Below are 115343 nucleotides of genomic sequence, written 5' to 3'. Positions count from 1 at the left end.
AAGTAGCCCACCTGACAGCACGCCGCGCCAAGCGCCAGCAGCAGCCCCAGGAGGTCGAGCGTCAGCCCGGACCAGACGCGCACCACGCAGGCCAGGCCGCCCACCGCGAGTACGACGCCCACACCCGCGGCACGACTCACGGGCCGACGCTGCACGAACCGCACCCAGCCCAGCACCAGCGCGGGTGCGAGGTATTCGATGAGCAGGGCGACGCCGACCGGGATGCGGGAGAGCGCCGCGAAGTAGCACGCCTGCACACCGGCGACGGCGAGCAGCCCGAACCCGAGGAGCAGGCCGGGGCGTTCACGCACCAGCCCCCGGTGACGCCAGGCGAGGGGCAGCATGACGCAGGCCGCGCCCGCAACCCGCAGCCAGGTCACATGCAGGGGTTCGAGACCGGCCTCGATCAGCGGTTTGGCAGCGGGCCCCGAACCGCCGAACGCGAAGGCGGAGACGAGCGCCAGCGTCAGGCCGAGGCTTCCTCCGCGCACGGAAGGACCCGGCCGCGTCGTGTCATGCATGCACTCATCATGTCAACGACCGACAGGAGTGTCACCCCTGATACTCATGACACTCGACGGCTGTCCGGTTCGCCCGGCCTTCTGACGCCGAGCCCCGTGGCGATTCCGCGCACATCGACTCCGGCGGTACGCAGCACTTCCGCGGCACGGCACTCCGCGTCGGCGACCAGTCCGGCGAAGAGATCGACGCCGTCAGCGCGATCGGCGCCACGCGCCCTGACGCAGCCCAGCGCAACCTCCATCGCCATGACGGCAGCCGGGGACCAGCCCGGCAGCAGGCCCTCGTCGACTCCGGCACACGGGACACCGGCCTTCTCCACCGAATGCCGCCAGCGCAGGCCGTATCCGATGCTGCGCTGCGCGAGATAGCCGAGCAGCTTCGCGGTCAGCGGACCTCCACCGCCGAGGAACGCCCGTACAACGGGATCCGATTCGAGAAGGCTGTGCAGCAGATGCGCGGTGTCCACGCCCCGGTCGCCACCCCTGGAGGCCCGTCGGCGCGCGGTCGCGACGACGGCTGCCAGCTGTTCGCTCAGCCGGTCCTCGATCACCGCGCCTGCCGTTCTGCCGGCAGGCACTGGGGGCGTACTGGTGTCCACAGCACCACCACATCACATGCACATCCGGCCACACATCCTCGCCGCGGGGCATATGCACGTACCCCGATGGGAGGTGCGTACCGCAGGGGCCTCCTCCTTGAGGAGGAGCGCCGCCTGAAGGGAGTTCGGGGTGGGTAGGGAGGAACCGAATGCCCGGAAGGTCGCGTCTTGTTCTCCAACAGCCCCCCATACGGCAGCACTTGGAGATTTCCATGGCCGCTCACCATGCACGCTCCGTTCTCGCCGCGCTCGCCCTCGGTGCCGCTGTGACCGTCAGCGGCTGCGCGGGGTCCGCCTCCTCCTCCAATTCGCCGGCATCCGTGGACGGCACGGACTCCGGCTCCACCGCTTCCCCGGGCCCGTCCGATTCCGTGGGCTCCGCTCAGGCGCCCGGCGCCCAGGACGCTCCGGGTGACGACCGTGGCCGCCCCGGAGGCTCCGGCAGCGGAGCGGACCGGCCTCGCTGGTGCACCACGGAGGCGCTGACGGTCTCACTGCGACCGGGACAGCCCGCCGCGGGCAACCGCTACGCCGCCCTCGTCCTCACCAACTCCTCGTCGGCCGCCTGCCGTACGCAGGGCTGGCCAGGGCTCCAGCTGACCGGCGCGAACGGCGGGAAGATCCCCACCAAGGTGGTACGGGACCACTCCGTCCCCTCCCGCCAGCTCACCCTCTCCCCCGGCGGGCACGCGACTGCCCGGCTGCACTGGACGGTCGTGCCCGGCGAGGGCGATCCCGACGACGGCCGGTGCCCCGAACCGAAGGCGGTGCGCGTGATCCCGCCGGATCAGCGCACCGCGAGGACGGCATCGTGGAAGTCGGGTGAGGTGTGCGGCGCCGGCGAGATCGACGTCCGGCCGCTGCTGCCGGGGGCCGGTCCTCCCAGCTGACAGCCGCCTCACGGCCCCGCGCACCGCACGCACACCCCCGCGGTCACTCCTCCTCGGCGAGGATCAGATAGAGCTTCTTGCGGGCGTCGTTGACGACACCGAGCGCCTTCTCGCGCTGCTCCGGGGTGCCGTTCGCCCAGACCTGCTGGAAGGCACTGACCAGCGCGCCGCCGGCCTTGCGCACCTCGTTCATGGCCTCCCAGTCGATGCCGCGCCCGGCCTCCTCCCAGGGGGCCTCCGGGCCGGCCTCGGCCTCCTGGCGGCCGGCGTCGGTGAGGGAGAAGAGGTTCTTGCCGCCCTCACTGGCGCTGCTGATGAGCCCCTCGTCCTCCAGCAGCTGGAGCGTCGGGTACACCGAGCCCGGACTCGGCTTCCACGCGCCACTGCTGCGCTCTGCGATCTCCTGGATCATCTCGTAGCCGTGCATCGGGCGGTCCTTGAGGAGCGCCAGGATCGAGGCCCGCACATCACCTCGGCGTGCGCGCCCGCGCGGTCCTCCCCGGCCCCGGCCTCTCGGCCCGAAGGGCGGGCCGTCCCCGAAGGGCGGACCGAAGGCACCGAAGGCCCGGCGCTCGGACGGGCCGCCGAAACCGGCCGGGCCGCAGTATCCGGGGCCACGGCCATGCCCGCGGCCACCAGGTCGCTGTTCTTCCTTACGCATGACGAATCCCTTCCATGATCTGTCTTTGACAGACTTTGACTTGTCGTGATGGGTCAACGATATATCGGCGATGCTCGTATGGCAATACCCGAGCGATACCGCGCCGGTCCACCTTCGCCGCATTGGCCGTGGCACGCCGCGGCCGCCCTGGCCTAACGTCCCGGCCCATGAGGATCCGTACAGTCGACGCCTTCACCGACCGCCCCTACCGCGGCAATCCCGCCGCAGTCGTGCTGTTGGAGGAGGAGACCTTCCCGGCGGACGAACGCATGCAGAGGGTCGCCAACGAGATGAACCTCTCGGAGACCGCCTTCGCGCACCCGCTCCCCGGCGACGCCGGGGCCGACTGGGCGCTTCGCTGGTTCACCCCGGCCGCGGAGGTCGATCTGTGCGGTCACGCCACGCTGGCCACGGCACACGTCCTGCACAGCGACGGCCTGAGCTCCGGCACCGTGCGCTTCCGCACCCGCAGCGGCGTGCTCACCGCGGCGACCGCTGCAGGCGGCGCGATCACGCTGGACTTCCCCACGGCCCCGCTGACACCGGCCCCGGCGCCTCCCGGGCTCGCCGACGCCCTCGGCGCCGAACCGGTGTCCGTGCACGACACCGGGACGCTCGGCGATCTCCTCGTCGAGGTCTCCGACGAGGGGACGCTGCGCGCCCTCGCTCCCGACAGCACCGCCCTGGGCCGTCTCCCGCACAGGGGCGTCATCGTCACCGCGATCGCGGACGGCGGCGCCGAACAAGGCAGCGGCGGCCAATACGACTACGCCTCGCGGATGTTCGCCCCCTCCGTCGGCATTCCCGAGGACCCGGTCACCGGCAGCGCCCACACCGCGCTGGCACCGCTGTGGTCCGCGCGGCTCGGCCGTGAGTCACTGACGGGCCTTCAGTGCTCCGCCCGAACGGGGCTGGTGCGTACGACGCTGCGAGGCGAACGCACCGAGCTGACGGGAGCGGCAGTCACGGTCCTGGACGCCCACCTGTGCGCCGGATGGTGACGGCCCCGCAGCGGGCCGGCGGCTGTCAGGGCGTGGGCAGCCAGTCCACCTTGCCCGCGAAGAGCGCGTAGCCGGCGAAGGCCACGATGTCGATCAGCGCGTGCGCCACCACCAGCGGTCCGACGCGCCCCCAGCGCCGGTACAGCAGGACGAAGATCACGCCCATCGCCATGTTGCCGAGCAGCCCGCCGATGCCCTGGTAGAGGTGGTACGAGCCGCGCAGCAGCGCGCTCACCGCGAGTGCGGCCCAGGGTGAGAAGTCCAGCTGCCCGAGCCTGCGCAGCAGGTAGCCGACGACGATCACCTCTTCGAGCACGGAGTTCTGGATCGCGGAGAGGATCAGCACGGGGATGCGCCACCACACGTGCGGCAGCGATTCGGGCACCACGGTGAGGTTGAAGCCGGCCTGCAGAGCCCCCAGGTAGAAGCCGAGCCCGCTCCCTCCGATGGCGGCGGCGAGCACCGCGCCGCGTCCCAGGTCGAATCCCGGCCTGCTCCGGTCGAACCCGAGGGAGCGCAGCCCGCCCGCGCCCTCCCGTGTGAGGAGATGGGCCACCAGCACCACCGGGACCAGCGCGGTGGCGATCCCGAAGAGCTGCCAGGCCAGGTCTAGCCAGGGCCGGTCGGGAGCGCGCGAGGTGTTCAGGCGTGCCGACTGGTCGGCGAGTGCGCCCGAGGCGGTCAGCGAGCCGATGAAGCTGATCAGCGCGGAGACGGCGCTCGCACCGAGCGACAGTGCCAGCACCAGCAGCGTCTCGTGCCGGAGCGTGCGCGCCGAAAGCTCCTCGGACGCCGGGAACCGAGCGGGGTCGCTCGCTTGCGACTGCACACATGCCTCCAGTTCACCGGTCCGCGACAGCCGGGGACGTGCATAGCTTGCCGGACGGCGCCGGGGCGTGCGAAGCAGGGGTCGGGCGGTCCGTTGCACTCCCGCCCGTACGCGGCGTCTACGGGCCGGGAGCCCAGGTGTGCACAGGCTCTCCCGTACGCGCGAGTTCGCAGTAGCGTCGCGTGACCGCCGCGAGCGCCTTCTCCCGCTCGAGGCCGGACTCGACGGCGCGGTGGTAGGCGTCCGCCTGCCACGACGCCCCGTTGACGCGGCGCCGGCAGCGTTCCTCGATGACACCCAGGCAACGGTCGCGGTCGCCGCTCTCGACGCCCCACGCCTCAAGCCCGGCCGCGGCGAGCGGAAGCAGTTCCTCCTGCACGAGCCGGATCGCCGGCATCGTGACAAGGCCCCCGGGGCGGCCGTGCCGCGGCCAGGTCAGCTCCGCCTCGATGCCGTGCCGGCAGGCCGCGTCGAAGTTCGCGGAGGCGGCCCCGAAGGGCAGCCGCGACCAGACGGGTCGGGGCTCGTCGGCGAGGCTGCGCACCAGTCCGTAGTAGAGGGCCGTGTTGGCGAGCACGTCCGTGACCGTGGGGCCGGCTGGCAGTACCCGGTTCTCCACGCGCAGATGCGGCACGCCCTCGCTGACCGCGTACACGGGTCTGTTCCAGCGGTAGACGGTGCCGTTGTGCAGCACGAGTTCGGGCAGGCCCGGAGTGCCGCCGGCTCTCAGCACGCTCTGCGGATCCTCGTCGTCGCAGATGGGCAGCAGCGACGGGAAGTAGCGCAGGTTCTCCTCGAAGAGGTCGAACGCCGAACCGATCCACCGCTCGCCGAACCAGGTGCGCGGCCGCACGCCCTGTGCCCGCAGCTCGTCCGAGCGGGTGTCGGTCGCCTGCAGGAAGACCGGGATGCGCGACTCCCGCCACAGCTCCCGGCCGAAGACGAAGGGCGAGTTGGCGCCCATCGCGACCTGCACGGCGGACACGGCCTGGGAGGCGTTCCATACATCAGCGAAACGTTCCGGCGTCACCTGCAGATGGAGCTGCACCGAGGTGCACGCCGCCTCGGGAGCGATCGAGGCGGAGGTCCGCGTCAGCCGCTCGACGCCTTGGATGTCGAGGACGACCTCCTCGCCCCGCGCGGCCATGATCTGGTTGTTGAGCAGCGTGTAGCGGTCCACGGCTGTGAGGTTCGAGGAGACCAGGTCCTCGTCCGTGAGCGTCGGCAGAATGCCGATCATCACGATCCCTGCGCCCACCTCATTGGCCTGCCGGTCCGCGTAGCCCAGTCCGGTGCGCAGCTCCTCCGCGAGCTGGTCGAAGACCCGCCCGGACAGACGGTGAGGCACGATGTTGACCTCGAGGTTGAACTGCCCCAGCTCCGACTGGAAGTCCTGGCTGCCGATGCGCTGCAGCACCTCGGCGTTCATCATGCGGGGCATGCCGTCGGCGTCCGCGAGATTGAGCTCGATCTCCAGGCCCATGAGGTTGCGGGGACGCTCGAACCGCTTCTCCTCCAGGAGAACCTCGAACGCCTCCAGGCACTCCTTCAGCTTCCGCCTGTACCGATGCCGAGCGGACAGGTCGAACCCGTCGGAGACGACCTTCTCACCCATCGGGGTGTCCCTCCTCGATACGGCCGCGTGGTGTCAGCGATGATGCCCGTCGAGCCTGCGGATAACGCCTCGACGATCTCCACGTACCCGCCTGCCGTGAACCTCTCACCTGCGCCGAACGGCACGTTCCGGAGGCATACGGCAGTGGTCCAAGACCACGCGCACAGTCCTTGTGGGAAACGCAGACTGGATCCGGCCGACCACGACGTCTCAATCACCCCAGGCCACAGGGCCTCCCGCCGCGGTACATGTGGTCAAGTGCGGTGCAATACCGGCCGGATGCAGTCTTGAAACGAAAGTGGTGGCCCGTTAGCCGAAATGGTGATGTAACGCGTTTCGTATAAACTCCGGTACGGATCGAGACGCGGTATCACCGGACCGGCCGGTGCCCGCAGTCGACGGTCCCGCTGCCGCTTCGCGGCACCTCCCCACGCCGACAGTGCCGTCCGCGCCATGCCGAGCACCACGTGGCTCTTCAGCGAGAGGTGGCGATCCACCATGCCGCTCCACGTTCCTTCCGCCCCGGCTCCCGCAGCACGCAGCGTCCTCGCGGCCCTGCGCGCGCCGGCCACCGCACACCGGGGACACGCACCCGTCGCCGCCGACGGCGGCGGACTCTCGCTGGAGATCGAACACCCACTGCCCGTGCACGAGTTGGCCGACTTCGGCCCACCGAACTCTGCCCCGTACACGCGTCTGACCGGCTGGCGCTTCCTGCTGCGGGAGAAGGACGCCCCTGCCGGGTCCCCGGCGGTGGGGGCGGCGGAGACGCTGCTCACCTCCGACGGCTGGGCCTTCGCGTACTTCTGCGGCGGCCCGTACGTCGCCTCGTCCCAACGGGCCCTGCGGCAGGCCGAGTCGCTGCCCGGACTCCACCAGCCGCGGCTGCTGTCCGTGCCCCGGCTGTACATGCTCACCCTCTGGCTGCACGGAAACGCCACGGCGGCCATCGACGAGGGTGCCCCGCAGCCGTCGGACCTGCTCATCCCCCTCGCGCCCGCTCCCCCCGGCATCGCGGCCCACGTTCCGCACCGTGCCGACGCGCTCCTGCCCCTGCTGACCAGACGTTCGGTTCCGGCAACTCCCCTGCTGAGAAGCGGCAGGTGAGTTTCGTGGGATACCGTACGCGGTGCCTGTCGCGGTGATCCAGGGCGGCTTCCCCCGTTGCACGTATACGGCAAACCACCCGTATGTGCGGATCAGTTGACGGCAACCACCCGCACGAGTGATGCGTCTCTCCTGGTTGAGGAGCGGTGACACGAAATCCCTGCGGAATCTCCTCCGCAGGGGAACACTGGGACACACACCGGAACGGGGGGCGGCCATGGACATCGTGACCAGCCGCACGGACATCACGACACAACGGAAGACGACAGCGACAATGTGCCAGCACCAGCCACCTTGCCCGACAGCCGAGTCCGCCGACCGGGAAGCCGCACACCCTGTGGCCCACTTCCCGGAGCAGGGCTGGAGCCTGCTGTGCAATGGCGTCCTCCTCTTCGAGGACACGGGCGAGCTTCTCCCGGACGGCAAGATCATCGACCCGCACCGTCCGCTCGACAGCCGCAACATCGCCACCGCTGCCTGATCCCACAGCAGCCACAGGCCAGGGCCGGCCCGGTGTGACACCGAACCGGCCCTGACACACGCCGTTTCGATCCTCCGCGCTCCGACGCTCCCGCGCCCTCAGCCGTCGTACTCCTCCACCGGCGGGCACGAGCACACCAGATTCCGGTCGCCGAAGGCGCCGTCGATACGCCGCACCGGCGGCCAGTACTTGTCGGAAGCGCTGACCCCGGCCGGGAAGACGGCCGTCTCCCGCCCGTACGGGTGCTCCCAGTCCCCGCTCAACTGCCCCGCGGTGTGCGGCGCGTTGCGCAGCGGGTTGTCCTCGGCTGGCCACTCCCCCGAACCGACCTTGTCGATCTCACCGCGGATCTCGATCATCGCTTCGCAGAACCGGTCGAGCTCCGCCAGGTCCTCGCTCTCGGTGGGTTCCGTCATCAGCGTCCCGGGCACCGGGAACGACATGGTCGGAGCATGGAAGCCGTAGTCGATCAGCCGTTTGGCCACGTCGTCGATGCTCACGCCGGTCTGCTTCGTCAGCGGCCGTACGTCGATGATGCACTCGTGCGCGACGAGCCCGTGCGGCCCCGTGTAGAGGACCGGGTAGTGCGGTTCCAGGCGCTTGGCGATGTAGTTCGCCCCGAGCACGGCGACCTGCGTGGCGCGGCGCAGCCCCTCGGCTCCCATCAGCCTCACGTACGCCCAAGAGATCGGCAGGATGCCCGCCGAGCCCCAGGGCGAGCCGGAGATCGGGCCGATGCCGCTCGCCGGTCCCGCGGCGGGCTGGAGCGGGTGGTTGGGCAGGTGCGGTGCCAGGTGCTCGCGCACACCGATCGGACCGACACCGGGCCCACCGCCGCCGTGCGGGATGCAGAAGGTCTTGTGCAGGTTCAGGTGGGAGACGTCGGCCCCGAACCTGCCGGGCCGCGCGAGCCCCATCAGCGCGTTGAGGTTCGCACCGTCGACGTAGACCTGACCGCCGGCGTCGTGCACGGCCGCGCAGATGTCGGTGATGTGTTCCTCGAAGACGCCGTGCGTGGAGGGGTAGGTGACCATCAGCACGGACAGCTCGTCGCCGTGCTGCTCGATCTTCGCGCGCAGGTCGGCGGTGTCCACGTCGCCGTCCTCGCTGGTCTTGACCACCACGACCCGCATGCCGGCCATGATCGCGCTCGCCGCGTTCGTACCGTGCGCCGAGGAGGGGATCAGGCAGACGTTGCGCTGGTCGTCGCCGCGTGAGCGGTGGTACGCCCGGACGGCCAGAAGTCCTGCCAGCTCGCCCTGGGATCCGGCGTTGGGCTGCAGGGAGACCTTGTCGTAGCCGGTGATCTCCGCGAGCTGATCCTCCAGCTGATGGATCAGCGCAAGGTAGCCCTCCGCCTGCTCGGCCGGAGCGAAGGGGTGCAGCCCGGCGAACTCGGGCCAGGTGACGGCCTCCATCTCGGTGGTGGCGTTGAGCTTCATGGTGCACGAGCCGAGCGGGATCATGCCGCGGTCCAGCGCGTAGTCCCGGTCTGCGAGCCTGCGCAGGTAGCGCAGCATCGCCGTCTCGGAGCGGTACTCGTGGAAGACGGGGTGGGTCAGATAGTCCTCGGTGCGCAGCAGCGCCTCGGGCAGCGCGTCCCCGGAGAGTCCGGCGTCCAGCTCCTCTGCGTCGGCCTCGACTCCGAACGCGGACCACACAGCCTCCAGCTGGGCCCGGCCCGTGGTCTCGTCGCAGGCCATGCCGACGTGGTCCGCGTCCGTCTCCCGCAGGTTCACGCCCGTCTCGCGCGCACGGGCGACGATCTCGGCCGCACCTCCGGGGACCCGCGCCGTGACGGTGTCGAAGTAGCTGCCGTGCACGATCTCCACTCCGCCTCCGCGCAGCCCCTCAGCGAGCAGAGTGGCGTAGCGGTGCGTGCGGCGGGCGATGTTGGCCAGGCCCTCCGGCCCGTGGTGCACTGCGTACATCCCGGACATCACGGCGAGCAGCACCTGGGCGGTGCAGATGTTGCTGGTGGCCTTCTCCCGGCGGATGTGCTGCTCACGGGTCTGCAGGGCGAGGCGGTAGGCCTGGTGACCGTCCGCGTCCTTGGAGACGCCGACGAGGCGGCCGGGCAGGCTGCGGGCGTACTTGTCGCGTACCGACATGTAGCCGGCATGCGGCCCTCCGAAGCCCATGGGCACGCCGAAGCGCTGGCTGGAGCCGACCGCGATGTCCGCGCCGAGCGACCCGGGCGAGCTCAGCAGCGTGAGCGCGAGCAGGTCGGCGGCGACGGTCACGACCGCTCCGAGCTCGTGCGCCTGCTCGATGACGGCACGGTGGTCCCGCACGGCGCCGGAGGCTCCGGGGTACTGCAGGAGCAGCCCGAATACTCCGCGCTCGGCCACGTCGGCCGGGATTCCGTCGCTCAGGTCGGCGACGACGACCTCGACGCCGGTCGGTTCAGCGCGGGTCCGGATGACGGCGATCGTCTGCGGCAGGCAGTCGGCGTCCACGAGGAAGACGCCCTGCTTGACCTTGCCGACCCGGCGGGAGAGCGCCATGGCCTCGGCCGCCGCAGTGGGCTCGTCGAGGAGCGAGGCACCCGAGGTCGGCAGGCCCGTCAGGTCGGCCACCATGGTCTGGAAGTTGAGCAGGGCCTCGAGGCGGCCCTGCGAGATCTCCGGCTGGTACGGCGTGTACGCGGTGTACCAGGCGGGGTTCTCCATGACGTTGCGCAGGACGACCGAGGGGGTGAAGGTCCCGTAGTAGCCGAGGCCGATCATCGACGGAAGCACCTGGTTGCGGGCCGCGAACTGCCGCAGCTCCGCGATCACTTCGGCCTCGGTGCGGCCAGGAGGCAGGTTCAGGGCCTCTTTGCTCTTGATCACGTCGGGGACGGCGGCGGCGGTCAGCTCGTCGAGGGAGCCGTATCCGACCTGGGCGAGCATCTTCGCCTGGGCACCGGCGTCCGGGCCGATGTGCCGCCGTTCGAAAGGAGTTCCGCGTTCGAGATCGGCGAGAGGGATGCGGTTGGCAGTCATCTGCGGGGGCCTCCTGGTCACTGTGACCTACGGGGACACCACGGCGCTGGTGCCCGGACGGCCTCCCCCTCTGTCATCTCAACCTGAGAGTTTCACCGGTCCGCCCCCGCTGAGGGAGACCCGGCTTTCACCGTCGGTGAGGAGGAGCCCAGGCACTGCTCGGCCCGCCCTGCTTTCCAGAGTGACCTCACCCGCGCGGTACGTGAGCCTGAGAGATTCCGGGGAGGAGTTGCTCCTTCGGCGCCCCCGGCTGATGCCGGAGGACTCTCCCGCTCGGGGTCCACAGCCACTTCGAGCCTACCAGCGGTTCCTCCCACAGGACCCGGGTGCACTCGGGTGGCCAACCGCTGAAATGTGCCTTTGGGTGGTAATACGGCTTGTACGACCGGCTCCCGGCGTCCTCGGCGCCCCCGCAGCACGCTGTTGCGCGGCAGCACGGCAGAGCCGAGGAGGGGGTTCGCCAGATCACCAGACCCCAGGGCCGGCCTCGTCCCGTGACGCACCCGGTGCCCCTGAACCACGACTTGGAGGGACCGTGCAGAACGACATCGATCCACGGAGCCTTATCGGGCGCAGAGCACTCGACAGCAGCGGCTGCAAGATCGGAACGGTCGGCGAGGTGTACCTCGACGACGCGACGGGCGAGCCGGAGTGGGCGGCCGTGCGCACGGGCATCTTCCGGCGCGAGACCCTCGTACCGCTGGAGCCGAGCGAGCTCGTCGGCGGCGCCCTCCACGTCCCGTTCGAGAGGGCGCTGGTGCGCAGCACACCCGTGCTCGGCGTGGGCAGGCACCTCTCCCCCCGCCAGGAGCTCCAGCTGTATCTCCACTACGGGCTGGAGGTGCCGCCCCCGGCCGAGTCCGTCGGCCCTGTGCCCTCCTCACCGGCGTCGTCGGGGCCGGCACCGTCCTCGCCTCCGCCGGACAGGGACTTCGGACGGATAGCGGGGACCGAGAGCTGAGACGATTCCCCCGTTCGGCCCAACCCCTCGATCCGCTTCCGCCGCGCCATCGCCGCGAGCGGCGGCGGTTCGGCAGGCTCCAGAGCGGGATCGTCGACGGAGTAGGTCCGCACCCGGCCGGGCACGGACCCAGGATCCTCGAACCTCACGGTGACCCGGCCGAGCCCACTGCCCTGCACCCAGCCGAGACCGAGCTCCGCATGCCTGACGTCCCGGCCCGGCACCCAGCGCCGGTGGGCCGGAACCTCCGGCTCCTCGGGCACGGCAGCCGGCCCGTGCTCCTCCCCCAGGTGGCCCGCTGTCCTACCTTCTGCCGCTGCCGCGGCATCCGCGTCGGCCTGTGCCTGTGCGAACAGATCTTCCTGAGTGAAGTCGGCCAGACCGCTGACGCCGACGCCCAGCAGACGCACCCCGGCGGTGGTGTCCACCGTGTCGAGGAGCCTGGCCGCGGCCTCGCGGACCACGCCGGTGTCGTCGGTGGGTCCGCGCAGCGTCTCCGAGCGCGTCAGGGTCGAGAAGTCATAACTGCGGACCTTGATCACAACCGTGCGGCCGGACCTCCCGGCCGCACGAAGCCGCTCCGCGCACCGTTCGGCGAGGCGCGCGAGGTGCGCCTGGACGAGCGCCCTGTCGGTGAGGTCGACGTCGAAAGTGTCCTCCACCGACACCGATTTCGCGTCGCGCTCCGCGATCACGGGACGGTCGTCCCAGCCGTTCGCCATCGCGTAGAGCGAAGTGCCGTGCGCCCTGCCCAGAAGTCTCAGCAGCTCCGCCTCACCCGCCTCCGCCGTGTCCCCGACGGTGGTGATCCCGGCGCGGCGCAGCACCTCTGCCGTGGCCGGACCCACGCCCGGCAGAGTGCGTACTGACATCGGAGCCAGCAGCTCCCGTTCCGTGCCCGGCTCGATGACGACGAGCCCGTCGGGCTTCGCCTGCTCCGAGCCGATCTTGGCGAGCATCTTCGAGCCGGCCAGCCCCACGGAGCCGCTGAGCCCCGTCATCTCGCTGATCGTCTGCCGCAGCCGCTCCCCCACCGCTCGTACGGCCGGAGACGCCGAGCCGTCGGTCAGCGCCTCGCCGGCCTCCAGGTCGACGAAGGCCTCGTCGAGGCTGAGGGGCTCCACGAGCGGCGACAGCCCGCCGAGGATCTCCATGACGGCATCGCTGACGTCCCTGTAGAGGCTGAAGCGAGGCGAGAGGTAGGCGGCGTTCGGGCACAGACGGCGGGCCTGGCCCATGGGCATGGCCGAATGGACGCCGAAGATCCGCGCCTCGTACGAGGCCGTGGCGACGACTCCGCGCGGCCCGAGCCCGCCGACGACGACGGGTTTTCCGCGGAGGCTGGGCTTGGATGCCTGCTCGACGGCAGCGTAGAAGGCGTCCATGTCCAGATGGAGGATCGTCGGAGCGCTTCTCACATTGGTCGATGGTGCCGCATGGGACCGACAGTCAGCCTGCGCGGTTGCGCCGCCGCGCCAGCTCGTCCCCGGGATGATCACCCACGATGGTCTCGCCGGTGTCGACGTGCTCGCCGTGCAGCTGCGCCAGGGCTCCCTCGACGTCTTTCCACACCACGCCGACGGCGATCCCGAACACGCCTTGCCCGCCCTGCAGCAGGTCGACGACTTCGTCGGGCGAAGAGCACTCGTAGACGGTGGCTCCGTCGCTCATCAGCGTCATCTGGGTCAGGTCGGTACGGCCGCGGGTGCGCAGATGCTGGACGGCGGTGCGGATGTTCTGCAGCGAGACGCCCGTGTCCAGCAGCCGCTTGACGATCTTGAGGACCACGATGTCGCGAAAGCTGTAGAGCCGCTGGCTTCCGGATCCGTAGGCGGGACGGATGCTCGGCTCCACGAGCCCTGTGCGCGCCCAGTAGTCGAGCTGGCGGTAGGTGATCCCGGCGGCCGAGCAAGCGGTGGGGCCGCGGTATCCGATGAGTTCCGGCGATTCGTCCGTGGATCTCTCCCCCTGCAGCGGACCTGCCGAGCCCCCGCGAGGAGGGGTCTCGCCCGCCGCCATACCGTCGCCGGTATCTCTCACGCCGACCTCCGTCCTCCGCATCCCGGGGCATGACCGGGACCTGCCTCACCGAAGGTAGGCAGTCACCCGTGGTGCGTCAACGATCGCCACACTCGGCACGCCGGGTGAAAATGCCCCAAGGAGTGGTTTCCCGTAACCGAAAGGAGGGAAGGCGTCACGGTTTGTAGTCGCCAGGCCCGTCATGAGCCGCCCGCGGCGACGAGATCACTGGCTGCTGGTGCCGAAATCCTCGGGCGAGATCTGGTCGAGGAACTCGCGGAACTTCTCCACCTCGTCCTCCTGCTCGTCCGGGATGGCGATGCCCGCGTCGTCCAGCACACCCTCGCTGCCGTAGATCGGCGTACCGGTGCGCAGAGCCAGCGCTATGGCGTCGGACGGCCGCGCGCTGACCTCGACCCCGCTGGCGAAGACCAGCTCGGCGTAGAACACGCCTTCTCTGAGGTCCGTGATGCGGACAGCGGTGAGCTCCTGGCCCACGGCCTCCAGGACGTCCTTGAACAGATCATGGGTGAGCGGGCGCGCAGGCGTCATGCCCTGCTGCGCGAAGGCGATCGCGGTCGCCTCCCCAGGGCCGATCCAGATGGGGAGGTACCGGTCGCCACCCACTTCACGCAGCAGCACGATCGGTTGGTTGGAGGGCATTTCGACCCGGACACCCACAACGTCGAGCTCGTTCACACAGCAACCCTAGGCCGTGCCCCGCCTGTTTGGGTAGTCGGGACCCGCCCTCAGCTGTCGTGTGAACCTACTCACCCGGGCGGTTGCCCGCGTCGGGGCCCTCAGCAGGCCGTACGTGCAGCGCCGCCTGCACAAAGACCTCGTAAAGCCGCCCGGACAGGGCCGCCAGCCGGGCGCCCGGGGGCTCGGCACCGCCCCCGGTACGGGCGTCACCGGGGTGTTCCGCCGACGCAACGGCGCTCTCGAGCAGGCCCGCCTGATGCTCGGCAGCGGCCTTCACGGCGTGCAGCTGCCGCGGCGGAACTCCGTGGCGGCCGAGCTCCGAGACGATGCCGGCGACGGCCACAGCGGCCTCGTCGTACGAGCTGTCCGGGTACCGGGAGACAAGACCGTGCGATTCGCAGTCCATGAGCTCGGGCTCCGTCAAGCCGGCGGCGGCAAGCAGCTGCTCCCGGCCGATTCGGACCGGGGGGTCGGATGGCCTCTCACGCCGTGTGCCCGGGCTGCTCCGCTGGGGTGCCTTCGTCGGCGGCAACGGGAGCTCGCCCTCTGCGACGGAACCCAGATGTTCCTTGATCACCCTCAGCGGGAGGTAGTGATCACGCTGCATCCGCAGGACGTCCCGCAGTCGCTCCACATCCTCGCCGCTGAACCAGCGGTGGCCCGACGGAGACCGGCCCGGCTCCACGAGTCCCTGCGTCTCCAGAAATCGGATCTTGGAGACCGTGACCTCGGGGAACTCCTCGCGGAGCACACGCAGCACGCCGCCGATGCTCAGCGGCCCGCTGCCCGCCCCTGTGGCGGCACCGTCACCGGCACCACCGGGCGGTGTGTGCTCCATGCCCTGCCCGGAAGGTCAGACCGTGCGCTTGCTCGCGAAGAAGACCAGCCGGAACTTGCCGATCTGAACCTCGTCACCGTTCGCCAGCGGCACGCCGGCCTCGATGCGCTCCCGGTTGACGTAGGTGCCGTTGAGGCTGCCGACATCGGAGACGGTGAAGACACCGTCGGGACCGCGCCGGAACTCCACGTGACGCCTCGAGACGGTCACGTCGTCCAGGAAGATGTCGCTCTCAGGGTGACGGCCCGCGGTGGTCAAATCGCCGTCCAGCAGGAAGCGGCTGCCCGAGTTGGGGCCTCGGCGGACCACCATGAGAGCGGAGCCCAGAGGAAGGGCGTCGACCGCGGCCTGAGCCTCGGGGGACAGCGGCGGCGTCTGCTGCTGACCGGTGACCTCTGCCTCGTACGCCTCCAGGCCGGAGATCGAGATCGTGGAGGTCGTCTCGGAGGAACCCTCGGCCACGGGAGCACCACCCCGGAGCGGTGCCCCGCAGTTGGAACAGAACCGGCTCGCCTCGGCGACCTGGGTCCCGCACCTGCTACACACCGGCACGGCAGATCCTCCACCTGTACTCGAGGTTGATGGTGCACCGGAACCTATGCGGCCCGACGCTGCGGGGTCAACCGAATCCCCGCCCTGACCACCCGCATGGCCACCGCCGGGAGGGGTGACCTCGTCGCGGAACAGCGGGCGTCCCGCGCCCTCACCGTCGTGGGCCGCCACGGAATCGTGATGCCGGGCGGTCCGGCGCCGCGCGGCGCCAGCGCCGTGCTCCTGGCGGCTCTTGCCGAACAACCTTGCAAAAAAACTCACGGGCGATTCCCCTCGCACGAAACAGACCCGCCCGTGGGGCAGGACAGACCCTCGATGCTCTCACTCCGCCGATATGACGCCCAGACAACGTCCCTGGCCTTCGGACAGTTTCCCTCACGCGATGGTCACCGGGTCCGCCGACCCCCCGCAAGACTTAGCCGTGACCTCACTGCCCGGATGACCGAGCGTAATCAGGCCGCTTCGCAGAGCGCAAGGCGTTCACGACGATCTTCTCGGAGGGCGTGACGGAGGCGTCCGCCTGCTCCTTGCGCAGCGTCTGGACAACTCCGCCGGGGATGTTCAGCGCGGGTTCCAGGTCCTTGGGCTTGCCGATCACCTGAAAGCGGTACGGCGGACTGATCTTGTGACCGTCCACACGCACCCCTCCCGAACTGTCTGAGAAGTACGTATTCGCAACCACCCGTACGTTGTTGACCTCGATCGCCTCGGCACCGGCGGCACGGAGCTCCTGCACGGCGTCCAGGAGCATGTCTGCCTCGACCGACCCGCCGGGGTCGGTCACGGTCAGCTCGATGCCGGGGCCCTGGGCGCCCACCGTACCTGCGAGCACGCCGAGTTGGCGTGCCTTCTGACGTGTCTGCTTCCGTGCCTCCTCGGCCTGGTCCGAGCTGTTCTCCAACTCGGTGCGCTGGCCCTCCAGGCTCTGCTTCTCGTCCTCGAGACGCTTGCTGCGGTCGTCCAGTTCGTCGAGGATGCGGACCAGGTCCTCCTGGCGTGCGCCGCGCAGCGAACTGTTCTCGCTCGTGGAACGGACCTGGATCGCGAGGCCGAGGCCGAGCACGAACAGCAGCAGGGCGACGATGAGTTGGGCCCGCGTCACGCGCGGCGGCCAGACCGCCTGGGCCAGCCGCTGCCGTCCTGTGCTCCCTGATCCTCCTGCCGCATCCGGCCCGGTCTCCGCGGATTCGGAGGCGGCATCCTGCTGCTCGCGTGCCGTTCCCCCCGCACCGCTCTCGCCGAAGCTCTTCCGCTCACCGTGCGCGCTTCGCGCGGCGTCCTCCGAACTGGCTTCCTGCTCACGCGAGTTGGAAGTCTCCCGGTCACGCGGCCGCCAGGGTTCCTCCGCGGGTGCGGCGCCGGAGCGATCCCGCTTGTCGCGCCCGGAGCCTTGCGGGTCGTCCGACGCGCTGTCCTTGCCCTCCGGCCGCTCGGCCCGTTCCGGAGCGCGATCCGTTCCGCGGTCCTCCGGCCGCTTCTCAGGCGGCAGTTCGCCCGGGTTCCTGTTGCGGTCTTCGTCGCTCATCGGACTCACGCCCTGAAGACGTGCCGGCGGATCGCGGCCGCGTTGGAGAAGATGCGGATTCCGAGCACAACGACGACGCCGGTGGACAGTTGGGCCCCGACCCCGAGTTTGTCGCCGAGAAAGACGATCAGCGCCGCGACCACGACGTTCGACAGGAACGACACGACGAACACCTTGTCGTCGAAGATCCCGTCGAGCATGGCCCTCAGCCCGCCGAAGACCGCGTCCAGCGCCGCGACCACGGCGATCGGGAGATAGGGCTCGACGATCGTCGGGACGACCGGCCGGACCACAAGTCCGGCCACGACCCCCACGATGAGGCCCAGTACGGCGATCACTATCTGCTGCCCTCTCCTGTCTGCACCGGCTTTGCCGCTCGGACGATCAGACTCGGCGCGGCCGGCAACCGCACGTCGTCGTGGGTGCTGATGCTGGTGCGCACACCGTAGTTCTCCTGCAGCACCTGCAGGTACTGCCCGTCGGCACTGTCCTGGAACGTCGTGCTCAGCTCCTTGCCCGGCCCCACCGCGAGCAGGGTGTACGGAGGCACGAGTGGCTTGTTGTCCACGAGGATCGCATCACCCGCGGCCCTGATGGCCGAAAGCGACGTCAGGCGCTGGCCGTTGACGGACACGGCCTCCGCCCCGGACTCCCAGAGCCCGTTGACCACACGCTGCAGATCGCGGTCACGCACCCGCCCGTTGTCCGAGAATCCACTGCTCTGCCGGGGGCCGCCGGAGTCGCTGTCCTGGGTGTTCTTGGCGTCGTCCACGACCAGCTTGATGCCGGGCCCGTGCACGGGGAGCGCGCCCGAGAGCAGCCCGGCGACCTCCGCCTCGTTGCCCCCGTGCTTCTGCAGCGCCCTGCGCTGCCGGGCCTCGACGTCCTTGCGCAGGCGGTCGACGCTGCGCTCAAGGGAGTCGGCGCGGCGGTCGCCGTCGTCGATGCGGGTGATCAGTTCCTGCCGCTCCTTGGCGAGTTCGGGTGCGGACACCCGCGCCTGCGCCGCGCCGACGGTGACCACCAGCGCGACGAGGACCAGCCCGGCGGCGAGCCCGATCTTGGCTCGTACCGTCCGCGGCATGCCGGACCGGCCCTCGACCCCGCGACGGGAAGCGGCCTGGGCGTACCCGTCGTCGAGGCTGTTGTACATCGCATTGTTCAGCAGCGACATGGAGGCGTCGGGCCGCGCAGGCCGCGATGCGGTACTCCGTTCAGGGGGCTGCTGCGACATGACGCACATCGTCGCACGCCAAGGTCACCGCCGCCGAATGGCCCCACCTCTTTCAGGGTCAGCGGCCGGCGCTGTCGACCACCGCGGACCATTCGTCCAGCAATGCCTGTGCGGAGGCGTCGTCAGGCCCTTCTGCCCACAGATGAGTCACGGCCTCCGCAGGGTCCGGCAGCACCATCACCCACCGGCCGTCGGGCTCGACGATGCGGATGCCGTCCGTGGTGTCCACGGAGCGGTCGCCCGCGGCCTCGACGACGGTACGCATGACGAGTCCCTTCACCGCCCAGGGCGTGGCGAGATCACGCTTGAGCACGTGCGCCCGCGGGATGCGCGCGTCGATCTGGCTGAGCGTGAGCTGTGCGCGGGCGACGAGGCCGATGAGGCGCACGAAGGCGGCCGAGCCGTCGAAGACGGAACTGAACTCCGGGATGATGTAGCCGCCCCGGCCGTCCCCTCCGAAGACCGTCGTGTCGTCGCGGCCGACGCGGGTCAGGTCGTCGGGCGACGTCGTCGTCCACTCGACCTGCGTGCCGTGGTAGGCCGCCACCTGTTCCGCGATGCGGGTCGTGGTCACCGGCAGGGCCACCTTGCCACTGCGCCTCTCTGCCGCGATCAGGTCGAGCATCACCAGCAGTGCCCTGTCGTCCTCGATGATGCGGCCCCGCTCGTCGACGAGGGACAGGCGGTCGCCGACCGGGTCGAAGCGGATCCCGAAGGCGGCGCGGGCGGACGCGACGATCTCGCCGAGCCGGACGAGTCCTGAGCGTCGCTCATCGGCAGTTTCGGTTGGGCGCGACTCATCCAGGCCGGGGTTGATCGTCAGCGAGTCGACACCGAGGCGCCCGAGCAGGCTCGGCAGGACGAGCCCCGCGCTGCCGTTGGAAGCGTCCACCACGACCTTGAGTCCGGAGTCCTCCACTCCCGTGGTGTCGACGGAGCGCAGCATCGCGCCCGTGTAGGAGTCGTACACGCTCGACGGGAAGCGCAGGTCACCGATCTCACCGGGGAACGCACGCCTGTACTCCTGCCGCGCGAAGACCCTGTCGAGTTTGCGCTGCGCCGCCTGCGACAGGTCCGCTCCGCGCTCGTCGAAGAACATGATGTCGACGTTTTCCGGGACTCCCGGCGTCGTACGGATCATGATGCCGCCGGCGCTGCCGCGTGCCGTCTGCTGACGAGCGACGGGCAGCGGCACGTTCTCCAGGTCCCGCACGTCGATCGCGCTGGTCTGCAGCGCGGAGATCATGGCCCGCTTCAGCGCACGCGCACCGCGCGAGTGATCGCGGGCGGTGGTGACGGTGGACCCTTTCTTCAACGTGGTCGCGTAGGCACCGGCCAGCCGTACCGCGAGCTCCGGAGTGATCTCGACATTCACGATGCCCGACACACCACGGGCCCCGAAGAGGTGCGCCTGCCCGCGCGACTCCCAGATCACGGACGTGTTGACGAACGCGCCCGCCTCCACCGTCTTGAAGGGGTACACCCGGACGTTGCCCTGGACGATGGACTCCTCGCCGATGAGGCACTCGTCCCCGATGACGGCGCCGTCCTCGATGCGGGCGGCACGCATGATGTCGGTGTTCTTGCCGACGACGCAGCCCCGCAGGTTGGCCTGCGGTCCGATGTAGACGTTCTGGTCGACGACGGCACGGTGCAGGAAGGCGCCGCTCTTGACGACGACGTTGGATCCGATGACCGAGTGCTCGCGGAGTTCGGCGCCCGCCTCGACCTTCGCGTAATCCCCGATGTAGAGGGGACCGCGGAGATCCGCGTCGGGATGCACCTCCGCACCCTCGGCCACCCACACACCGGGTGAGATCTCGAAGCCGTCGATCTCGACGTCGACCTTGCCCTCGAGCACGTCGGCCTGCGCCTTCACATAGCTCTCGTGCGTGCCGACGTCCTCCCAGTACCCCTCGGCCACGAAGCCGTAGATCGGCTTGCCTTCCTTCATCAGCTGCGGGAAGACGTCGCCGGACCAGTCGACCGACACATCCGGGTCCACGTAGTCGAAGACCTCGGGCTCCATGACGTAGATCCCGGTGTTGACGGTGTCCGAGAAGACCTGTCCCCAGGTGGGCTTCTCCAGGAAGCGCTCCACCCGTCCGTCGTCGTTCACGATCGTGATGCCGAACTCGAGAGGATTGGGAACACGCGTGAGGCAGACGGTGACAAGTGCGCCCTGCCGCTTGTGGTAGTCGATGAGTTCCGTGAGATCGAAGTCGGTGAGCGCGTCGCCGGAGATGACGAGGAACGAGTCGTCCTTGAGGGCCTCTTCCGCATTCTTCACGCTGCCCGCGGTACCGAGGGGCTTCTCCTCGTTGGCGTAGCTCAGCTCCATGCCGAGCTCCTCGCCGTCCCCGAAGTAATTCCTGACGAGGGAGGCCAGGAATTGCACGGTCACTACGGTCTCGGTGAGCCCATGGCGCTTCAGCAACCGCAGTACGTGCTCCATGATGGGACGGTTGGCCACGGGCAGCAGCGGCTTGGGCATGCTCGCGGTCATGGGGCGAAGGCGGGTGCCTTCACCGCCGGCCATAACGACGGCCTTCATATCGGAAGCGTCCTCCTCGGTAAGACGACGGTCATACCGACTTCCCCGATCGGGGAAGGCCCACACATTCGCCAGGCACAATCCAGCCGCCCCGACCTCGGAAAAGCCTCAGGCTGCCGCCGTTCCGGCATTGATCAGACGACGCACTTGAACCACATACAGGATACCGGCCCACCAGTAGAGCGCCGTTCCCCAGCCGGCGAAGGCCCACCCGAAAACCAGCGCCAGTGACGCGATCCAGCCGGTGCCGTCACTGAGAAGCAGCAGAGGAAAGGCGTACATCAAGTTGAACGTCGCAGCTTTCCCTAGGAAGTTCACCTGGGGAGGCGCATAGCCGTGCCGGTCGAGCAACCACACCATCACCAGCAGCAGCAGTTCACGTGCCAGGAGCGTCGCGGTCAGCCAGAGCGGCAGGATCTCGCGCCAAGTGAGCCCCAGCAGAGTCGAGAGGATGTACAGCCTGTCCGCTGCGGGGTCCAGGAGCCGCCCCAGGTTGCTCACCTGGTTCCAGCGGCGGGCGAGCTTCCCGTCGAGGTAGTCGCTGATCCCGCTCAGCGCGAGGACGAGCAGGGCCCAGCCGTCGCGGTTCGGCCCGCCGAAGACAGGCCACAGGATCAGCCACAGGAAGACCGGCACGCCGACCAGGCGAGCCATGCTGAGGATGTTCGGGATGGTGAAGACCCGGCCCTCCTCGGACTTCCTGTCCTGGACCTCCACCGGGAGCCTCCTGTGAACTCTCACGCCGACGATGCACCCAGACACTACCGGCAGGCTCAGGCCCCGGATACAGGGCCCCCACTCATACGCAGAGAAGCCCCGTTGGTGTGTGTGGGTTGTTGTCCCACCCTCCAACGGGGCTTCTCCTACAGATAGTTCGGCGGTGACCTACTCTCCCACACGCTCCCGCATGCAGTACCATCGGCGCTGTAAGGCTTAGCTTCCGGGTTCGGAAAGTAACCGGGCGTTTCCCTCACGCTATGACCACCGAAACACACCCCCAGCACAACGGCCGAGGAAACTCATGTGTGTCAGCGCACTCTTCAATTAAAACCAGCTGAACAACATGGGGTTGTTGTTTCAGATACCGCACAGTGGACGCGAGCAAATCTGTGGTCAAGCCCTCGGCTTATTAGTACCGGTCAACTCCAACCCTCACGGGTCTTCCATATCCGGCCTATCAACCCGGTCATCTCCCGGGAGCCTTAACCCCACACGGGGGTGGGAGTCCTCATCTCGAAGCAGGCTTCCCGCTTAGATGCTTTCAGCGGTTATCCCTCCCGAACGTAGCCAACCAGCCATGCTCCTGGCGGAACAACTGGCACACCAGAGGTTCGTCCGTCCCGGTCCTCTCGTACTAGGGACAGCCCTTCTCAAGACTCCTACGCGCGCAGCGGATAGGGACCGAACTGTCTCACGACGTTCTAAACCCAGCTCGCGTACCGCTTTAATGGGCGAACAGCCCAACCCTTGGGACCGACTCCAGCCCCAGGATGCGACGAGCCGACATCGAGGTGCCAAACCATCCCGTCGATATGGACTCTTGGGGAAGATCAGCCTGTTATCCCCGGGGTACCTTTTATCCGTTGAGCGACGGCGCTTCCACAAGCCACCGCCGGATCACTAGTCCCGACTTTCGTCCCTGCTCGACCCGTCAGTCTCACAGTCAAGCTCCCTTGTGCACTTACACTCACCACCTGATGACCAACCAGGCTGAGGGAACCTTTGGGCGCCTCCGTTACATTTTAGGAGGCAACCGCCCCAGTTAAACTACCCACCAGACACTGTCCCTGATCCGGATCACGGACCCAGGTTAGACATCCAGCACGATCAGAGTGGTATTTCAACAACGACTCCACACCCGCTGGCGCGAATGCTTCACAGTCTCCCACCTATCCTACACAAACCGAACCGAACACCAATATCAAGCTGTAGTAAAGGTCCCGGGGTCTTTCCGTCCTGCTGCGCGAAACGAGCATCTTTACTCGTAGTGCAATTTCACCGGGCCTATGGTTGAGACAGTCAAGAAGTCGTTACGCCATTCGTGCAGGTCGGAACTTACCCGACAAGGAATTTCGCTACCTTAGGATGGTTATAGTTACCACCGCCGTTTACTGGCGCTTAAGTTCTCAGCTTCGCCACACCGAAATGTGACTAACCGGTCCCCTTAACGTTCCAGCACCGGGCAGGCGTCAGTCCGTATACATCGCCTTACGGCTTCGCACGGACCTGTGTTTTTAGTAAACAGTCGCTTCTCGCTGGTCTCTGCGGCCACCACCAGCTCCCCCAGCACGTGGGATCACCAGCCGTGGCCCCCCTTCTCCCGAAGTTACGGGGGCATTTTGCCGAGTTCCTTAACCATAGTTCACCCGAACGCCTCGGTATTCTCTACCAGACCACCTGAGTCGGTTTAGGGTACGGGCCGCAACAGCACTCGCTAGAGGCTTTTCTCGACAGCATAGGATCATCCACTTCACCACAATCGGCTCGGCATCAGGTCTCAGGCCTATGTCATGCGGATTTACCTGCATGACGCCCTACACCCTTACCCCGGGACAACCACCGCCCGGGCTGGACTACCTTCCTGCGTCACCCCATCACTCACCTACTACAAGCTCGGTCCGCCGGCTCCACCACACCAGCAGCATCCCGAAGGACACCACTGGGGGCTTCACGGGCTTAGCATCACCTGATTCAGCGTTGGCGCACTGCCACGGGTACCGGAATATCAACCGGTTATCCATCGACTACGCCTGTCGGCCTCGCCTTAGGACCCGACTTACCCTGGGCAGATCAGCTTGACCCAGGAACCCTTAGTCAATCGGCGCACACGTTTCTCACGTATGTATCGCTACTCATGCCTGCATTCTCACTCGCATACCGTCCACAACTCGCTTCCACGGCTGCTTCACCCGGCACACGACGCTCCCCTACCCACCCCAACAGGCGTTAGCCCTCATGTTGGAGTGACACGACGTCGGCGGTGTGCTTGAGCCCCGCTACATTGTCGGCGCGGAATCACTTGACCAGTGAGCTATTACGCACTCTTTCAAGGATGGCTGCTTCTAAGCCAACCTCCTGGTTGTCTCTGCGACTCCACATCCTTTCCCACTTAGCACACGCTTAGGGGCCTTAGTCGATGCTCTGGGCTGTTTCCCTCTCGACCATGGAGCTTATCCCCCACAGTCTCACTGCCGCGCTCTCACTTACCGGCATTCGGAGTTTGGCTAAGGTCAGTAACCCGGTAGGGCCCATCGCCTATCCAGTGCTCTACCTCCGGCAAGAAACACACGACGCTGCACCTAAATGCATTTCGGGGAGAACCAGCTATCACGGAGTTTGATTGGCCTTTCACCCCTAACCACAGGTCATCCCCCAGGTTTTCAACCCTGGTGGGTTCGGGCCTCCACGAAGTCTTACCTCCGCTTCACCCTGCCCATGGCTAGATCACTCCGCTTCGGGTCTTGAACACGCTACTCAAACGCCCTCTTCGGACTCGCTTTCGCTACGGCTCCCCCACACGGGTTAACCTCGCAACATGCCGCAAACTCGCAGGCTCATTCTTCAAAAGGCACGCAGTCACGACACAGGAAGAAAACTCCCTGTGCGACGCTCCCACGGCTTGTAGGCACACGGTTTCAGGTACTCTTTCACTCCGCTCCCGCGGTACTTTTCACCATTCCCTCACGGTACTATCCGCTATCGGTCACCAGGGAATATTTAGGCTTGACGGGTGGTCCCGCCAGATTCACACAGGATTTCTCGGGCCCCATGCTACTCGGGTGGTCCTCAAACAAGTTGCCGACATTTCAGCTACGGGGGTCTTACCCTCTACGCCGGGCCTTTCGCATACCCTTCGCCTACATCAACAATTTCTGACTCGCCGACCGGCCGGCAGACCGATCAAGAGAACTCCCACAACCCCGTACATGCAACCCCTGCCGGGTCTCACACACATACGGTTTAGCCTCATCCAGTTTCGCTCGCCACTACTCCCGGAATCACCGTTGTTTTCTCTTCCTGCGGGTACTGAGATGTTTCACTTCCCCGCGTTCCCTCCACACACCCTATACATTCAGATGCGGGTGACAGCCCATGACGACTGCCGGGTTTCCCCATTCGGACACCCCCGGATCACAGCTCGGTTGACAACTCCCCGGGGCCTATCGCGGCCTCCCACGTCCTTCATCGGTTCCTGGTGCCAAGGCATCCACCGTGCGCCCTTAAAAACTTGGCCACAGATGCTCGCGTCCACTGTGCAGTTCTCAAACAACAACCAGCCACCCACCACCCCAGACCACACAAGCCTGAGTACACCAGGGCCGGCAACCAAGAGACACACACCACCACCAACACAACAGCGGCGGCGCCCGCACTCTCAGACACCCAACAGCGCGCCCAACCCCCTGACACCACCTGCTCGTTCCACACCCCACCACCCCTCGCAAACCGAGGGACGGAGAAAGCAGTACTGGAAGCAGGCCCGCGTCAGCAGGCTGAATAGTCAACGTTCCACCCATGAGCTACCAGCACCGGACGTGCGCCGGTGTACTGGCCTCTGCAGCCGCACCCCTTACACCGTGATGGCGTAGAGAGCGGGACTGAAGATGCTCCTTAGAAAGGAGGTGATCCAGCCGCACCTTCCGGTACGGCTACCTTGTTACGACTTCGTCCCAATCGCCAGTCCCACCTTCGACGGCTCCCTCCCACAAGGGGTTGGGCCACCGGCTTCGGGTGTTACCGACTTTCGTGACGTGACGGGCGGTGTGTACAAGGCCCGGGAACGTATTCACCGCAGCAATGCTGATCTGCGATTACTAGCGACTCCGACTTCATGGGGTCGAGTTGCAGACCCCAATCCGAACTGAGACCGGCTTTTTGAGATTCGCTCCACCTCACGGCATCGCAACTCATTGTACCGGCCATTGTAGCACGTGTGCAGCCCAAGACATAAGGGGCATGATGACTTGACGTCGTCCCCACCTTCCTCCGAGTTGACCCCGGCAGTCTCCCGTGAGTCCCCAGCACCACAAGGGCCTGCTGGCAACACGAGACAAGGGTTGCGCTCGTTGCGGGACTTAACCCAACATCTCACGACACGAGCTGACGACAGCCATGCACCACCTGTACACCAACCACAAGGGGGGCTGTGTCTCCACAGCTTTCTGGTGTATGTCAAGCCTTGGTAAGGTTCTTCGCGTTGCGTCGAATTAAGCCACATGCTCCGCCGCTTGTGCGGGCCCCCGTCAATTCCTTTGAGTTTTAGCCTTGCGGCCGTACTCCCCAGGCGGGGCACTTAATGCGTTAGCTGCGGCACGGACAACGTGGAATGTCGCCCACACCTAGTGCCCAACGTTTACGGCATGGACTACCAGGGTATCTAATCCTGTTCGCTCCCCATGCTTTCGCTCCTCAGCGTCAGTATCGGCCCAGAGATCCGCCTTCGCCACCGGTGTTCCTCCTGATATCTGCGCATTTCACCGCTACACCAGGAATTCCGATCTCCCCTACCGAACTCCAGCCTGCCCGTATCGAATGCAGACCCAGGGTTAAGCCCCGGGCTTTCACATCCGACGTGACAGGCCGCCTACGAGCTCTTTACGCCCAATAATTCCGGACAACGCTCGCACCCTACGTATTACCGCGGCTGCTGGCACGTAGTTAGCCGGTGCTTCTTCTGCAGGTACCGTCACTTGCGCTTCTTCCCTGCTGAAAGAGGTTTACAACCCGAAGGCCGTCATCCCTCACGCGGCGTCGCTGCATCAGGCTTCCGCCCATTGTGCAATATTCCCCACTGCTGCCTCCCGTAGGAGTCTGGGCCGTGTCTCAGTCCCAGTGTGGCCGGTCGCCCTCTCAGGCCGGCTACCCGTCGTCGCCTTGGTAGGCCATCACCCCACCAACAAGCTGATAGGCCGCGGGCTCATCCTGCACCGCCGAAGCTTTCCACCCCCAAGGATGCCCAAGGAAGTAGTATCCGGTATTAGACCCCGTTTCCAGGGCTTGTCCCGAAGTGCAGGGCAGATTGCCCACGTGTTACTCACCCGTTCGCCACTAATCCACCCCCGAAGAGGCTTCATCGTTCGACTTGCATGTGTTAAGCACGCCGCCAGCGTTCGTCCTGAGCCAGGATCAAACTCTCCGTGAATGCCTTCAAAAAGACAGACCACAAAGAGCGGCACAACCAGGAGGAATAATCCCAGTCGTGCACAGCATCCTCGCTGTCATCAAAGAAATCCACACCCCCAAAAACCCGGGGATGCGGGGTATCAACATATCTGGCGTTGACTTTTGGCACGCTGTTGAGTTCTCAAAGAACGGGCGCTTCCATCACAACCCTCACGGGCCACTCCGGGCGCTTCCCTCTCGGTGATCCCGACACTATCAAAGTCCTTGCCCTGCAACCGAATTGGGGCTTCCGGCCGAGCAGTCGGGCTCTCGGTCGGCCCACGAACAGTACCGGGCAGTAGGAGCGGAGGCAAATTGTTTTCGCGGCCGCGGGCCAGGGCGCACGCCCGAGGGGCGGTGGTGGATGCACACGCCACGCCCTCTCGCACGCGCTGAGCGGGCGGTTTCCATGACTTACGCTTCTCAACGAGGCGCCGTCCAGGTCAGGTCGGGGACGGCGGACGTTCCGTTCCCTCACCGGGAGGCACCATGACCACCGTTACGTCCCCGCTGGCCGGAGTCGCCGTCGGACTCTCGGCGGTGCCCGACCCCGTCTTCTCCGCATCGATGGTCGGTCCCGGTACGGCCGTGGACCCGGTGCGGGGGCCCATCGAGGCCGTCTCCCCCGTCGACGGGATCATCTTCTCGCTCCATCCGCACGCCTTCGTCGTCGTCGACGCGGACGGTCGCGGCGTGCTGACCCATCTCGGGATCGACACGGTGCAGCTCAACGGAGAAGGGTTCGAACTCCTCGCCTCCAAGGGCGACACGGTGGAGCGCGGACAGGCACTCGTGCGCTGGGACCCGGCCGTCATCGAGCAGGCGGGGAAGTCGCCCATCTCCCCCGTGATCGCTCTCGAGGCCTCCTCGGACTCACTCGGGGCCGTACTCGAGGAAGGTGTCGTCGACACCGGCACGACGCTCTTCAAGTGGAAGTGACACCCCTGCGAACTCCCTCGCAGAGCATCCGGTGCCAGTGATGTACAGCGGTGCCGGGCTCACCGCAGCAACCGGAGATGAGTGAGATGGACACAACCCTTCGAGGCGTCGGCGTAAGCCACGGGGTGGCGATCGGCGAGGTACGGCACATGGGCACGGCCGTCATGGAGCCGCCTGCCCGGCAGATCTCCGAAACCGAGACGCAGCGGGAGCAGCAGCGGGCGCAACGTTCCGTCGAGGCTGTGGCCAACGACCTGATGGCGCGGGGGAATCTCGCGGGCGGCGAGGCACAGGCCGTGCTGGAGGCGCAGGCCATGATGGCCCAGGACCCCGAGCTGCTGGCCGACGTGGAACGCCGTATCGCCGTGGGAAGCACGGCGGAGCGTGCCGTCTACGACGCCTTCGCCTCCTACCGTGCGCTGCTGGCAGGGGCCGGCGAGTACCTGGCCGGGCGGGTGGCGGATCTGGACGACGTGCGCAATCGCATCGTCGCGCGCCTGATGGGTGTGCCGATGCCCGGCGTGCCGGACAGCGACCGCCCGTTCGTGCTCGTCGCGCGTGACCTTGCCCCCGCGGACACCGCACTGCTGGATCCGTCGCTCGTGCTCGGCTTCGTGACGGAGGAAGGCGGACCCACCAGTCACAGTGCCATTCTCGCCCGGGCTCTGGGAGTGCCTGCCGTGGTGGCACTCGCGGGTGCCTGCGACGTGGCCGAGGGGACCGTTGTCGCGGTCGACGGCAGCTCCGGGACCGTGCGCGTCTCGCCCAGCGAAGCCGAACAGGCCGAACTGGCCCGGGAGGCCGAGGAGCGGAAGGCGGCGCTCGACGGGGCCAAGGGGCCTGGAGCGACATCCGACGGGCACAAGGTGCCACTGCTGGCGAACGTCGGCGGGCCCGCGGATGTGGACGCCGCCGTCGAGGCCGGGGCGGAGGGCGTCGGCCTGTTCCGTACCGAGTTCCTCTTCCTCGACGACAGCACGAAGGCACCCTCCGAGGAGAAGCAGGTCACGGCCTACCGGCAGGTACTCGAGGCGTTCCCCGAGGGGCGTGTCGTCGTGCGCGTGCTGGATGCCGGAGCCGACAAGCCGCTGGACTTCCTCACCCCCGGAGACGAGCCGAACCCGGCCCTCGGCGTCCGCGGTCTGCGTACGCTGCTCGACCACCCCGAGGTGCTCCGGGGGCAGCTCACCGCGCTGGCGAAGGCGGCCGACGGGCTGCCCGTCTATCTCGAGGTGATGGCCCCCATGGTGGCCGACCGCGCCGACGCGAAGGCTTTCGCCGCCGCCTGCCGGGAGGCGGGCCTGGAGGCCAAGTGCGGCGTGATGGTGGAGGTGCCGTCGGCGGCGCTGCGGGCCCGGTCGGTGCTGCAGGAGGTGGAGTTCCTCTCTCTGGGGACGAACGACCTCGCGCAGTACACCTTTGCCGCGGACCGTCAGGTCGGTGCGGTCTCCCGGTTGCAGGACCCTTGGCAGCCCGCGCTGCTGGACCTGGTGGCGCTCGCCACCGAGGCCGCCTCGGCGGAGGGGAAGAGCTGCGGCGTGTGCGGCGAGGCGGCCGCGGATCCGCTGCTGGCCTGCGTGCTGACGGGTCTTGGCGTGACCAGCCTGTCGATGGGTGCCGCCTCCATTCCGTACGTACGGGCCACGCTCGCCAAGCACACGCTGGCCCAGTGCGAGCGTGCGGCCTCCGCGGCGCGGGCCGCCGACTCCGCGCACGATTCGCGCATCGCCGCCCAGGCCGTGCTCTCCGGCGAGTGAGCCGAGCCAGCGGCGGCGCGGGCGAGGCGTCCCCGCCTGCCTGAGAGAGATCGCGAACACCGGCTGCTCGGCCGGCGTCGCCCATCGGGCCCGCCCATTCCCGATGAGGCGGGCGGGCCGGGTCAGCAGTGCAGTTCACCTCCCGGGTGCGGAAGGTCATGGCCAGGGGCATGCTCGACGCCGGGCTCGGGGGCGACGGGCTCCTTGGTCGCCGGGTCCGTGCAGTACGCGGCGAAGACCTCGGCGGCGCTCAGCGGCCGGAGCCAGCATGCCGACGCGTCCAGTTGCCAGCCGCGCACGACGTCACGCACCGCGTGCTTCTCACCGCCGGTGCCGACGGCGGCCGTTGTGGCCTCGCCCGCTTCCGCACGCGGGCCGCCTGTTTCCGTACGCAGAACGAGACCTCCGTCGCTGCCGGTGGCGATGCCCGCGGCGAGGGCGGTGGTCAGCGCCAGCACCGCGGACTCATGGGCGTCGAAGGCGCCTTCGCCGGTACGCCGCACATCCAGAGAGGTGACGAGGGGTGAGCCGGCGACCGCGACGCTGGCGACCAAATGATGGACGCCGGAGCCCGCGGCATCGAGCACCGCGCTCACCGCCCGCGCGGCCCTGTCGAAGGCCGCCCTCCCGATGTCGCTCCCGCAGCGTCCGCAGGATCCCACCCGCGCCAGGATCTCCACCCCGGTCTGCCAGGTGAGACGGCAGGCGTGTGCGTCGCGGAGTTCGGGCAGCAACCGGCCCAGCGTCTGGCCTCCGTACGGCACCGTGGTGCCGGCAGCGGCGACCTCCGCGACGTACCGGCTGCGGCTGGCCGCGGTATCGGGGTCGAGCGCCTGTTCCTGGCAGAACAGCTCGTAGTCGACGGCGTCGAACAGCGCCAGTCGAGTGTGCACATGATCTGCCGTCAGCGAGCGCAGCAGTCCCTCGAGTTGGCGCAGATAGCTCCGGTGATCGTCGAAGGCGAAGGACCCGTAGGTACGCATGCGGGCGAAGTGCGCCTCGTCGGCCAGGACCGGCACGATGCTCGGTGCTTCACGGCGCAGGATGCGGCGACGGCTGCGCTTGCGGCTTCTGGTGTGTGCCATGGGCTCCCCCTCGGACCGTACGGATCACTTGCTCACTCACCGTAATCAGGGGGTCTGACAGTGCGCCCCAGGCGGTCCCGGTCAGCCGTTGCGCTCCTGGGCCAGCCGTTCGTAGAAGCGGAGCAGTTCGACGTCGTCGACGGAGCCGGGGTTGACGGCCTTGTCCAGCCGGGTGCCCTGGAGGAGGCGCTTGACCGGGACTTCGAGGCGCTTTCCGGTCAGGGTGTGCGGCACGCCGTCGATCCGGATGATCTCGTCGGGCACATGGCGCGGCGAGAGCCCTTCCCGGATGGTGCGCTTGATGCGGTCACGCAGCGCGTCATCGAGCTCGGCTCCCTGGGCGAGGTGGACGAAGAGCGGCATCCAGTAGCCGCCGTCGGCCTGCTCGACGCCGATGACGAGGGATTCGCGGATCTCCGGCAGACGCTCGACGGCCTCGTAGATGTCGGCCGAGCCCATGCGGACACCCTGGCGGTTGAGCGTGGAGTCCGAACGGCCGTGGATGACAACGGTGTTGCGGCCGGTGAGCGTGATCCAGTCGCCGTGCCGCCAGACGCCCGGGAACATCTCGAAGTAGCTGTCCCTGTAGCGCGAACCGTCCGGGTCGTTCCAGAAGTGGATGGGCATGGACGGCATGGGACGGGTGACGACGAGTTCGCCGACCTCGTCGGTGAGAGGCTTGCCCTGCGGGTCCCAGGACTGCAGATCGGTGGCGAGTGAGGGGGCCTGCAGCTCGCCCGTGTGCACGGGGAGGGTGGGGACGGCCCCGGCGAAGCAGCTGCACACGTCGGTGCCGCCGCTGACGGAGGCGATCCACATGTCGTGGGAGATCTCGTCGTGGATCCAGCGGAAACCGTCGGGCGGCAGCGGCGACCCGGTGGTGGCGACGCACTTGACGCGGGAGAGGTCCAGGTCGCGGCCCGGATGGATGTCCGCCTTGCCGCAGGCCATGATGTACGCCGCCGACGTGCCGAAGAAGGTCGTGCCGGTACGGGCGGCCACGTTCCACTGGGCGTTCATGTCCGGGTGTCCCGGGCTGCCGTCGTAGGTGACGACGGTGCAGCCCGTCAGCAGTCCGGAGATGAGGAAGTTCCACATCATCCAGCCCGTGGAGGTGTACCAGAAGAAGCGGTCGCCGGGGCCTGTGTCGCAGTGCAGTCCGAGCTGCTTGAGGTGTTCCAGGAGGATGCCGCCCTGCGACTGCACGATGGCCTTGGGCAGGCCGGTGGTTCCGGAGGAGTACAGGACCCACAGCGGGTGTGCGAAGGGCAGCTGCTCGAAGACGGGTTCGCTGTCCTCCGAGCCGGTGAGCGCGGACCATTCGAGCATCCCCTCGGGCGCGGGGGTGCCGAGCAGGGGAACGTGAACCACCGCGCGCAGGCTGGGCAGTTCGCGGCGGAGTTCGGCCACGGTCTCGCTGCGGTCGTGTTCCTTGCCGCCGTAGCGGTATCCGTCCACCGTGAACAGGACGGCCGGCTCGACCTGTTGGAAGCGGTCCAGGACGCTGCGGGCGCCGAAGTCGGGTGCGCACGACGTCCATACCGCGCCGACGGCGGCGGTCGCGAGCAGGGCGACAACCGCCTCGGGGACGTTGGGGAGGTAGCCGCTGACGCGGTCGCCGGGGCCCACGCCGAGGCGGCGAAGCTCGGCGGACAAAGAGCCCACCTGGCGCCGCAGTTCGCGCCATGTGACGGGACGGGGCTCGTGCTCCTCGTCGACGTGCAGGAGGGCCGGGTCGTCCGCTCGTGCCGGGTCCTCCGCGGTGCGCAGCGCGTGCTCCGCGTAGTTGAGCTTCGCCCCGGGGAACCATTCGGCGCCGGGCATCGCGGAGTCGGCAAGCACCGTCTCGTACGGGGCCGAGAAGCGGACGTCGAACCACTCGGTGAGCGCCTTCCAGAAGGCCGGCAGCTCCTCCACGGACCAGCGGTGCAGCGCGGCGTAGCTCGTCTCCGGGTCGCCCGGGACGGCGGCGGGCGCACCGTGGTGCTCGGCCGCCCACGATTGGAAGCGCGTGATCCGTGCGCCAGCCACGCGGTCCGCGTCCGGCCGCCAGAGGGGTTCCGGCGTGACGGGCTGCGGCTGCGGTGTGCTGTGCGCTGTGGTCATGGCGGCTCCCGGTCCGTTTGGGCTGGCGGCACGCCTGGCGGGCGTACGTCTGACTGATCAGGACGATGCCATGCGGTCATCGCTCACGCCAGGGCGTACACCACATGCCGGGCTCGAGGCGAATGTGTCGGGACCATGCTCCGATCCTGAGAGGCACGGGCGCGCGCACCACATCGGCGGGGTGTACGTGGAGGCGCAGGGGCGCACGACAAGAGCGGATGGTCCCTGGATGAACTCCAGTTGAACGCCGATGACGCCGGCGCACCCCGCTGGCACCCTGAACAGCATGGATGGGCGTGGCCTGGTGGGGACGGTGAGGGCGGCGGGCGCGGCCTGGCGGGCGCGGTCCGGGGGCTCCTCGTGGGGGCGCCGTCGTGCGTCGGCCGGCCGGGATCAGCCTCAGGGGACCGAGCGGGCGCGCGTGCCCGGACCGGCGAGCGGTGCGCTGGCACGGCCGGGGGGCGGACTGATCCAGTTCGGGCGTTCATCGCTCCTGGTGCAGGTGGCGACGGGCGGAGCGGTCTTCGTGGGCTGGGACGGTGCGGAGCCGTGCCCGTCGTCGGCCCTGCCCGGGCCTGCTCCGAGGCCGGACACGCGGGCGGTCCTGGAGCCGGACAAGGACGGCGGGTGGCGGGTGGTCTCCGAGCGGCTGCTCGTGACCATCACCCGGCACGGCACGGTGGACGTGTGCACTCCGGGAGGCGAACTGCTCCGCAGGGATCTGCCGCCGCGCTGGTGGGAGGCGGCCGGAGGTCTGGGCCCGTACGCGCAACGGCAACTCGGCGGACGGAGCCGGCCGAACGGGGCCGAGGTCGGGGAGGCCGAGGGCGCGGCTGCTCGGGATGCGGCGGCCGGCGAGGAGGCTGCCGAGGGCGAGGAGCCTGCCCCACCGGAGGAGCAGGGAGCGGAGACATCGGCGTTCCCTCCCGCCGGAGGCGGCCGCTGGATGCACCGCTCCCAAGTGGCCGCCGACGCCCGCTTCTTCGGCCTGGGTGGGCATGCCTGCGGGCCGCCGCTGCCCAACGGCTCGTACCGGCTGCGCAATTGGAAGGGTGCCGTCCCCGACGCGGCGGCGCCCCCGGGTGACGGCATGCCGCACATCACCATGCCCGTGCAGCTGGTCGTGGCGGACGCGGGCACGCATCTGGTCTTCCACGACAACCCCGGAGAGGGCCGGGTGACGGTACGGGAGGGCGTGGAAGGCAGAGGGTCGGGCCACGACCGGCCGGGCTCCAGCGAGATCCGCATGGACGGCGGGCCGCTGCGCTACTGGGTGATCGCCGGGCCGCCCGCGCGCGTGCTGCACAGCTGGGCGCGGTTGACGGGTGCGCCTTCACTGCCGCCCGGCTGGGCGCTGGGCTACCAGCACTCGGGGCAGTTCTCGGGCTCGGCCCGCCGGGCGCGCGATGCGGCCACCGGATACCGGGAGCGTGAACTGCCACTGCGCGCACTGCGCTTGGACGAGGACAGGCATGCCGGGCACCGGCTCCTCAGGGGAGGGCGGGGAAGGGCGGCCGATGATCTGCCCCGTCTCTCCGCCGAGTTGAGGACCGAGGGCGTGGAACTGGTGGCCCCCGGACATGCCGGGAGGGCGGTGACTTCCGCATCGGCAGGCACGGACGTGAGCGCGTCCGGTGTGAGCGACGCGCGGGTGAGCGGCGGCACCGCGGCCGATGCGGCAGCGGAGAACGGCACGAACACCAGCACAGCCACAAGCAGAGACACCGGCACCGGCACCGGCACCGGCACCGAGTTCGTCCTCATGTCCTCGGGCTGGGCGGGCATGCAGCGCGGCGGCGGCACCTGGGGCGGGGAGGTTTCCACGGGGTGGGAAGGGCTGCGCGCGTCGCTGTCCCTGGTCGTGGGACTGGGGCTGTGCGGCGTGCCGTACTCGGGCCCGGGGATCGGCGGGACGACCGGCTCCCCGTCTCCGGAGCTGTATCTGCGCTGGTTCCAATTGGCCGCCTGGTACCCGCACTTCCACGCGCACGGCGCCAAGGGCATTGGTTCGCGGGAGCCTTGGGCGTTCGGTGGCGAGGTCCTGGAAGGCTGCGCGGCCGCGATGGCCGAACGGGAGCGGCTTCGCCCGTACTTCACGACACTCGCCCATGTGGCCCACCGCACGGGAGCTCCGTACGTACGCCCCCTGTGGTGGCAGCACCCTCGCGAGCGCTCGCTGCGCGAGTGCGGTGACGCCTTCCTGCTGGGGGACGCGCTGCTGGTGGCGCCCGCACTGGAAGAGGGCATGCGCCGGCGTCCGGTGCGGCTGCCGTACGGACGCTGGTACGAGACGGTCACCGGCAAGGTGCACGAAGGGCCTGGCGAGGTGCAGCTCGACGCCCCTCTGTCGCGCATCCCGGTTCTCGCGCGGGCCGGTGCCGCGGTGCCGGTGAGCGGAGACGACGGAAGCACGGAACTGGAGGTGTGGACGCCGGCACCGGGACGCCGGGGCAAGGGACTCGTCATCCGCGACGCCGACGAGCGCACCGCCGATCATCCCGTGCCCGCCGAGCGGTTCACCGTTGTGCGGCGCGACGACACCACCGTGGTGACCCGGGAAGACGGTACTGCCGCGGGCTACCCGGTACGGGTGCGCGGCTGATAGACGAATGGCCATGGCAGCATTCAGAGGACCATTCAGCCGCACGGCTCTCACCGCCGCGCTGCTCGCCCTGGCCACACTCGTGCCCGCCGCGCCGGCCGCCTCGGCCGCGACCGGCACCGATCCTGGTGCTCCCCGTCCCGGGAAGCACCAGGACCCCTCCGCGCCCGACGAGTTCGTCGCGCTGCGTGACGTCGCGCCATCCGTCCTGCAGGAGATGCGCTACCGGACGCGGCACAACTTCGTCGGCGACCGGGTGCACGGCTACCGGCAAGGCATGTGCATCGTCACCCGCGACACCGCCGAGGCACTGAAGACGGCGCAACGGTCCTTCCTGAAGAAGGGCTACTCCCTGAAGGTGTACGACTGTTACCGCCCGCAGCGGGCCGTCGACCACTTCGTGGAATGGGCCAAGGACCTGGACGACGAGCGGATGAAGGACGAGTTCTATCCGCGCGTGGAGAAGGACCGCCTCTTCGAGGACGGCTACATCGCGGAGAAGTCCGGCCACAGCAGGGGCAGTACGGTCGACCTCACCCTCGTGCGGCTGCCGGCGAAGCCGACGCGTCCGTACAGGCCAGGTGAGCCCCTGGTGTCCTGCTTCGCGCCCAAGGATGTGCGCTTCCCCGACAACTCCATCGACATGGGCACCGGTTACGACTGCTTCGACACCCTCTCGCACACCCTCGATCCCCGCATCAAGGGCAAGCAGCGCGCGAACCGGATGCTTCTGAAGGACACGTTGGAGAACGCCGGGTTCACCAATCTCCCCGAGGAGTGGTGGCACTACACGCTCACCGAGGAGACCTTCCCGGAGACGTATTTCGACTTCCCCGTCTGGCGCCGCGCGCTCAACGGTCACTGAACGCCGGGCAGTCGGGCGGACGGCCGTCCGGCAGTCCTGTGTACTGCACCGACGTGGCGGACGGCGGCACGGCACCACCCCCGTGGATCCCCTGCCGCCGTCCTGTCGTCGTGGACGGCCGTGGCCCCGGGACGGTTCGTGCCCGGGGCAGCCCGTACGGTCGTGTGTTCGTCCGGTGACGTGTCCGTGACATCCGGGACCGGAGCGAGGTCTTCGGTGCTCAGAACGGGTAGTGAGCGTGCCGGGCGGCCACGGTGACCCAGCGGGTGTTGCTGAACGCCTCGATGCCCCAGCGGCCGCCGAACCGGCCGTAGCCCGAGGCCTTGAAGCCGCCGAACGGCACCTGCGGCTCGTCCGCCACGGACTGGTCGCCCACGTGCACGATGCCCGTGCGAATGCGGCGCGCGACGGAGAGGCCGTGCGTGCCGTTCTCGGTGATGATGCCGCAAGTCAGGCCGTGCTCGGTGTCGTTGGCCAGGGCGACGGCCTCGTCGTCACCGGCGAAGGTGGCGATCGCGCAGACGGGTCCGAATGCTTCACCGTGGTACAGCTCCATGCCGGGCGTGACGCCGGTGAGCACGGTCGCCGGGTGCACGGCGTTCTCGGGCGCGCCTCCCCCGGTGAGCACGTCGGCTCCCTTGCCGACGGCGTCACGTACGAGCGCCGCGACACGCTCCGCCGAGGCCGCGCTCACCATCGGCCCGATGACGGTGGTGGGTTCGTCCGGGCCGCCGTGCGGCAGGGCGGCGACCTTCGCGGTGAACTTCTGGGTGAACTCCTCCGCCAGCGACTCGTGCACGAGGATCCGGTCGCCCGACATGCAGATCTGGCCGGCGTTCATGAAGACCGCGAACGTCGCGGCGTCCACCGCGTAGTCCACGTCGGCGTCGTCGAGGACGATCACGGAGTTCTTGCCGCCCAACTCCAGTACGGCGGGCTTGAGATGCTGCGCGGCGAGGTTGCCGATGAGGCGGCCCACGCCGGTCGAACCGGTGAAGTTGACGGCGCGGACGGCGGGTTCGGCGACCAGGGCCTCGGCGACGTCGGCGGCGTCCTCCGGAGCGTTGCTGACGACGTTGAGCACACCGTCGGGCAGGCCGGCTTCCCGCAGCACGTCCGCCACGAAGTAGCCGCAGGAGAGCGGAGCATCCTCGCTTGGCTTGACCACGACCGTGTTCCCCGCGGCCAGTGGAGCGGCGACGGCCCGGGTGCCGAGGATCACCGGAGCGTTCCAGGGCGCGAACGCGGCGACGACTCCGACCGGTTCGCGCATCGCGAGGCTCAGCGTCTCGCCGTCCTGCGGGCTGAGGACCTCGCCCTGTGGCGCGGTGACCGCGGCGGCCGCCTCACGGAGCATGCCGGCGGCCAGGTGGACGTTGAACAGAGCCCACGGACGGCTGCCTCCGGCTTCCTGCGCCATGTACGTCGCGGCGTCGTCGGCCCGGGACTCCAGCAGGTCGGCCGCCTTGAGGAAGACCGCACGGCGCTCGGCCGGCCCCGTGGCCGACCAGGCGGGGAACGCGGCGTCGGCGGCAGCCACGGCTTTGCGCACGTCGTCAGGACCGCCCGCGGCGACCGTGGCGTACACCTCGCCGGTGTACGGGTTGCGGTCCTCGGCCTTGCGCCCGGAGACGGCGGGGATCTCCTGTCCGCCGATGAGCAGGTCGCGGTGGATGGTCATGGCGGGTCCTCCCGAGGTGAGAGCAGTCCGGGTGCGAGGTCTCACCGCCGGGGCACGGGCAACGGGGCCGCCGGACACCGCGAGCAAGACCATGTTCGCCAGACGAACTTTCGTTCATAGTCGCTGGCGGGAGTCTCCGGCTGACCTGCACCGGTGTCAACGGTCCTGCCTATCCGCCGCGGCACCGAGCGGGCGCTTCAAGGACAAGGTTCACGGAGGCCGGGCTCTGTCCGCGTGGTTCACGGCCGCTGGACGATCAGCGGGGCCCGGGCCCGCGTCCGCCCACCACGCCCGCGGCCGCCGACTTCGGCTCCATCGCCCGCGCCACGTGACGCCGGGCAGCAGCGGGCGGAGGACCCGCCCACCGGCACGGCCGCTCAGGCTCGCCATGACAAGCCCGGAATCCGGGGGAAATACGGAACCGATCACTCCGACACGGCGGCGATGTCGATGACCTCCGCGTCCCCATACGTCCATGATGTCAGTGCCCTTGACGGTCCCTCAGCTGCGATGAACACTGCCGACACGCTCGTCACGGAGACCGGGCGGGGTGGCGCGCCGGACCGTGATCAGCGGCCCTCTGCCCTGGCGCCGGCTCCGTGCCAGATCAGCACCATCCCGAAGGATCGTCCGGGGCATCTGCCCCGGCCAAAGGGACAAGGAGCCGTCATGAGCCAGTTCTCCAACACGGACATCTTCGCGGGTGAGGTCATCGGAACCGCGATTCTCATCCTCTTCGGAGCCGGTGTCTGTGCCGCCGTCAATCTCCGCTTCTCCAAGGCCGCCGCTTCCGGCTGGGTCGTCATCGCCTTCGGCTGGGGCTTCGGCGTGCTCGCCGGTGCCTACACGGCGCTGCCGCTCTCGGGCGGTCACATCAATCCCGCGGTGACCGTGGCACTCGCCGTCGACTCCGGCGAGTGGAGCAAGGTGCCGCTCTACATAGGCTCGCAGATGATCGGCGCCATCATCGGCGCCGTCCTGGTGTGGGTGGCCTACTACGCGCAGTTCGCCGCCAATGCCGATCCCGAGTTCGCCCAGGACACGCTGGGGAACTTCTCGACCATCCCCGAGGTGCGCCAGCCGGCCGCCAACATGGCCACCGAGATAGTCGCCACCATCGCGCTGGTCCTGCCGATCCTCGCCTTCGGCGCGACGACGGCGCTTGCCAAGACGGGCACGCAGGTCCTCATCGTCTCGCTGCTCGTCGTCGGCATCGGGCTCTCGCTCGGCGGCCCGACGGGGTACGCCATCAACCCCGCCCGTGACCTGGGACCGCGCATAGCCCACGCGCTGCTGCCGATCCCCAACAAGGGCGGATCCGACTGGGGTTACTCCTGGGTCCCGGTTGCCGGACCGCTCATCGGGGCTGTCATAGCCGCGGGCATCTTCAAACTCGCCTTCTGACTCCCGGGCCCCAGGCCCCGGGACTCTCACCAGCACTCCGGTTCGGACAAGGGACGCGATCATGTCGGACAAGTTCGTCGCAGCGATCGACCAAGGCACCACCTCAAGCCGCTGCATCATCTTCAACCAGGACGGCGCCCCCGTAGCCGTCGACCAGCGCGAGCACCGCCAGATCTTCCCCAAGCCTGGCTGGGTGGAGCACGACGCCACCGAGATCTGGTCCAAGGTGCAGGCCGTGGTGGCCGGGGCGATCGCCAAGGCCGGCCTGCGCGCCGACCAGCTGAGCGCGCTGGGCATCACCAACCAGCGTGAGACCACCGTCCTGTGGGACAGGAAGACCGGACAGCCGGTGCACAACGCCGTCGTCTGGCAGGACACCCGCACGGCCGCCCTCTGCACCGAGCTCGGCGGCTCGGACGGACAGGACCGCTTCCGCGACCGTACGGGCCTGCCGCTGGCCAGCTACTTCGCCGGGCCCAAGGTGGCCTGGCTGCTCGACAACGTGCCCGGGCTGCGGCAGCGGGCCGAGGCCGGGGAGATCGCCTTCGGCACCATCGACTCCTGGCTCATCTGGAACCTCACCGGCGGCACCGACGGCGGTGTGCACGTCACCGACGTCACCAACGCCGGGCGCACGATGCTGATGAATCTGGAGACCCTCCAGTGGGACCAGTCCATCCTCGACGCGATGAACGTGCCGGCGGCCGTACTGCCCGAGATCAAGTCCTCCGCCGAGGTGTACGGGACCGCACACGGCCAGGTCGCGGGGGTGCCGGTGGCGTCGGCACTGGGCGACCAGCACGCGGCCCTGTTCGGGCAGACCTGCTACGCAGTCGGCGAGGCCAAGAACACCTACGGCACCGGATCCTTCCTGCTGCTCAACACCGGACAGCGGCCGGTCCCGAGCAAGAGCGGCCTGCTGACGACGATGGCCTACCAGCTCGGGACCGACGCCCCCACGTACTGCCTCGAGGGGTCCATCGCCATCACCGGTGCCCTCGTCCAGTGGTTCCGCGACCAGCTCGGCATCATCAAGGAGGCGGCGGAGATCGAGACGCTCGCCGCGAGCGTCGAGGACAACGGCGGTGCGTACATCGTTCCGGCCTTCTCGGGGCTCTTCGCTCCGTACTGGCGCTCGGACGCACGCGGCGTCGTGGCCGGGCTGACCCGCTATGTCACCAAGGCGCACCTGGCGCGGGCCGTGCTGGAGGCGACCAGCTGGCAGACGCGTGAGGTCGTGGACGCGATGTACCAGGACTCGGGCGTCCAGATCACGAGCCTGAAGGTCGACGGCGGGATGACGGCGAACAACCTGCTGATGCGGCATCAGGCGGATGTGCTGGGAGTGCCGGTGATCCGGCCGGTCGTCGCGGAGACGACGTGTCTCGGCGCCGCTTACGCCGCGGGGCTCGCGACGGGGGTCTGGTCGGACCTCGACGAGCTGAGCAGCCACTGGAAGCGTGACGCGGAGTGGACCCCGCAGATGGACACGGAGACGCGGGACCGGGAGTACCACAACTGGCGCAAGGCGGTGGAGCGCAGCTTCGGCTGGCTGGAGGACGGCCAGTGACCGGCTGAGACCGGATCACCGCTGCCGCGGCGCACGCAGGAACAGCACGGCACGGCGCAACTGGCGCCTCGTTCCGTCCCCGGTGGGTTCAGCGCACCGGGGCGGGGCGGGGCGCCGCCTCCTGGGCGGCGACGGCACGGCGCATGGCGTGCTCGACGACCGATACCAGCACGTCCCTCACGGAGTCACGGCGCCGGGCGTCGCACACCATCACCGGCACCTCCGCGTCGAGGTCGAGCGCCTCGCGGATGGCCTCGGGAGGGTAGACCTCGGCGTCGTCGAAGTGGTTGACGGCGACGGTGAAGGGGATCCCGCGGCGTTCGAAGTAGTCGATGCCGGCGAAGCTGTCCTCCAGCCGCCGTGTGTCGACGAGGACGACGGCACCCAGCGCGCCGTGCGCCAGCTCGTCCCACAGGAACCAGAAGCGGTCCTGTCCGGGCGTGCCGAACAGGTACAGCACCAGGCCGTCGTTGATCGTGATGCGGCCGAAGTCCATCGCGACGGTCGTGGTGGTCTTCGCCTCGACGCCCGCCGTGTCGTCCACCGGGCGTCCTGCCTCGGTGAGCGTCTCCTCCGTGCGCAGCGGCTTGATCTCGCTGACGGAGCCGACGAGGGTCGTCTTGCCGACGCCGAAGCCGCCCGCCACGAGCAGCTTCAGTGTCACGGGTTCGGCCGGCGACGCCGTGGCGGCGCCTCGCTTAGAGCGCCCGAAGGCCATCGATTACCTCTCTGAGAATGCTTTCGTCCGGCAGTTCCGCCGGAGGGACGGGCCGGCTGACGCGGACCCAGTCCGCGTCGATGAGGTCCCCGATGAGAACACGTACGACGCCGACGGGAAGGTCGAGTTCGGCGGACAGTTCCGCGACGGACTGCGGAGCACGGCGGCACTGGACGACGATGTCGACGTGCTCGGGAGCGAGTGAGTTGTCCGCGAGCACGTCGGCGTTGTCGTGGGAGCCGCCGCCGGTCGCCTCACCGGCCGCGCCCTCGTGATTCTCGCCGCTGCCGTCGCCGTTCTCCTGCGGCTTCGCGTCCCCTTCACCGTCCCGGCTCTGGGCGATCACGAGTGCGATGAGGTCGAGTCGTGCCTCTTCGGAGCTGCTGCGGGTGCGGCCGCGCGTCATCGCGTACGGCCGCACCACAGGCCCAGCGGCGTCGTCGAACCATCGGTCCGTCATCACTGTGTCCCGTTCAGATCCCGTCAGTTCCCACCGGCGTGGCTGGGCGGGTTCGACCGGGGGGCAGTGCCCAGGTGCGCACCGACCCGCTTGACCAGCAGCGTCATCTCGTATGCGATCAGGCCGACGTCGGCGTCAGCGTCGGCGACCACCGCGAGGCAGCTGCCGTCACCGGCGGCGGTGACGAAGAGGAACGCCTCCTCCAGCTCGACGACGGTCTGCCGCACACCGCCCACGTCGAAGTGGCGGCCGACGCCCTTGGCGAGGCTGTGGAAGCCGGACGCCACCGCGGCCAGATGCTCGCCGTCCTCCCGCGTGAGGTCCATGGACGCTCCACGGGGCAGCCCGTCGCCGGAGAGCACGAGAGCCTTGCTGATGCTGCCGACACGTTGGACCAACTCGTCGAGGAGCCAGTTGAGTTCACCGCTCCCAGAAGCGGTGTTCTCCGTGCCTTTCGGTGCGGTCATCGACCGTCCCCCTCCGGTGTCGTTCCTGGTGCTGACTCCGTCGCCTCGTCCCCCGACGCGCCGGCGTTCTGCTGGCGGCCGCGCTGCCAGCCCCGCTGGAGCGAGGCCATTCTGCTGCGTACCTCGTCCGCGTCGCGGTTCGCCAGATCCTCGGAGCGCGGGCCTTGATCGCCGCGTCCCGTCGTGCCTTCGGCCGAATCCTGTTTGAGCTGGGGTGCCAGGTTCGCCTGGCGGACCCTGCGAGGCAATCCGGCGACCGTGGCGGACGGAGCGGATGCGCCGGGCTGCGTCGTACCGGCTTCCGCATCCGCGGGGCGGTGCTGACGGTCGCGGTGCCCGCGTCCCTCGGTCCGCTCCTCGGCCTCGTCCGTCTCCTGCTGCCCCTCGGTCGTCTCCGGGCTGCCGACCGTGCGCCCGTGGTCGGCGACCAGCACGGGTGTACGGGGGCGGCGACGGGGCAGCGGGGCGAGTCCGCCCTTGCCGTCTCCCTGCGGCGACTTGGGCCGTGAGGAGCCGTCTGCCGCGTCATCGGCCTGCTGGTGCTGCTCGAGACCGGGCTTGGGCCCGCCCAGGGCAGGCGGACCGGCGCTGTGCAGCGCGGTGCGGGGCATGCCCGCGTCCTCCGTGCGGCTGTCGCGTCCCGGTCCTTCCTCCAACTCGCCGAGCGGGGGCTCCAGTTCGACCGGCCCGTCCAGGGCGGCGCGCTGCCGCGCCGCCGCCGGGGAGCCGGGGCCCGAGGGGCCACGGGTGAGGGCGTCGAGCCGTGTGCCGGAGACACCGTTGCCGGCGGATTCCCGCTCCAGGCGGTCGTCGTCCTGGCCGGTGGTCTCGGTGAGGATCCTGCCGGGGAGGAGGACGACCGCGGTGGTGCCGCCGTACGGCGAGGGCTGCAGCGAGACGCGTACGCCCTGGCGCTGGGCGAGCCGGGAGACCACGAAGAGACCGAGGCGGTCGGTGTCGGAGAGTTCGAACTCCGGTGTCTCCGCGAGCCGCAGGTTGGCCTCGAGGAGTGCGTCGGCGGCCATGCCGAGGCCCCGGTCGTGGATCTCCAGGGTGTAGCCGTTGGCCACTCGTTCGCCGAGCACCTGGACCGCGGTGTGCGGCGGTGAGAACACGGTTGCGTTCTCGAGGAGTTCGGCGATGAGGTGCGTGATGTCGGCGACGGAGCCACCGTCGACGGCGAGCCGCGGAAGGCGGCGCACCTCGATGCGTTCGTAGTCCTCGACCTCGGCGACCGCGGCCCGCACGACGTCCATCAGCTGCACCGGCTTGCGCCACTGACGGGAGGGCGCGGCCCCGGAAAGGATGACGAGGCCCTCGGCGTGGCGGCGCATGCGGGTGGTGAGGTGGTCGAGACGGAAGAGGTCGGCGAGTTCGTCCGAGTCCTCGGTACGCCGCTCCATGTGGTCCAGGAGGCTCAACTGACGGTGCAGCAGCACCTGGTTGCGGCGGGCGAGGTTGACGAACACCTCGGAGACGCCGCGGCGCATGTCGGCCTGCTTGACGGCTGCCTCGACGGCGGCTCGCTGAAGGGTGTTCACCGCCTGGCCGACCTGGCCCGACTCGTCCTGCGGGTACTCCAGCCTCGGCGCCTCGGTCTCGATGTCGACGGTCTCCCCCGCGGCGAGACGGCGCATCACGCTCGGCAGCCGCACACCCGCGGCCTCCTGGGCCTCCCTGCGCAGGGTGCGCAGATCCCGTACGAGGCCACGGCCGACCCGGAAGGAGATGATGACCGAGGCGATGACGGCCGCGGCGCCGAGGACGACGGACGCGCCGGCCTGGATGAGCACCATGGTCGCGTCCGGCTGCACGCGCTGCTCGTAGCGGTCGCGGGCCTCGAAGTTCATGCGTTCGAGGTCGGTGAGGACCGTGGAGGTCGCCGACTGCCAGCGCTCCGCGTTGACGACTCCGTCGGTGCCACCGCTGCCGGCCGCGATGACGGCGTCCTCGTAGCTGCGCAGGGTGCGCCCATCGGTGCCGTTCCAGTACGTGTCGAAGTTCTGCCGCTCCTCGGCGGGCAGTTCCGAGAGCGTCGTCGTGTAGGTGAGGTTCCGCTCGGCGACACGGTCGGAGAACGCGCGCCGGTCGCCCTTGGTCATCTTCCCGGAGGCGAGTGCCGCGGCCATCAACGCGTCCTCGCGGGAGAGGTATTCGCGAGCCCGCTCCAGGCCGACGAGGGCGCGTCCCTGCTTGTCCAGGTCGACGTCGTCGAGGCCGCCGAGTGCGCTGAGGAAGGTGTAGCAGGGATCGATGAGTTCGTTGTACGCCTGGAAGGCGCCGCCGCGTGTGAGCGTGTTCTCGCCCGCCTTGCGGACCTTCTTCAGGCCGTCGAGCTTGTCCAGCATCGCGTCCAGGCGCTGGTGCGCGTTGCCGGTGAGGTTCGAACGCAGCCCGGGCGAACGGGCGTTGTCGCGCAGCTTCTCGATCTGCGCATTGGTGTCCTTCTGCTGCTTCTTCAGCTGGGTGAGTGCCTCGGAACCACGCGGGTCGGCAAGGTAGACCATCACCTGCCGACGCTCACGCTGGAGCGCCATGGCAGCGTCCTGCGCCGGATCGCCCACCTTGTCCACGGTGTTGACCACGTTGAGCAGATCCTGCGCCTGACGGCCGGTGACGTACGTGGCGAAGGCCCAGATGGACACCAGAGACAACAGCGGCACCAGCAGCAGCACCACGATCTTCCGGCGGATCGACCTACCGCGCAAGCGCATGGCCTCCCCTAGTCAACCCCCTCCGTCCGGGGGTGAGTTCCGACAGCAAACGGCGTGAGCCTACTACTGACGCAGGACCGAGTCGTAGATGTGTCCGAGCGGGAAAACCGGCCGTCCAGGGTGCCTCATCCTGAGATGTCCGTCGATGCCCCACACGCGTCACCGGATTGTGGCGCAAGCCACTGACGTGGAAACGTGAGACGTGTGGGGGATATTGAGGGGGGAGTGAAAGGATCATGTACGCGAAGCCCAGACTGCCGGATTCGGTGCGTTCTGCGGCGGTGCGGGCGCTTGTGATAGTCGCTGTGACGCTGGTGCAGTTGATGGTGGCGGTGCTGTGCTCACTCGCGAAGGTGTGGCTGGCCTTCCCCATGGTGATCTCCACCGTGGCGAGCACGGTGGTGGCGACCTGGGCCGTTCTGGATGTCTGGGTGACCCGTCAGGTGTGGCGCCAGCGGCACGGCGTGCTCTCCGAACCGAGCAGCGCCGCCCGCGAGCGGGCTGTGGAGAAGGCGAGGGCCCGGACGAAGCAGGCGGAGCACCACAACGGCCGGAACCCGCGGGCGCGGACACGCGGTGAGCACGTGAACGACCGCGGGCGGTGAACCGGACAGGCCACGGCAATACGGGGGTTGCGGCCGAGGCGCCTCAACTCGCCTGGAGCGCCGGCCTGGTTGAGGCAGGGCCCATCGATCCGTCAGGACTCCCGGCGGGGGCCGTCTGCCTGTGCCGGGACGCGGGGCTGCTGGCCTCCGCGCTCGGGCCGCCGGAACATGCGCGTCGCGGTGATCTCCCCCTGGACGGGCTCTTCCTCGGGGTCCTGCTGCGGCAGTCCGGGGCGCAGATGCTCCTCGACGCTGATGTACTTCAGCCCCGCCCGGAGGTCGGCGTCGTTGCGCAGGCGGATGACGAGGGGGAACTCGGCCAGAGCGGTGGTGTCGAACAGGCCCGTCGTGTACAGCAGTTGGACACCGAGGGCGTCCGCGACGGCCCGCTGCAGCTCCAGGAGGTAGGTGGCGTTGGCCCGGCCGATGGGGTTGTCGAGGAAGAGCGTCCCGGCGTGGCGGTCCCTCTCCTGGCCGCGGTCGTTGCCGCGCAGCGCCGCCATCGTGCAGTAGAGGGCGATGGCGGCTGTCAGCAGCTGTCCGCCGGAGAAGACGTCTCCCATCTGGCCGACGGGCACCCGCTCGGCGCGCAGCACCGCGTCCGGTTTGAGGATCTCCACCGAGACCCCGCGCGGCTCCAGGGCGGCGTGAACTCCCCGCAGCAGCAGCGACATTCCGTCCCGGCGCAGGTCGGAGTTCTTCGCGACGGCGGTGCGGGTGGCCTCGTCGATGACCTCACCCAGCCGCTCGGACAGAACGGCCTGGTCGGGGTCGTCGAAACGGATGCGCAGGAATTCCTGGCCCGACCACTCCCCCAGACCCTCCGGCAGCCGGGAGAGGCGCTGGGCGGAGCGCAGCGTCGCCAGTGACGACTCCACCAGGCCGCGCAGCCGGTCCACGATGCTGTCGCGGTTGCGCTCCAGTTGCTCCAGCTCGTCGCTGAGCACACGGAGACGGGGCGCGAAGGCTTCGGCCCAGGCGGCGGCGTGGTCGGGCAGCGCGGAGGCGGGCAGTTCGCGGATCTGCTGTCGGGCCGGCGTGCGGACCTGCTCGTACCGGGAGGAGTTGGCGTGCCGTACCAGCACGTCGGACGCCTCGCGCACGGCTTGTTCGGCAGCGGACAGGTCGGCGGCGCAGCCGCGCAGGGATCGGCGTGCCTCCGCGGCTGCCTGGCGTGCCTCGGCGGGAGTGCCCGGATAGGGCTCGGGGGCCTCGGCTCCCTCGGGCGCCGCCTGCTGCGGGTCGCGCAGCAGGTCACGCAGGAGCGCCGCGGTCTCGTCGAAGCCGTCCGCGGCCTCCTCGGCAGACCGGTGCGCCCTCACGAGAGCGGCGTGTGCGTCGCGGGCCTCCTCCAACTCGTCGCTGTGCGCAGCCAGTTCGGCGTTGGCTGTACGCAGCAGGCGCTGGGCCTCCTCGACGTCGCCGGGCTCCATGCCCGCGGGGAGTTCCGTGTGGCACTCGCCGTGCGCCGGCGCCAGCCGCTCCGCCTCGCCGCGCAGCCGACCCAGCTGCTCGCTGGCGGCGGCGGCGCGGGACTCCAGCATCTGCACCCGTGACTCGGCACGCGCCGCCGCGGCCTGGCGGGCCGGCCCGTCCGCACCGTCGGCGCCGTCCAGGAGCTGCGCGGCACGCGTGCGGACCTTGTTGGTCAGCCGGTCCAGTGCGGCCCGCGACGCGGATTCGTCGCTCTCCGCGTGCGCCTGCTCGGCCCGCAGGTCCGCGCCCACGCCGACCTTGTCGTACAGCCTGGAGGCCGATCTGTACGCCTCGCGCAGTGCGGGCAGCGACGTTCCGTCCGGCGGCTGGAGGGTTTCGTCGATGTCGTCGGGGACGCCGGCGATCTGAGCGCGCTCCGCCCGCAAGGCACGTGCGGTGCGCCGGGCGTCGTCCGCGGCACGCTGGGCCGCGCGCCTGTCCTCGTCGGCGGCGCGGGCACGGACCAGGCAGGCCTCGGCGCGCTCCTCCGCCTCCACCGTCTCCTCGGCCAGAACGCGCAGCCGGCTCATCCGGCCGCCCCGCTCACGCAGTCGCGAGGCGAGGCCCGCGAGGGCGTCGGCGCGGCGGTGTGCCTGCTGGGCCTGCTCCTGCCGCTCGTCCCGGACGCGGGCGGCGTCGGCGGCGGCCTCCTCCGCCTCTTCGTGCGCGGTCCGTGCGTGCGCGAGATGTTCGCGGGCGGCCGCCGCGGCGCCGCGGGTGTCCCGTGCGGCGGCGGCCAGCTCCGCGAGGCGCCCGGGAGGGCAGCCGGTGCGCCAGGAGGCGAGGCGGGCGGCGAGCGTCCGGTCCTCGGAGAGCCGGGCCGCGACGGCGCGGATCTCCTCGTCCCGTGCGAGCGCCCTGGTGCGCAGCTGACGCCGCTCCTCGTCGGCGGCGTGCTCGTCGTGCATCGCAGGGTTCGGTGGTACGAGGAAGACGTCGTCGCGCCGGGCGGCGGAGCCCTCGCGGGGCACGGGCGCGAGCAGGGCCGCCGCCGTGCCGACGGCCACCGCCGACCGCGGCAGCAACGCCGCACCGGCCAGGACCTCCTGAGCACGTACGTGGCTGGCCGGGTCGGTGATGATGACGCCGTCGACGAGCTCCGGGCGGGCGGCGAGCACGTCGGCATGGTCGGCGGGGTCGACGGCCTGGGCGAGGTAGCGCCAGCCCGGCAGGGCCGGGATGCCGTGCTCGCCGAGGAAGTCGACGGTCGCGGTGACGTCAGGTGCGGGTGGCAGCAGCCCTCCGTCGCCAAGTGCGCCGAGCATGCGGGCGTCCTCTGCCGCGGCGGTGCGCAGCTCGAACAGCTGGCGTTCGCAGGCGGCGACGGCGTCGTCCAGAAGCTCCGTGAGCGACTCGCCTCCGGCGTCCAGTTCCTCGGCGGTCAGCGGGCTCGCGGTGCCTGGTGTGCTGCCGCCGGTGCCGCCGGGGGACGCGACGGCGGCGCCCTTCCCGTCACCCGCAGGTGCCGTGCGCGGTGAGGGCACGGCGGGCGGGGCGGGCTCCCCGTCCTGGGGCGCGCCCGGGGTGCCGTTCGGGCCGGCGTGCGGGAGACCGAGGAGCTCGGCGAGGCGTTCCTCCGTGCCCAGTGCCTCCGCCGTGCGGCTTTCCGCGCTGTACGCCGCGGATGCCGCTTCGGCCGCGTCTTCGGCGCGGGCGGCGGCGAGTTCGGCACGGGAGAGCTCGGCGCTCGCCTCCTGGGCGCGCTCGGCGGCGCGGCGTGCGGCCTCCCGTGATTCCTCCCAGGCAGCGGTGAGGCTCTGCCCGGCGTCCTCGGCGGCAAGTGCGGCGGCGGCAGGGTCCCTCTCGCCGTCGCCGTCATTCGCCGCCTCGATCCAGCCGGCGCGCACTGCCTCCCCGGTCTCCTCCTCCACCTCCGCGAGACGCTGGCGCAGATGGCCGGTCTCGCTGCGGGCGCGCTGTGCCTCGGTGGCCGCTGCGGTCGCGTCGCGGTGTGCGGCCTCCGAACCGGCCTGGAGCTGCGCCGAGCGTTCCTCCTCCTCGGTGGCGGTGCGCTCCGCGTCCTCGGCGGCGGCGTGCAGAGCCCGTACGAGACCGGCGGCGGCCGTCGCGCGGGCGGCGAGGGCCGGAGCGGCGTCACGTTCCGCCTCGCGGATGGCGTCGGAGAGCCGGGCTGCCCGGTCGGCGGCTGTGCGGTGGGCCAGAACCGTCTCGGCGGCCTGCCAGGCCGAGTGCAGCGTACGGGCCTCGCCGAGTTCCCGGCGCTGGGCGGAGGCGGCCTTCTCGGCGCCTTCCAGCGCCAACGAGGCGTGTCTGTAGGCCAGTTCGGCCGCGATGAGGGATGAGCGCTCGCGGGTGTCACCGGCGCGGGTGACTGCCTCCTCCGCCTCGGCGACCTGGCCGGCGAGTTCGGTACTGCGGCTGCGCTCCGCGCCGCCCCGGGCCGCGAGGCGGTGCACCAGGGTACGGGCGCGCCCTTCGGCGGCGCCGTGGATGTCGCGGGCACGCTCGCGCTGCTCCGCGGACTCCGCGATGCGGCGCAGCAGGTCCAACGAGCCGGCGGTGAAGTCACGTTCGGCGGTCAGTTCGCTGCGGCGGCCGAGCTTGTGCGCGAAACCGTGGACCAGATCGGCGAGCCCGTCGGTGTCGCGGGTGTCGGTGACGGCGCGCAGCAGCAGGTCGGTGAAGTCCGAGTCGTTCTTGACGGCGAAGAGGCCGGCGGCTTCACCCTCGTCCGCGTTCATCTCCCGCTGGTAGCGGAAGAGTTCGGGGTCGAGGCCGAGCCCGGTGAGGCGTTCCGTCCAGCGCTCGTGCACCTCTTCCCAGGCGACATCGAGGTTCGGGTACGCCTTCCCCGTCTCGGTCAGCACGTCGCGGAAGCCCTTCATCGTGCGGCGGCGCCCCCGTGCCGACGAGGTCCCCTCCGAGGGCGGACGCAGTGCTGCGGACTCGGCGACGGGCAGCGAGTCCAGGCTCATTCCGGGACCGGGCCGGAAGGAGTACCACGCCTCGGCGAACTTCCTCGGGTCGCTGGAGACCTGCCGTCCGCGCCATTCGCTGACCTTGCCGACGACGACCGTCTCGCCGGTGCGCGTGTGCTGCCACTCCAGTGCCACGTGCCCGCAGTCGTCGGCGAGGAGGAACTTGCGCAGCACGCCCGAACTCGCACCGCCGAGCGTGTTGCGATGGCCCGGCAGCATCACGGAGAAGATCAGCTTGAGCAGGACGGACTTGCCTCCGCCGTTCTCGAGGAAGAGCACCCCGGCGGGGGCGGGGCGGCACGGCGGCCCGCCGGGCTCTTCCTCGAAGAAGTCGGCCTGTGCGGGAGCGGGGCTGGGCACCGGGCCGCCGACTCCGCGCAGATCCAGCACGGTGTCGGCATAGCGCGCACCGGCGGGCCCGATGGAGTAGAGGCGGATCCGGGACAGCTCGTACATGGTGGCGGGGCTCTCGTGGTCGTGGTCCGTCAGCGGGTGCCGCACGGCGCTGCGCGGCGTCGGCTCACGCGGACGGGCGGGTACGGGTCAGAGGTACTGGTCCAAGTGCTCGGTGTGGCGGGCCGGGAGGCGGTCCCGCGACCGGGCCGGGCGGAACCGGCCGGCATGCCGGTCAGGTGTGGAACGGAAGGGCGGCGTCTCCCTCGATCCCCATCTCCTCCCCGTCGGCGGACGGCACGAGCGTGGCGCTCCCGTCGCTGACGGGGACGACGCCCAGCTCCAGCAGTTCGGACATGGCGGCGCTCCCCGCCATGTCACGGACCTGGAGCTGGTAGCGGGGCGTGGTGCGGTAGGTGCCCCCGCCGTCATCGCTCGTGCGCTGCAGGAACCCGGAGTCGGCGAGAAAGGCGACGGCCTTGCCGATGATGCCCGTCGTCGAACCGGCGAGCCTGCGGGCGTCCTTGGTGGCACCGGTCGTGCTGCGCCGCGCGTAGACGCGCCAGGCGGCCTCGAGCCCCGGGGCGTCGACGGCCGGGTCGGCATTCTCCCCCGCCTCCTCGGCGCGCTCCGCCAGCCGGCGGCACGCCTGCCGTACGAAGGAGTCCACCCCGTTGACCGAGATACGGCCGATGTAGGCGTCGTCGGCCAGGTCTTCGGGGCGGGGAAAGGCCATCGCGGCGACGGCCAGATGAGCCAGCCCGTGCAGGAAGCGGTCGGCGGAGTCGGCGGTGGCGCGGCGTGAGTAGTCGCCCATGCGGACGGCGAAGGCCGAATCCTCTCCGGCGGCGAGCGCCATTCCCGCCCTGGTGGAGACCTCCAGGACGACGAGGCCCAGGCCCGTCGCGACGGCGTCGGCGAGGCGGGCGAAGGCTGGTTCGTCGCGGTAACGCCGCAGCAGGCCCGCGTATTCGGCGTCACGGGCGGGGAGCAGCTTGGGGTGCAGCCCGAAGGAGACCAGGCGCGCGGCGTCGGCGGTGTCCGCGGGAGTGACGGCTGCCTGTGAGCCGCCGGCCGGGGGGCTCGCCTGGGCACTTGCGCTCTCCTGCGCCGCGAAGCCGGCGGGGGTGGCGGACATCGATCCGGCGCCGTCGTCGTGGTGTTCGGTCAACGGTGCGTCACTCCTGCGCATGGGTCGGATGCGGGAAACGGGACGGGGACAGGGCGGCCGGACGCGTGGCGGAGCGGGCACTCCCCGGTGAACGGGCCTGACACGAACCGCTGTTGCTCCGTCAGCGGGGGCGCAGGGAACGAGCCCGCCCCAACTGAGCCCAGCGCGTCCCGTGTTGCCTTCGGCTCGTGCCTGCCGATCCTCACGCCGCCCCCTCGCGGCTCTGGCGGGCGTCGCGGCCCGAGGCCATCCCTCCGGCGTCCAGCTCGGCCGTGCCGACGATCAGGTCAGCTCCCCCGAACTCCTCGTCGTCCAGCTCCTCTCCGTCGTCCACGGCGAAGAGGAGCCTGCGTTCGCCCTGCCGGCAGGCGGTGCCCACGGGCGGGCTCGCGGCGTGGACCGCCAGCAGGGCCACCAGATAGGGCAGTTCGGGATCGAGGCTCCTGGCGTCCGCCAGGAGCCCGGAGAGTCTGCGAGGCGCGTCCGCGGGCAGATCCAGCAGCTCCGTCGCCGACTCCAGCTGCTCCTCGCTGAATCTGCTGTCGTCGGGGGTGGCGATCAGATCGGGTTCGGGCATCTCGGCGCCGAGGTGCTCACGCGGCGCCGGCGGCGTGAGCAGCATCTCCGTCAGGTCTCCGAGGCGCACGGCGCCGGGGGTACGGAAGCCCGCTCCGGCCGCGAAGAAGGCGTCAGTGACCGCACCGGCCTGCTCCACCGCCAACGGCAGCAGCGGCGCGAGCAGTTGGCCGTACAGGTCCAGCCCGGCCCGTGCGGCGGGCGGCGCGAACGCCTGCCTGTCCTGCTCGGCGCGGAAGAGAGGCCCGGCCGCCAGCAGCCGCGACTGGAGCTGGGTGTGACGGCGGATGCAGTCCTTGACGATGTCGACGAGCTCGGCGGCGCGGCGCTTGTGGTCGGGGCCGCGTTCCGACGCCGCCTCGTCGCGCGCGCGACGGATGTTGGTGAGGATCGCGTTCTCGTGGCGGTAGCGCTCCGCGACGTGCTCCAGAGCCTCGGTGATCATGTCGGGGACGGTGCGCAGCCAGTCCACCGCGCGCACGTCGCGCCGCGTGGCCTCCAGCGTGCGGCGCAGCGTCTCGGCGTACTGCACCGTGCGGTAGCGGGCCTGTTCGGCCGCGAGCTGGGCGTCGGCGAGACGCCCGCGGCTGATGAGGACCTCGAGCTTGACCTCGGCGGCGATCTGGGCGCTGGTGACGTCCGTGTCGAGGGCGCCCACAAGGACGTTGACGGCCTCGTCCGTGGTGCGCAGATACACGCTGCCGCCGGGGCCGGGCACCTCCTCGATGAGCTTGAAGTCGTAGTCCCGCCGCACATATGAGCCCTCCGGCCCGAACGTGCCGTAGACGGCGCGGAATCCGCGGTCGACGCTGCCGACGTTGAGCAGGTTCTCCAGCACCCAGCGGGCGACGCGCTCGTGTTCCGCGGCCGGACGTCCGGGAGCCTGGGCGGAGATGCGGGGCAGCAGCCTCGCCACGACGTCCTCGTGGTCGGCTCCCGTGTCGAAGTCCATCTGCAGGGTGACGAGATCGATGGCACTGAGAGCCACCTCCGCCATCGCGTAAGTGCTGTACTCCCCCGCGAGGTTGGCCTTGCGGACGTCGAGGTCGTGCAGCGGCGCCGTGCACGCCAGGGCGCGGAGCCGACGCGCCAGCCCTTCGTCGGCCGCGGGGCCGGGGGCCGGGGACGGCAGGGTCGGCGGGGCGTGCTCAGTCACGGCAGACACACTATGCGGTCACAGTGACAACGCCCGGAACACCCCTCGATGTCGCTTACGTCACCAGCGCGTGACTCTCTTCTGCGCGCCCCTTAGTGGCAGTTCACGCGGTGCGGGCCCAATCGGGAACGCCGGAAGCCGTGTTGACCGGCCCGGGCCCGGCGTGCCGGACAGCCGCCACCCCACGTGCTGGAGAGTCGGTGCCCGGCGGGCAGGGGTGCCCGGACCACCGTGCCCGGTGGCCGGCCGCGTCTGTGCGCCGCCGTCCAGCCGTGCCTCATCGCCCCGACTCCGGGCTGAGCCTGCCGCGCACGGCGCTCTGCACCCCGGCTTCCTCCGCGGGATCGGCCGCGAGCCTCCGCAGCCTCTCGACGACCCGCTCGTCCCCCGTCGCCGCATACTCGGCGGCCAGGGCCCTCGTTGTCTCCTCGCAGTCCCACAGGCATTCCACCGCGAAGCCCGCCGGGAACGAGGGATCGGTCAGGGCGAGCGCTCCGGCCGCGCGGCCACGAAGCTGAGAGGAGGCCGTCTCGCGGTAGATGTGCCGCAGCACGGGAGCGGCGGATTCGACACCGAGCCGCCCGACGCCGTCCACCAACGGCCACAGCTCGTCGCTGTCCGGGCCCTCGTTGCGCACGGTGCGGCGCAGAGCCCTCAGCACCGCACCGGCGTCCTGAGCCCCGCCGCAGCAGGCGAGCATCTCGGCGGCCACGATCGTGAGGCGTTCGGGCAGCGAGCCCTCGGGCGCGGCGGCCCACTGCCGAGCCCGCACGATCGCCGCTGTGCTGCGCATCCGCGCGAACGCGCACAGCGCGGCCTCGGCGACGGTCTCGCACGGATCGGCGGCCGCTGTTTCGATGAGGTCGAGGGCGTCGGGGTCACCGCGGTCGGCGAGATGACGGAGGGCGGCTGCACGGGCGCCATCGCGCTGGCCGCGGGCCGCGGCGATCAGCTCCTCGCGGTCCGCCGGACCCGCGACGGCGGACAGGCACCGGGCGGCGGCCGCCTCGCGGGCGGCCGGCGGGTGCTGTTCGTGGCCGTCCTGTGCCCAGTCCAGCACCTCGCGCACGCTCCAGCCGGGGCGGGGGCCCTGGCTGTGCAGCTGGCGCTGCCAGCGGTCGAAGCACCCTTGTTCCTGGACCCGCCGCAGCCGTTCCGCCTGGTCCGGACGGGCCGGGTCCTCGGCCCACAGCCGCCAGGGCCGAGGCTCGAACGCCTCACGCGCGGCCGCGGCCAGATCCGCGTCGCCCTGCTCCGTCCGCGGGAAGCGGGCGAGGACGGCGGGGCCCAGCCCGCGCAGCCCGGCGTCGTCGTCGCGCACGGCCAACTCGTCCAGCGCCCACTGCCAGTTGGCGCCCGAGGTGGCGTACTTGCGCAGGAGCTCCGTCGCTCCGGCGTTCTCGTAGGAGGCCAGGTGGCCGAGCACCGACAGTGCCAGCCCGGTGCGCGCCTCGCAGTCGCCACCGGGCGGGAGGTCGTCCTCGGGTGCGAAGAGGTGTTCCTCGATGTCGTCGAGCGAGGCGTCGAGCTCCATGTGGAGCCGGGCGTAGTAGAGCGAACGGTGCTCGATCTGCCAGTCCCGCCGAGGATCGTGGAGCACACACTGCCTCAGCGCGGCGAGCGCCTCGGCGCGTGGCGCCGCCAGAGCGTGCAGCGTGCCGTCGCCGCGACCCCTCTGAAGGAGGCCGAGCAGCGTACCGCTGGGCGCTATGTCTGAATCGACGGAATCGACGAACATAAGGGTCAGCATCCGGTGCGGGGTGTTCGACTGGCAACGGGATTTCCGTTGACCAGCATCCTTGCCTCTGCGAGTCGTTCTACTCCTGGCAGGGAAAGGACGTACAAGCGGAATGGACAGACCGCCCCGCATACGGCCCGGGAGCCTACCGGCAATCCCCGCCGGGCCCGACCTCGCGCCGGCCGGCAGCCCCGTGACCGGGGAGACCGGCGACATATGTCCGCAGCACCACCGGATCGGGTATCGCGAAACCACTTACGGCCGGTCGCAGCCTGTGCAACAGTCGTAACCGAGCCCTCACTTCCCGTATCGGAGACCCTCGATGCCCTCCCACGTCGATGCGGACCGTCCGGCCTCCCAGCCGCCCGAACGCGGTGCACTGGACGCCCTCATCAGACAGGCGCGGCATCTGCGCGGCGGGATCGACGCCGTACGTCCCCGCACCGCCGACGAGGACGCACGGGGAGTCGAGGACCCGGCACGGCGCTGGCAGCGTGCGCTGTGTGATCTCGCGGCCCACCAGCTGGACGACCTCGGTGAACATCTCGGCAGGCTCCGTGCGGGCGCACCCTCCCAGCCGGAACCGCACGAGACGGTCCCCGACCCGGCCGCGTCGTCCGCCGCCTCGGAGCCGCCCGCGCTCACCAGCAGGGTGGGAAGCGCGGAGTGGAACCTGCTGACCGACGAGGTGTCCTGGTCGGAGGAGCTGTACGGCATCTTCGGGCGTGCGCCGCAGGACGGCCCGCTCTCCCTGGACGAGCTCCCCTCATGGGTGCTCCCCGAGGACCAGCCGCTGCTCGCGGCCGCCGTGACGGACTGCCTGGTGGACGGCAGGCCGATCGACCAGGAGTTCCGGATCATGCGTCCGGACGGTGCCCTGCGCACTCTCCACCTGCTCGGCGAACCGGTACTGGACGGGCAGGGCGGCACCGCGGCCATGTGGGCCGTGCTCCGTGACGTCAGCGAGCTGCGCCGCAGCGAACTCGCCGTGCGCGAGATCCATGAGACGGTGCGCCGCGAACGTCATGCCGCGCAGGCCGAGCGCAGGCTCGCGGTCGAGCTGCAGGAGACCGTGCTCCCGCCGTGGCGCGGCCCGCAGCGCATCCCGCACGGCGGCCCCGGACGCACCCGTGACGCCGCCGCCGGAGGGGCTCTCGACATCGCCTCGCACTATCTGCCCTCGACGGCGAGCGCGATGATCGGCGGTGACTGGTACGACGCGCTGGAACTGCCCGACGGCGCCACCCTGCTCTCGGCCGGGGATCTGACGGGGCACGGAGTCGCCGCCGCGTCCGGGATGGCGATGCTGCTGGGCGCGGTCCGCGGCATGGCTTTCGCCGGCGTGGGGCCCGGCGCGCTGATGGGGCATCTCAACCAGCTGCTGGACACCTCGGCCCAGCCGGCTCTCGGCAGCGCGGTGTGCTGCCGGTACGAGCCCGGCGACCGCACCCTCACCTGGTCCCAGGCGGGCCATCCCTCGCCGGTCGTCTTCCGTGACGGCACGACCAGGGTGCTGGATCCGCCCCGCGGCGTGCTGCTCGGCGCGACCTCGGGCAGCGCATACGGTCAGAGCACCGAAGTACTGGAGCCCGGCGACCTGTTGGTACTGCACACGGACGGGCTCGCCCCGCGCGGTGAGCGGATGGGCCCCGCGGACCCCCAACACACCGCTCCCGAACGGCTGCTGGAGCTCGGTGACCGCTTCGCCGGTGCCCGGTCCGCACAGGAGTGCCTCCGCATGGTCGTCGAGGAGTTCGGCGGCCGGGACCGCGAGGACGATGCCTGCGTGCTCATCGCCCGCGTGACCGGCTGACGTCAACTCCCTGCCCCCGTTGCGCCGTTGAGGCACGCGGAGCTAGCACCGCATGCCGGACAGCGCGGAAGAAAGCACCCGTGTGCGTTCATTCCTTGGAGTCACAACACTCACTCTTGACGTCACGTTTCTCCAAGGCGAAGCTTTCGCTCACCCGAGACGTGGCCGTCCGACCCAACGGCTTCACGTGGTGAACTCACCGAGGCGCGCCCGTCGGTGCCGCCCCCTGTTCCTCTCCTCAACTGGAGGATGCGTGCGTACCAACTCCCGTCGGAACTTCCTGCGAGCAGCGCTGGTCGGTGCGTCGGCGATGGCCGCGCCCGTCCCGCTGGCCGGCGTGGCCCGGGCCGAGTCCGCAGGCGCAGGCACCGCCGCGAAGCCCTCGGGGGAGGCGCCCGGCGGACCCGGGACGAGCGCGGCCTTCGCACCCGCCGACAAGACCGGTTTCGGCACCTCCCGTACGAAGGAGAGCCCCGTCTGGTTCACCCTGCAGGGCGGCAGGATGAGCGAGACGTACTACCCGGACCTGAGCACCCCTGCCAGCCGGCAGACGCAGCTGGTGATCACCGACGGGAAGACGTTCGTCGAGCGCCTCAGCGACGGCGAGGCACGCACCGAACCCTGCCTTCAGGGCGGGGCTCCCGGCTACCGGCTCACCAGCAGGGGAACAGGCTGGAGCGCGGTCACGCGGTACGTCACCGATCCGGAGCGCGCGAGCGTGCTCATCGACGTCGAGGTGCGTTCGGAGACGGGCGCTCCGCTCCAGGTGTTCGTCCTGCACGACCCGTCGCTGTCCGGGGAGGGCAACGACGACAGCGCGTTCCCGCAGGACGGGACGCTCGTGGCGAAGGACAAGCACGCGGCGAGCGCGCTGGCCGCCCAGGACGGATTCACCGAGTCGACCGTCGGCTACCTCGATGTGAACGACGGCTGGACCCAGCTGTCCGAGAACAACGGGCGCCTCAAGCACCATTACGCCACCGCGGGCCCCGGCAACGTCGTGCAGGTCGGCCGGCTCCGGTTGGACGGATGCACCCGGACCCGGCAGACGGTGGTGCTCGGCTTCGGCGAGAAGGCCGCGGAGGCCGTACGGACGGCGAAGCGCTCGCTGCGGCGCGGCTTCGACGCGGCCGCCGGAGCGTACGAGCGCGGCTGGCTCGAATACCTCGGGGGCCTGCCGAAGGCCCCCGGTTGCCTGCGCACACCCTCCGACCAGGCGCTCTACACGGCGTCGGTCGTGATGCTCGCGGCCAGTGAGGACAAGCTCAACCCCGGCGCGTTCATCGCCTCGCCCTCGATGCCGTGGGCGTTCGGCACCGACCGCGGCATCGCACCCGAGACCGGCTCGTACCACCTGGTGTGGGCCCGCGACCTCTACCACATAGGCACCGGGCTGCTGGCGGCCGGAGACCGCGCGGCGGCGGACCGGGCGATGGACCATCTGCTGCGCAGTCAGTTGCCCGACGGGCACTGGTCGCAGAACCACAAGGTCGACGGCACACCGTTCTGGACGAACATCCAGCTCGACGAGACCTCGACACCCATGCTGCTCGCTTGGATGCTCGACCGTCACGACGCCAAGACCCTGCGGCACCTGCGCCGCGGCGCCGACTTCATCCTGAAGTTCAAGAGCGAAGAGGGATACAAGGCACCCTTCAGCCCGCAGGAGCGCTGGGAGGAGCAGAGCGGCTACTCGCCCTCCACCATCGCCTCGGCCATCGCCGCCCTGGTGTGCCTCGCGGACCTGATGCGGCGCGGCGGACAGGGCGACGACGCCGCCAAGTACCTCGAGGCCGCCGACAAGTGGCAGGAATCGCTGGACGGCTGGACCGTCAGCACCAACGGCCCGCACTCGTCCGAGCCCTACTATCTGCGGCTCACCAAGGACGGCAAGCCGAACGCGGGCACGGAGTACGAACTGGGCAACAACACCGACGGCAAGGTGGACCAACGCAGTGTCGTCGACGCCGGCTTCCTGGAGCTCGTACGGCTGGGCATCAAGCCCGCCGACGACCCGGTGATCCGCAACTCCCTCAAGATCGTCGACCGTGAAATCTCGGTGGACACCCCCTCAGGCCGCCACTGGTACCGCTACAGCGGCGACGGCTACGGCGAGCAGCCCAACGGCGAGCCGTGGAACGTCAACCGTCCCGAGATCAAGACGACCTACGGGCGTGCGTGGCCGATCTTCTCTGGCGAGCGCGGCGAGTACGAACTCCTCTGCGGCGACCGGCACTCGGCGCAAGGACGGCTGCGCGACATCGCCGCCACGGCGGGCGAGACCCTGATGCTGCCGGAGCAGGTCTGGGACGACCGGCCCCCGGTGCCGGAGGTTCGGTCCGGCAAGGGCACGGCGTCGGCCACACCCCTCGCGTGGACGCATGCGCAGTACCTGCGCCTGGCATGGTCGCTGGAGCGCGGAACGCCGGTGGAGTACCCGACAGTTGTCGCGGAGCGCTACCTCCACGGCTGACACGGACCACCACCTGCTCGTCCCGACGGACGCTGCCGCGGCGCACCCGGCGCCGCGGGGCTTCCCTCGGCCCCGCACGTGGCTGCCCGCACGGGCCGCCCCGCCGTCGGCCGCCCGGCCGCACCGCTCGGGGGGCACCTCCCGTCCCCCAACCGGCCCGGCCTGCCCGGGGATTGCTGACGCTCACACCGAGCGCAGACCCCTGACCCTGACCCCAGGCAGCTGGGCCGGCTTGGGCTCCCCGGAAAGCCGCGGCGTCTTGGGCTGCTTGGGCAGCGCGTGCTGGATCTCCTCGCGCAGCTCGGCGACCAGGCCATGGCCCGCGTACTGGCCGGTGAGCCGGTACATCTCACGCAGCCGGTCCCATGTGCGGTGCGAGGAGTTCTCACCGATGCTCACGAGGGCCAAGCGCGCGTAGCGGTCGGCCTGTTCCGGTTCGTCGGCGATGAAGTACGCCGAGGCGAGCGAGATCCAGTCGAAGATCTTCGAGCGCTGCCGCCCGTCCGCCCGCAGCTCCAAGGCGCGCATGGCGTGCACCTCGGCGGTGCCGGCCGCGGCCGGGTCGTGGTCGGCCAGCGTGCGGAACGCAAGGGCCTCCATGCCGTGCAGATCGGCCTCGTCGAACATCTGCATCCAACTCGGCGGCGGAACATCGCCCTTGTCGGACGCGAAAAGCTCCTCGGCCTCCCCGAGCGTGCGCCGCATCTCCTGGCCGCGGCCCATCGAGGCCTGTGCCCACGCCTCGATGGTGTGCAGCATGGCGCGCGTGCGCGGCAGGGTCTCCTCGCCCGAGCCGGTTCGGGCCAGCTTCATCAGGTCGAGCGCGTCGTCCGGCCTTCCCAGGTGCACCATCTGGCGTGCCGCGCGCGAGAGTGCCTCGCCGGCGCGCGGCCGGTCGCCGCCCTCACGCGCCGCGTGCGCGGCGATGACGAAGTACTTCTGCGCGGTGGGCTCCAGGCCGACGTCGTGCGACATCCACCCGGCGAGCACCGCGAGGTTCGCCGCCACGCCCCACAGCCGACGCTGGAGACGCTCGGGGTGGTGGTAGGAGAGCATCCCGCCCACCTCGTTGAGCTGGCCGACCACGGCCTTGCGCTGGAGTCCGCCGCCTCGTGCGGCGTCCCAGGCGCGGAAGACCTCGACCGAGTGCTCGAGCGCCTCGATCTCCTGGGACCCCACAGGGGCCGCGTCGTACCTGTCGATCGCTGCCTGGTCCGCGTTGCGGGCAAGGCCCGGGTGACCGGATTGGAGAACGCCGGCGGCGGAACCCGGGTCGCCGCGGAGCCAGTCGTACATGGCACTGCTGAGTGCCGATCCTGCGGTGAGCGCGGCGCCCGCGCCCACCAAGCCGCGTCGGTTGAGCATGAGGTCCATTCCCGTGAATTCGGTGAGGACCTCGGCCGTCCGCTCGGGGGCCCACGGCACTCCGTCCAGTCCGGACTGCTGCCGTCTTGCCGACTGCCCTGGCTTGCTGAACCCGAGGTCCTCGATGGTCACGACACGGCCGAGTCGCTCGGTGAAAAGGGCCGCCAGCACCTTCGGCACCGGATCGCGCGGGGTCTCCCCCATGTCGATCCAACGCCGCACCCGCGAGGTGTCGGTCGACAGCTGCGCGTGGCCCATGGCCACGGACTGCCGGTTCACCAACCGCGCGAGTTCGCCCTTGGACCATCCGGCGAGGCCGAACAGGTCCGCGAGACGGGTGTTGGGTCCCTTTGTCACGTCAAGCCCCCAGGTTCTCGGCTGAGTTGACAGTAACCCCGGCTCAACTGCGCTGCGACTATTCGCCAGGGTTCGCCAGGGTTCGCCAGATGGTGTGCCACCCGCACGCGGGTGTCCTGTAGAAACGCGCCACCCCGGTCCCGTCCGGACGACCAGCAACACGGTCAGGCATTCCCCAGGGTGCCGGGCCACCGTCCGGGCGGTTCCGGGCAGGCGCGCGACCCATCGGCGTACGAAGGGACCCTGCTCACCATGCATCCAGCGACGTCCGCCGTGTCCGCACCGCACCGGCCGTTCCGCACACCGCCCTACGGTGGCGGGTCTCCCGCGATTCCCGTGGTTCCCACCGCGACGCCGGTGTCCGCCCCACGGGCCGGCGCCGTGCGGACGCGGCAGCCGGCCGGCGCCGGATCTCAATCCGTCAGCGGGAGGCTGGACTTGTCCGGCCCGAACGGTACGCAGCTGCGTGCGGCCATCGCCTCCGTCCACCGGATCTGCCCGGAGTTCCACCCGGTGCAGGTGCTGCGCCGGGTGGGCCGCTCGGTCCTGGTCTCGGGGACGGCGGGGCGCAACGCCGTCGTCGCCAAGTGCCTCGTGGACAAGGCGGAGTCGTCCGTCGAACGCTTCCGGCACGAAATAGCGGCCTACCGGGCCTTCGTACGCCACCGGCCCCCGGTGCGTGCGCCGAGGCTGGTGGCCGCGGACCCCGACGAGTGCGTGCTGGTGATCGAGCGCATGCCGGGCCGTGTGGCGGCGTTACGGCGGCACCTCCTCGACACCCCGCCGCGCGCCGATCTGCGCGCCGCCCTCGGCGCGCTGTGCAAGCTCAACCTGTGGCAGCCGCCGGCGACCGCCTTCACCCGTCCGATCGACTACCCGTCGCGGCTCGCCCGCTGCCACGAGCAGGGCCTGCTGACGGACCGTGACCTCGGGGACCTGCAGACGCTGCTGCACGGCGCCGCGCAGGGGCACGGCAGTGGCGGAGTTGCACCATGGCAGTTCTCCCACGGGGACGCCCTGCTCACGAACGTGCTGCTCGCCCCGACGGGCCCCGCCTTCGTCGACTGGGAGCACGCGGGCTGGTATCTGCCGGGGTACGACCTGGCGACGCTGTGGGTGGTGCTCGGTGACGCACCGATGGCCCGCCGCCACATCAGCCAGCTCGCCCAGGCGCAGGGCGCGGCCGCGCGGGACGCCTTCCTGGTGAATCTGATGCTCGTGCTGACGCGCGAGATCCGTACCTACGAGACGGCCATCCAGCGCACCATGCGCGAGCCTGCTCCGGCCGCTCACCCGGCGGGGCAGGAACGCCCGGGCGCCATGGCCACCGGCGAGCAGCAGCGACTGCTGCTGCGCCGGCTGCACGACGACTGCGGCCTCGCGAGGCGCGCGGTGCGTGCCGCCGTGGGCACCCGGTAGGGCGGGGTTCCGGCGGGACCCGCTCGCCACCTGCGGGGCGTCACCGGTCTGGACAGGTGACGCCCCGGGGGGGGCCGCCGGCACCACCGGCAGACCGCCGAACTCACCACGCTGACGTGCGAATTCCCCTTCTCCTGCGGTCATTGACGGATGGGTCGGGCAACCGATACCTCTGAGGCCTACTCGCACTCGCATGCGAGCCCAGACCGAGGAGGCCGCCTTGCCCGGATCACCCGGAACTTCTGGTCCAGTTCACGAATCTCTCGACCCGCTCAGACGCCTCGCCCGTGGCGCATTCGGAAGGGTCTCGCCGCGCGGACGGCGCTCCCGTGCCCTGTGGGCCGCCGGCACCGGCGTCGCCGCGACGGCCCTGCTCCTCCCGCTGGTCTCCGCGGGCCCCTACGCGACGGCTGACCAGCGCGACACCTCTCGCCTCCAGCAGCAGTTCACGGATGCCGCCGAGGAGTACCGCGTCCCTGAGAGCGTGCTGCTCGGGGTCTCCTATCTGCAATCCCGCTGGGACGCGCACGACGGTGCCCCCAGCGTCTCCGGCGGCTACGGCCCCATGCACCTGACCGACGCCGGCACGGCCCTGGCCCGGTCCGCCACCGCCCACGACGGCCACTTCGGCTCCGGCTCGGAGGACCCCCGCGGCGACACGGCCCGTCCGGCGCGGAAGCCCGATGCGGCCACGAACCGCGCCCGGACTCCGCAGACCAGCGAGCTGCCGGCCCGGCTGCGCACCGCCGAGCGTGCGGCGAAGCTGACGGGCGTGTCCAGGAAGCAGCTGCGCGAGTCCACGGCCGCGAACCTGCGGGGCGGCGCGGCGCTGCTGGCGGCCGCACAGAAGAAGCTGGGCCATCCCCTCAGTTCGGATCCGGCGGACTGGTACGGGGCGGTGGCCTCCTACCCGGCCGCGTCCGAGCGCGGCACGGCCACGGCGTTCGCGGACGACGTCTTCGCTGTGATGCGTTCGGGCGAGCAGCGCACGACGGACTCCGGCCAGCGGGTCCGGCTCGAGGCCGACCCCGGTCTGCGTGCCGGCCCCTCGCAGGCGGACGGGATCGGGCAGCCCCGGCCTCGCTCCGCCTCGGGTGAGAAGCCCGAGTGTCCCCGCAGCGTCTCGTGCGAGTGGCTGCCCGCCCCGTACGAGGAGTACACGGACGACGACGGCAACCCGACCTACGGCAACCACGACAAGGCCCGAAGGCCCGCCTCCGCGTCGGTCGACTACATCGTCGTGCACGACACCGAGGGCAACTGGGACACCGTGATGGACCTGATCCAGGACCCGACATATGTGTCCTGGAACTACTCGCTGCGCTCCTCCGACGGCCACATCGCGCAGCACGTGCGGGGCAAGGACGCCGCCTGGCACGCGGGGAACTGGTACGTCAACGCCAAGTCGGTCGGCCTCGAACACGAGGGATTCCTCACCGACCCCGACGCCTGGTACACCGAGGCGATGTACCGCTCCTCGGCACGCCTGGTGCGGTATCTCGCCGCCAAGTACGACATCCCTCTGGACCGGCAGCACGTCCTGGGCCACGACAACGTGCCCGGCGTGACCACCGCCAACATCCCCGGCATGCACACGGATCCGGGTCCCTATTTCGACTGGCAGCACTACTTCACCCTGATCGGGCGGCCGTTCGTGCCGAAGGCCGCACCCAGCAGCAAGCTGCTGACCATCAGGCCGGACTACGACAAGCACCGGCCGGAGTACACCAAGTGCGACGACTCGGGCGACCCCTGCCCGGCACACGGCTCGGGCGCGGTGCGCCTGCACACGGCACCGGACGCCGACTCGGAGCTGGTCCAGGACGACGGCCTGCATCCCGGCGGCAAGTCCACCACCGGCGTCAACGACACCGGCGCGCGGGCGAGTACGGGCCAGCAGTACGCCGTGGCCGACCGCAAGGGCGAGTGGACAGCCATCTGGTATCTGGGGCAGAAGGCCTGGTTCCACAACCCGAAGAAGCAGCCCACCGCGGTTCCCGCGCGGGGCAAGCTGATCGTTCCCAAGGCCGGCAAGGACGAGATCCCCGTCTACGGACGGGCCTACCCGGAGAAGGAGGCCTACCCCGAGGGCATCCCGGCGCAGGAGCTCTCGCCGCTGCCGTACAAGGTCAAGGCGGGCCAGGCGTACGCCGCGGGGCTCAAGACGCGGGGTGAGTATCTCTACGCCAAGGAGTTCGACCCTGATGCCGAGAAGTTCAAGGTGGTGCGCGGCGATCTCACGTACTACCAGATCCAGCTGGGGCACCGCGTCGCCTTCGTCAAGGCGGACGATGTGCGGGTGACCGGCTCCTCGTAACGCGATCCGGCCCGCGGAGTGCGAAAGGGGCCCGGCGCCACGGCACGGCACTTACGGGTGCCGGCCGGCGGTGCCGGGCCCTTTCGCGCCTTCGGCTCGTCAGTGCTGGAACATCTCGGCGGGCAGCGGCTTCAGCAGCGCGTAGAGATCGCTGGTGATGGGCCGGTCCCAGCTCGCGATGGTGACGAGCACCCCGTCGCTCCGGTCGAACTGCACGCACGAGATGCGCTCCTCGGAGCACTTCACGCGGCGCACGATCAGGAGATTGTCCTCGTGCATCACCGGGTCGTCCTCGACGCCCGTGACCTCGACCGCCTCGTCGTTCTCCAGCGCCGCCATCAGCTGCGCCACCTCGAAGGGCACCTGGTTGCCGGTGACCTCACGGGCCGGTGAGCCCTCCGGCAGATTGCCGATGATCATCGCCGGACCGCGGCCGCCGAAGAGGTCGTAGCGCAGGAAGACGCCCTGGCATGTGCCGTCAGGTGCGGGCAGCAGGCCCGCACCGAGGTTGCCGGGCCAGTCGGTCGGGTCCATGGCCAGGACGTCGAAGTCCGGACCTGCGGGAACGGACGCGCTGCGACGGCGGAGGAACGACATGCGGACATGGTACGTCCCGCTGCGTACCTCTCCTCCGGGACGCCTCATCATGGTCACGGACCCGTCACGGCCACAGGGTGAAAGCGCCACCGGCTGCCGGGCAGAGCCCGGAGCAGGGGTGGTTGCCGGCGGCCTCCGAGCGCACCGGACGCCACCCCCGGCCGTGCTGGGTCCGGCCCCGGAGGAAGGGTCGAGTTCGAGTCCCGACCTTGACGTGGCGCTCACCCGGGCCACGACGGGCCTCATGCGGCCAATACGGGGTCGACTGCCTGCATCCCTGCGGCAGTTGAGCCCCGCCGAAGCGCAAGTGTCAGGTGAGGTCGAAGCGCCCGTTGCGCGCACCGAGCACGAACGCGTTCCACTCCCCCGGCGAGAAGATGACCGCCGGGATCTCGGGTGTGCGGCCGTTGCGCATCGCGATGTAGCCCTCCACGAACGCGATCTCCACACCGCCCATCTCCTGGGTGCCCGACTGCCAGCGGGCGTTGGTGAGATCGAGGTCGGGCCTCGTCGCGGTGCTGGTGGTGGTGCGCTCGGCCACGTGCGCTCCTCCTGTTTCGCTCATCGGAAGGGGCTTCAGCGTAACGACCGCTGAGGGGCACCGGACAGGGCTGGACCGACGTGGATTGCGCCGGCGGCCGGACGCACGAGAGCCCTCAGACGATCTTCTTGCCGTTGAAGATCCCGAGGCGCTCGCGGTACAGCTCGACGGGCACGCCGTTGGGGTCCTTCAGATACAGGCTCTCCTCGACGCCGCGGTCCGGACCTGCGTACTCGATGCCCGCGGTGTCGAGTGCCCTCCGGGCCGCGGAATGCGCCTCGTCCGTCATCGACAGGGCCAGATGCTGTACGCCGCCGACGGTCTCGGCGAAGTCCGGATGGTCGTGGCCGGGGAAGTCGAAGAAGCCGAGCAGGTTGCCGTTGCCGATGTCGAAGAAGAAGTGCGTGGATCCCCGGTAGTCGCGGTTCTCCACCAGTTCGACGAGGGGGAAGCCGAGCAGTTCCTGGTAGAAGCGAATGGTCTCCTCCACGTCCCGGCAGATGAACGCGACGTGGTGAATACCGGCGGCTGCGGTGGCGGGCCGGTCGGGGGCGGTCAGCAGATAGCGGTCCCGCAGGGTCTCGCGCCGGGCACGCAGTTCCTCCAACACAGATCCCTCGGGCTCAGCCATCACGGACCTTCCTCCAGAAGTGCTTTGCTCTTCAACAATCACTCTAGAGGTGTTCAGTACGGCTTAGCGAGCCGCCACGGGCGTGGCCGGGGTCACCGCGCCGGGGCGTCGCCCGCCAGGAACGTCTGCACGGCCGCGGCGAATTCCTTTGGCCGCTGCTCGTGCACCAGGTGTCCGCCCTCCTCGAGGGTGACGAAGGTGCCGAGCGGGATGCACTCGGCGGTGGCAGCCATGTCCTCCTGCGGCAGATGGCTCTCCGGACCGCCGCCGACGACGAGCGTGGGCGCGGTGATGTCGCTCAACTGCCGCCTCCAGCGCGGATCGGGGGCGTTGAGCTGCCTGTTGAGCTGCTTTCTGACCTCGAAGTCGAACAGCGGCTTGCCGGGCGGCGGTTCAGGGTCCTCTTCGCGGGGCGGGTCGACCGGCAGCAGTGTTGCTGTCTCCTCCAGGACGAGGCGCTCCACGCGGGCCGGGTGCTCACCGGCGAAGATCGCCGCCACCATGGACCCGAGTGAGTGCCCGATGAGGACGACGCGTTCCAGGCCGAGTTCGTCCAGGAAGGACCGCAGATCCTCACGCAGCAGGTCCAGCCCGTACTCGCCCGGCCAGTCGCTGCGGCCGTGGCCGCGGAGGTCCGGCGCGTACAGCGGGTGGGCGGCGGCGAGTTGAGCGATCAGCGGCCCGCGCCAGTCCTCGCCGTCCTCGCCCAGGCAGTGCAGCAGGACGACGGGGGTGCCCTCCACGTTCTCCGTTCCCCAGGTCCGGTAGGCGATCTCGATGCCGTTGGCCCGCACCGTTCGGACTTCATCACTCATACGGGCGACGCTACTGCACGTCCTTCCCGGTTTCTTTCTCCTGTCGGGCGAGTTCCGAACGGCGGTAGGAGTAGCCGAAGTAGATGACGAGGCCGATCAGGAACCAGACGGCGAAGCGTGCCCACGTCTGCCACGCGAGGAACGTCGTCAGCCACAGCGAGAAGACGATCCCTATGACCGGCACGACCGGCATGCCCGGCGTGCGGAAGGTGCGGGGCAGGTCCGGACGGCGGTAGCGCAGCACGATCACCGCCGCGCAGACCACGACGAAGGCCAGGAGGATGCCGATGTTGGTGAGTTCGGCCGCCTCCTCGATCGGCAGGAAGCCGGCGATCACTGCCGAGGCGACACCCACGATCCACGTGACGCGGGTGGGCACGTGCCGTGTGGGGTGGGTCTTCGCGAACCACTTCGGCAGCAGCCCGTCACGGCTCATCGCGAACCAGACGCGCGTGACGCCCAGCATGAAGGTGAACATCACGGTGAGGATGCCGATGATGGCGCCGACCGCGATGACGTCGGCGACCGCGCCCAGGCCCACGGACTGGAAGGCGGAGGAGAGTCCGCTCTCCTTGTCGATGTCGGTGAACTTCTGCATCCCCGTCAGCACGAGGCAGACCAGCACGTACAGCGTCATCGCGATGATCAGCGAGTAGATGATCGCCTTGGGCATGTGGCGCTGGGAGTCCTTGGACTCCTCCGCCGCGGTGCTCATGGCGTCGTAGCCGAAGACTGCGAAGAAGACGGTGGCCGCGCCGGTGAACGCCCCGGAGACCCCGAACGGGAAGAAGGGGTGGTAGTTGGCGGTGTCCACGTAGAAGAAGCCGACCACGATGACCAGCAGGACGACGAGCACCTTCAGCACGACCACGACGGTCTCGAAGCGTGCGGCGCTGCGCATGCCCCGGTTGAGCAGATAGGCGATGAGCAGGCACAGCAGCGCGGCGAAGAGGTCGACGCGGTGCCCTTCGCCGGTGCCCGGCGCGCCGAGCATCCAGGCCGGCAGCTCCGCTCCCGCCGCTTCCACGAGGAAGGAGAAGTAGCCGGAGATGCCGATGCCGACGACGGCGACGATCGCGGTGTACTCCAGGAGCAGGTCCCAGCCGATGAACCAGCCGCCGATCTCGCCGAGCACCGCGTAGCCGTAGGTGTAGGCCGAGCCCGCCTTCGGGATCAGGCCGGCGAACTCCGCGTACGACAGGGCGGCGGCGGCGCTGGCGATGCCGGCGACGAGGAAGGAGACGAGCACCGCCGGTCCGGCCTTGCCGTTGGCGACGGTGCCCGCGAGGGCGAAGATGCCCGCGCCGATGATGCCGCCGACGCCGATGGCGGTCAGCTGCCACAGGCCCAGCACGCGGGTCAGCTGCTCCCCGGCTCCCCCCTCCGCCTCGGTGATGTGCTCGATGGGTTTACGTCGCAGGACGCCTTGTGCACTCCAGAGCCCGGCCATCGAGGACCTCCTCAGCTGACGGTGCCGGCGCGCGCCCGACGCACGGTCGGCGTCGGTCATCATGGCGCGCCCGAGCGGCCGGCGGAAGCACCTTGCTCGCCGTCACGGCGGCAAGCAAGGTGACCGCCCGGCAGTACCGGCAGCGACTGCTGATGCGGTGTCTGCCTCAGTGCACCGGGGCCGCTCCCCGGCCGCCTTCCGCTTCCAGCACGGCCATCGCCGCGTTGTGCCCGCCGATGCCGCTGACTCCGCCTCCGCGTACCGAACCGGCGCCGCACAGCAGCACGTTGGGGTGAGCCGTCTCCACGCCCCAGCGTCCGCCGCCCTCCTCGGCCCACGGGAAGGACAGGTCTCCGTGGAAGATGTGGCCGCCCGGCAGCCGCAGTTCGCCTTCGAGGTCCCGGGGCGTCTTGGCCTCGATGCAGGGCCTGCCGTCGGCGTCGAGCGCGAGGCAGTCGCCGACGGGCTCCGTCAGGTGGGGGTCGAGTTCGGCGAGCGTACGGGCGAGGGCCGCGTCACGCACCGCGTCCCGCTCGGCCGCGCTGCCCGCGTCGAAGCACTCGGCAGGGGTGAGCAGCCCGAACAGGGTCAGAGTCTGGAAGCCCTGGGCGGCCAGTTCCGGTGCCAGGATGGTCGGGTCGGTGAGGGAGTGGCAGTACAGCTCGGAGGGCGGTACCGCGGGCAGGTCTCCCGCCTCCGCCTGCCGGTGGGCCTCGGCCAGCTGCCCGTATCCCTCGGCGACGTGGAAGGTCCCGGAGAAGGCCTCGCGCGCGTCGACGGCGGTGTCCTTCAGTCGGGGAAGGCGCCGCAGCAGCATGTTGACCTTCAACTGCGAGCCGCTGACGGGGCTCTCGCCACCGCCCGCCGCGGGCGAGGCCGCCTCCCCCTCGCCGAGCATCTGCGACAGCGCCTGGGGTGAGGCGTTCACCAGGACTCGGCGCGCGGCCACGGTGCCCTCGCCGTCGGCAGTGCTATAGCGCACCTCGGCCGTGGTGCCGTCGGTGTCGATGCGCTGCACCGTGTGGCCCGTACGGATCCGGGCGCCGGCGGAACGAGCGGCGTCGGCGAGGGCGTCGGTCAGTGCCCCCATGCCGCCGACGGGCACGTCCCAGTCGCCGGTTCCGCCTCCGATGACGTGGTAGAGGAAGCAACGGTTCTGCAGCAGCGACGGGTCGTGCGCATGGCTGAAGGTGCCGATGAGACCGTCGGTGAGCACGACTCCCCGGACCAGGTCGTCGGCGAAGTACTCCTCGACGGCTTCGCCGAGCGGGCGCTCGAACAGCGCCTCCCACACGGCGTCCTCCCCGATCCGCGCCTTCAACTCCTCGCGGGTGGGCAGCGGTTCGGTGAGTGTGGGAAAGACGCGCTGGGCGACCCGCTGCGTCATGGCGTAGAAGCGCTCCCACGCCTCGAACTCCCTCTCCCCTCCGGTGAGCCGGGCGAAGGACTCCCGCGTGCGGGTCGTGCCGTCACCGACGAAGAGACCGGTGGACTGTCCGTCGCGCACGGTCGGCGTGTAGGAGGAGACACCGCGCTTGCGTACGGCGAAGCGCACGCCGAGGTCGTCGATGATCTGCTGCGGCAGCAGACTCACCAGGTACGAGTAGCGCGAGAGCCGGGCGTCGACGCCCGCGAAGGTCTGCTCGGAGACGGCGGCCCCGCCGGTCCGTCCGAGACGTTCGAGCACCAGGACACGCTGTCCGGCACGTGCGAGATACGCGGCGGCGACCAGGCCGTTGTGGCCACCGCCGACGATGACGGCGTCGTAGGCCGCGCCGTCTTCGGAGATGTCCTCGGAGGCATGGGCGGATGAGTTGTGGGAGGCGGCAGGCATGCCTCTTCGTAGCATGTCCCGGGCTTCCGGCACAGGTTCATTCGTCCGGATCGGAGTCCGTCGAGACCTCCATGCCCAGCACTCCTTCGGTGCCGAAGATCTCCGAGGCCAACTCGCGCACGTCGGCCGTGCCCTCCAGCCGGAGCGCCACGTGCGCCGCGGTCTCCGCGCCCGCACGTTCCGCTGCGGCGGCTTCCTCGGGTCTCGGCACCCTGTCCACGCTGACGCCGAGGATGCGGAATCCCCGGTTGGTGCAGATCTCCATCAGCCGGGGCAGCAGGGACTCTCCGGTGCGGTAGCGCAGCCGGACCGTGGACGCCCTGAGCGTGGGCCCGGTGGAGAGCCGGGCGGCGACGAGCGGATAGCCGCGGATGACGACGAAGTGCAGTGCGGTGGTCACCGCCGCCAGGACGCCGAGGCCCCCGCCGCAGGCCATGCCCACGGCACAGGTGAGCCAGACCGTCGCGGCGGTGGTGAGGCCCCGCACCGCGTCGCGGCGTACGAAGATCAGCCCACCGCCGATGAAGCCGATACCGGCGATGATCTGCGAGGCGACCCGGGAAGGGTCGAAGGAGACGTCCTGGGTGCCCAGCACGCTGCTGAAGCCGAACTGGGAGATCTGCATCATCAGGGCACTGGCGATACCGACGAGCGCGTGCGTGCGCAGCCCGGCGCTCTTCTGCCGCGAGCCCCTTTCCCAGCCGATGAGGGTCGAGAGCACCAGCGCGAGGCCCAACTCCCCCAGCTGGGACCAGCCCTGATGGTTGTACACATCCCACAGCGGAGCCGCCAGCCCCATCGCGCGCCTCCTCTAGCTCCGATAGGCCCGGAAAGTATCAGGAAATGCAGGTTTTCGGACTCTCCCGACACAACGCCGATCCGGGCAGCGACACGGGGCTCGCACTCCGGGCAGCGGCCTTCCACTCCAACTCCCCTGAGAATCAAAGCAGTTCGGCATTCAACGTACTGTTTTCCCGTGCGCGTTCTTCGAACAGACCTTCCGGAGAGAGGGACTTGAGGAACACCCGGGGACCTCCCCGACCCCGCCGACCGCACAGTCGCATGCGACGTGCGTTCAACCCCGGAGGGACCCGTTCCGCTCAACGCAAATAGTGCCGCGAGGGGCTGACATATGCTCAGCACATACCCTCCCTCACCCTTGCGGCGGCAAAGCCGGGGCGGAACGGGCAGAAAAGAGGACTTCGAGACCGGAGTGATAGGGAATAGTGGTTCCGGTCGGTCATGACGCTGAGTAGGGTGTGCGTTGCTGCCGGGCACCGGACACGTTCCGGTCGAATTCGGTTTGCCCGAATTGTGCACATTGGGATGGCATCGGCAGAGACAGCAGATTCGGCAGGAGAGCATGACCGCTGGCTTTTTCGAGGGGCAGTACGTGTGGCACCCGGCGGCCGATGACCGTCAGCTGGCACGAGCATGCGTGGATGTGCGCGCGGGCCGCTACCTCAGCTCGCACGAGGTGCTGAAGGACGCTCAGCGGGACTTCGGCCTGCGCGCCCACCGTTCACTCGTGCTCGCCTCCGAGGCGTGCGACTCCGACCTCGCGGAACGCTGGCTGGCCGAGGAGCCCAGCAAGGAGGCGGCGCTGCTGTGGGCGCGGGTCTCCTCGCTGCGCGCACTGCGCGCGGCGGACACCGAGGACCGCCGCGCCGGCGACCTCGGCCGCATCGCCTTCGCCGCATGCCAGCGAGCGGCGCTGATGGCACCGAGGGACCCGACACCCTGGGTCACCCAGCTCTCGCTGGCCCGGCTCCAGCGGCCCCGTGACCCGGCACCGCAGGGTCTGCTCACCTCGCCCGAGGGCCCCTGGTCGCTCTTCTCGCACATCCTGCGGCTCGACCCGTGGCACAGGGAGGCCCATCACCGGTTCCTGTCCTTCTTCTTCGCCCGCTACGGCGGTTCCGGCAAGGCCGCCTGGGACGTCGCCGCGTTCCTCGGCCAACGGGCCCCGGCGTCCTCCGCGTTGAGACTCCTGCCCCTGGTGGCGCTGGTCGAGGAGCACGACCCCACTTCGCTCCTGGCCGACCGCACGTGGGAGCAGCCCCAGTGGAAGGCCACCGCGCTGGGGGCGTACCAGCACTGGCTGCCGCAGGTCGCGAGCTACGAGTTCACCCCGGTGCTGGACCTGGCGTACCTGGCACACGCACTGATCATGGCGCACTGCGAGTTCGAGGCCCGTCCGGTCTTCGCGGCGATGGGGCCCTACGCCTCACGGATGCCGTGGAGCGCGCTCGGCGACCCCGAGGAGCAGCTCAGCAAGGCACGTCTCGCGTGCGGGCTCCCCGTACCGGGCTCGCGCTGACGTGGCCCGCACTTCCGCGCCTGCGACGGCACAGAGTCCGTGGCCGCCCCTGCCCTGAGGCGCCGCGCGCTCTCCGCACCGATCGCGACGAAGCTCCCGATGTCCATACAAGAAAGGTCCGACCGTGTCCGACTCCGCCTTCGCAAGCCGCACGAGAATACGACAGCGCGAAGCGCCTGCCGCTCTCGACGATGATGCCACGTTGCATGCGATGGGTTATCCGCGGAAACTCACGCGCCGATTCCGCGCGTTCGACAATTTCGCGATCTCATTCACCATCATCAACATCATCTCCGGGATTTTCTCCTCGTTCGGTTTCGGGATGAATGCGGGCGGCCCGCTGATTCTGGTATTCGGCTGGATCAGCGTCTCGGTGATGGTTCTGTTCATCGGCGCGTCGATGGGCGAGATCGCTTCCGCTTATCCGACCAGTGGTGCCCTGTATTTCTCCGCGGGAAAACTCGCCAAGAAGCACAAGGGCGCATGGTCCTGGTACACGGGCTGGCTCAACTTCGTCGGCCAGGTGGGAGGCACGGCGGCGACGGGCTACGCGGCCGCCACCTTCATCCAGGCGTTCCTGGCGATGCAGTGGCCGTCCTACGAGGTCACGGGGCAGCGCACCGTGCTCATCACCGCGGTGATCCTGCTGCTCCAGGGACTCGCGAACACCTACACGGTGCACCTCGTCGCCATACTCAACCGCATCTCGGTGTGGTGGCTGCTCATCGGAATGGTGGTAATCGTCACTGCACTGACAGTGATGCCCGACCACCATCAGTCGGCCTCCTTCGTGACGCACTTCGCCAACAACACCGGTTTCACGAGCGCCCTTTACGGCGGCATGCTGGGCCTGCTCGTCACGAGCTGGACCTTTACCGGCTTCGACGGCAGTTTCCACATGTCAGAAGAGACCGTTCAGGCCACAGTGAACGCGCCGCGTGGCATCATGCGTGCAATCGGTTACTCCGCGATCACAGGTCTCGTCCTCATGCTCGCGCTGGTCTTCGCGATCCGTGACTACGACAAGGAAGCGGCGGCGGACGCTCCGCCCGTGCAGATTCTCCTCGACGCACTTGGCATGGGCACAGCCAAGCTTCTGCTCCTCATCGTGATCGGCGCGATGCTCTTTTGCGGTCTGGCCAACATGACCAGCAACACCCGGCAGATCTTCGCCTTTTCACGTGACGGCGCGATGCCCGGCTCCCGCTGGTGGCATTCGGTCTCGCCCCGTACGCGTACGCCCGTCAAGGCCGTGTGGCTCGCCGCGGCGTGCTCCCTGGTCCTGGTCATCCCGGGCTGGTGGTCGGAGACGGCGTTCACCGCCATCGTCAGCGTCAACGTCGTCGGGCTCTACCTCGCCTACGCGGTACCCATCTACCTCCGCCTGCGGCTGAGCGACTTCCAGCCCGGCCCGTGGCACCTCGGGCGCTGGGGCAAGCCGATCGGGATCCTCGCCGTGGTGTGGATCCTCGTCAGCAACGTGCTGTTCATGCTGCCGCACGCCGCGCCGATCACCGCGTCGAACTTCAACTACGCGCCGATCGCACTGGCCGTGGTCCTGATCATCGCGACGGTGTGGTGGTTCGCCACCGCCCGCAGGCGCTTCCAGGGCCCCGTCAGCTACGGCCGTCCCGACGAAGTGGCGGCCATGGACCTGATCTGACGATGCGCCGGCGGGCCGGCCGTGCCGGCCCGCCGGCCGCACCCATCAAGGAAAGGACGGACACAAGGCATGGAACCTCTCGGCGACGACGCCTCGCAGCAGCCCTCGGGAGCCGGGGCCACCGCTGCGGCCGGCTCACCTGACGGCGGCGTGGACGGACTCGGCGTCACGCGCGCCTCGTCGGAGGAATGGCTCCAGGTCGAGGAGTGGGCGGCCGAGGAGCAGTGGAACCCGGGCCTGGGCGACACGGCCTGCTTCCACCCGACCGACCCAGACGGCTTCTTCCTGGGGCGCCAGGACGGCAGGCTCGTGTCGGCCGTCTCCATCGTGAACTACTCCGACGACTTCGCCTTCCTCGGCTACTACCTGGTCCATCCCGAACTGCGGGGGAAGGGCCTGGGCATGGCCACGTGGCGGGCGGCACTGCCGCACGCCGGCGGCAGGACCATCGGCCTCGACGCGGTCCCGGCCCAGGAGGACACCTACCGGCGTTCGGGCTTCACCGCCGCCTACCGCACGGGGCGATACGGCGGGCGCCCCACGTCTCCGGGCGTCCCGTCGCCGGCCGTCGAGCCCGTGACGGAGGATCACCTCAAGGCGATCGCGGCGTACGACGAAGTGTGCTTCCCCGCACCCCGCAAGGCCTTCCTCGAGCGGTGGCTGAGTGCGCCCGGACACCGTGCACACGTCTACGTACGCGCTGGTGAACCGGCAGGCTACGGCGTGATCCGGCAGGCCAGGGACGGCCACCGCATCGGGCCTCTCTTCGCCGACACCCCGGAGATCGCCGAGGCCCTCTTCGACACGCTCATCGCACACCTCAGCCCGGACGACGAGGTCCATGTCGACATCCCTGAGACACATGAGGCGGCCGTCGCCCTCGCCACGAGCCGTGGCCTGGCGCACGGCTCCGGAACGGTGCGCATGTACAAGGGCGAGCCTCCCGTCACACGGGCGGAGCGCGTCTTCGGTGTCACCAGCCTCGAACTCGGCTGACGGCTCCGGCGCTCCCGGCCGCGGGCCGCGCAGGGAGACCCGCCGCGAGGGCGGCACGGACCGCCGCGGCGGTCTCCGTGTGGGGCAGGCTGTACGTGTGCAGCCGGGCAGGGTCGCGGCCCGAGCTTCCAGGGGTCTCCTGACAGGTGGTCAGACGGACCTCTCGGCGCGGCGGCGACCCTCCCACCGGGGCCGTTCCACGCACTCGGGACGGCCGGACGACGCAGTCGCCATTTCGGCTCCTACCTGTAGTAATACTGGCCAGAGGGACAGTGTTACGCTCACTCGGAGGTATCAATGAAGATGCTGATCAATGTGCCGGAAAGCGTCGTCGCGGACGCCCTGCGGGGGATCGCCGCCGCGCATCCCGAGCTGACGGTCGACGTGGAGAACCGCGTCGTGGTGCGGCGTGACGCCCCCGTGGCCGACAAGGTGGGCCTGGTCTCCGGCGGAGGCTCCGGCCACGAGCCCCTGCACAACGGCTTCGTCGGCAGGGGCATGCTCGACGCCGCCTGTCCCGGCGCGGTCTTCACCTCCCCCGTTCCCGACCAGATGACGCGCGCCGCGGCAGCCGTGGACAGCGGCAAGGGCGTCCTGTTCGTCGTGAAGAACTACACCGGCGACGTGCTCAACTTCGACATGGCCGCGGAGCTGGCCGAGGACGAGGGCATCCAGGTGGGCAAGGTCCTCGTCCAGGACGATGTCGCCGTCACCGACAGCGAGTTCACCGCCGGACGCCGCGGCACCGGCGCGACGCTGTTCGTCGAGAAGGTCGCGGGAGCGCTCGCCGACGAGGGTGCGCCGCTGGAGCGTGTGGAGGCGATCGCCCGTCAGGTCGCCGACTCCTCGCGGAGCTTCGGTGTGGCGCTCGCCCCCTGCACGACGCCCTCGAAGGGCAGCCCCACCTTCGACCTGCCCCCGGGTGAGCTGGAGCTCGGCATCGGCATCCACGGCGAGTCCGGCCGTGAGCGCCGCCCGATGATGACCTCCGGAGAGATCGCCGACTTCGCCCTGGACGCCGTGCTGACCGACCTGGAGCCGGACGGTCCCGTACTGGTCCTCGTCAACGGCATGGGCGCCACTCCCCTGCTCGAGCTCTACGGATTCTGCGCCGAGGTCCGGCGAGTCCTGGACGAGCGCCGGGTGCCGGTCGCCCGTACCCTCGTCGGCAACTACGTCACCTCGCTGGACATGGCGGGAGCCTCGGTGACACTGTGCCGGGCCGACGAGGAGATCCTGCGGCTGTACGACGCCCCGGTGAACACGCCGGCGCTTCGCTGGGGTTGCTGAAGATGAGTCATGAGCACCGGGCCGGGCCGCGGTCGCCGTTCCGGGAACGGCCCTCGGTCCTGAAGAGGGAGTTGTCTTGACCGACCTGACCGATGAGCTGGACGCCGGTACCGTCTTCCGCTGGCTCACCGCCGCAGCCGCCTCCGTGGAGCGGGAAGCGGACCTGCTCACCGAACTCGACTCGGCCATCGGCGACGCGGACCACGGCAGCAACCTGCAGCGCGGATTCGCCGCTGTGGTGACTGCTCTGGGTAAGGAGTCGCCCTCGGCGCCCGGGGCCGTACTGATCCTCGCCGGACGGCAGTTGGTCTCCAGCGTCGGCGGTGCGTCCGGCCCGCTGTACGGGACACTTCTGCGCCGCACGGGCAAGGCCCTCGGCGACGCGGACCGGGTGACGGGCAGCCAGCTGGCCGAGGCCATGCGCATCGGCGTCGACGCCGTGGCGCAGCTGGGCGGTGCCGCCCTGGGAGACAAGACGATGCTGGACGCGCTCTACCCCGGCGTGGAGGCCCTGGCCGCGGGCGGGCCCCACCCCTACGGCGCGGCCCGCACCGCCGCCGACGAGGGCGCGCTGGCGACCGTGCCGATGCGGGCGCGCAAGGGGCGGGCGAGCTATCTCGGCGAGAGAAGCATCGGGCACAAGGACCCTGGCGCGACCTCCTCCGCGCTGCTCTTCACGGCTCTGGCCGGGGCGGTCGCCGATGAGTGAGCAGCAAGACGCTTCCTTTGCCGGCAGGGAGGCCGCAGCCCGGTCCTCGGCGGGGAAGCAGCGACCGAAGGTCGGGATCGTCCTGGTCTCGCACAGCAAGGAGGTCGCCGACTCCGTCGCACGCCTCGCCGTCGGGCTCGCAGCCGGAAGGGACAGCGCGCCGGTTGAGGGCGCGGGCGGCGGGCCGGACGGCGGCCTGGGCACCAGCGCGGAACTCATCAGCGCCGCCGCACACAAGGTCGACACGGGGGCCGGCGTGGCCATCCTGGTCGACCTCGGCAGCGCGGTGCTGACGGTGAAGGTACTGCTGGCCGAGGGAGACGAACTGCCGGAGAACGCCCAGCTGGTGGACGCTCCGCTCGTCGAGGGGGCGATCGCCGCCGTGGTCGCCTCCGCGGGCGGCGCGGACCTGGCGGAGGTCGCGGCGGCCGCCGAGGAGGCGTACCACTTCCGGAAGGTGTGAACGCGCCGCCCCGCGGGCCGGTTCAGCCCTGCCCGCGGAGCCTCGGAGCCGCCGGTGGCCCCCCCGTGTGCTGCGGGTTCGTCTCGTCCGCGCCGTCAGCGGTGGTGCGCGCCCAGTCCGCGAGGCAGGCGACGTCGATACCGTGAGGGGAGCTGCTCCGGTACGGCTCGATGCCCTCGGCTCCGCGCAGCAGCAACCGTGCGCCGCCCTTGGTGTTCCCGCGGGCGAGATGCGTGATCCCGACGGCGAGTTGCGCCAGGCCCTTCCACAGCGGCGCTTCCGCCTCGGGTGCGCTCTTCCAGGCGTCCTCCAGCACCTCGTGTGCGTGGAAGGGCATGCCGTCGTCGAGCAGCTGCTGCGCCTCATCCAGCGTCCGGTCAGGAGTGCGCACCACGCCCTCGGGCTGGCGGGGGACGCCCTGCTCTCCGTACGGGAGCGGCCGCCCCAGTCCGTCGCGGGGCCGTGCGTTGCGGGCCTTTCCCTCGGGGTCACGGTCACGCCGGCGGGAACCGCTGCCGGTGCCGGCGCTCGCCGCAGCGGTTGCCCGCGGGTCGTGGCCGCAGTGCTCGCAGTCAGGACGCGAGGCGTCCTCCCGCACCCGGCCGCACTCCTCGCACACCTGGTTCAGGAAGCACGCCGGCTCCCCGCCCTGCTGCTCGTGGCTCTCCTGCACGTGACGCTCTTCTCCCTCGCTGCGCATGTCCGTCGCCGCTCATCCGCGCCCACCGCTGCGTGGTCCGCGGGCTCCCGTGGTCACCCTTCCGCGAAGACCTCGGTCAGGGGAACGCCCACGTCTGCGAGTCTGGACGCTTCGACGGGCAGACGGGAAGTCACGAGGGTGCGGATCGGGGCGGTGACGTCCCAGACGTTGACGTTCATCCCGGCCAGTACCCGGCGCTGGTTGAGCCAGAACGCGATGAACTCGCGGTCGGAGGTGCTTCCCCGGAAGACGACCTGGTCGTAGGTGCCCGCTCCGGCGTAGCCCGTGTACTCCATGCCGAGGTCGTACTGGTCGGTGAAGAAGTACGGGAGCCTGTCGTAGCTCGCGTCCTCCCCGAGCATCGACCGGGCAGCCGTGGCGGGCTGGTTGAGTGCGTTGGCCCAGTGCTCGACGCGGATGTGCCTGCCGAGCAGGGGGTGGAGGGCGCTGGCGACGTCGCCGGCGGCCCAGATGTCCGGGTGCGAGGTGCGCAGGGCTGCATCCACGCGGATGCCGTCCTCGACCTCCAGTCCGGCGTCGACGGCGAGTGCGGTGTTGGGCGTGATGCCGACGCCGACGATCACGGCGTCCGCCTCGATCCGTTCGCCGCCGTGCAGCCGCACGCCGGTGACGTGGCCGTTCTCGCCCGTGATCTCCGTGACGTGTGTGCCGCAGCGCAGATCGACGCCGTGTTCGGTGTGGAGGTCGGCGAAGACCTGGGCGGTCTCCCGTCCCAGGACGCCGAGCAGCGGCAGTTCCGCGGCTTCGAGAAGCGTGACCTGGACTCCTGCCGTGCGGGCGGCCGCGGTGGTCTCCAGGCCGATCCAGCCGCCGCCGATGACGACGACCCTGGAGGCGGTGCGGAAGGTCTCCTTCAGGCGGTCGCTGTCGGCGAGCCGCCGCAGGTAGTGCACTCCGTCGAGGTTCTCGCCCCCCACGGGCAGCCTGCGCGGGGAAGAGCCCGTGGCCAGCAGCAACTTCGCATACGGGAGGGAGCTGCCGTCCGCGAGGGTCACCGTGTGGCCACCGGGATCGACGGCCGCTGCGGGGACGCCGAGGCGCAGCTCGACGCCGTTCTCCTCGTACCAATTCTGCGGGTGGACGAAGACGTCCTCGCGCGGCGATGTGCCCTGGAGGTACTCCTTCGACAGCGGCGGACGTTCGTACGGTCGCTCGTCCTCCTCGCCGACGAGGACGAGCGGTCCGTCGAACCCCCCTCCGCGCAGGGCCTCTGCGGCCTTCGCTCCGGCCAGTCCGGCTCCGGCGATCACGAACGGTGGGTTCGCGGCCATGTTCTGCTCCTCGAGTGGCGATCGGGCATCGCCCGGTAAGCGCCTCGCAGCGCGCGTCTCTTCCGGGCCCTGGCAGCTGCGTCCGCACGGTGGCAAGGCCTCATGCGGACCGGCTCTTCGAGGCGGCGGTACGCAGCTCCTCGTCCAGCGTCCCGAACAAGTCGCGCCAGGAGTCCGAGAATTTCCTTATGCCCTCTTCCTCGAGGGTCGTCACGACGTCGTGGTAGGAGACACCTGCCACGTCGAGGTCGTCGAGGATCTGCTGGGACTCCGCGTACGTGCCATGGATGGTGTCGCCCCTGATCTCTCCGTGCTCCTCGACCGCGCGGAGAGTCGCCTCCGGCATGGTGCTCACGACGTCGGGCGCGACGAGTTCCACGACGTAGCGGGTGTCGTCGAAGGCCGGGTCCTTGACGCCGGTGGAGGCCCACAGCGGACGCTGCGGCTTCATCCCGGCCGCCTCGAGTGCCCGCCAGCGGTCGCTCGCTCGGGCCTGCTCGAACTGCCCGTAGGCGAGCCGGGCGTTGGCGATGGCCGCGCGGCCGCGCAGTGCCCTCGCCTGTGAACTGCCCATCTTGTCCAGGCGGTTGTCGGTCTCGGTGTCGACGCGGCTGACGAAGAAGGACGCGACCGACGCGATGGAGGAAAGGTCGTGCCCGGCGGCCTGCGCCCCTTCCATTCCGGAGAGGAAGGCGGAGATGACCTCGGCGTAGCGGTCGAGGGAGAAGATCAGGGTCACATTGACGCTGATGCCCTCGGCCAGGGCCGCGCTGATCGCTCCCAGGCCCTCACGGGTGGCGGGGATCTTCACGAAGAGGTTGGGCCGGTCCACCTGCCACCACAGGTCCCGCGCCTCGGCGAGGGACGCCATGGTGTCCTTCGCCAGCTGCGGGGCCACCTCGATCGAGACGCGTCCGTCCAGGCCGTGGGTCATCTCGTACACGTCGCGCAGGGCATCGCACGCCCAGCGCACGTCGTAGGCGGTCAGCAGCCGGGCCGCCTCGGCGACACCCACGCCCCGCCGGGCGAGGTCCGTGATCTGCGCGTCGTAGTGCAGCCCGGAACCGATCGCCTTGTCGAAGATCGTCGGATTGCTGGTGATGCCCACGACGCCCTGCTCGCTCACCAGCCGGGACAGCCCGCCGCTCGCCAGCCGCTCGCGGCTCAGGTCGTCCAGCCAGGGAGCCACGCCTTCGTCCGCGAGCCGTTCCAGGGTGCCGGTCATGCTCGTCTCCTCAGGTCGTCTCCCCCGAGCAGCCCTCTACTCCAACGTAACGCCACGGCTCCGTGCGCCCGTGACCTGCGCCTTCGCTCACGGTCAGGAGGGTGGTCCGGCCGGCTCAGCCGCGGCCGATCCCCTCGAACCAGGTGGGACCGTCCCCGGTGGCCTGCTTGATGCGGGTCACGACGGACTCCTCCATCGGCGGCAGCGCGTCCAGCCCGAACCAGCCCACCTCAAGGGACTCCTCGTCGTTGACCCGGGCCTCTCCCCCGGTGACGCGGCAGCGGAAGCAGATGTCCATGTACTGGCAGATGTCGCCGTTGGGGTAGGTGATCGGTTCCTCCAACGCCTGCACGAGAACCACCCGTTCCGCCACGCACCGGACGGCTGTCTCCTCCTCGACCTCGCGCTGGACCGCCGCCGCGGGCTGCTCACCCGGCTCGGGGATGCCGCCGATGATGGACCAGTTCCCCGTGTCGGCCCGCCTGCCCAGCAGCACACGGCCGTCCTCGTCGAACACGACGGCGCTCACACCCGGCAGGTAGAGAAGCTGGTGACCTGCGGTGGCGCGGATCCTGCGGATGAATTCGGGTGTCGCCATGATCCTGAGCCTACGCGGTTCGGGACGCGGTCCTCGTCCGCCGACGTTCACCGGAGGCACATCACTCGCGTACGAGATATCCACAATCCGCCTGTCACGCATTACCGTTGAGCCGCGAAGTCGCAGCCTGCGCCGCCCGTCCGACCGGCCGGGGGCACGGGGTGCGCCGGTTTCGGGGGGTCGCAGGGGATGACGTCACCGGTGCTCGGTTCGTCAGGGGTGCGTGAACGGGAGAACGGTACCGCCGACGTCATTGGGGTGCTCGTGCTGGGGGCCTGTGCCGCGTGGGCGCTGGTCACAGCCGCGGGGCGTGACGCCCGGCCGGAGGGGATGCTGCTCGCCGTCCTCGCGGTGGGCGGCGGATACGCCACGGGACGCATCGCGGGTTCATTACTGCCTGCCGGTGCGGCGGCCGGAGCGGGAGCCGCGGGGGTCTTTCTCGCGTTCTTCGGCCCGACGTCCTCGCATGTAATCCCGGGCGGCATCGAATTCGCGGGACCGGCGGGGCGTTCGGGTGTGACGGCCGCTCTCCTCACGCTCTCTGTCGGCGCGTTCTGCTGCGCCGCGTGGGCGGCACCGGTGGGTGCCGTGCGCAACGGCCTGCGGCTGGCAGCCGCCGCAACGGTGGTGTGCGCCCTGCTCGTAGGCACCCCGGTCGGCTTCGCGGCCGCCCTGGGCGTACTGCTGTGCTCCCTCGTCGCCGGAGGGATACGCCGGCGGCCGATGTTCCTGGCGGCTCTCGCAGTCGCCGCCGCGGCCGTCTCGGGCGTCACCTTCGTCGTGGCCCAGGAGGAACAGCCGCGCGGGACACCGGTCGCCCTGCACGAGCAACTGACGCTCCACCGGGTCGAGTTGTGGCGGGACGCCCTCACCCTCACGCAGGACCACCCGCTCTTCGGCACCGGCCCCGACACGTTCCGGGATCTGAGCGTCACGGCGGGCGGCACGGGCACCGGCACCGCGCCGGCGGCGTACACGGCACACGGCGCGCAGCCCGAGCGGGAAGCGGCACCTTCCGACGGCAAGCCGCACTCCGCTCCGCTGCAGGTCGCGGCCGAGCAGGGCCTGCCGGGTCTGGCGCTGCTCGCCTGCGCCTTCGGATGGCTGCTTTTCGCCCTGTGGGCCTCGCCCAGGCCCACACCCGTCGTGCTGACGGCGGGCGCGGCGCTCTCCGCGCTCGCCGCCCTGGCGGCGATAGGCAACGCACTGAGCTTCACGCAGGTGACGGCGGGCGCGGGGCTACTCGCGGGCATCGCCTGCGCGAGGCGGCTCAGCTGAGCCGGGCGCCCTGCGAAAGGTGACCGCGGGTGGCCCGCGCCGCCGACTCCGCGTCGTCCAAGGGAAGGTGAAGGTCTGCCCGTCCTGAAGCCGCAGCCCCTCGTCTTCTCCGCGGCGAGGGCGTCGGAGAGCGGGATGCGGCGCCGCCTGCGTGCCCGCAGCGCAGTTCGACGGCTTCGCTGTCGACGCTGACGCGCACATGGACGAACGCGAGAGTGCCGAAGAGGCCCGGCAGTCCGGCGGCGAGGCAGCTCACGACGGACATGGGCAGGGGCGCGCTGTTCAGCTCCCACGGGGCACGCGCGCCCAGCACCGGAGGGACCCGCACATGCGGCGCCGAGCGACTCCGGCAGCCGGTGCGCGCGGTTGGCCGCACCGCCGGTCAGGCCCGGTCGGGCCCGGTCAGCCCCCGGTGAGGCCCGCGGGTGCTCGGCTCATGGAACGCAGGTCACGGCGGGCCCCCGGCGGCCGGATCAAGGCGTGACGGGGGCGCCCGCAAGGAGCCGGCCCTCGGCGTAGGTGCTCGCGACCTCGGGCAGCCTGGCCGTACGCCCCGCGAGGAGCACCGTCAGCCCGCCGGTCGGGGCGGCCCCCGGGTCCGGGCCGGTGCCGATCCTGCGCAGGGCCTGGGCGGCGACCGCGCCGGCGGAGCCGAAGAGCACCGGCGGTGTGCCGTCCGCCTCCGAGACGGCCGCGCGGATGCGTTCGCCGACGAGTTCGTAGTGCGTGCACCCGAGGACGACGGCGCGCACACCGCGGGGCGTGAGCGCGGCGGCCGCACCGATGGCCACGTCGACGGCATGTTCCTGCGCCGTCTCCACCGCGTCCGCGAGGCCGTGACAGGGGACCTCCGTGAACTGGGCGTCCTTCCCGAACTCGGCGATGAGGCGCCGCTGGTAAGGGCTGCCCGTGGTCGCCGGAGTGGCCCAGACGGCGACGGGACCTCCGCCCTGCGCGGCCGGCTTCACGGCGGGCACCGTCCCGATGACGGGGAGGTCCGGCTCCAGCTCCTCGCGGAGCGCCGACAGGGCATGTACGGAGGCGGTGTTGCAGGCGACGATCAGGGCGTCCGGCTCGTGGGCACCGGCGGCCTTCGCGCAGGCCAGGGCGTGGGCGGTGATGTCGTCGGCGCTGCGCGGACCCCACGGCATGCTGTCGGGGTCGCTGGAGAGGACGAGATCCGCGTCGGGACGTGCTCTGCGTACGGCCGCCGCCGCCGCGAGAAGGCCGATACCCGAGTCCACCAACGCGATCTTCACGGCACGCCACTGTAGTCGATGGGCCAAGCGGGCCATGCGGCCTCATCCGGCGGCACCACGGCCCCGGCGCACCGTCCGCACCGCCCGCCGTGCGGCAGACTGCGGCGGATGAGCGCCCTGACCTGGATCGCCTCGGGATCACTTGCCGCCTGGCTGTGGCTGCTGCTGGGGCAGGCCCGCTTCTGGCGTACCGACATCCGGCTGCCGCCGCGGCCGGAGCCGGAGAACTGGCCCGCGGTGGCGGTCGTCGTGCCGGCCCGGGACGAGGCGGAGGTCCTGCCGCTCAGCCTTCCCGGTCTGCTCGCCCAGGACTATCCGGGGCGGGCCGAGATCTTCCTCGTCGACGACGGCTCCTCGGACGGCACCGGCGAACTGGCGCAATGCCTCGCGCGCGAACGGGCCCCGCACGGCCTGCCGTTGACCGTCACCTCGCCCGGCGAGCCCGAACCCGGCTGGACCGGCAAGCTGTGGGCGTTGCGGCACGGCATGACACTCGCGCGGGAACGGACCGGAGCGGACTTCCTTCTGCTCACGGACGCGGACATCGCACACGCGCCGGACTCGCTGCGGGACCTGGTCAGCGCGGCGACCGGCGCCCGTCTCGACCTGCTCTCCCAGATGGCCCGGCTGCGGGCGGACAGCGCGTGGGAGCGGCTCATCGTCCCCGCCTTCGTCTACTTCTTCGCGCAGCTCTATCCCTTCGGCCGGGTCAACCGGCCCACGTCCCGTACCGCCGCCGCGGCCGGCGGCTGCGTGCTGCTGCGCACCGATGCGGCCGTGCGCGCGCACATCCCGGAGAGCATCCGGCATGCCGTCATCGACGACGTGACGCTCGCACGCGCCGTCAAACGAAGTGGCGGCCGGATCTGGCTGGGGCTGGCGGACGGCGTGCACAGCGTGCGTCCCTACGAACGGCTGCCGCAGCTGTGGCGGATGGTGGCGCGCAGCGCGTACGCACAACTCGGGAACAGCCCGCTGGTGCTCCTGGGCACGGTGGCGGGGCTGACCTTGGTGTATCTGGTGCCGCCGCTGACCGCGCTGGCGGGCTCACCCGTGGGCGCGGCGGCCTGGGCGGTGATGGCGCTGACGTACGTCCCGATGCTGCGCTACTACCGGCAGCCGCCGTGGCGGGCGCTCGCGCTGCCCGTGACGGCGGCCCTGTATCTGCTGATGACGCTCGATTCCGCGCTGCGTCACCATCGCGGGCGCGGTGCCGCCTGGAAGGGCCGCACCTACGCCTGAGGGCGAACGCCTTGAGGCGGGCGGCAGTTCACTTGCGTCCGGGAGTCCACTGCATGCCCCAGCCGTAGGCCGCGTCGACGGTGCGCTGCGGGCTGCTGCCTCGCTGGGTGACCAGGTAGCGGGCCTCACGGTGCACGACGAGGTCGCCGCCCTCCTTGGTGATGAGCGCGAGCGCGCAGACGTTGGACGGGACGGTGCACTCGTCGAGCGAGAACTCCACGGCGGCGCCGTGCTGCGGCTGGAGGGTGACGGTGCCGTGGACGCCCTCGAAGCTGCGCGCCCCCGAGTAGATCGTGACGAACACGAGGATCCGCCGCAGGTCCGCCGCGCGGTCCAGATTGACGGTGAGGTTCTCCCCGGAAGCGACCGAGCCGGTGCGGTCGTCGCCGTCGAGGTGGATGTACGGCGGCTCGGTCAGCGAGCCGAAGGCGTTGCCGAGTGCCTGGACGACGCCCTTGCGGCCGTCGGCGAGTTCGAAGAGGGCGCACAGGTCCAGGTCGAGATCGGAGTAGCCGGCCACGGCCTTGCCGAGCTTGCGGCCCCAGCCCGAGAACTGCTTCTGCACCTGCCAGTTGAGGTTGACCCGCAGAGCTCCCCCGGTGCCGCCCTGCTTGGTGAGGGAGACCGAGGGGGCCTGCTTGGTCAGCGTGACCTTGGTCAGCCGCACGGGTTCGGACGCGGCCGGTGCGGGAGTCGCCGGCCGTGCCTGCTGCGGAACACCGGCAGCGGCCGGCGGGGCTGTGGGCGCTGCTTCGCGCACCGGTGCGCCGGTGTCCGTCCCCTCGTCAACACTGATCCCGAAGTCCGTTGCCAGACCGGCCAGTCCGCTGCCGTATCCCTGGCCGACGGCGCGGAACTTCCAGCCGCCCTGCCTTCGGTAGAGCTCACCGAGGACGAACGCCGTCTCGACGGTGGCATCGGTGCTGTCGAACCGTGCGATCTCCGCCCCGCCGGCCGCGTCCACGATCCGTACGTACAGTCCGGGGACCTGCCCGAAGGTGCCGCCGTCGGCGGAGGCCGCGAGGACGATCCTGTCGATGCCGGGCTCGGCGCTGTCCAGGTCCGCGCTCAATACGTCCACGACGGTGGCGCCTTCGGATTTCTTGCCCTCGTGGGTCACGGCGCCGGAGGCGTGACGGGGCTGGTTGTAGAAGACGAAGTCGTCGTCGGAGCGGACCTTGCCGGAGGCCGTCAGCAGCAAGGCGGAGGCGTCCACGTCCACGGGTCCCGCTCCGGAATCCCGCCCGAGCTCGATACGTACCGACGCCGCCGCGACCGGGACGTTGGTGCCCTTCCGCATCGTCATGCCTCTCCACTCCCCCTCGTCCGCCGGCGTCCATGTCCGCCGGTGCAGGTGCTCCGCCCACCGCGTGCCTGCGGGTGACGCTTCCTGTTACAACATCTCGACACGTGTTGGTGACCGATTTCCCCGGTTTCGCTCGGATTGATGACGGGGAGTCACCGCAAGCACGTGAAACCGCTCCTTGACCGGGGTCCCCAACGGCCACATTTTGGGCTTACCTTATGGGCATGACCTCCCCCCGCTACTCCCCTGGCGGCTACTACGCTGGCCCTTCGTACCCCGATACGCCGATCTACGACATGCTCGTGAACGAGCGTGGCACTCCTCAGATCGCGCCCATCCGGGTCCCGTCGGCGTACGACGCTCTGCCCTCCCTCGCCGCGCTTCCCCCCGCTCTTCCGGCGCTGCCCGCCGGTCCGAGCCACCAGCAGCAGCACACGCCTCCGCAGGGGTACCCGGGGATGGGCAACCAGCCCCCGCAGCCCGGCATGGCACAGCCTGCACCCCTGCAGCAGGCGCCGCTCCAGCAGGCGCCCGCACCCTACATTCCGCAGCAGGCACCGCCGCAGCGCGGATACCAGGACCCCCGGCAGCAGCCTCAGCAGTACCAACAGCCGCAGCCGCCGCAGCAGATGCGGCCGGTCGCGCCGCCGCGTCCTGCCGCTCCCCGTCCCGCCGCACCGCGTCCCGCGGCGCCCCGGCAGATGCCGAACGCCTACGAGGACCCGTACGGAGGCCAGCAGTACCCCGGTCGCGGCTACTGACCGGATCCGGCACCTTCGGGTGACCGGCAGCGCGGGTGGCAGGATGGCGGCATGGCCTCCTTGAGACTGGCATCGCTCCACCTCTACCCGGTGAAAGCACTGGCGGGGATCACGCGTGAAGAGCTGAGGGTCGAGCCTTGGGGGCCGTCCGCAGACAGGCGCTGGATGCTGACGTCTCCGGACGGAAGCCAGGTCACGCAGCGGGAGCAGCCGCGCCTTGCCTTCGTCCGGGCCGTACCGGTCCTCGATGGCACTTCCGGGGGAGGTCCGGCGGAAGCGCCGCTGACGGTGACGGCTCCGGGGAGGGAGCCGATCGAGATCGGCGTGCCGCCGGCGGACCGGGAGACGGTCCCCGTGCGGCTGTTCGGGACGAAGCTCGAAGTGGTCCCCGCCGACGCGGAGGCGAGCGACTGGTTCTCCGCGTATCTCGGCACACCGGTGACGCTCGTGCACCTGGACGCCCCCGGACGGCGGCGCCCCATCGACCCGCAGTTCGCCCCTGACGGGCAGACGGTCTCGCTGGCCGACGGCTTCCCGCTCCTGCTCACGTCGGACTCCTCGCTGGACGCGCTCAACTCCCTGATCGCACAGGGCGATCACGCCGATGAGGGCCCGCTGCCGATGAACCGCTTCCGGCCGAACCTCGTCGTCGCGGGAAGTGCTCCGTGGGCCGAGGACGGATGGCGGCGGCTGCGCATCGGCGAGGTCGTCTTCCGCGTGGCCAAGCCGTGCGGGCGCTGCGTGGTGACCACCACCGACCAGACGTCGGGCGTACGAGGAAGGGAACCGCTGCGCACCCTCGCCCGCCACCGTCGCTTCGGGGACCAGTTGGTCTTCGGTCAGAACCTGATCCCCGAGCGCACGGGCAGGGTGCGCAGCGGCGACTCGGTCGAGGTGCTCGCCTAGGCGGTGCCTGCTCGGCACCTGGGAGGTGCCAGGGCGAGCGCCCCTCCACCGCTGTTCCGGCGGTCCGGTTCTCCCGGTGGGGAGCCGGACCGCCGGGAATCCGGGCGGCAGTTCAGCCGCTGTCGTCCATCAGCCGCGAGCGGATCAGGAAACGCACGCCTTCCGGCGCCTCGAGCGAGAATCCGCTGCCGCGGCCCGGGACCACGTCCACCGTCAGGTGGGTGTGGCTCCAGTACGCGAACTGGCTCGAGGACATCCAGAACGGCACCGGTTCGTCGACGCCCTCCACTGCCAGCCGCCCGAGCAGCACGTCCGAGTCTCCCGTGCGCAGCTCGCCGAGCTGGTAGCACATCGGAGAGCTGCCGTCGCAGCAGCCGCCGGACTGGTGGAACATTAGCGGCCCGTGCTGGTCCGTCAGCTGCCGGATCATCCGGGCGGCCTCCTCGGTGAGGCCGACCCGCTCCGGTGCCGGGGCCGGCGCCCGGTCCTGTGCCTGCTCCGCCGACGACATCAGAAGAGACCGAGCTTCTTCGGCGAGTAGCTCACCAGCAGGTTCTTGGTCTGCTGGTAGTGGTCGAGCATCATCCGGTGGTTCTCCCTGCCGATGCCGGACTGCTTGTAACCACCGAACGCGGCGTGCGCCGGGTAGGCGTGGTAGCAGTTCGTCCACACACGCCCGGCCTGGATCGTGCGCCCCGCGCGGTAGGCGGTGCTTCCGTCGCGGGTCCACACGCCGGCGCCGAGCCCGTAGAGGGTGTCGTTGGCCGTCGTCATGGCGTCGTCGAAGTCGGAGAAGCCGGTGACGGCGACGACCGGACCGAAGATCTCCTCCTGGAAGACGCGCATGCTGTTCTTGCCCTCGAGGATGGTGGGCCGTACGTAGTAGCCGCCCTCCAGCTCCCCGCCCAGCTCGGCACGGCTGCCGCCGGTCAGCGCCTTCGCGCCCTCCTGCTTGCCGATGTCGAGGTAGGAGAGGATCTTCTCCAGCTGGTCGTTGGAGGCCTGCGCACCCACCATGGTCTCGGTGTCCAGCGGGTGTCCCTGGACGATCTTCTCCGTACGGGCGATGCCCGCGTCGAGGAAGTCCCGGTAGTGGCCGTGCTGGATGAGCGCACGGGAGGGACACGTGCACACCTCGCCCTGGTTGAGGGCGAACATCGTGAAGCCTTCCATCGCCTTGTCGAAGAAGTCGTCGTCGGCCACGGAGACGTCGTCGAAGAAGATGTTCGGGCTCTTGCCGCCGAGTTCGAGCGTGACGGGCTTGAGGTTCTCGGAGGCGTACTGCATGATCAGCCGGCCCGTGGTGGTCTCGCCGGTGAAGGCGACCTTGGCCACGCGGGGGCTGCTGGCCAGGGGCTTGCCCGCTTCCGCTCCGAAGCCGTTGACGATGTTCACGACGCCCGGAGGCAGCAGGTCGGCGACCAGGCTCATCCAGAAGTGGACGGAGGCCGGGGTCTGTTCGGCAGGCTTGAGCACGACCGCGTTGCCGGCCGCCAGGGCGGGCGCCAGCTTCCACACGGCCATCAGGATCGGGAAGTTCCACGGAATGATCTGGGCGACCACGCCGAGCGGCTCGTGGAAGTGGTACGCGACGGTGTCCTCGTCGATCTCGGACAGCGACCCTTCCTGTGCCCGTATCGCACCGGCGAAGTAGCGGAAGTGGTCGATGGCGAGGGGGATGTCGGCGGCCAGTGCCTCACGCACCGGTTTGCCGTTCTCCCAGCTCTCGGCGACGGCCAGTTCCTCGAGGTGGTCCTCCATGCGCTGCGCGATCCTGTTGAGCACCGCGGCGCGTTCGGCAGGGGGTGTGCGGCCCCAGGCCGGGGCGGCCTCGTGCGCCGCATCGATGGCCCGCTCCACGTCGTCGGCGGTGCCGCGGGCGATCTCGGTGAAGGGCGCTCCCGTGACCGGTGTGGGGTTCTCGAAGTAGCCGCCCTGTTTGGGAGCGACGTATGTGCCCCCGATCCAGTGGTCGTAGCGGGACTTGTAGTTCATGACGGCCCCGTCGGACCCGGGCGCGGCGTAGCGGCTCATCACTGCCTCCCCTTGGTGCAGGCGGCCCGCCTCATCCCTCGGCGGGCCCGGTATTGCGGGAGAGACTAGGGACGGGAACGTTGCCGATACGTTGCGTGCGCTCCCCTGTCCTCTGCGTACGGGTGGCGTGCGGGGGGCATCCGCGGGTTCTCCAGGCCGTAGGCGCGCCGCAGTTCGCGTACGCGGCGGACCAGGGCGGCGGTGCGGGCCTCGCCGCCCTGGCGTCCGGCCAGCAGCGCCTCCCACATCTCCAGATCGTCCTCGCCCCAGGGTGTGCGCACCCACTCCTCCAGCAGGCTGGGGTCGCGGGAAGAGAGCAGGGCGCGGCGCAGCCGGTCCTCCAGCCGCCTGCGCAGCCGTACGACACCGGGTGCCTCGGAGAGCGGCAGCAGCGGGCCGCGGTAGGCGGCGAGCGCTGCTGGCAGATCGCCCTCGGCCAGTGCCTCGCCGACGGCGTCGTGGTCGGTGCGCGGTGCGGTGCGCAGCCGGTACGGACGCGAGTCGAGCAGCGACCCCAGCAGTCCGCGCAGGCGGGAGAGTTCGGCGCGCAGCGTGACCGGCGTGACTGTCCGTTCTCCGTAGAGTTCGAGGGCGAGGCGTTCGCCGGTGAGACCCTCGGGGTGCGCGGCCAGGAGCACCATGATCTCGCTGTGCCGCCTGCCCAGGCGCACGGGTGTGCCGCCTCCGGCGTCGAGCAGGGCCTCGTCGCAGCCGAGCGCGTTCAGCACGGGTGCACCGTCGGCGGAGGCGCCGCCCGCGGCCGCCAGTTCGGCCAGGTGTGCCTCGGCGGCGCGTGCCGTCGCCTGGACGAGCGCGAGGCTCTGGGGCGAGGCGAGATGGTCGCCGCCGGTGATGTCGATCGCTCCGATCAGGCGGTGGGTGCGCGGATCGTGCACGGGGGCCGCGGCGCACGTCCACGCCTGCACCGGCCGGCAGTAGTGCTCGGCGGTGAAGATCTGCACGGCGTGGTCGACGGCGAGCGCCGTGCCCGGGGCGTTGGTGCCGATGTAGCGCTCGGACCAGCGGGCGCCCGGAACGAAGTTCATCCGCTCGGCGTGGCGCTGGACTTGGGAGTGCCCCTCGACCCACAGCATGCGCCCGTTCTCGTCGCACACGGAGAGAAGGTGTGCGCCGTCGTCGGCGACCGTGCCGAGGAGCTCGCGGAAGAGGGGCATGACCCGGTCCAGGGGGTGCGCCGAGCGGTACGCGTCGAGGTCGTCGTCCGCCAGGTCGATCCGGGCCACGCTCTCGGGCTCGACGGAGGCACCGGCGCAGCGCTGCCAGGACTCGGCCACCACGTTCCGCACCTGCGCGCCGATCGCGCCCTGGGTCACGAACTCCTCGTGCGCGCGGCGCACCTGACCGGTCCGCTCGGCCGCGTCTGCCCCTGTCTCCAGCGCCAGCCATGGATTCAGCACACCGTCATCGTGCCGTGCGTCACAGCCCCAGGCAACGCTGTGGACCCGGACAATCCGACACGGTTCGGGATACTCCCCGGCACGCGGCCACGTGTGTCAGGCGGCGCACCCTGGTACCCATCCGCCATGCATACGCCTCCTCCGCTCTCCGACGCCGAGACCGCCCAGTTGGACGCCCACTGGCGAGCCATGAACTATCTCTCCGCCTGCCAGCTGTATCTGCGGGACAATCCGCTGCTCCGTGAGCCTCTGCGCGCGGAGCACGTCAAGCCGAGGCTGCTGGGGCACTGGGGTTCGGCACCCGGGCTGGGTCTCGTGTACACCCACCTCAACCGGGCCATCCGGACGCACGGCCTGGAGGCCATGGGCATCTGGGGCCCGGGGCACGGCGCTCCGGCGGTGCTGGCAGGGGCGTGGCTGGAGGGGACGTTCGGCGAGCTCGAACCCGCACGGCGGCGCGACGCCGAAGGCATGCTGAGCCTCTTCCGCGACTTCTCCCAGCCTGGCGGCCTGCCCAGTCATACGGCACCCGACGTACCCGGTTCGATCCAGGAGGGCGGCGAACTCGGCTACGCGCTGGCCCATGCCTACGGTGCGGCGTTCGACAACCCGGATCTGCTGGTGTGCGCCGTCGTGGGCGACGGGGAGGCCGAGACAGGGCCGCTGGCCGCGGCCTGGCACTCCAACAAGTTCCTCGACCCGGTGCACGACGGCGCCGTTCTGCCGGTGCTCCACCTCAACGGATACAAGATCGCGAACCCGACGGTCCTGGCCCGGCTGCCGGAGGACGAGCTGGACGCCCTGCTGCGCGGCTACGGATACGACCCGCTGCACGTCACCGCGCACCCGGACACCCCGCCGGCCGAGACCCACCGCGCACTGGCAGGGGCCTTCGACGTGGCGCTGGAGCGCATCGGGCGGTACCAGCGCGAGGCCCGGGCACGTGCCGGCGACGCGGTGCACCGGCCGCGCTGGCCGATGCTGGTGCTGCGTACTCCCAAGGGCTGGACGGGTCCTGCCGAGGTCGAAGGCGTGCCCGTGGAGGACACCTGGCGCTCGCATCAGATCCCGCTGACGGGTGTGCGTGAAGACCCGGCGCGGCTGCGGCAGTTGGAGAACTGGCTGCGCTCGTACGGGCCTCAGGAACTCTTCGACGAGGAGGGCAGGCCCGAGGAGCAGGTCCTGGCCTGCGTGCCGGAGGGAGAGCGCAGGCTGGGCGCCACCCCGCACGCGAACGGGGGGCGCCTGCTGCGTGAGCTGCCGCTGCCCGCGCTGGAACCGCACGCGGTGGATGTCGAACGGCACGGCCACACCTCGCACGAACCCACGCGCGTGCTGGGCGGAGCGCTGACCGAGTTGTTCTCGGACACCCAGGAGCGGCGCGACTTCCGCCTGTTCGGTCCTGACGAGACGGCTTCCAACCACCTCGACGGCGTCTTCGACGTCACCTCACGCGGCTGGCAGGCGCAGACGCTCAAGACCGACGAACACCTCGGTCCGCAGGGGCGGGTTCTGGAGGTGCTCTCGGAGCACATGTGCCAGGGCTGGCTGGAGGGTTACCTGCTCACCGGCAGGCACGGGCTCTTCGGCACGTACGAGGCGTTCGCGCACATCGTCGCCAGCATGGCCGGGCAGCACGTCAAGTGGCTTCAGAGCTCGCGTGAGGTTCCGTGGCGCAGGCCGCTCGCCTCGCTCAACTACCTGCTCACATCGCACGCCTGGCGGCAGGACCACAACGGCTTCTCCCACCAGGATCCCGGCTTCATCGACCACATCATGAACAAGAGCCCCCAGGTGGTGCGGGTCTATCTGCCGCCGGACGCCAACACGCTGCTGTGCGTGGCGGATCATGTGCTGCGCACGCGCGACACCGTCAACGTCGTCGTGGCGGGCAAGCAGCAGTGCTTCGACTGGCTGTCGCTCGAGGAGGCACGCGGCCACTGCGAGCGCGGCCTCGGCGTGTGGGACTGGGCGGGCACCGAGGCGCCGGACGGGGAGCCGGATGTGGTGCTGGCCTGCGCCGGCGACGTCCCCACGCAGGAGACGCTGGCGGCCGCGTCGCTGCTGCGCGAGCATCTGCCCCAGCTCGCGGTGCGCGTGGTCAACGTGGTCGACATCGCACGGCTGTTGCCGCGCACGGAGCATCCGCACGGCCTGCCCGACGCCGAGTTCGACGCCGTCTTCACCCGCGACAAGCCGGTGATCTTCGCATACCACGGCTATCCGTGGCTGGTGCACCGTCTCGCGTACCGGCGGGCCGTGCACGACTCGCTCCACGTGCGCGGCTACAAGGAGTCGGGCGCCACCACGACGCCGTTCGACATGGTGATGCGCAACGACATGGACCGCTACCGGCTCGTGATGGACGTCATCGACCGCACTCCGGGACTGCCCGTGCGGGCGACGGGGGTGCGTCAGGCCATGGAGGATGTGCGGATCCGGCACCACTCCTGGATCCGTGAGCACGGAACGGACCTGCCGGAGGTCGCGGAGTGGAGCTGGTCCGCGGCCTCCGGCTGAGGTCCCTCCTCCCCGCCCGGCCTGTATGTCCCCCTCGTGGGTGCCCGTCAGATCTCGACGTCCTCCAGCACTCCGAGTGCGTCGGGGACGAGCACCGCAGCCGAGAAGTAGGTGCTCACCAGGTACGAGATCAGGGCCTTGTCGTCGACGGCCATGAATCGCACGTTCAGGCCGGGCTGGACCTCGTCGGGGATTCCCGTCTGGTGCAGGCCGATGACGCCCTGGTTCTCCTGGCCGGTACGCATCGCCAGCACGCTGGTCGTGCCCTCCCGGCTGACCGGGATCTTGTTGCAGGGCAGCAGCGGAATCCCGCGCCAGGCACGCACAGCCGTCCCGTGCAGTTCTGTCTGCTGGGGATAGATGCCGCGGCTGCTGCACTCGCGGCCGATCGCGGCGATCGCCTTGGGATGCGCGAGCAGGAACTGCGTCTTGCGGCGGCGGGAGATGAGTTCGTCCAGGTCGTCGGGGGTGGGCGGGCCCGTGCGGGTGTGGATGCGCTGGGCCAGATCGGCGTTGTGCAGCAGTCCGAAGTCGCGGTTGTTGACCATCTCGTGCTCCTGCCGCTCCCGCAGGGCCTCGATCGTCAACCGCAACTGCTCCTCGACCTGGTTCATCGGATGGTTGTACAGATCCGCGACCCGCGAATGCACCCGCAGCACCGTCTGCGCCACACTCAACTCGTACTCACGCGGCGAGAGTTCGTAATCCACGAACGTCCCCGGCAGCGCCGCCTCCCCCGCGTGCCCCGACGCCAGCTCGATCTCGGCCTCGCCACGCTTGTTCTGCCGTGGGATGGCGCGGGAGAGATACTCGTCGAGGTACGTGCGCAACGCCCGTGAGCGGTCCGCCACTTCGCGGAACTCCTCCACGGGCAACGCCAGTACGGTGCACTTCGTCAGCGCGGTGAGCGTCTGCTCCCACTCCCCCGGCTCCGGTGTGAGGGCCTGGTCCCCCGCGTGATCGCCGCCTGCGAGCACGCCCAGGGACACCTCCTCCCCGTACTTTCCGACGCCGGTGCGCTTCACCTTGCCGTGCGCGATGAGGAGAAGCCGGACCGGATCGCCGCGTGAGACGACCGTCTCCCCCGCGGCGTACTCCCGCTGCTCGAACCGTTCGGCGAGCGCTCCCAGAGCGGCGTCGTCGGTCAGCCCGCGCAGCAGCGGGATCTCGCGGAGCTCGGCGGGGATCACGCCGATGTCGGCCCCGGTGACGACGAACTCCACGCGGCCGTCGCCCAAGGTGTGCGTCAGACGCCTGTTGACCCGGAAGGTACCGCCCGTGGTCTCCACCCACGGAAGGACCTTCAGCAGCCAGCGGGAGGAAATCCCCTGCATCTGGGGGGGTGTCTTGGTGGTGGTGGTCAGGTTGCGTGCGGCAGCGGTGGTGAGGCTGAGGCTGTGCCCGGGTGCGGAGCCGGGCGTCGTGTCGGGCTGGGTGGTCATCTACCGGGAGACCTTCCGTGCTGGTGCCTGAGCGTGAACTGGTTCCGGGAGACGGGCCGGAAATCCCGTTGGGTGCGCGCGGGTTGCTGTGCCTGCGCCGGCAGATCAGTGGCCGATTTCGACGTCCTCAAGGATTCCCAGGGCATCCGGCACCAGTACGGCCGCCGAATAGTAGGCACTCACCAAATAGGAGATGAGCGCCTTTTCGTCGATTCCCATGAAACGGACCGAGACCCCTGGCTGATATTCGTCGGGGATTCCCGTCTGGTGCAGGCCGACGACGCCCTGGTTCTCCTGGCCGGTACGCATCACCATCACGCTGGTCGTGCCCTCTTGGCTGACCGGGATCTTGTTGCACGGAAGGACCGGCACTCCGCGCCACGCGGGAAGACGGTGGCCCTCCACGTCCGTGCTGTCGGGCTGGATGCCGCGGCGGCTGCACTCGCGGCCGAAGGCGGCGATCGCCTTGGGGTTCGCGAGGATCACGCTCGGCTCCTTCCACACCGTGGCGAGGAGTTCGTCGAAGTCGTCGGGCGTGGGCGGACCCGTGCGGGTGTGGATGCGCTGACCGAGACCGGCGTTGTGCAGCAGTCCGAAGTCGCGGTTGTTGACCATCTCGTGCTCCTGCCGCTCCCGCAGGGCCTCGATCGTCAACCGCAACTGCTCCTCGACCTGGTTCATCGGATGGTTGTACAGATCCGCGACCCGCGAATGCACCCGCAGCACCGTCTGCGCCACACTCAACTCGTACTCACGCGGCGAGAGTTCGTAATCCACGAACGTCCCCGGCAGCGCCGCCTCCCCCACATGCCCCGACGCCAGCTCCACCGCGGATTCGCCGTCGGGAGTGCGCTGTCCGGGCAGGGCGGAGGCCGCGGCGGCGGTCTGCGCGCGCAGGCTCTCCGACCGGCCGGCGATCTCCTCGAACGACTCCCGGGCGAGGGTCAGCACGGTGCCGCTGGTCAGCGATGTGAGGGTGATGTCCCACTTCCCCGGCTCGCCGGTGAGGCGTTCGGACCCGATGTGGTCACCGTCCGCCAGCACGCCGAGGACGCTCTCGCCGCCGTACTTGCCCTCCGTCGTCTTGCGCAGCTTGCCGTGGGCGACGAGCAACAGTTGGTCGGCCGGGCGTCCGGCCTCGATGATCGTCTCGCCCGGCCCGAAGTCGCGCTGCTCGCAGCGGTTCGCGAGTGCTTCGAGCACCGCACGATCCTCGTAGCCGTGCAGCAGTGGGAGTTCGGTCAGCTCCAGCGGGACGACCCGCACCTCGGCGCCGGTCGAGGCGAACTCCACGCGGCCGTCGCCCAAGGTGTGCGTCAGACGCCTGTTGACGCGGAAGGTGCCGCCGGGGACCTGCACCCAGGGGAGGACCTTCAAGAGCCACCGTGAGCTGATTCCCTGCATCTGCGGGGGCGTTTTGGTGGTCGTGGTGAGATTGCGTGCGGCCTCTGTCGCAAGACTCGACTGCGCCCGCTGCGCAGCATCCTCGTCACCGGAATTCGTCTCCACCGCAGTCGCCATATGGATACCGCCAATCTCCGTGTCCGCACCGGCAATTCGCTCGTTGCGCAGACGAAGCTAATCCGGCGTGCTCATAACGGGCAATCGCTCAAAAGAGACGGCATTCCATGGAATGACCGGCCAAGTGCGTGGGTAACGGGCTCTGCTCGACGGAGAAAACCAGCCACCGAGCGCCCTGCGCAGACCCGGATGAGACGAAGATGACACCCAGTGCAGCCCCACATCACACCCCCCGACCCCACAGAACCAGGACGTTGCAGGTAAGGTCGGTGTTCCACGAAGGGGTGGCTACGGGGCCGGAACCATGACCACGTTCCGGTGATTTGAGTCTCTTTGGCCTACTCCCACGCATGTACCTGTCTGCTTGAGGTACTCACGCACGTGGAGAAGGGGGTGAGAAATCATGCGCGCGATCGTCGGCCTGTGGCGCTGGCGCGACAACCCGTTGTGCCGTCGCAGCGACCGCCGCGAGGCCTGGCTGGCACTAGGTGCCATGATCCTTGCCGTCGTCGTCGCTCCGATCATCGGATGGCTCGGAGCTTCCGCGGCACACGGAGCACTGCTGAAGAACGCCGAGGAGCAGCGGCAGGGCCGTCACCAGGTATGGGCGATGGCCGAATCGGTCCAGGACCGTGCGCTGACGGACTCCGATCCCGAGTCCTCCTCGCACCAGCCCGACCGCCGTCATGTGGTCGCCCACTGGGCCGGTCCCGACGGCGAGACGCACAAGAGCACGGTCACCACGAGGCAGCACGTGCAGCCCGGTGAGCGTTTCCGCATCTGGACGGACGCCGCGGGCACGGCGACGACCCGTCCCATGAGTTCGCAGACCGCGTCCTCGTACGCCGCTCTCGCCGGACTGGCGGCCGGCGCCGGCGCCGTCGGAGCCATGGAGGCCGGACGCCGGCTGACCATGCGGCAGTTGCTGCGCCGCCGGTACGACATGTGGGACGCGGAATGGTCCCGCATCGGTCCCGACTGGGGACGCACCGGCTCCAACAACTGAGCCACGGCCGGGCCGGGCGCTCCCGGCCGCGGGCCGTGCTCGTCCCTGGCGGTCCCGGCCGTACCCCGGGCCCTCCGGCCCCGCGTTCCGAGTACCGGCGCGGTGGATCCGTGCCCTCCGAAGCCGCGAGCAGCGGACGGACGGTGGTCATCGTGCGCCCGAAGTGCGGACACGTGACTGCGCCGGTCCGCACGCACGCTACGGTGGTGCCTCTCCGGTGCGCATTTCAACGCGCCACAGGAACTTCGAGGTTGGGGCACAACTGTCCATGGCACAGGGCTCGGTGCAGGTGACGCACGCCGGTACGTCGCGGTGGCGGCGCCGCACGGGAGAGTACGGCTCTCTCGCGGCCGCCCTGGAGGCCGCCACCGACGGAGACGTGATCACCGTCGCCCCGGGTACCTACCGGGAGAACCTGGTGCTGGAGCGCACCGTCACCCTGCGCGGACCTGAGCGTGCCGCCTCCGGCTCGGTGCGCATCGCCCCCACCGAGGGCGTCGCCCTGACCGTACGGTCCTCCGCCGTCGTGCAGCACCTGCAGATCGAGGCTCAGGACGCCGCCTCCCCCGCGCTGCTGGTCGAGGACGGGGCCGCGGAGCTGAACGGCCTGAGGGTGATGACGCGTTCGGCGTCAGGGATCGAGGTGCGCGGCGGCGCCCGCCCCACGGTGCGGCGCTGCACCGTCGACAACCCGGCGGGGACGGGCATCACCGTCACCGGCGGCGCGGGCGGCGTGTACGAGGAGTGCGAGGTCGTCTCGGCGGGCCAGTCCGGGGTGTCGGTGCGTGACGGCGCCCACCCGCGGCTGGAGCGCTGCAGCGTGCACCACGCGACGGGCGCCGGCCTGTCCCTGCACGGCGAGGGCAGCGCCGCCGAGGCCGTCGGTTGCGAGGTGTACGAGATCAAGGGCAGCGGCGTGCAGGTCGTCTCCCGCGCCACGGGGCATCTCACCGACTGCCGCGTCCACCGCACCTCGGCCGACGGCGTGACCCTGGACACCGACGCGGTCCTCACGCTCGCCGACTGCGACATCCACGACATCCCCGAGAACGCGCTGGACCTGCGGTCCCGTTCGGTGCTCACCCTCACTCGCTCCACCGTGCGCCGCTTCGGCCGCAACGGCCTGTCGGTGTGGGACCCGGGCACCCGCGCGGACGCCAACAGCTGCGAGATACATGAGAGTACGGGCGACTACCCGGCCGTGTGGATCAGTGACGGTGCAAGCGTCGTGCTGGACTCCTGCCGCGTGCACACCGTGCCGGACGCCCTGTTCGTGCTCGACCGCGGCTCACGCGCCGACGTCGTCGACAGCGATCTGAGCCAGGTCCGCGGAACCGCCGTCTCGGTGAGCGACGGCGCGACGGTGCAGCTCGACGACTGCCGCATCCGGGAGGCCGCGACGGGCGCGTGGTTCCGCGATCACGGAAGCGGGGGCACGCTCGCCAACTGCACGGTGGACGGCGTCGCAACGGGCTTCATCGTCACCAAGGGAGCCGACCCGGACATCGACCGGTGCACCGTCACCGCGCCGTCCGAGGCGGGTTTCTACGTCTCGGCCGAGGGCCGCGGCACCTTCCACGGCTGCCGGGTGAGCGGATCGCAGGGTTACGGCTTCCATGTCATCGACGGCTGCCGCACGACGCTCCGGCGGTGCCGCACGGAGCGGTGTGCCCGCGGCGGCTTCGAGTTCGCGGAGAAGGGGCCCGTCGTCGAGGACTGCAGGAGCGACGACACCGCCCTCGTGGCGGCCCCCGGGGAGGGCGGCACGTCCGCGCCCGCCACCTCGGCCCAGGCTCCGGCACCACTCGGCACCCCGGACGCGGACGCGATCCCTCCGTCCCTGTTGCCGGCGAAGGCCGCGATTGCGCAGCAGACCGCAAAGGCGCAGAAGGACTCAGCGGCGGGTGGGGAAGCAGAGCCTTCTGCCGTACCCGCACGCCCCGCCCAGGAGGTCCTCGGCGAACTGGACACGCTGGTGGGCCTGGAGAGCGTCAAGCGAGAGGTGCGGGCGCTCACCGACATGATCGAGGTGGGGCGCCGGCGTCAGGAGGCAGGGCTCAAGGCGGCGTCGGTGCGGCGGCATCTGGTCTTCACGGGCTCCCCCGGCACCGGCAAGACGACCGTCGCGCGGCTGTACGGAGAGATACTCCACGCCCTCGGTGTCCTCGAGCGCGGTCATCTGGTGGAGGTCTCCCGCGTCGACCTCGTCGGCGAGCACATCGGCTCCACGGCGATCCGCACCCAGGAGGCCTTCGACCGGGCGCGGGGCGGCGTGCTCTTCATCGACGAGGCCTACGCGCTCTCACCGGAGGACGGCGGGCGCGACTTCGGCCGCGAAGCCATCGACACCCTGGTGAAGCTGATGGAGGACCACCGCGAGGAAGTGGTCGTCATCGCCGCGGGATACACCGCGGAGATGAAGCGCTTCCTGGCCGTCAACCCCGGTGTCGCTTCCCGCTTCTCACGCACCATCACCTTCGGCGACTACACGCCCGAAGAGTTGCTTCGGATCGTGGAGCAGCAGGCCGAGGAGCACGAGTACCACCTGGGCGAGGCCGCGACCGAGGCGCTGCTGAAGCACTTCACCGCACTGCCCAAGGGGCCCTCCTTCGGCAACGGGCGCACGGCCCGGCAGACGTTCGAGTCGATGGTCGAGCGGCACGCGGGCCGGGTGGCGCAGCTGTCCGACCCGAGTACCGAGGACCTCACTCTCCTCTACGAGGACGACCTGCCCGAATCCGTCTGAGCGTCCGTACCGTCCGCGGCGCCCTCCGCCGCGCCCTGATGCGGCAGACTCGCGGCGGCGCCCTTCTCCGCATCGCCGGACGCCTGCTCGTGCCTTCGCATGCTGAGCAGCAGCAGATCCCTCTCCTCGTCGAAGACGGGGTCCGCCTGGTACTCGCCGTGGCCCAGGATCGGGGCGGGCAGCGGGTGCTGGAGTGTGCGGCCGTATTCGAGGGGGTCGAGCAGCGGACCGCGGTCGACCACGGCGCCACCGTCGATACGCACGGGGCCGCCGATGGGGTCGGTAAGCCGCCACAGGTTCCGCCACCGGTCCACCTGCTGGTGCAGGTCCTGGAGCTGCCGCGGGCCGAAGTAGGCGGGGAACCAGCGCCCGTAGAGCCTCTCCAGCGGCGAGCCGTAGGTGAGCAGGGCGACCTGCCGCCGGGTGACGCGGTCGAGGTGCCAGACCGCAGCCGCGGCCAGCACGCTGCCCTGTGAGTGCCCGGAGATCACCAGCCGTCCACCGGTCTGCTCCGTCCAAGTTGCCATCCGCCAGGCCAGATCGGGCACCGCGCGCTCCGCGTAGCAGGGCGGGGCGAAGGGATGCGCGGCACGCGGCCAGAAGGTGCCGACGTCCCACAGGATGCCGATGGTGCGCCGCGCGGAAGGGTCCCGGTACGCGCGGCGGGCCCAGGTGATGAAGAGGACGAAGACGAGGCCGATCAGCCACGAGCCCAGCACCTGGACGGTGTCGGCGAATCCGTCGAGCACGGCGGGCAGTCCGTCGGCGGCGCGTCCCGGGACCTCGCCGGTGAGCCAGGTGCCGAGCACGCCGGCGCCGCCGAGCAGCAGCGTTATGGCCGCGGTGGTGCCCACCAGCCATGGGGTGGAGTCGGTGAGCGCCGCGCGTGCGATGACAGAGGCGATGCGGCGTGAACGGGAGGCGTCGGGCAGGGATTCCGGGTAGCCGCGTTCCACGTCGTCGGTCATCTCCCGGCTGCGGCGGGAGACTTGGAGGAGGAACCACAGCACCAGCAGGAGCACCACGCCGAGCATCACGGGAATGGCCGACGACTGCCACGTCAGCAGCACGGGCGGCCCCTCGATCAGCCCGTTGCCCATGCCGGGGGTGCCGGAGCCGTCCAGCCAGTCCCCGACCCGCTGCGTGACTCCGCCGGACATCACACCCCCGAGCGCACACGCCAGCATCGCGACCGAGGCGGAGCCCAGGCCCTTCAGCGCGGTGCGCTCCGCGGGACGACGGCGGTGGAGGACGATGCCGAGCACGCCGATCGCCGCCACCAGGATGCCCTGCGCGACGGCGAGCACGCCGAAGGTCTCGTCGCCCGGCAGTTCCCCGCCGCGGGAGACCCACTGCGGACGGGACCAGGCGGCGTGCCCGGCCGCCAGCAGCAGCACCCCGGCGCTGATGCCCGGCAGCGCCCGCACCGTGATCTTGTCGACGGCGTCGTCGGGCTCGCTCTCCTTGCGGCCCCGGCGGCACACCACGTACAGCACCCACACCGCACACGCGACGACGAGGACCTCGGTCAGCCAGCCCACCGAGTCGAGTGCGGAACTGCCGCCGGGCTTGCGGTCGTAGCGCGTGGTCGCGGCGGCCAGGGCGGCGGCGACAGTGAGGAACCCGGCGGCGGTGTGCGCCGCACGCAGCCGCGCCACGAGCCGCTTGCCGTACCAGAACCCGGGCAGGCACAGCGCGGGCCGGTGCCGGGCCTCCATGTCGTACTCGTCGACGGGCCGGCGCAGCGGGGGCTGCGATTCGTACGCCGCCCATGTGCGGTGCGAGAGCCACCACAGCAGCACCGTCACCGCGGCGGGCACGACGGCGGCCAGGGCCAGACGGCGGCCGGGCTGGCTCCACCAGCCGCCTGAGCCGGACGGGCCCTGCGCCATGAATCCCAGCCAGGAACGCTCGTCTGCGCACCCGGTGGAGCCCGCACACTGCCAGGCGACGAGGTCGAGGGCGACCTCGCAGGCGGCCGCGACCAGCAGCACGGTGAGGCTGAGGGCGACCAGACGCACCAGCACGCCGTGCACCCGCGCCAGCGCGAGGCGGGGACCGTAGTCGGCAGGGCGCATCCAGTGCGCGAGGTTGGCGACCATGAACGGCAGCAGGATCAGCCACAGGGCGCGAGCGCCGTTGCCCGAGGTCAGGTTCGACCAGGAATACGCCTCCGGAACCGGCTTGTCCGCATAGTCCTGCGGCCGGGCCTCGGCGTCGACGTCGTCGGCTCGCCGGTAGACGGCCGCGGTGGTGTCGCCGGTGATCCGCTCGATGCGCGGATCGCCGAGCATCTCCTGGGGTGTCGTGCCGCCGACCCCGTGCACGAGCAGTTCCAGATTCAGACCTGGCGGAGGCTCAACTCCCGACTCTCCCGGTGTGGTTGGTGCGAAAGCCGCACCGGATGCCTCGTACCCGTCGCCGTGCTCGGCCGTCTGCAATTCTCAGCTCCCCCGGGGGTGTTGCGTGCTCCTGATCTCCCTCCAGGATCCTTCCCGTGGCGGGGCGGCACAGGCCGTCCACACACAAGCCACGCGAAATCGTGACGTGGGCTTCCTCGTGCAGCAGGTGGGAGGATGGCCGCGCGGGGGACGCGGCGGCGGCGCAAAGGGACGAGGGCACGGTGAACACGATGGGCGACAACCAGAACCTGCTCGCCGAGCAGCGGCGTGCGCTCATCCTGGAGGAGTTGCGCGAACGCGGCGGCGTCCGGGTGAACGAGCTGACGCGGAGACTGATGGTCTCCGACATGACGATCCGCCGCGATCTGGACGTGCTGGCCCGCCGCGGCACCCTGGAGAAGGTGCACGGCGGCGCGGTGCCCCTCGCGGACGCGAGCACGCACGAGCCGGGCTTCGAGGCGAAGTCGTCGCTGGAGCAGTCGGCGAAGGAGGACATCGCCCGTGCCGCGGCGGTGCTGGCGAAGCCCGGCGCCGCGATCGCGCTGTCCGGCGGGACGACGACCTACGCGCTGGCGCAGCAGCTCACGGAGGTTCCGGACCTGACGGTGGTCACCAACTCGGTGCGGGTAGCCGATGTCTTCCATGCCGCGCAGCGCCGCACGTCCGGCGGGTCACGGGCGGGCACGGGTGCGGCGACGGTCGTCCTGACCGGCGGTGTGCGTACGCCCTCCGACTCGCTGGTCGGTCCGGTCGCCGACACCGCGATCCGCGCGCTCCACTTCGACGTCCTCTTCCTCGGTGTGCACGGCATATCCCCCGAGGCCGGACTGTCGACCCCGAACCTGGCGGAGGCCGAGACGAACAGGCACCTCGTCGGCTCCGCGCGGCGGGTGGTCGTGGTCGCGGACCACACCAAGTGGGGGACGGTCGGGCTGAGTTCGTTCGCGTCGCTGGAGCAGGTCGACACCCTCGTCACCGACGGGGGCCTGCCGCACGAGACCCGCGAGCGCATCCGGGAGCACATCCGGGAGCTGGTCGTCGCGGGCGGGCGCGGACTCGGCCCGGCAAGCAAACAGGCGGCGTCCGACGGCTGACGGGGCTCTCTCTCCCCGGACTGAGGGAAGGCCCCGCCCGCGGCACCCTCGGGCCGTCCGCCGCGGGACGTACGTCCCTGGCCTGATGCAATCGGACGGCCGCACTGGCATAACTGAGCCATGGACGACCTGCGCATCAGCTCCGCACGTGCCGACGACTACCTCGCCCGCATCGGTGCGCGGCGCCCGGCACGAGCAGACGCGGAGGCGCTGCGCGATCTGCACCGCAGGCACCTGCTCACCGTCCCGTTCGAGAATCTGAGCGTGCACCTGGGCGAGGACATCGTGCTGGATGCGGAAGCGCTGACCGGCAAGGTGGCCGTGGAGCGCCGCGGCGGCTTCTGCTACGAACTCAACGGCGCCTTCGCCGCGCTGCTGACCGCCCTGGGCTACCCGGTGACCCTCCTGGCGGCGCGTGTCTTCGGCGAGGACGGTCCCGGTCCGCTCTTCGACCACCTCGCCCTGCGCGTGGAGACGCCTCAACCGTGGCTCGTGGACGTCGGTTTCGGACGGCACAGCGAATATCCGCTGCGCCTGGACCTGAGCGGCGAACAGGAAGATCCCGGTGGCGTCTTCCGCATCTCCGAGACCCCGCAGGGTGATCTGGACGTCCACCGGGACGGCGTCGCGGAGTACCGGCTCGAACAACGCCCGCGCGCGCTCGCCGACTTCGAGCTGGGCTGCTGGTGGAACCGCACCTCACCGAAGTCCCACTTCACGAGGTCTCTCGTGTGCTCCCTGCTCACGGAGAAGGGCCGGATCACCTTGAGCGGCCGCACCCTGACGGTCACCGAGGGCGGGAGCCGGCACGAGGAGGAACTGCCCGAGGACGCGGTGCCGGCCGCCTACCGCGAGCACTTCGGCATCGTCCTGGACCGCGCTCCTGAGCTGAAGGCCGACACGGACGTCTGAGCCCGCCGGAGCCCACCGGCCCCGGCCCCCGGGTCCTGCGGTCCCCGTCAGCCGGTCCAGTCGCCCGTGGCCAGGAAGGTCTCGATGGTCCGGGCGTGCGGCTCGATGTCGAGGCCCTGCGCGGCGAGCCAGTCGTCGGAGTAGTACTTGTCGAGGTACCGGTCGCCCGGGTCGCAGATCATCGTGACCACGCTGCCCGTGCGTCCCTGGCCGGCCATCTCCGAGACGATCTTCAGCGCGCTCCACAGCCCGGTCCCCGTTGAGCCGCCCGCACGCAGGCCCGTGGCACGCTCCAGCGCGCGGACCGCCGCGACGGCGGCGGCGTCGGGGACCTTCATCATGCGGTCGATGGCGGAGGGCAGGAAGCTGGGCTCCATTCGGGGGCGGCCGATGCCCTCGATGCGCGAACTGCCCTCGATGGACGCCTCGTCGTCACCACGGAGCCAGCCGTCGAAGAAGCAGGAGTTCTCCGGGTCGGGCACGCAGACGCGGGTGTCGTACTGCATGTAGCGCACGTAGCGGGCGATGGTCGCCGAGGTGCCGCCGGTGCCGGCGGTCGCCACGATCCAGGCCGGTTCCGGGAAGCGCTCGAGCTTCATCTGCTCGTAGACGGATTCGGCGATGTTGTTGTTGCCGCGCCAGTCGGTTGCCCGCTCGGCGTAGGTGAACTGGTCCATGTAGTGGCCGCCCGAGTCCGCCGCGAGTGCGGCCGAGACCTCGTACACCGAGCGGGGGTCGTCCACGAGGTGGCACCGTCCGCCGTGGAACTCGATGAGCCTGGTCTTCTCGCGGCTGGTCGTGCGCGGCATCACCGCGATGAACGGGACCCCGATCAGCTTCGCGAAGTACGCCTCGCTCACCGCGGTCGAACCGGACGAGGCCTCGAAAACGGGCCTGCCGGGGCGGATCCATCCATTGCACAGCCCGTAGAGGAACAGGGACCGGGCGAGCCGGTGCTTGAGGCTTCCGGTGGGGTGCGTGGACTCGTCCTTGAGGTACAGGTCGATGCCCCAGCTCACCGGCAGCGGGAACGACAGCAGATGGGTGTCTGCGCTGCGGTTGCTGTCGGCCTGGACCTTGCGGACGGCATCCTTGAGCCACGCACGGTACTCGGGGTCACTGCGGTCCACGTCGAGCGTGACCGCACCGGATTCCTGGGAACGCGGGTGGCTGATGGGGGGCTGTGCGGGCCCCGGACCGGAGGACGGGGCAGGTTCGGTGGTGCTCACGCGGCCGATCATAGAAGGGCCCTCTGGTGGAGCCCGCAGCTTGCGTGCACACTTCACACAGGGTATGGGGCGGCCGGCCCGGGGGCTCCCGGGCCGCGGCACTGGCGGGAGGCGATCGTGGCGGAGCCGGAGTACGACGCGGGCGGGGTCCGGATACGGCGGATGCTTCGCTCACTCACAAGCGCGGGTCATGTCCTGGTACGGGACGGGCAGTTGGTGCTGATGACCAGCTACGGGAGCGAGATCGACAGCGCTCCGGTCGACAAGGTCCGCATCAGCGGCTACGGCATGCCGGACAGCGCGCTGGCGACCATCAGCGGCACACGCTATGTGCTGCAGTTCGGCCTCGGCCGCCGTGCCGGCCTGCTGAACGCGGTGCGCACGGCGCGTGCCAAGGTGGCCGCGGAGCGGGGGATCCTCGGGACCTGAAGCCGCATACGACGGCGACGGGACCCGTGGGGCGTGTGCACCCGGAGAATTCCGCCATGCAGGTCTCCCGGAGGCCGGGGCGCACCGCCGGAGTGCGTGTGAGGCGGGACGTGCCGGGGTGCCTGCGGACGGGCCTTCTCGCGTTGCGGGAGACGGGTCAGCGTCTCATCCTTATCGTGTGTCTTTCATCACAAATGTCTCGTATGTCGCTGTGCGCTCCCTGACCAGTGTGTCCGTGGAGCCGTCGCCGTGACCGCCCGTGCCTCCGGGAGGCCACGCACCCACTGCGCGGTGGAGTTCCAGGCACTGCCCTCACGGATCGGGCAGGTGCGCAGGATCGTGACCGCGCAGCTGCGTTACTGGCGCCTCGAACCGCTCATCGACGCGGCCGCGCTCGGCGTGACCGAGCTGCTCACCAACGTCCACCGCCATACCGGGTCCGACAAGCACTGCACCGTCGAGATCGTCTTCCGCAGGGATCACCTGACGGTGTCCGTGCGGGACCACGATCCGCGCCTGCCGCGGGTGCGGACGGCCGAGCCGTCCGCGACGAACGGCAGGGGTCTCGCGCTCATCGCTGCGGTCAGCGCCAGCTGGGGCATGCGTGCGCAGAACGACGGTTCGGGCAAGGTCGTGTGGTTCACCCTGCCGGCCACCTTCGGAACACCGCCGCAACGGGCAACTGCCCACACCGGCGCGGTTCCCGACGAGGCCGCTCTGCCCGCGCTCGCCGGGGCGGCGGGCGCGGGCGGTGAGGCGGGGAACGGGATGGCCGGGCCGGGGTCAGCGGGTCCGACGTCCCCGGGTACGGGCACAACGGCCCATCCCTGATCGGCATCCGGCGCGGACGGGGACGGACCGGGCTCCGCATGCCCCGTGCCCCTCTCCCGTGCCCCTCTCCCGCTCCCCTGTCCCGACCCCTCCCGCCTCTGCGGCGTTCAGTCCGCGGCGACGGCACGCAGCACGTTCAGCCGCGCTGCCCTCCGGGCGGGCCTCAGCCCCGCGACGAGCCCGGCCACGATCCCGACGAGCGCGACCACGGCCAGACGCAGCGGCGGCAGGTCGAAGGTGCTGGTCCCCGCGCTGTCCGCGGCCCGCACCAGCGCCCAGCCGAGGAAGCCGCCCAGGAGCAGCCCGCCCAGCGTGCCGAAGGCGGCCACGAGCAGCGACTCCCACCGCACCATGGCCCGCAGCTGCGCCCGCGTCTGCCCGACCGAGCGCAGCAGCCCGAGTTCACGGGTGCGCTCGTGCAGGGCGAGGGTGAGGGTGTTGGCGATGCCCAGCAGCGCGATCAGGACGGCCAGCGCGAGGAGGGCGTAGACGAGGGTCAGCATCATGTCGATGCCGCCCGCGGAGCTCTCCGCGTACTCCTCCCGCGTCTGCACGGCGGGCTCGCCGTACGGACGGGCGGCGGCGGTGACGGCCGCCTTGCCGTCGGCGGGTGTGACCCCTTCCTCGAAGGTGACGGCCACGAGCGTGTCGGAGTCCTGGGTGCGGTGCGGTGCCCAGGCCGACCGGCCGATGACGTAGTCGCCCGCCAGTTCGTTCCTGTCGTAGAGGGCCTCGACGGTGAAGCGCTGCCGGTCGCCGTCGGTGAAGCGCAGCGAGACGGCGGAGCCGGGCCGCCAGCCGTTCCTGTCCGCCTCGTCGGCCGATACGGCGAGTCCGGCCCGGCCGAGGGAGCCGAAGGAGCCGCGCACGCCGGTCAGTTCGAGGACGTCCGGGAGGCGCGCCGGGTCGGTGACCGTCAGCTGCTTCCCCGCCCCCTCGACGCGCGCCACGCCCTTGCCCAGGCCCAGCGCCGTGGCCACCTCCGGCGCCCGTTCGATGCGGGAGGCGAGCCGGGGGCTCAGCCCGGAGCCTCCGGCTCCGAACGCGGGTGCGCTGACAGCGACATCGCCGGCGAAGGACCGGGAGACGGTGGTGTCCATCGTGGCCTTCAGCGAGGAGGCGAAGACGGTGAACAGCGACACGACCGCGACCCCGATCATCAGCGCGGTCGCCGTCGCGGCGGTGCGCTTGGGGCTGCGCAGCGCGTTGCGCTGGGCGAGCGCCCCCGTCACGCCGCGCAGCCGGGCCACCGGCCGGCCCAGCGTCCGTACCGTCGCGGCTGCCGCGGCCGGGCCGAGTACGAGGAACGCGGCGAGCAGGGAGGCCGCGCCTGCCCCGGTGAGCCAGACGGAGCGGCTGCTGCCCGCGGCTCCCAGCACCGTCGCGGCGGTGCCCGCCACTGCCAGCACGGCACCGGCGACCGTGCGGCCGCGTGGCACGTGCGGCGCCTCGGCGGAGGTCTCCCGAAGGGCGGCGAGCGGTGCCGTACGGGAGGCACGCACCGCCGGGACAAGCGCCGAACCGGCGCAGACGAGCACCCCGATGCCCAGCGGCAACAGGAGGGACAGGGGACCGATGACCAGGGCGCCGTCCGGGAAGGGGAAGCCAACCGCGGGGAAGAGGGCCTGCAGTCCTGCCGCGATGCCGATGCCGCCCGCGAGCCCTGCCGCCGATGCCACGAGCCCGACGACGACGGCCTCGGTGAGGGTGGCGCCCAGCACCTGTCGGCGGGACGCGCCGAGCGCACGCAACAGGGCGTTCTCACGGGTGCGTTGGGCGACCACGATCGCGAAAGTGTTGTGGATCGAGAAGACGGCGACGAGCAGCGCGATGCCGGAGAAGACCAGCAGCAGGGAGGTGAAGAGCGTGAGGAACTGACCGGAGATCATCTCCTGGTCCTCCTCGGCGACCCGCTGCCCGGTGACCGCTTCGACACCCTTCGGCAGGACGGGCTTCAGCGCGGCCACCAGTTCGTCCTGTCCGGTGCCTTCCTCGGCCCGCACCTGGATCCCCGCGGCGCGGTCGGGCTCGGGCATCAGGTACTTCTGGGCGTCGGAGAGGGTCAGCCCGGTGAAGGTGACCTGCCCCATGCCGTCCTGCCCGCCGAAGGACGCCAGTCCGACGATCTCGACGCGAACTGGCCCTGGAGTGCGCAGCGTTGTCGTGTCACCGATCTTCAGGCCGCCGCGTTCGGCGGCGCCCTTGTTCAGTACGGCCTCGCCGGAGCGTCGCGGGGCGCGGCCCTCGGCGAGCGTGTACGGATTCAGCTGCGGGTCCTTGATCCAGTTTCCGGCGAGGGTGGGCGGACCCTGGCCGCCGACGGGCTCACCGTCGGCGGCGGTGATCTGGCCCATGCCCTCGACGGACGGCTCGGCCGCCGCGACGCCCGGCACCTCCCGGATGCTGCTCAGGATGTCCGTGTCGAGGGGCCGGCGGGTTCCCTGGGCGTTGCCGGAGGTGGTGATGACGCTGTCGCTGCGCACCACGGCGTCCGTGCCTGCCGCCGCGTTCCCGAACATGGTGTCGAAGCTCGCGCGGAGGGTGTCGCCCATGACGAGGGTCCCGGCGACGAACGAGACGCCGAGCAGCACGGCCCCGAAGGTGCCGGCGAAGCGGCGCCGGTGGGTGCGCAGTGACGCGAAGCTGAGCCGGAGGGCCGCGCGCATGCCGCCGCGAGGGCGGGAGGTACCGCCAGTCGCGGGCGCCCGGCCGCGGGAAGGCGCGCCGTGGCCCGGGGCACGAGACGCCTCCGAACTGCTCGGGGCGCGACCGGACTTGGGGATGGTGCTCATGCCGGCACCCCCGTGGTGTCGAACGCCTTGAGCCTGTCCAGAACGCCCTGCGGCGTCGGAGATGCCATCCGGTCGACGAGCCGCCCGTCGGCGAGGAAGACGACCTCGTCGGCGTGCGCGGCGGCCACGGGATCGTGGGTGACCATCACGACCGTGCGGTTCATCTGCCGTACGGCGTCGCCGAGCAGCCGCAGCACCTCTTCGCCGGAGCGGGAGTCGAGGTTGCCGGTCGGCTCGTCGGCGAAGACGACGTCGGGCTCTCCCGCGAACGCGCGGGCAACGGCGACGCGTTGCTGCTGCCCGCCGGAGAGTTCCCCGGGACGGTGGTGGAGCCTGTCGCGGAGGCCGACGACGTCGATGAGCGCGTCGGTGAACTCCGTGTCCGCCCGCCTCCCCGCGAGGTCCCGCGGCAGTCTGATGTTCTCCGCGACGGTGAGCGTCGGCACCAGGTTGAAGGACTGGAAGACGAAGCCGACGCGTTCCCTGCGCAGCAGCGTCAGCTGCCTGTCGGTCAGCGTGCCGAGTTCGGTGCCCCCGATGTGCGCCGTCCCCGAGGTCAGGGTGTCCAGACCCGCGGCGCAGTGCATCAGGGTCGACTTGCCGGAGCCGGAGGGCCCCATGATGGCGGTGAAGCGGCCCGCGGTGAAACCGAGGGAGACGCCGTCCAGCGCCCGCACCTCGGCCTCACCGCTGCCGTAGATCTTCACCGCGCCGGTGACGCGTGCGGCGAGATCACTCATGCCGGACCGTCCTTGTGCGGCCGGCCGCCTTCCTGGAGGACGGACAGGCGCCGCCAGTACTCGTCCTCGTCGATCTCGCCGGCGGCGAAGCGCCGTCCCAGCAGATCGACGGGTGCGTTCTCCTGGCGGGGTCCAGCGGCGGCCTCCGCGGCGCGGTACGGCCCGTGCCAGGGTGCGCCGCGCCCGCGCCAGACGGTGCGGCGCAGCAGGACGATCACACCGGCGATCACCGCCGCCCAGATCAGGGGGAAGAGCAGGATCCACGGGCCCGGGCCCGCTCCGTCGTGCCACTGTGCGAGGTCGAACATGGCGGTCAACTCCTCGGTCGCGAAGCGATTTGCTTTCTGTTCCTTCGCTACCGAGAGTCGCTGTGGCAGGGGGTCCGCGTCGTCGTACGGCCAGCGGCTCCTCCCCTACCTCCCGGGGAGTACCAGCGGCCGGTGCGGCTGCTCCCGGCGGGTGCGGGGCGCGGCCGGGCGACGGCGGTGCGGCGTCAGAGCGTGACGGCGATCCCGACGTGGGGGCGCTTGCCGAGCCTGAGCAGCGCCCCGCCGGAGTCCGTGACACGGAACTGCCAGCCGTACTTGCGGACCATCGCCCTGCGCACCCGGTCCAGGCCGCCCTCCTCCGTCATCAGCCTCGCGGTGCCCTCGGCGGGCTCTGCGCCCTCGGTCGTACGGCCGCGGGCGTCGCACGGGGTGACGGTGACGCGGGCGCCGTTGCGCACCCGCTTGACCTTGCCGCTGTCGTCGCGGGTCCACACGAGCAGTTCACCGCCGTCCTCGACGGCCCAGACGGGGGTGGCGACCGGCGTCCCGTCGCGCTTGAAGGTCGTGAGGCTGACGTAGCGGCTCGCGGCGATGCTGGATGACGTCACGTGCTGAGGCTACGCCCCCGGCACGGGCGCACACCGCGGTCCACGGACCGCCGGCGTCCTGGCACGACGGCGGACGCCTCCCCCACCGGGGCTCGCCCGTCCCAACAGCCGTCAGTCCGCGCCCAGTTCGCGTCGCATGCACACGCGGGGCCAGCGGTCGAGACCTGCCCGCGCCTCCTCCGCTCGTATGTTGTGCAGCCCCGGTGTCAGCTCGTACCCGGCCAGCACGCGGAAGCCGCAGCGCTCGTAGTACGGGGCGTTCCACGGCACTTCGGCGAAGGTGCACAGGGTCAGGGCGGGCACCCCGGCAGCCTCCGCCCTGCGGGCGACGTGGTCGATCAGCGCCCGTCCGATGCGGCGGTGCGCACTGCGGGGATGGACCGACACCTGCTCGATGTGGACGTTGCCGTCGACGGGTTCGGTCATCACGTAGGCCACCGGCTCGTCCTCGGGGGCCGCCCCCTCTCCCCTGCCGTCCACCGCGACCCACAGTCCGCCTGAGTGCGCGTAGCGGCGCAACGCCGGGAGCGGCGGCGGGACGTCGTCGGCAACGCGGTCCATGCCGAGTTCGCGGAAGATGCCTCCCGCTGCGGTCTCGATCTGCTGAAGACGCCTCAGGTCCCTCTCGGCGGCGGCTCTGATGTGCACCGTCGTCATCCTGTCAGCGCCCCCAGCGGATCGTCGAGTACGGGCTGCCACGCCATTTCGGCGGCGCCCACGAGGCTGTTGTGCTGGAGCGAACTGGGCAGCACCGGCACGCTTCCGCTGCGGCCCCACAGGCTGCGGTCGGCGATCACTGCGCGCAGGCGTTCGCCGTCGGTCTCGAGAAGTGTGCGGTGCAGGCCGCCGAGGATGATCCGGTCGGGGTTCAGGATGTTGACGAGCCCGGCGAGTCCCAGCCCGAGCCGGTCGATGAGCGTCTCGACGGCCGTACGCACGGCGGGGTCCTTGTCGTACTCGGTGTTGATCATCTCCTGGGAGCGCTCCAGGAGGGAGACCTCGGGGCCGGGTTCGCGCCCGGCCGCCTCCAGGAAGGCGAGCGGGTCCGTCTCGACGTCCAGGCAGCCGCGGCTGCCGCAGTGGCAGGGGCGCCCGTCGGGGTCGACGGTCAGATGCCCGACCTCCAGTGCCAGGCCCGAACTCCCGGTGTGCAGGCGCCCGTCCAGCACCAGCGCGCCGCCGACGCCTCGGTGCCCCGTGCCGACGACGAGCAGATGCTGTGCCCCCCGGCCGGCGCCGTGCCGGTGTTCGGCGAGGGCGGCGAGGTTGATGTCGTTGGCGGCGAAGCCGGTCGCGGTGGCGTCCCCGGGAGGACCGCCGATGCGGGCCTCCTCCAGCGCGCGGGTGAAGATCTCCCGTACCGGGGCGCCGACTTCCCAGGCGAGGTGCAGCGGGTTGATCGCCGTTCCTTCCGGTTCGGCGACGGCGGAGGGAACGGCCAGGCCCGCGCCGACGCAGCGGCGCCCGGTGCTCTCCAGCAGGCGCGCGCCCGCGTCGACGACCTCGCCGAGGATCTGCGCGGGGTCGGCCGCCACCGTTCCGCAGCCGGGCGCGGTGGCGACGATCTGTCCCCCGAGGCCCACGAGCGCGGCACGGAATCCGTCGGCGTGCACCTGTGCGGCCAGCACGACGGGGCCCTCGGGGTCGACGGCGAGCCGGTGCGAGGGACGTCCCTGCGTCCCGGAGGCCGCACCCGGCCGGGAGTCGACCGTGATCAGGCCGAGTGACTCCAGCTCGGCGGCGACGGCTCCCGCGGTGGCCCGTGTCACGCCGAGTTCGGCTGTGAGCGCGGCACGCGTGGGCGCCCTGCCGGTGTGGACGAGTTCCAGTGCCGGACCGAGAGCGCCTCGGCCTCGCTCCAATTTGCTTGTACGCGTCGGGGTCACACCTCTATTCTCGCTTTGTGCCGACACTGAACAAAATACGGTCGGCGCTTGCCGGAGCAACGCGGCCCGGCGGTCACGGCGACGCCGCCTCCCCGCGCCCCGGCCTGCGCCGTCTCCGCATCGCGATCACGGTCTTCTTCGCGCTCGACGGCTTCGTCTTCGCCGGCTGGGTGGTACGCATCCC

General features: G+C 70.4%; 88 protein-coding genes, 3 rRNA genes, 1 pseudogene and 1 riboswitch (2 of these 93 running past the window's edge). Of the genes and pseudogenes, 34 read left to right on the top strand and 58 right to left on the bottom strand.

Annotated elements, in window-relative coordinates; translation table 11 throughout:
* Together G4Z16_RS30760 and G4Z16_RS30755 are read right to left on the bottom strand one after the other, a co-directional pair.
* A protein-coding gene (locus tag G4Z16_RS30760) for an EamA family transporter (protein WP_197353829.1) crosses the window boundary here: on the bottom strand, positions 1-521 show its 5' portion. The gene continues 502 nt to the left of window position 1, outside the view; 521 of the gene's 1023 nt are visible here — the first part of the coding sequence; the start codon lies at positions 519-521; the stop codon falls past the left edge of the window.
* Positions 522-565: 44 nt separating this feature from the next.
* The gene (locus G4Z16_RS30755; RefSeq protein ID WP_246531153.1) at positions 566-1099 is read right to left on the bottom strand and encodes a peptidase; all 534 of its coding nucleotides are present in this window, start codon (positions 1097-1099) and stop codon (positions 566-568) included.
* Positions 1100-1332: 233 nt separating this feature from the next.
* On the opposite strand from G4Z16_RS30755, the gene G4Z16_RS30750 reads away from it, so the two are divergent.
* Complete coding sequence (locus tag G4Z16_RS30750) at positions 1333-2010, top strand: DUF4232 domain-containing protein (RefSeq protein WP_197353828.1); 678 nt, start codon at positions 1333-1335, stop codon at positions 2008-2010.
* Positions 2011-2053: 43 nt separating this feature from the next.
* On the opposite strand, the gene G4Z16_RS30745 is transcribed toward G4Z16_RS30750, so the two are convergent.
* Positions 2054-2671: a PadR family transcriptional regulator gene (locus G4Z16_RS30745; RefSeq protein ID WP_197353827.1), complete on the bottom strand. Its 618-nt coding sequence runs from the start codon at positions 2669-2671 to the stop codon at positions 2054-2056.
* Between the two features lie 167 nt (positions 2672-2838).
* On the opposite strand from G4Z16_RS30745, the gene G4Z16_RS30740 reads away from it, so the two are divergent.
* Positions 2839-3672 carry a PhzF family phenazine biosynthesis protein gene (locus G4Z16_RS30740; protein ID WP_197353826.1) on the top strand — a complete coding sequence of 278 codons (834 nt, stop codon included), beginning with the start codon at positions 2839-2841 and terminating at the stop codon, positions 3670-3672.
* 25 nt (positions 3673-3697) lie between these two features.
* On the opposite strand, the gene G4Z16_RS30735 is transcribed toward G4Z16_RS30740, so the two are convergent.
* Both G4Z16_RS30735 and G4Z16_RS30730 read right to left on the bottom strand, forming a co-directional pair.
* A complete protein-coding gene (locus G4Z16_RS30735) occupies positions 3698-4501 on the bottom strand; it encodes a CPBP family intramembrane glutamic endopeptidase (RefSeq protein WP_246531152.1) in 804 nt (267 codons plus the stop codon).
* Between the two features lie 118 nt (positions 4502-4619).
* A complete protein-coding gene (locus tag G4Z16_RS30730) occupies positions 4620-6116 on the bottom strand; it encodes a glutamate-cysteine ligase family protein (RefSeq protein ID WP_197353825.1) in 1497 nt (498 codons plus the stop codon).
* Positions 6117-6614: 498 nt separating this feature from the next.
* On the opposite strand from G4Z16_RS30730, the gene G4Z16_RS30725 reads away from it, so the two are divergent.
* Together G4Z16_RS30725 and G4Z16_RS30720 are read left to right on the top strand one after the other, a co-directional pair.
* Positions 6615-7223 carry a hypothetical protein gene (locus G4Z16_RS30725; protein ID WP_197355030.1) on the top strand — a complete coding sequence of 203 codons (609 nt, stop codon included), beginning with the start codon at positions 6615-6617 and terminating at the stop codon, positions 7221-7223.
* Positions 7224-7497: 274 nt separating this feature from the next.
* Positions 7498-7704 (top strand): DUF5999 family protein, encoded by a 207-nt coding sequence (locus G4Z16_RS30720; RefSeq protein ID WP_028437360.1) that lies wholly within the window; start codon positions 7498-7500, stop codon positions 7702-7704.
* 98 nt (positions 7705-7802) lie between these two features.
* Here G4Z16_RS30720 and gcvP read toward each other — a convergent pair whose 3' ends face one another.
* The gene (gcvP, locus tag G4Z16_RS30715) at positions 7803-10691 is read right to left on the bottom strand and encodes an aminomethyl-transferring glycine dehydrogenase (protein ID WP_197353824.1); all 2889 of its coding nucleotides are present in this window, start codon (positions 10689-10691) and stop codon (positions 7803-7805) included.
* Positions 10692-10877: 186 nt separating this feature from the next.
* A riboswitch (glycine riboswitch) is annotated at positions 10878-10973 on the bottom strand.
* On the opposite strand from gcvP, the pseudogene G4Z16_RS33380 reads away from it, so the two are divergent.
* Positions 10945-11367, top strand: a pseudogene (locus G4Z16_RS33380) (PRC-barrel domain-containing protein); the annotation flags it as partial. It overlaps the preceding riboswitch by 29 nt.
* 152 nt (positions 11368-11519) lie before the next feature.
* Here the strand turns inward: G4Z16_RS33380 and G4Z16_RS30705 are convergent.
* The 13 genes from G4Z16_RS30705 to G4Z16_RS30645 all read right to left on the bottom strand — a co-directional run bounded on the left by G4Z16_RS30705 (position 11520) and on the right by G4Z16_RS30645 (position 27218).
* Positions 11520-13070: a DNA polymerase IV gene (locus G4Z16_RS30705; protein WP_197353823.1), complete on the bottom strand. Its 1551-nt coding sequence runs from the start codon at positions 13068-13070 to the stop codon at positions 11520-11522.
* A gap of 31 nt (positions 13071-13101) precedes the next feature.
* Entirely contained in the window at positions 13102-13713 is a 612-nt protein-coding gene (locus tag G4Z16_RS30700; protein WP_197353822.1) for a MerR family transcriptional regulator, read from the bottom strand.
* Positions 13714-13896: 183 nt separating this feature from the next.
* Positions 13897-14370, bottom strand: coding sequence for a bifunctional nuclease family protein (locus G4Z16_RS30695; RefSeq protein ID WP_028437364.1), 474 nt, complete (start codon positions 14368-14370; stop codon positions 13897-13899).
* A 67-nt stretch (positions 14371-14437) separates the two neighbouring features.
* Positions 14438-15211, bottom strand: a complete 774-nt coding sequence (gene ftsR, locus G4Z16_RS30690; RefSeq protein WP_197353821.1) for a transcriptional regulator FtsR — start codon at positions 15209-15211, stop codon at positions 14438-14440.
* A gap of 15 nt (positions 15212-15226) precedes the next feature.
* The gene (locus tag G4Z16_RS33375) at positions 15227-16066 is read right to left on the bottom strand and encodes a double zinc ribbon and FHA domain-containing protein (protein WP_197355029.1); all 840 of its coding nucleotides are present in this window, start codon (positions 16064-16066) and stop codon (positions 15227-15229) included.
* A gap of 124 nt (positions 16067-16190) precedes the next feature.
* Positions 16191-17252 carry a DUF881 domain-containing protein gene (locus G4Z16_RS32830; protein WP_425508190.1) on the bottom strand — a complete coding sequence of 354 codons (1062 nt, stop codon included), beginning with the start codon at positions 17250-17252 and terminating at the stop codon, positions 16191-16193.
* Between the two features lie 41 nt (positions 17253-17293).
* Positions 17294-17626, bottom strand: coding sequence for a small basic family protein (locus G4Z16_RS30675; RefSeq protein WP_028437366.1), 333 nt, complete (start codon positions 17624-17626; stop codon positions 17294-17296).
* Positions 17626-18522, bottom strand: a complete 897-nt coding sequence (locus tag G4Z16_RS30670; RefSeq protein WP_197353820.1) for a DUF881 domain-containing protein — start codon at positions 18520-18522, stop codon at positions 17626-17628. The genes G4Z16_RS30675 and G4Z16_RS30670 overlap by 1 nt, the downstream gene beginning before the upstream one ends.
* 58 nt (positions 18523-18580) lie before the next feature.
* A complete protein-coding gene (locus tag G4Z16_RS30665) occupies positions 18581-21076 on the bottom strand; it encodes a mannose-1-phosphate guanyltransferase (RefSeq protein WP_197353819.1) in 2496 nt (831 codons plus the stop codon).
* A 108-nt stretch (positions 21077-21184) separates the two neighbouring features.
* Positions 21185-21793 carry a cardiolipin synthase ClsA gene (clsA, locus tag G4Z16_RS30660; protein WP_197353818.1) on the bottom strand — a complete coding sequence of 203 codons (609 nt, stop codon included), beginning with the start codon at positions 21791-21793 and terminating at the stop codon, positions 21185-21187.
* Between the two features lie 155 nt (positions 21794-21948).
* Positions 21949-22065: ribosomal RNA gene (gene rrf, locus G4Z16_RS30655) — 5S ribosomal RNA — on the bottom strand.
* Between the two features lie 120 nt (positions 22066-22185).
* Positions 22186-25310, bottom strand: a 23S ribosomal RNA gene (locus tag G4Z16_RS30650).
* 381 nt (positions 25311-25691) lie between these two features.
* A 16S ribosomal RNA gene (locus tag G4Z16_RS30645) occupies positions 25692-27218 on the bottom strand.
* Together the 16S, 23S and 5S rRNA genes form the textbook arrangement of a ribosomal RNA operon.
* Positions 27219-27727: 509 nt before the next feature.
* Here G4Z16_RS30645 and G4Z16_RS30640 point away from each other — a divergent pair.
* Complete coding sequence (locus G4Z16_RS30640; protein WP_197353817.1) at positions 27728-28177, top strand: PTS sugar transporter subunit IIA; 450 nt, start codon at positions 27728-27730, stop codon at positions 28175-28177.
* An 86-nt stretch (positions 28178-28263) separates the two neighbouring features.
* On the top strand, positions 28264-29934 hold the full coding sequence (gene ptsP, locus G4Z16_RS30635) for a phosphoenolpyruvate--protein phosphotransferase (RefSeq protein ID WP_197353816.1): 1671 nt from the start codon (positions 28264-28266) through the stop codon (positions 29932-29934).
* A gap of 122 nt (positions 29935-30056) precedes the next feature.
* On the opposite strand, the gene G4Z16_RS30630 is transcribed toward ptsP, so the two are convergent.
* The gene (locus G4Z16_RS30630; protein WP_197353815.1) at positions 30057-31019 is read right to left on the bottom strand and encodes a hypothetical protein; all 963 of its coding nucleotides are present in this window, start codon (positions 31017-31019) and stop codon (positions 30057-30059) included.
* An 81-nt stretch (positions 31020-31100) separates the two neighbouring features.
* On the bottom strand, positions 31101-33125 hold the full coding sequence (locus G4Z16_RS30625; protein ID WP_197353814.1) for an acetoacetate--CoA ligase: 2025 nt from the start codon (positions 33123-33125) through the stop codon (positions 31101-31103).
* A gap of 286 nt (positions 33126-33411) precedes the next feature.
* Between G4Z16_RS30625 and G4Z16_RS30620 the strand changes: the two genes are divergently transcribed.
* Both G4Z16_RS30620 and G4Z16_RS30615 read left to right on the top strand, forming a co-directional pair.
* On the top strand, positions 33412-35727 hold the full coding sequence (locus G4Z16_RS30620) for a glycoside hydrolase family 31 protein (protein WP_197353813.1): 2316 nt from the start codon (positions 33412-33414) through the stop codon (positions 35725-35727).
* Positions 35728-35740: 13 nt separating this feature from the next.
* On the top strand, positions 35741-36592 hold the full coding sequence (locus tag G4Z16_RS30615; protein WP_197353812.1) for a M15 family metallopeptidase: 852 nt from the start codon (positions 35741-35743) through the stop codon (positions 36590-36592).
* 220 nt (positions 36593-36812) lie between these two features.
* Here G4Z16_RS30615 and G4Z16_RS30610 read toward each other — a convergent pair whose 3' ends face one another.
* Positions 36813-38273 (bottom strand): aldehyde dehydrogenase family protein, encoded by a 1461-nt coding sequence (locus G4Z16_RS30610; protein WP_197353811.1) that lies wholly within the window; start codon positions 38271-38273, stop codon positions 36813-36815.
* 669 nt (positions 38274-38942) lie between these two features.
* Between G4Z16_RS30610 and G4Z16_RS30605 the strand changes: the two genes are divergently transcribed.
* Positions 38943-39677, top strand: coding sequence for an MIP/aquaporin family protein (locus tag G4Z16_RS30605; RefSeq protein ID WP_197353810.1), 735 nt, complete (start codon positions 38943-38945; stop codon positions 39675-39677).
* Positions 39678-39738: 61 nt separating this feature from the next.
* A complete protein-coding gene (gene glpK, locus G4Z16_RS30600; protein WP_197353809.1) occupies positions 39739-41247 on the top strand; it encodes a glycerol kinase GlpK in 1509 nt (502 codons plus the stop codon).
* Positions 41248-41335: 88 nt separating this feature from the next.
* Here the strand turns inward: glpK and G4Z16_RS30595 are convergent, their stop codons facing one another.
* The 4 genes from G4Z16_RS30595 to G4Z16_RS30580 are packed head-to-tail and all read right to left on the bottom strand — an operon-like array spanning position 41336 to position 45606.
* Positions 41336-41965, bottom strand: a complete 630-nt coding sequence (locus G4Z16_RS30595; RefSeq protein ID WP_197353808.1) for a GTP-binding protein — start codon at positions 41963-41965, stop codon at positions 41336-41338.
* On the bottom strand, positions 41946-42425 hold the full coding sequence (locus G4Z16_RS30590; RefSeq protein WP_197353807.1) for a DUF742 domain-containing protein: 480 nt from the start codon (positions 42423-42425) through the stop codon (positions 41946-41948). Before G4Z16_RS30590 ends, G4Z16_RS30595 begins: the two co-directional genes overlap by 20 nt.
* Positions 42426-42448: 23 nt before the next feature.
* On the bottom strand, positions 42449-42892 hold the full coding sequence (locus G4Z16_RS30585; protein ID WP_197353806.1) for a roadblock/LC7 domain-containing protein: 444 nt from the start codon (positions 42890-42892) through the stop codon (positions 42449-42451).
* Entirely contained in the window at positions 42889-45606 is a 2718-nt protein-coding gene (locus G4Z16_RS30580; protein WP_197353805.1) for a sensor histidine kinase, read from the bottom strand. The genes G4Z16_RS30585 and G4Z16_RS30580 overlap by 4 nt, the downstream gene beginning before the upstream one ends.
* Before the next feature lie 236 nt (positions 45607-45842).
* Here G4Z16_RS30580 and G4Z16_RS30575 point away from each other — a divergent pair, with 236 nt between their 5' ends.
* Positions 45843-46211 carry a hypothetical protein gene (locus tag G4Z16_RS30575; protein ID WP_281393752.1) on the top strand — a complete coding sequence of 123 codons (369 nt, stop codon included), beginning with the start codon at positions 45843-45845 and terminating at the stop codon, positions 46209-46211.
* A 92-nt stretch (positions 46212-46303) separates the two neighbouring features.
* Here the strand turns inward: G4Z16_RS30575 and G4Z16_RS30570 are convergent, their stop codons facing one another.
* From G4Z16_RS30570 to G4Z16_RS30555, 4 genes are all read right to left on the bottom strand, one after another.
* On the bottom strand, positions 46304-51082 hold the full coding sequence (locus tag G4Z16_RS30570; protein ID WP_197353804.1) for a hypothetical protein: 4779 nt from the start codon (positions 51080-51082) through the stop codon (positions 46304-46306).
* Positions 51083-51254: 172 nt separating this feature from the next.
* Positions 51255-52157: a hypothetical protein gene (locus G4Z16_RS30565; RefSeq protein WP_197355027.1), complete on the bottom strand. Its 903-nt coding sequence runs from the start codon at positions 52155-52157 to the stop codon at positions 51255-51257.
* Between the two features lie 235 nt (positions 52158-52392).
* A complete protein-coding gene (locus G4Z16_RS30560; RefSeq protein WP_197353803.1) occupies positions 52393-53922 on the bottom strand; it encodes a hypothetical protein in 1530 nt (509 codons plus the stop codon).
* A gap of 277 nt (positions 53923-54199) precedes the next feature.
* Complete coding sequence (locus G4Z16_RS30555) at positions 54200-55660, bottom strand: HEAT repeat domain-containing protein (RefSeq protein ID WP_197355026.1); 1461 nt, start codon at positions 55658-55660, stop codon at positions 54200-54202.
* A 322-nt stretch (positions 55661-55982) separates the two neighbouring features.
* On the opposite strand from G4Z16_RS30555, the gene G4Z16_RS30550 reads away from it, so the two are divergent.
* Both G4Z16_RS30550 and G4Z16_RS30545 read left to right on the top strand, forming a co-directional pair.
* On the top strand, positions 55983-57473 hold the full coding sequence (locus tag G4Z16_RS30550; protein ID WP_197353802.1) for a PP2C family protein-serine/threonine phosphatase: 1491 nt from the start codon (positions 55983-55985) through the stop codon (positions 57471-57473).
* Between the two features lie 253 nt (positions 57474-57726).
* A complete protein-coding gene (locus G4Z16_RS30545; protein ID WP_197353801.1) occupies positions 57727-59946 on the top strand; it encodes a glycoside hydrolase family 15 protein in 2220 nt (739 codons plus the stop codon).
* A 183-nt stretch (positions 59947-60129) separates the two neighbouring features.
* Here the strand turns inward: G4Z16_RS30545 and G4Z16_RS30540 are convergent, their stop codons facing one another.
* A complete protein-coding gene (locus G4Z16_RS30540; protein ID WP_246531149.1) occupies positions 60130-61668 on the bottom strand; it encodes a DNA-binding protein NsdB in 1539 nt (512 codons plus the stop codon).
* A 252-nt stretch (positions 61669-61920) separates the two neighbouring features.
* Between G4Z16_RS30540 and G4Z16_RS30535 the strand changes: the two genes are divergently transcribed.
* Both G4Z16_RS30535 and G4Z16_RS30530 read left to right on the top strand, forming a co-directional pair.
* The gene (locus tag G4Z16_RS30535) at positions 61921-63087 is read left to right on the top strand and encodes an aminoglycoside phosphotransferase family protein (RefSeq protein ID WP_197353800.1); all 1167 of its coding nucleotides are present in this window, start codon (positions 61921-61923) and stop codon (positions 63085-63087) included.
* Positions 63088-63280: 193 nt separating this feature from the next.
* Positions 63281-65404, top strand: a complete 2124-nt coding sequence (locus G4Z16_RS30530; RefSeq protein ID WP_197353799.1) for an N-acetylmuramoyl-L-alanine amidase — start codon at positions 63281-63283, stop codon at positions 65402-65404.
* Between the two features lie 99 nt (positions 65405-65503).
* Here the strand turns inward: G4Z16_RS30530 and G4Z16_RS30525 are convergent, their stop codons facing one another.
* The 7 genes from G4Z16_RS30525 to G4Z16_RS30495 form a co-directional block, all read right to left on the bottom strand.
* Positions 65504-66001, bottom strand: coding sequence for a hypothetical protein (locus G4Z16_RS30525; protein WP_197353798.1), 498 nt, complete (start codon positions 65999-66001; stop codon positions 65504-65506).
* A 310-nt stretch (positions 66002-66311) separates the two neighbouring features.
* Positions 66312-66566, bottom strand: a complete 255-nt coding sequence (locus G4Z16_RS30520; protein ID WP_197353797.1) for a DUF397 domain-containing protein — start codon at positions 66564-66566, stop codon at positions 66312-66314.
* 91 nt (positions 66567-66657) lie between these two features.
* Entirely contained in the window at positions 66658-67173 is a 516-nt protein-coding gene (locus tag G4Z16_RS30515; RefSeq protein ID WP_197353796.1) for a VOC family protein, read from the bottom strand.
* A gap of 92 nt (positions 67174-67265) precedes the next feature.
* Entirely contained in the window at positions 67266-67988 is a 723-nt protein-coding gene (locus G4Z16_RS30510; RefSeq protein ID WP_197353795.1) for an alpha/beta fold hydrolase, read from the bottom strand.
* 10 nt (positions 67989-67998) lie between these two features.
* Positions 67999-69438: an amino acid permease gene (locus G4Z16_RS30505; RefSeq protein ID WP_197353794.1), complete on the bottom strand. Its 1440-nt coding sequence runs from the start codon at positions 69436-69438 to the stop codon at positions 67999-68001.
* A gap of 166 nt (positions 69439-69604) precedes the next feature.
* Positions 69605-71272 (bottom strand): phytoene desaturase family protein, encoded by a 1668-nt coding sequence (locus G4Z16_RS30500; RefSeq protein ID WP_246531148.1) that lies wholly within the window; start codon positions 71270-71272, stop codon positions 69605-69607.
* Positions 71273-71309: 37 nt separating this feature from the next.
* On the bottom strand, positions 71310-72071 hold the full coding sequence (locus tag G4Z16_RS30495) for an MgtC/SapB family protein (protein WP_197353792.1): 762 nt from the start codon (positions 72069-72071) through the stop codon (positions 71310-71312).
* A gap of 564 nt (positions 72072-72635) precedes the next feature.
* Between G4Z16_RS30495 and G4Z16_RS30490 the strand changes: the two genes are divergently transcribed.
* From G4Z16_RS30490 to G4Z16_RS30465, 6 genes are all read left to right on the top strand, one after another.
* Positions 72636-73592 (top strand): hypothetical protein, encoded by a 957-nt coding sequence (locus G4Z16_RS30490; RefSeq protein WP_197353791.1) that lies wholly within the window; start codon positions 72636-72638, stop codon positions 73590-73592.
* A 211-nt stretch (positions 73593-73803) separates the two neighbouring features.
* Entirely contained in the window at positions 73804-75255 is a 1452-nt protein-coding gene (locus G4Z16_RS30485) for an amino acid permease (protein WP_197355025.1), read from the top strand.
* 69 nt (positions 75256-75324) lie between these two features.
* On the top strand, positions 75325-76251 hold the full coding sequence (locus G4Z16_RS30480) for a GNAT family N-acetyltransferase (protein WP_197353790.1): 927 nt from the start codon (positions 75325-75327) through the stop codon (positions 76249-76251).
* Between the two features lie 297 nt (positions 76252-76548).
* The gene (gene dhaK, locus G4Z16_RS30475; protein WP_197353789.1) at positions 76549-77541 is read left to right on the top strand and encodes a dihydroxyacetone kinase subunit DhaK; all 993 of its coding nucleotides are present in this window, start codon (positions 76549-76551) and stop codon (positions 77539-77541) included.
* A gap of 76 nt (positions 77542-77617) precedes the next feature.
* On the top strand, positions 77618-78250 hold the full coding sequence (gene dhaL, locus G4Z16_RS30470) for a dihydroxyacetone kinase subunit DhaL (RefSeq protein ID WP_425508134.1): 633 nt from the start codon (positions 77618-77620) through the stop codon (positions 78248-78250).
* Entirely contained in the window at positions 78243-78713 is a 471-nt protein-coding gene (locus tag G4Z16_RS30465) for a PTS-dependent dihydroxyacetone kinase phosphotransferase subunit DhaM (RefSeq protein ID WP_197353788.1), read from the top strand. Before dhaL ends, G4Z16_RS30465 begins: the two co-directional genes overlap by 8 nt.
* 22 nt (positions 78714-78735) lie before the next feature.
* On the opposite strand, the gene G4Z16_RS30460 is transcribed toward G4Z16_RS30465, so the two are convergent.
* The 4 genes from G4Z16_RS30460 to G4Z16_RS30445 all read right to left on the bottom strand — a co-directional run bounded on the left by G4Z16_RS30460 (position 78736) and on the right by G4Z16_RS30445 (position 82528).
* Positions 78736-79311 carry a DUF309 domain-containing protein gene (locus tag G4Z16_RS30460; protein ID WP_425508189.1) on the bottom strand — a complete coding sequence of 192 codons (576 nt, stop codon included), beginning with the start codon at positions 79309-79311 and terminating at the stop codon, positions 78736-78738.
* A 155-nt stretch (positions 79312-79466) separates the two neighbouring features.
* Positions 79467-80705 (bottom strand): NAD(P)/FAD-dependent oxidoreductase, encoded by a 1239-nt coding sequence (locus G4Z16_RS30455; RefSeq protein ID WP_197353786.1) that lies wholly within the window; start codon positions 80703-80705, stop codon positions 79467-79469.
* Between the two features lie 100 nt (positions 80706-80805).
* Complete coding sequence (gene tal / locus G4Z16_RS30450; protein WP_197353785.1) at positions 80806-81930, bottom strand: transaldolase; 1125 nt, start codon at positions 81928-81930, stop codon at positions 80806-80808.
* Positions 81931-82045: 115 nt separating this feature from the next.
* Entirely contained in the window at positions 82046-82528 is a 483-nt protein-coding gene (locus tag G4Z16_RS30445; protein ID WP_197353784.1) for an NUDIX hydrolase, read from the bottom strand.
* Between the two features lie 189 nt (positions 82529-82717).
* Here G4Z16_RS30445 and G4Z16_RS30440 point away from each other — a divergent pair, with 189 nt between their 5' ends.
* Positions 82718-83806, top strand: coding sequence for an O-antigen ligase family protein (locus G4Z16_RS30440; RefSeq protein ID WP_197353783.1), 1089 nt, complete (start codon positions 82718-82720; stop codon positions 83804-83806).
* Here the strand turns inward: G4Z16_RS30440 and G4Z16_RS32190 are convergent.
* On the bottom strand, positions 83799-84119 hold the full coding sequence (locus G4Z16_RS32190; protein WP_207794555.1) for a hypothetical protein: 321 nt from the start codon (positions 84117-84119) through the stop codon (positions 83799-83801). The genes G4Z16_RS30440 and G4Z16_RS32190 overlap by 8 nt on opposite strands.
* A 160-nt stretch (positions 84120-84279) precedes the next feature.
* On the bottom strand, positions 84280-85065 hold the full coding sequence (locus G4Z16_RS30435) for a glutamate racemase (RefSeq protein WP_197353782.1): 786 nt from the start codon (positions 85063-85065) through the stop codon (positions 84280-84282).
* A gap of 108 nt (positions 85066-85173) precedes the next feature.
* Here G4Z16_RS30435 and G4Z16_RS30430 point away from each other — a divergent pair, with 108 nt between their 5' ends.
* Positions 85174-86307, top strand: a complete 1134-nt coding sequence (locus G4Z16_RS30430; RefSeq protein WP_197353781.1) for a glycosyltransferase — start codon at positions 85174-85176, stop codon at positions 86305-86307.
* A gap of 28 nt (positions 86308-86335) precedes the next feature.
* Here the strand turns inward: G4Z16_RS30430 and G4Z16_RS30425 are convergent, their stop codons facing one another.
* Entirely contained in the window at positions 86336-87613 is a 1278-nt protein-coding gene (locus G4Z16_RS30425) for a TerD family protein (protein ID WP_197353780.1), read from the bottom strand.
* 224 nt (positions 87614-87837) lie between these two features.
* On the opposite strand from G4Z16_RS30425, the gene G4Z16_RS30420 reads away from it, so the two are divergent.
* Both G4Z16_RS30420 and G4Z16_RS30415 read left to right on the top strand, forming a co-directional pair.
* The gene (locus tag G4Z16_RS30420) at positions 87838-88374 is read left to right on the top strand and encodes a DUF6643 family protein (RefSeq protein ID WP_197353779.1); all 537 of its coding nucleotides are present in this window, start codon (positions 87838-87840) and stop codon (positions 88372-88374) included.
* A gap of 51 nt (positions 88375-88425) precedes the next feature.
* Positions 88426-89280: an MOSC domain-containing protein gene (locus G4Z16_RS30415; protein WP_197353778.1), complete on the top strand. Its 855-nt coding sequence runs from the start codon at positions 88426-88428 to the stop codon at positions 89278-89280.
* Positions 89281-89392: 112 nt separating this feature from the next.
* Here the strand turns inward: G4Z16_RS30415 and G4Z16_RS30410 are convergent, their stop codons facing one another.
* The 3 genes from G4Z16_RS30410 to G4Z16_RS30400 all read right to left on the bottom strand — a co-directional run bounded on the left by G4Z16_RS30410 (position 89393) and on the right by G4Z16_RS30400 (position 92732).
* Positions 89393-89791, bottom strand: coding sequence for a DUF779 domain-containing protein (locus tag G4Z16_RS30410; RefSeq protein WP_197353777.1), 399 nt, complete (start codon positions 89789-89791; stop codon positions 89393-89395).
* The gene (exaC, locus tag G4Z16_RS30405; protein WP_197353776.1) at positions 89791-91314 is read right to left on the bottom strand and encodes an acetaldehyde dehydrogenase ExaC; all 1524 of its coding nucleotides are present in this window, start codon (positions 91312-91314) and stop codon (positions 89791-89793) included. Before exaC ends, G4Z16_RS30410 begins: the two co-directional genes overlap by 1 nt.
* Before the next feature lie 65 nt (positions 91315-91379).
* Positions 91380-92732 carry a GAF domain-containing protein gene (locus G4Z16_RS30400; RefSeq protein WP_197353775.1) on the bottom strand — a complete coding sequence of 451 codons (1353 nt, stop codon included), beginning with the start codon at positions 92730-92732 and terminating at the stop codon, positions 91380-91382.
* A gap of 126 nt (positions 92733-92858) precedes the next feature.
* Here G4Z16_RS30400 and G4Z16_RS30395 point away from each other — a divergent pair, with 126 nt between their 5' ends.
* Entirely contained in the window at positions 92859-95252 is a 2394-nt protein-coding gene (locus G4Z16_RS30395; RefSeq protein ID WP_197353774.1) for a phosphoketolase family protein, read from the top strand.
* A 47-nt stretch (positions 95253-95299) separates the two neighbouring features.
* On the opposite strand, the gene G4Z16_RS30390 is transcribed toward G4Z16_RS30395, so the two are convergent.
* Positions 95300-96694 carry a family 2B encapsulin nanocompartment shell protein gene (locus G4Z16_RS30390; RefSeq protein ID WP_197353773.1) on the bottom strand — a complete coding sequence of 465 codons (1395 nt, stop codon included), beginning with the start codon at positions 96692-96694 and terminating at the stop codon, positions 95300-95302.
* A 105-nt stretch (positions 96695-96799) separates the two neighbouring features.
* Entirely contained in the window at positions 96800-98215 is a 1416-nt protein-coding gene (locus tag G4Z16_RS30385) for a family 2B encapsulin nanocompartment shell protein (protein WP_197353772.1), read from the bottom strand.
* 403 nt (positions 98216-98618) lie between these two features.
* Between G4Z16_RS30385 and G4Z16_RS30380 the strand changes: the two genes are divergently transcribed.
* Together G4Z16_RS30380 and G4Z16_RS30375 are read left to right on the top strand one after the other, a co-directional pair.
* Entirely contained in the window at positions 98619-99221 is a 603-nt protein-coding gene (locus tag G4Z16_RS30380) for an Rv1733c family protein (RefSeq protein ID WP_197353771.1), read from the top strand.
* A 268-nt stretch (positions 99222-99489) separates the two neighbouring features.
* Positions 99490-101967, top strand: coding sequence for a right-handed parallel beta-helix repeat-containing protein (locus G4Z16_RS30375; protein WP_197353770.1), 2478 nt, complete (start codon positions 99490-99492; stop codon positions 101965-101967).
* Here the strand turns inward: G4Z16_RS30375 and G4Z16_RS30370 are convergent.
* Positions 101937-104312 carry a hypothetical protein gene (locus tag G4Z16_RS30370; protein ID WP_246531403.1) on the bottom strand — a complete coding sequence of 792 codons (2376 nt, stop codon included), beginning with the start codon at positions 104310-104312 and terminating at the stop codon, positions 101937-101939. The two genes, G4Z16_RS30375 and G4Z16_RS30370, sit on opposite strands and share 31 nt — an antisense overlap.
* A 287-nt stretch (positions 104313-104599) precedes the next feature.
* On the opposite strand from G4Z16_RS30370, the gene G4Z16_RS30365 reads away from it, so the two are divergent.
* Together G4Z16_RS30365 and G4Z16_RS30360 are read left to right on the top strand one after the other, a co-directional pair.
* Positions 104600-105463 (top strand): DeoR/GlpR family DNA-binding transcription regulator, encoded by an 864-nt coding sequence (locus tag G4Z16_RS30365; RefSeq protein ID WP_197353769.1) that lies wholly within the window; start codon positions 104600-104602, stop codon positions 105461-105463.
* Positions 105464-105583: 120 nt separating this feature from the next.
* The gene (locus G4Z16_RS30360; protein WP_197353768.1) at positions 105584-106375 is read left to right on the top strand and encodes an arylamine N-acetyltransferase family protein; all 792 of its coding nucleotides are present in this window, start codon (positions 105584-105586) and stop codon (positions 106373-106375) included.
* A gap of 47 nt (positions 106376-106422) precedes the next feature.
* On the opposite strand, the gene G4Z16_RS30355 is transcribed toward G4Z16_RS30360, so the two are convergent.
* The gene (locus G4Z16_RS30355) at positions 106423-107616 is read right to left on the bottom strand and encodes a PLP-dependent cysteine synthase family protein (RefSeq protein ID WP_197353767.1); all 1194 of its coding nucleotides are present in this window, start codon (positions 107614-107616) and stop codon (positions 106423-106425) included.
* 105 nt (positions 107617-107721) lie between these two features.
* On the opposite strand from G4Z16_RS30355, the gene G4Z16_RS30350 reads away from it, so the two are divergent.
* Positions 107722-108033: a hypothetical protein gene (locus G4Z16_RS30350; RefSeq protein WP_197353766.1), complete on the top strand. Its 312-nt coding sequence runs from the start codon at positions 107722-107724 to the stop codon at positions 108031-108033.
* Between the two features lie 249 nt (positions 108034-108282).
* Positions 108283-108864 carry an ATP-binding protein gene (locus G4Z16_RS30345; RefSeq protein ID WP_246531146.1) on the top strand — a complete coding sequence of 194 codons (582 nt, stop codon included), beginning with the start codon at positions 108283-108285 and terminating at the stop codon, positions 108862-108864.
* 107 nt (positions 108865-108971) lie between these two features.
* Here G4Z16_RS30345 and G4Z16_RS30340 read toward each other — a convergent pair whose 3' ends face one another.
* The 6 genes from G4Z16_RS30340 to G4Z16_RS30315 form a co-directional block, all read right to left on the bottom strand.
* A complete protein-coding gene (locus tag G4Z16_RS30340) occupies positions 108972-111530 on the bottom strand; it encodes an ABC transporter permease (RefSeq protein WP_197353765.1) in 2559 nt (852 codons plus the stop codon).
* 122 nt (positions 111531-111652) lie between these two features.
* Entirely contained in the window at positions 111653-112396 is a 744-nt protein-coding gene (locus G4Z16_RS30335) for an ABC transporter ATP-binding protein (RefSeq protein ID WP_197353764.1), read from the bottom strand.
* The gene (locus tag G4Z16_RS30330; protein ID WP_197353763.1) at positions 112393-112704 is read right to left on the bottom strand and encodes an SHOCT domain-containing protein; all 312 of its coding nucleotides are present in this window, start codon (positions 112702-112704) and stop codon (positions 112393-112395) included. The genes G4Z16_RS30335 and G4Z16_RS30330 overlap by 4 nt, the downstream gene beginning before the upstream one ends.
* A gap of 185 nt (positions 112705-112889) precedes the next feature.
* Entirely contained in the window at positions 112890-113273 is a 384-nt protein-coding gene (locus tag G4Z16_RS30325) for a PPOX class F420-dependent oxidoreductase (protein WP_197353762.1), read from the bottom strand.
* Positions 113274-113384: 111 nt separating this feature from the next.
* A complete protein-coding gene (locus tag G4Z16_RS30320) occupies positions 113385-113921 on the bottom strand; it encodes a GNAT family N-acetyltransferase (protein ID WP_197353761.1) in 537 nt (178 codons plus the stop codon).
* A 5-nt stretch (positions 113922-113926) separates the two neighbouring features.
* On the bottom strand, positions 113927-115159 hold the full coding sequence (locus tag G4Z16_RS30315) for an ROK family protein (RefSeq protein WP_197353760.1): 1233 nt from the start codon (positions 115157-115159) through the stop codon (positions 113927-113929).
* 17 nt (positions 115160-115176) lie between these two features.
* Here G4Z16_RS30315 and G4Z16_RS30310 point away from each other — a divergent pair, with 17 nt between their 5' ends.
* Positions 115177-115343 carry the 5' portion of an MFS transporter gene (locus G4Z16_RS30310; protein WP_197353759.1) on the top strand. Its footprint extends 1099 nt past the window's final position, so only the first 167 of its 1266 coding nucleotides appear in the window; it begins with the start codon at positions 115177-115179; its stop codon lies off the right edge, out of view.

The organism is Streptomyces bathyalis (assembly GCF_015910445.1).
Classification (GTDB): Bacteria; Actinomycetota; Actinomycetes; order Streptomycetales; family Streptomycetaceae; genus Streptomyces; species Streptomyces bathyalis.
The sequence above is the reverse complement of the archived record's forward strand: the minus strand, read 5'-3'. Positions and strand labels throughout refer to the sequence as shown.

Bases quoted from the DNA above. Each gene is read 5' to 3' on its own strand.
- G4Z16_RS30430 (WP_197353781.1), top strand. From the start codon at position 85,174: ATGAGCGCCCTGACCTGGATCGCCTCGGGATCACTTGCCGCCTGGCTG.
- tal (WP_197353785.1), bottom strand. From the start codon at position 81,930: ATGACCGGCACCCTGGAACGGCTCGCGGACGAAGGCGTGGCTCCCTGG.
- G4Z16_RS30665 (WP_197353819.1), bottom strand. From the start codon at position 21,076: ATGAAGGCCGTCGTTATGGCCGGCGGTGAAGGCACCCGCCTTCGCCCC.
- exaC (WP_197353776.1), bottom strand. From the start codon at position 91,314: ATGAGCCGCTACGCCGCGCCCGGGTCCGACGGGGCCGTCATGAACTAC.
- G4Z16_RS30570 (WP_197353804.1), bottom strand. From the start codon at position 51,082: ATGTACGAGCTGTCCCGGATCCGCCTCTACTCCATCGGGCCCGCCGGT.
- G4Z16_RS30590 (WP_197353807.1), bottom strand. From the start codon at position 42,425: ATGACGGACCGATGGTTCGACGACGCCGCTGGGCCTGTGGTGCGGCCG.
- G4Z16_RS30500 (WP_246531148.1), bottom strand. From the start codon at position 71,272: ATGCCTGCCGCCTCCCACAACTCATCCGCCCATGCCTCCGAGGACATC.
- G4Z16_RS30725 (WP_197355030.1), top strand. From the start codon at position 6,615: ATGCCGCTCCACGTTCCTTCCGCCCCGGCTCCCGCAGCACGCAGCGTC.
- G4Z16_RS30610 (WP_197353811.1), bottom strand. From the start codon at position 38,273: ATGACCATCCACCGCGACCTGCTCATCGGCGGACAGGAGATCCCCGCC.
- G4Z16_RS30745 (WP_197353827.1), bottom strand. From the start codon at position 2,671: ATGCGTAAGGAAGAACAGCGACCTGGTGGCCGCGGGCATGGCCGTGGC.
- G4Z16_RS30415 (WP_197353778.1), top strand. From the start codon at position 88,426: ATGGCCTCCTTGAGACTGGCATCGCTCCACCTCTACCCGGTGAAAGCA.
- G4Z16_RS30620 (WP_197353813.1), top strand. From the start codon at position 33,412: ATGGATGGGCGTGGCCTGGTGGGGACGGTGAGGGCGGCGGGCGCGGCC.
- G4Z16_RS30375 (WP_197353770.1), top strand. From the start codon at position 99,490: ATGGCACAGGGCTCGGTGCAGGTGACGCACGCCGGTACGTCGCGGTGG.
- G4Z16_RS30630 (WP_197353815.1), bottom strand. From the start codon at position 31,019: ATGGCACACACCAGAAGCCGCAAGCGCAGCCGTCGCCGCATCCTGCGC.
- G4Z16_RS30740 (WP_197353826.1), top strand. From the start codon at position 2,839: ATGAGGATCCGTACAGTCGACGCCTTCACCGACCGCCCCTACCGCGGC.
- G4Z16_RS30360 (WP_197353768.1), top strand. From the start codon at position 105,584: ATGGACGACCTGCGCATCAGCTCCGCACGTGCCGACGACTACCTCGCC.
- G4Z16_RS30485 (WP_197355025.1), top strand. From the start codon at position 73,804: ATGGGTTATCCGCGGAAACTCACGCGCCGATTCCGCGCGTTCGACAAT.
- G4Z16_RS30670 (WP_197353820.1), bottom strand. From the start codon at position 18,522: ATGTCGCAGCAGCCCCCTGAACGGAGTACCGCATCGCGGCCTGCGCGG.
- G4Z16_RS30355 (WP_197353767.1), bottom strand. From the start codon at position 107,616: ATGATCGGCCGCGTGAGCACCACCGAACCTGCCCCGTCCTCCGGTCCG.
- G4Z16_RS30535 (WP_197353800.1), top strand. From the start codon at position 61,921: ATGCATCCAGCGACGTCCGCCGTGTCCGCACCGCACCGGCCGTTCCGC.
- G4Z16_RS30330 (WP_197353763.1), bottom strand. From the start codon at position 112,704: ATGTTCGACCTCGCACAGTGGCACGACGGAGCGGGCCCGGGCCCGTGG.
- G4Z16_RS30385 (WP_197353772.1), bottom strand. From the start codon at position 98,215: ATGGCGACTGCGGTGGAGACGAATTCCGGTGACGAGGATGCTGCGCAG.
- G4Z16_RS30575 (WP_281393752.1), top strand. From the start codon at position 45,843: ATGTACGCGAAGCCCAGACTGCCGGATTCGGTGCGTTCTGCGGCGGTG.
- G4Z16_RS30615 (WP_197353812.1), top strand. From the start codon at position 35,741: ATGGCAGCATTCAGAGGACCATTCAGCCGCACGGCTCTCACCGCCGCG.
- G4Z16_RS30410 (WP_197353777.1), bottom strand. From the start codon at position 89,791: ATGTCGTCGGCGGAGCAGGCACAGGACCGGGCGCCGGCCCCGGCACCG.
- G4Z16_RS30505 (WP_197353794.1), bottom strand. From the start codon at position 69,438: ATGGCCGGGCTCTGGAGTGCACAAGGCGTCCTGCGACGTAAACCCATC.
- G4Z16_RS30395 (WP_197353774.1), top strand. From the start codon at position 92,859: ATGCATACGCCTCCTCCGCTCTCCGACGCCGAGACCGCCCAGTTGGAC.
- G4Z16_RS30380 (WP_197353771.1), top strand. From the start codon at position 98,619: ATGCGCGCGATCGTCGGCCTGTGGCGCTGGCGCGACAACCCGTTGTGC.
- G4Z16_RS30625 (WP_197353814.1), bottom strand. From the start codon at position 33,125: ATGACCACAGCGCACAGCACACCGCAGCCGCAGCCCGTCACGCCGGAA.
- G4Z16_RS30445 (WP_197353784.1), bottom strand. From the start codon at position 82,528: ATGGCGACACCCGAATTCATCCGCAGGATCCGCGCCACCGCAGGTCAC.
- gcvP (WP_197353824.1), bottom strand. From the start codon at position 10,691: ATGACTGCCAACCGCATCCCTCTCGCCGATCTCGAACGCGGAACTCCT.
- G4Z16_RS30490 (WP_197353791.1), top strand. From the start codon at position 72,636: ATGACCGCTGGCTTTTTCGAGGGGCAGTACGTGTGGCACCCGGCGGCC.
- G4Z16_RS30750 (WP_197353828.1), top strand. From the start codon at position 1,333: ATGGCCGCTCACCATGCACGCTCCGTTCTCGCCGCGCTCGCCCTCGGT.
- G4Z16_RS30365 (WP_197353769.1), top strand. From the start codon at position 104,600: ATGGGCGACAACCAGAACCTGCTCGCCGAGCAGCGGCGTGCGCTCATC.
- G4Z16_RS30730 (WP_197353825.1), bottom strand. From the start codon at position 6,116: ATGGGTGAGAAGGTCGTCTCCGACGGGTTCGACCTGTCCGCTCGGCAT.
- G4Z16_RS30525 (WP_197353798.1), bottom strand. From the start codon at position 66,001: ATGTCGTTCCTCCGCCGTCGCAGCGCGTCCGTTCCCGCAGGTCCGGAC.
- G4Z16_RS30495 (WP_197353792.1), bottom strand. From the start codon at position 72,071: ATGGGGCTGGCGGCTCCGCTGTGGGATGTGTACAACCATCAGGGCTGG.
- ftsR (WP_197353821.1), bottom strand. From the start codon at position 15,211: ATGGAGCACACACCGCCCGGTGGTGCCGGTGACGGTGCCGCCACAGGG.
- G4Z16_RS30530 (WP_197353799.1), top strand. From the start codon at position 63,281: ATGCGAGCCCAGACCGAGGAGGCCGCCTTGCCCGGATCACCCGGAACT.
- dhaK (WP_197353789.1), top strand. From the start codon at position 76,549: ATGAAGATGCTGATCAATGTGCCGGAAAGCGTCGTCGCGGACGCCCTG.
- G4Z16_RS30550 (WP_197353802.1), top strand. From the start codon at position 55,983: ATGCCCTCCCACGTCGATGCGGACCGTCCGGCCTCCCAGCCGCCCGAA.
- G4Z16_RS30720 (WP_028437360.1), top strand. From the start codon at position 7,498: ATGTGCCAGCACCAGCCACCTTGCCCGACAGCCGAGTCCGCCGACCGG.
- ptsP (WP_197353816.1), top strand. From the start codon at position 28,264: ATGGACACAACCCTTCGAGGCGTCGGCGTAAGCCACGGGGTGGCGATC.
- G4Z16_RS30455 (WP_197353786.1), bottom strand. From the start codon at position 80,705: ATGGCCGCGAACCCACCGTTCGTGATCGCCGGAGCCGGACTGGCCGGA.
- G4Z16_RS30335 (WP_197353764.1), bottom strand. From the start codon at position 112,396: ATGAGTGATCTCGCCGCACGCGTCACCGGCGCGGTGAAGATCTACGGC.
- G4Z16_RS30515 (WP_197353796.1), bottom strand. From the start codon at position 67,173: ATGGCTGAGCCCGAGGGATCTGTGTTGGAGGAACTGCGTGCCCGGCGC.
- G4Z16_RS30440 (WP_197353783.1), top strand. From the start codon at position 82,718: ATGACGTCACCGGTGCTCGGTTCGTCAGGGGTGCGTGAACGGGAGAAC.
- G4Z16_RS30595 (WP_197353808.1), bottom strand. From the start codon at position 41,965: ATGGCCTTCGGGCGCTCTAAGCGAGGCGCCGCCACGGCGTCGCCGGCC.
- G4Z16_RS30580 (WP_197353805.1), bottom strand. From the start codon at position 45,606: ATGCGCTTGCGCGGTAGGTCGATCCGCCGGAAGATCGTGGTGCTGCTG.
- G4Z16_RS30510 (WP_197353795.1), bottom strand. From the start codon at position 67,988: ATGAGTGATGAAGTCCGAACGGTGCGGGCCAACGGCATCGAGATCGCC.
- glpK (WP_197353809.1), top strand. From the start codon at position 39,739: ATGTCGGACAAGTTCGTCGCAGCGATCGACCAAGGCACCACCTCAAGC.
- G4Z16_RS30390 (WP_197353773.1), bottom strand. From the start codon at position 96,694: ATGACCACCCAGCCCGACACGACGCCCGGCTCCGCACCCGGGCACAGC.
- G4Z16_RS30585 (WP_197353806.1), bottom strand. From the start codon at position 42,892: ATGACCGCACCGAAAGGCACGGAGAACACCGCTTCTGGGAGCGGTGAA.
- G4Z16_RS30640 (WP_197353817.1), top strand. From the start codon at position 27,728: ATGACCACCGTTACGTCCCCGCTGGCCGGAGTCGCCGTCGGACTCTCG.
- G4Z16_RS30420 (WP_197353779.1), top strand. From the start codon at position 87,838: ATGACCTCCCCCCGCTACTCCCCTGGCGGCTACTACGCTGGCCCTTCG.
- G4Z16_RS30555 (WP_197355026.1), bottom strand. From the start codon at position 55,660: ATGTTCGTCGATTCCGTCGATTCAGACATAGCGCCCAGCGGTACGCTG.
- G4Z16_RS30465 (WP_197353788.1), top strand. From the start codon at position 78,243: ATGAGTGAGCAGCAAGACGCTTCCTTTGCCGGCAGGGAGGCCGCAGCC.
- G4Z16_RS30480 (WP_197353790.1), top strand. From the start codon at position 75,325: ATGGAACCTCTCGGCGACGACGCCTCGCAGCAGCCCTCGGGAGCCGGG.
- G4Z16_RS30425 (WP_197353780.1), bottom strand. From the start codon at position 87,613: ATGACGATGCGGAAGGGCACCAACGTCCCGGTCGCGGCGGCGTCGGTA.
- G4Z16_RS30565 (WP_197355027.1), bottom strand. From the start codon at position 52,157: ATGTCCGCCACCCCCGCCGGCTTCGCGGCGCAGGAGAGCGCAAGTGCC.
- G4Z16_RS30520 (WP_197353797.1), bottom strand. From the start codon at position 66,566: ATGAGCGAAACAGGAGGAGCGCACGTGGCCGAGCGCACCACCACCAGC.
- G4Z16_RS30605 (WP_197353810.1), top strand. From the start codon at position 38,943: ATGAGCCAGTTCTCCAACACGGACATCTTCGCGGGTGAGGTCATCGGA.
- G4Z16_RS30700 (WP_197353822.1), bottom strand. From the start codon at position 13,713: ATGCGGAGGACGGAGGTCGGCGTGAGAGATACCGGCGACGGTATGGCG.
- G4Z16_RS30340 (WP_197353765.1), bottom strand. From the start codon at position 111,530: ATGCGCGCGGCCCTCCGGCTCAGCTTCGCGTCACTGCGCACCCACCGG.